Genomic DNA, 112,505 nt, shown 5'->3' with positions numbered 1-112,505 from the left:
CGCCGCGGTGCAGGTCGTAATCCTCACCGCCCGGCGTCTTGGTGCCCAGGCGCATCATAGCCCCGGGGAGCTCGGCGAGGAACCATGCGAAGTCCTCGCCGCCCATCGACTGCGGGGTCAGGACCACGGCACTTTCACCGATTTCCGCGCGCGCCGCCGCTTCGATGATTGCAGTCTCGTGCTCGGAGTTAACCACCGGGGGCACACCCCTGGTGTGCTCCAGGTGGACGTCCACACCGTACGGCGCGGCCACCTGGTGGACCACTTCGTCAAGAAGCTCGCCGGCGGCATGCCAGGCATCCCGGTCCAGGCAGCGCATGGTTCCCGCCATGTAGCCGCTGCCGGGAATGGCGTTCGGTGCCGAGCCCGCCGTGATCTGGCCCCAGACCACGGACACGCCACTGCGGACGTCCACGCGGCGGGACAGGACGGCCGGCACGTTTACCGCAATCTGCGCCAACGCGAACACCAGGTCCTCGGTGAGGTGCGGGCGGGACGTGTGGCCACCGCGGCCCGAGAGTTCGATCCGGATGGTGTCCGAGGCCGAGGTGATGGCACCGATGCGCGTTCCCACCTTGCCCACTTCGATGCGCGGATCGCAGTGCAGCGCCAAAATGCGGGGCACGCCGTCGAGGACGCCCTGCTCAATGCAGGAATGCGCACCGCCGGGCATGGTTTCCTCAGCGGGCTGGAAGATGATGCGGACGGTGGCACCCAGGGGTGACTCCTGGTGCATCCGGTGCAGGACCAGGGCGATGCCCAACATGGTGGTGGTGTGCACGTCATGGCCGCAGGCGTGGGTAACGCCATGGTTTTTGGACGCGAACTCCAGCCCGGTTTCCTCAATGATGGGCAGGGCGTCGATGTCGCCGCGGAGCGCCGTGGCGATGGGGCCCTCCCCGACATCCACCGTGAGCCCGGTACCTTCCAGGCGGCGGGGGCTCAGTCCGGCGGCCTCCAGCCGCTCGGCGAGCTTGTCGGTGGTGCGGAACTCCTTGAAGGACAGCTCCGGGTGCGCATGCAGGTCGCGCCGGAATTCGATCAGTTCCGGCAGGAGCGGTTCGAGCCACGGAGCCACCAAAGCAGTGGGCTCGGTTTCAGTCGTGTAATTGCGCACTGCTTCACTCTAGCGAGGGAGTTGGGTTAAGCGCCCATTCACTGACGCCGCATTACAAACGGGTCCTGCCGGCATGCGCTGCGCCGGCAGGACCCGTTTGTAATGCGGTTGGTCAGAGGACGTCCGTGTCGCCGCTGGCCTTGAGCGCGTCCACGGCCGCCTTCACGCGCTGCGAATTTGCCATGGTCGTCACCAGCAGGGCGTCCGGGGTATCAACAATGACCACATCCTGGATGCCGATCAGGGCGATCACCCGTTTGGTGTCCGTAACCACGACGCCGCTTGAGTTCTCGGTGAATACCCGGGCGCCTTCGCCGAGGACGGTAACGTCATCCACTTCCTTGGCACTGTTCAGTCGGCCCACCGAGGCGAAGTCGCCGACATCGTCCCAGCGGAAGGTCCCGGGAACGACGGCGACGTCCCCGGCTTCGGCGGCGGGCTCGGCCACTGCGTAGTCGATGGCGATTTTCGGCAGGGTAGGCCAGATCCGGGCGGTGACCTCGTCACGCTGGGGAGTGTCCCAGGCCCGCGCGATCTCCTGCAGGCCCTGGAACAGCTCGGGCTGGTTTGCCTCAAGGTGCTTGAGCATCAGGGACACGGGCGCCACGAACATGCCGGCGTTCCAGACATAGTCACCGCTGTCCACATACTGCTGGGCCACCACTTCATCGGGCTTTTCGACGAATTCCACGACGTCGTGGGCACTGGGCGCACCCTCAATGTTCAGGGCCTTGCCGGAACGGATGTATCCGAAGCCGGTTGACGGGTGGGTGGGTTTGATGCCGATCGTCACGATCTTGCCGGCCGCCGCCGTGTGGATGGCTTCGCGGACGGCCTCCTGGAACAGCTGGTCAGGGCTGATCACCTGGTCGGCGGCGAAGGAACCCATGATGGTGTCGGGATCACGCTCGTGCAGGATTGCGGCGGCGAGGCCGATGGCAGCGCCGGAATCCTTGGGCTCCGACTCAAGGACCAGGTCGGCGTCATGGACCTCGGGAAGCTGGCGGCACACGGCATCGCGGTGGGCCCGGCCGGTGACCACCAGCATCCGGTTGCCCGCGAGCGGGTGCAGCCGGTCATAGGTGGCGCGCAGCAAGGTGCTGCCCGATCCGGTGAGATCGTGAAGGAACTTGGGAGCTGCTGCGCGTGACAGGGGCCAGAGGCGGGTCCCCACTCCGCCTGCCGGAATCACCGCTATAAAGCGGTCAAGGGGTGAAGCCGGGCTTGTCACTTTGTCTGTACTCATCAGGGCCTACTTTAGCCGACGGGCCGCAACCGTCGCCCTTGGCGGCACGAAGGGGGACGATTCCCTCCACTCCCACGCCCAAAAGGCCGCAATGATGTGGCGTTCGTCTCATTTCCCCGGAAAATCCGCTCCAGTACTGGGCGCCAACAATCACTGAAATTGAATAAGCTGGTAGCGAAGCCTAGATTTAGGCCTGAGCTACGAGTGCTCTCGCAGCAGGCGTTCCCCCCGCATGGATCTCATGCCAGCGCCGCTGTGTTGCAGGGAGGTTTATCAGTGCCGACAAAACCAGCTGGCACCTTGTACCGCGGCCGTGAAGGCATGTGGTCCTGGGTAGGACATCGAATTACCGGTGTAGTGATCTTTTTCTTCTTGTTGGTCCACGTCCTGGACACCTCCTTGGTGCGTGTGTCACCGGAGGCCTACACCGCCGTGATCGGCGCCTACAAGAACCCCCTGATGGCGCTGGGCGAGACCGGCCTTGTTGCCGCCATCGTCTTCCACGCCTTCAACGGCCTGCGGATTATTGCCGTCGACTTCTGGAAGAAGGGCGCCAAGTACCAGCGGCAGATGCTGTGGGCAGTCCTGGCCCTGTGGGTCGTGACCATGGTCGCCTTCTCCATCCGCCACCTCTCCCTCGCCCTCGGAGGTCACTAAGCCATGACTGCAACGATCGAGAGCCCCCGCAGCGGGCGGATCGCTCCCCAGTACCGCCGCAGCAGCGGCTCCAGGGGCAACTTCGAGATGATCGCCTGGCTGTTCATGCGTCTGTCCGGCGTGGTGCTGGTGGTCCTCATCTTCGGCCACCTGTTTGTGAACCTGATGGTGGGCGAAGGCATCCACGCCATCGACTTCGGCTTCGTGGCCGGCAAGTGGGCAGACCCGTTCTGGCAGGTCTGGGACCTGGCCATGCTGTGGCTGGCCATGCTGCACGGCACCAACGGTGTGCGCACCATCATCAACGACTACGCGGAGAAGACCTCCACCCGCCGCTGGCTGAAGACCGTTCTCTACGCGGCCGCCGTCGTCATCATCCTCCTGGGCACCCTGGTCATCTTCACCTTCAACCCGTGCCCTGTAGTGAACGGCGTTGCCCTTCCGGGCGGATTCTGCCCTGCCTAGCACTGGCACTACCCCGGGCCCGCGGGCTTTTCCGCGGGCCCTGTTTTGCGGAGCAGGCAAAGCCGCCCCGTTGTTTCATAGCGAATTTTGAGAGAAAGAGCGTCTGGTATGCAGGTCCATAAGTACGACGTCGTCATCGTCGGTGCCGGTGGCGCTGGCATGCGCGCCGCGATCGAATCCGGTCAGCGCGCGCGCACAGCAGTACTGACCAAGCTCTACCCCACCCGCTCGCACACCGGTGCGGCGCAGGGTGGCATGTGCGCAGCCCTTGCCAATGTCGAGGAAGACAACTGGGAATGGCACACGTTCGACACCGTCAAGGGCGGCGACTACCTGGTTGACCAGGACGCGGCCGAGGTCATGGCCAAGGAAGCCATCGACGCCGTGCTGGACCTGGAAAAGATGGGCCTGCCCTTCAACCGCACGCCGGAAGGCCGCATCGACCAGCGCCGGTTCGGCGGCCACACCCGCGACCACGGCAAGGCACCTGTCCGCCGCGCGTGCTACGCCGCGGACCGCACCGGCCACATGATCCTGCAGACCCTGTACCAAAACTGCGTCAAGCACAACGTTGAGTTCTACAACGAGTACTACGTCCTGGACCTTCTGACGGTCGAGGAGGACGCTGTCCGCGAAGACGGCACGCCCTACAAGCAGAAGCGCGTAGCCGGCGTGGTCTCCTACGACCTCGCGTCCGGCGAACTGCACGTGTTCCAGGCCAAGTCCGTGGTGTTCGCCTCCGGCGGCGCCGGCAAGGTCTTCAAGACCACCTCCAACGCCCACACCCTGACAGGTGACGGCATGGGCATCGCCTTCCGCCGCGGCATCCCCCTGGAGGACATGGAGTTCTTCCAGTTCCACCCCACCGGACTCGCCGGCCTGGGCATCCTGCTCTCCGAGGCCGCCCGCGGTGAAGGTGCCATCCTGCGCAACTCCGAGGGTGAGCGCTTCATGGAGCGCTACGCGCCCACCATCAAGGACCTCGCGCCGCGTGACATCGTGGCCCGTTCCATGGCCAACGAGGTGCGCGAAGGCCGCGGCTGCGGCCCGAACAAGGACTACGTCCTCCTGGACCTGACGCACCTGGAGCCGGCGCACATCGATGCCAAGCTTCCGGACATCACGGAGTTCGCCCGCACGTACCTGGGTGTTGAGCCGTACACCGAGCCGGTGCCCGTGTTCCCCACCGCCCACTACGCCATGGGCGGCATCCCGACGAACATCGAGACCGAGGTCCTGCAGGACAACGACACCGTGGTTCCGGGACTCTTCGCCGCCGGTGAAGTTGCGTGCGTTTCCGTTCACGGCTCCAACCGCCTGGGCACCAACTCGCTGCTGGACATCAACGTGTTCGGCAAGCGCGCCGGCATTGCCGCCGCGGAATACGCAAAGACCGCACCGTACGTAGAGCTGCCGGAAAACCCGCTGGCTTACACCACGGAACTGCTTGACATTGCCCGCAACGGCACCGGCGAGGAGAAGGTGGCCCAGATCCGCAAGGAACTGCAGGACACCATGGACGCCAACATGCAGGTGTTCCGCACGGCGGATACCCTGAACCAGGTGCTGCGGGATATCGCATCCTTCGAGGAGCGGTACAAGCGCATTAACGTCCAGGACAAGGGCAAGCGCTTCAACCTGGACCTGCTCGAGGCCGTTGAGCTCGGCTTCCTGCTGGAACTGGCCAAGGTCATGACCGTGGCCGCCCTGCACCGCGAGGAATCCCGCGGCGGACACTTCCGCGAGGACTTCCCTGAGCGTGACGACGAGAAATTCATGAAGCACTCCATGGCGTACAAGGATGACCATGCGCCGGCTGACGGATCGGCGGAATCAATCGCTGGCATCCGGCTGGCCACCAAGCCGGTTGTCTTTACCCGCTACGAGCCGATGGTGAGGAAGTACTAAGATGTCCGCTGAAATCGCTGAGCCAGCCTCAAAGGTTGAACTGCCTGCCGGCGTCGGCGGGGGCGGGGAAATCCCCACCTTCGATGTGCACCTTCGGGTCCGCCGGTACAACCCGGAAGTTTCCGCGGAAGCTACCTGGGACGACTTCCACCTGACCATGTACGGCACGGACCGTGTCCTGGACGCCCTGCACAAGGTCAAGTGGGAGACGGACGGAACCCTTTCCTTCCGCCGCTCCTGTGCCCACGGCGTCTGCGGTTCGGACGCCATGCGCATCAACGGCCGCAACCGCCTTGCCTGCAAGACGCTGCTGAAGGACCTGGACACGTCCAAGCCCATCACCGTCGAGCCCATCAAGGGCCTGCCGGTGGAGAAGGACCTCATCGTGGACATGGAACCTTTCTTCCAGTCGTACCGCGAGGTCATGCCCTTCCTCATCAACAAGGGCCACGAGCCCACCCGGGAACGCCTGCAGTCCGCCGAGGACCGTGAGCGCTTTGACGACACCACCAAGTGCATCCTGTGCGCTGCGTGCACGTCCTCCTGCCCCGTGTTCTGGACCGACGGGCAGTACTTTGGACCGGCCGCGATCGTCAACGCCCACCGCTTCATCTTCGATTCCCGTGATGACGCCGGCGACATGCGCCTGGAGATCCTCAACGACAAGGAAGGCGTGTGGCGCTGCCGCACCACCTTCAACTGCTCCGAGGCATGCCCCCGCGGCATCCAGGTCACCCAGGCCATCGCGGAGGTCAAGCAGGCCATCCTGGCCCGCAAGATCTAGGCAGTTTCACCAACAGCTGTAACGGCCGACGGCGTCGCTCACCACGTGTGGTGGCGGCGCCGTCGTCTTTTCGCACCAAGCACCAGAACAACCAGGCCCTTACGCACGAAAGGGGACCGCATGTCCCGCGCCGAAAAAGTGACCTTCGCCGGTTCGACGGGCGAGATACTGTCAGGAATCGTCGACGTGCCTGAAGGGCCGGTCAAGGGCTGGGGAGTATTTTCGCACGGATTCACCCTTGGCAAGGACAGTCCGTCCGCGTCCCGGATGTGCAAGGCACTTGCTGACAGCGGAATCGGGATGTTGCGCTTCGACAACCTGGGCCTTGGCGGCTCCGCCGGGGAATGGTCGGCGGGTTCGTTTAGCCACAAAGTAGCGGACACTGTGAAGGCCGCAGAGTTCATGCGAAGCCAGGGAAGGGAGATCTCCCTGCTGGTGGGGCACTCGTTCGGCGGCGCAGCGGTGCTGGCAGCCGCACGGGACATTCCGGAGCTCGATGCCGTGGCCACCGTAGGTGCGCCCTTCTCCCCCAAGCACGTGGCCCACGTCTTTGACGCGGCGCTGGACAGGATCCTCAGCGAGGGCAGCGCCGAAGTGGACCTGGGCGGCAAGCGGGTGGAAATCCGCCGGCACTTCGTGGAGGACCTGGAGAACGCGGACCTGACGGACTGCATCCGGCAGCTGCACAAGCCGCTGATGGTGCTGCACTCCCCCACAGACAACACCGTGGGAATCGAGAATGCCAGCACCATCTTCCAGACGGCGCGCCATCCCCGGAACTTTGTGTCCCTTGAGGGAAGCGACCACCTGCTGACCGGCAAGGGCCAGGCTGCCCGCGCCGCCCGGATCATCGCCGCCTGGGCGGACCAGTACCTCGACGCAGGGCAGTAGCTGCTCCTCCCTATTTGCCGATGGCCGCTTTGCCTGACGCCCACGGATCCGGCCTGTGGCTTAGGTCTGGGGCGTCGCCCGCCGGGCACCAAGGATGGTTTTGCGCGGGGCTCCTCCTGACTCCAGGTCCGCCTCGCGGACCGCTGCCCAGCCAGCCGAGACAAGGTAGACCTGGCTGACCAGGTTGAACCAGATCAGCAGGCCGATGATGATGGCGAACGAGGCGAGGATCGGGTTGCGGCTGGCGCCGGCCAGCAACTCGGTGCTGAAGATTTGCAGGACGGTGGTGCCGACGGCAGCCAGGACGGTACCCTCCAGCAGCGCCTGTCTGGACAGCTTCAGCCCGGCCGCAAGGCGGTACATGATCAGCGCCGTGACCCAGTTCAGGACCAGCGGCACGACGATTTTGACGGAGGTGGTCAGGGGCCCGGCTACGGCATCGCTGAGATGCAGGAATCCCACCACCCAGCCCGCGAGGGTGCCGAAGACAAGGGAAGCGCCCGCGCTGATCACCAGGGCCAGGCCCAGGAGCAGGAGCGTTCCGGCGTCGCGCAGTTTCAGCAGGATGGGGTTGGCCACGAGCGGTGGAAGTTGCAGGACCCCGCGGAGGCCGTCCCTCATCCCGTTAATCCAGCCCAGCGAGGTGATGATGGTGACCACAGCGGCAATCACCGCCGTCCAGCCGAGGCTGCCCGGGTTCAGGAGGTCTTTCGGGTCCACCAGCCCGTCCCCGTTCCCGACCTTGAGGAGGCCGGGGGCGCTGTGGGCCACCGTGGCAACGATCGTGTCAAGGAGGGCCGGCTGTCCGCTGAGGACAAGCCCGGCAATCGAAAAACCTGTTGTTAGAAGCCCGGTGATGGAGAAGAACATCCGGAAGCCGATGCCGGCGCTCAACAGGGGCCCGTGCTGCAGGTTGTAGTGCTGGAACGCCCGCATTGGGCGGAACGTGTTGAGTTTTGCCAGCAGCCATTGAATCAATGCCATACCGCCGGGCACCCCGCCGCCACCGGCTCTCCTGGTCTTTCCCCATTCCATGCGCTTCTGGATGACGGCCAGCTTCAGCTGGGCGTGCTCGGTTGGCAGCGGTTGCCGGTCAGCGGCCTTCGTTTGTGGCGTCCGCGGCAGCGTCCGTGCAGCTGGTGCCGGCGTGGTTGTCAGTTTCGGTCCCAAAGTCCAGCTCTTCCCGTAGCTGCCAGATGCCGTCGGCATCATGCTCATAGAGTCCCATGCTAACCACGGGGAAGGTGGCCTTGTAGTTCTTCAGCACCGTTTCGGCCTCATCCAGGCTTTCCGGTGCCACATCATGGGCGATGGTGACGTGAGGATGGTAGGCAAAGCGCAGATCGCGCTCCAGCGGGCCCCGCTGGAGCTTGTTGTGGAGGTCTACGCAATCCTGGAAGCCGTCTTCGACGTTGATGAAGACCACGGGCGACACCGGCCGGAATGTCCCGGTCCCGGCGATGGTCACCATGAAGGGGCTCTGGCAGCGGGCAACCTCGCGGACGTGCTGCCGGGTGGCTTCCCAGTCGCTGGTGGGAGTGGTGGTGACCAACGTAATGTGCGCCGGCACCACCTCAGCGAGGGGGTCGCCGAAGGACGCCCGCCAGCGCTGCAACTCCTCGGCTATCTCGGCAGGAAAGCCCAGAATGACGCCCACACTGATCTCATCGCTGCGGTCAACGTCCTGCTTCCCCGCCGCATCCCTGCCGGCCTGTTCTCCGAAGCGAGCCGCAAGGGTCCGCTCAGCCTGGGCGGCCGGGCGGGCACCTCCCCTGGCGGTGGCGTTTCCCGACGACATGGCGCTAGCGGACCCCTGCGAGGCTGTGGGAGGGCAGGAAACCCATGCGCTCATACACCTGGCCGAGGGTTACGGAAGCGATCTCGCGCGCCCGTTCTGCGCCCAGGGCCAGCAGCCGGTCAAGCTCAGCGGGGTCGCCCATGAGTTCGTTGGTCCGGTTCCGGAGCGGCGTGATGAAGTCCACCACGATCTCGGCCAGGTCCACCTTGAGGTGGCCGTACATCTTGCCCTGGTACTCGGCTTCGAGCTCCGCCACCGCTTTGCCCGTAAGGGATGAGTAGATGGTCAGCAGGTTGGACACCCCGGGCTTTTCCTCGGGGTCGAAACGGATATCGGTCCCGGCGTCAGTCACCGCTGACTTGATGCGCTTGGCCGCGATCTTCGGATCCTCCAGCAGCTGGATGGCACCGTTGGGCGACTCACCCGTTTTGGACATCTTGGCGCTGGGGTTCTGGAGGTCGTAGATCTTGGCGCTTTCCTTGACGATCGTGGCCTCGGGAACAGTGAACGTGTGGCCAAACCGGGTGTTGAACCGCTGCGCCAGGTTCCGGGTCAGCTCCAGGTGCTGCCGCTGGTCCTCGCCCACCGGGACAAGGTCGCTCTGGTAGAGGAGGATGTCCGCGGCCATCAGCGTGGGGTACGCGAAGAGGCCCAGCGTGGCGGAGTCGGCGCCGGACTTCTGCGTCTTGTCCTTGAACTGGGTCATCCGTGAGGCCTCACCGAAGCCGGTGATGCAGTTCAGCACCCAGGCGAGCTGGGCATGCTCGGGGACGTGGGACTGGACGAAGAAGATGCTCTTGTCGGGGTCGATCCCGGCGGCTATGTACTGGGCCGCCACGATGCGGGTCCGCTTGGCCAGCTCTGCGGGGTCAAAGTCGACGGTGATGGCGTGCAGGTCCGGGATGAAGAATACGGCGTCGTACTCGGCCTGCATGTCCACCCAGTTGCGCACTGCTCCGATGTAATTGCCCAGGTGCAGGGAATCGGCGGTGGGCTTTGCGCCGGAGAGGATGCGCTTCTTGGCGGTGGGGGAAGTCTGGGTGGTCATGGAAAAAACTTTCGGGGCTTAGAGCTGGTAGTCCACTACCAGCGGGGCGTGATCGGAGAAGCGGGTATCCCAGGTAGCTGCACGGTCAACAACTGCCGAGACGGCGGAAGCGGCGAGTTCGGGGGTGGCCAGGTGGTAGTCAATGCGCCAGCCCGTGTCGTTGTCGAATGCCTTGCCGCGCCAGGACCACCATGTGTACGGCCCGTCAACGTCCCCTGACAGGTTCCGGTGCACGTCGTGCCAGCCGATGTCCTCTCCGAAGAACCGGTCAAAGTAGGCGCGTTCCTCCGGCAGGTGCCCCGCCTTCTTGAGGTTGCCCTTTGAGTTCCTGATGTCCCGGGGTGTGTGGGCAACGTTAAGGTCCCCCACTACCAGGGCGTGGTCGCTGTGCTTGGTCAGCTCCGGAAGCCTAGTGGTCATGACGTCAAGGAACCGGAACTTGTCGTCCTGTTTGGGTGTTCCCACTTCACCGGAGTGCACGTAGGCGCTGGCCACGGTGAGCTGGACGGGGTTCCCGGCGGCGTCGGGGACGCGGAAATCCGCTTCGACCCAGCGCCCGGCGGTGGCGAAGTAGTCATCACCGATGCCGTTCCGGGTGTCGAGGGGTTCCTGGCGCGACGCAATGGCGACACCGGCCCTGCCCTTTGCTTCGGCCTCGGCGTGCAGGATGTGCCAGTCATCCCCCAACAGCTGCCGGACGACGGCATCGGGCGCGCGGACTTCCTGCAGGCAGAGGATGTCCACTTCGCGCGGCTCCAGCCATGCCGCCATCCCGTTTTTGTAGGCAGCCCGGAGGCCGTTTACGTTAACGGATGCGATGCGAAGGTGGTCCTTCTTCAATGCCGAGCTCACCCGCTCCACTCTAGTCGATGATGGTTCCGGTCACCGGCTCTCCGCTTCCGCCCGACGACTTGATCATGTCCCGGGCGTTGGTAGCCGTGATCTCGATGGTTTCGAGTGCGCGGTTGATGGTGTCCTGGTTGGCGGCGGCGCCCTTGGCGCGTTCCTCCTCCACCACGCGGACCTGGACCTGGACGATCTTGAAGGAATGGTCCAGCTTCAGGTCGCGCACCTCATCAGCCTGTGAGCGTTCGTGAAGGACCCGGGTGCCGCCGTGGTCGGCAGAAGCGTGCGACGGCGCGCGGCCGGCCGCCGTGTTGAAGGCATCGTGGGCTTCGGAAAGCTTGGCCCCGGCCTTCCGTGCAGCCTTCTGGATGCTGAAGACCACGAAGAGCGCCAGTGCAAGCCAAAAGGCGGCGATGACGGCAACAACCCAGCCAACGACGTCGTTCTGGTTCGCGGCGAAGATCACGGCCACCACAAACGCCGTCACCAGGACCATCAGGCCAGGCCCGCTGATCCGGAACATCGAGAAACCGCCCCTGGCGGGTTTGGAGGATGACGTGGAGCTGCCCAAAGTTCGCATGCAGCCATTGTCTCAAACGGCGGGCTGTGCTTCCGCCTCCTTCCACCCCCGGCGAACGGCCCGGAGGCCGGCTGTCACTTCTGCCGCCGTTCTCCGCTGCGCAGAACCTCCAGCCGTTGCCGGAATTCCGTCTCGTCGACCTCACCGCGGGCATAGCGCTCGCGCAGCACGCCTTCGGCCCCCTGGCCGGCCGCCCAGTGCTGGTTCCTGCGCCAGGTCCGGCGGGCCACGAAGATGAGCAGCACTATGACCAGGATCCAGAACAGCGGAATCAGCAGGAACCACGGTGAAAAGGCGCCGTGCCACGGTCCGTAGACGACCGTGTCGGCCGGCAGCTGCGACGCGGCGGACAACGCTGCAGCGGATATTGCGGTGGTAGCGGAAGCGAACATTTCATTTCTCCAGACTCTTTCAACCGGCCGCGGTTCGGCCTGGTATCGAGTCTTGTTCGCGGAGCCTTCGGACGCGTCCGGCGGCGGGAGTCACCTGGAAGGGAGCCCGTACTCCCCAGGGAGTCCGGCGGGTGCACCAGCTACCGGCTTCAGCCTGCCCAGCCCGGCCGGACCAGGCCGGATTCGTAGGCAAGCACCACCAGCTGGGCCCGGTCCCGGACCATCAGCTTTGCCATGATCCGGGAGACGTGTGTTTTGGCCGTGAGGGGTGTGATGAACAGCCGCTCAGCGATTTCGGCATTGTTCAACCCCTCCCCCACAAGCTGGAGGACTTCCCGCTCCCGGTCCGTGATGCGGTCCAGCGCCACGGGCCGTTCGGCGGCACGGGAGTGCCGTGCCAGCTGGGCCATGATCCGACGGGTCACCGAAGGCGAAAGGAGCGCGTCGCCGTCGTGCACAATGCGGACTGCGCGCAAAAGCTCGGCGGGCTCGGTGTCCTTGACCAGGAAGCCGGCGGCGCCCGCCCGCACAGCCTCCGCAATGTATTCGTCCAGCTCGAAAGTGGTGAGCATTACCACCCGGGTACCGGACAGCGCAGGATCGGAAAGGATCTGCCTCGTGGCGTCAAGGCCATCGCCATCCGGCATGCGGATATCCATCAGGACCACCTGCGGACGGTACTGGCGGGCCAGGCGCACAGCCTCACGCCCGCTCCCGCATTCAGCCACGACCTTCATGTCCGGCTCCGCATCCAACAAGGCCCGGAAGCCTGCCCGGATGAGGTTCTGGTCGTCTGCCAGCAGGATGCTGATCACTGGGGATCCACCCTTGGACGGTCTGGCAGCGGTAGGACCGCGCGGACCCGCCAGCCGGTACCGGAGGGCGGGGGTCCCAGTTCAAGCCGGCCGGCGAGGCCCGCCACCCGCTCCCGCATGCCGGTGATGCCGTTGCCTTCGGGCGCTGTGGCCGCCCCGGCGCCGTCGTCGTCGATGGTCACTACCAGTTCTGCTCCTGCCGCATCGATGGAAACGTCGGCCGTGTGGGCCCCGGAGTGCCGGACGGCATTGGTCAGTGCCTCCTGGATGATCCGGTACGCCGCTTCCTGCACTGTAGCGGGAACCGAGACCGCAGCCGGATCGGCCTGCAGCCTGACGTTCAGCCCGGCGCGCCGCGCGTTTTCCACGATCTCCGCTACTTGGCCCAGGCTGGGCCGGCGGGTGGGGCTCAAGGGAGCATCCTCCCGGAGCACGCCGAGCAACTGCCGGACTTCAGCCAGGGATTCTTTGCTCGCTGCCTTGATGGTCTCCAGGGCAGGCCTGAACTGGGTGGGGTCCCTCTCGCCCAGGTGCAGCGCCACCGAGGCCCGCACGTTGATCAGGGACAGCGAATGGGCCACCACGTCGTGGATGTCCCGCGCCAAGGCGAGCCGGTACTCGTCGCGGGCAGCCTGCTCGGCGGCGGCCTGCTGGCGGTACCGTTCGGCAACGCGTTCGCCCCGAAGCCGCACCCCTTCTCCGATCAGGACCAGGACGGCCAGCCATGAGGACCCGGCAAATGCCCGGATGAACGTCGCTTCGTCGCCGCTGCGTGCGGCGCCGAGAAACAACACCAGTGTTCCCAGTGCCGCCACGGACCAGGCAACCGTCCGTTTTCCGGCCGCGGCGGTGAGGATCAACGCCATGGCGAGGGACAGAACCACAGGGCCCCATGCGTAGCCCAGGGCAAGGTAGGCTGCGGTCGCGCCGGCAGCAACGGGCAGCATCACCAGGGGCGCGCGCCGGCGGAAAGCCAGGGCGGCCGGGCCCAGCAGCAGCAATACCAGTGCCACGGCATCGAGGGGCGGATGGCCTGGCTGCCGCGAGGATGCGAACGCCGACCCGGCGACTTGGATCACGGCGACCACCACGACGATGACGGCGGTGGGCGGTCCCCGGAAACGGCGCTGCATGCTCCGAGCCTATGCCCGCCGGCGTTGAAAGTCGCCGGATCGCCGGCGTAGTGCCCATACTCCCCGGGGAGTACGGGGCGCGCCCACGTTGCGGCCCGTTTTAAGACGCCGACGGCGGCACCGCGCTCCCAAGCGGAAGGTGCGGTGCCGCCGTCGTACTTTTCGTGCCCGTGCCCGCTGTCCAGGTTCCCATGCAGGGGCTCTGCGCGGTGGCGGGCTATGCGTCCACGCCGGCCGCGCGTTCGGCAGCCTCCACCACGTTGGTCATGAGCAGCGCGACAGTCATGGGTCCCACACCGCCGGGGTTCGGTGAGATCCAGCCCGCCACCTCCGCGGCTGCCGGATCGATGTCGCCGTAGACCTTGCTCTTGCCCGTCTCCGGGTCGCTCTCGCGGGTGACCCCAACATCCAGCAGGGCCGCGCCGGGCTTCACGTCGCCGGCCTTGACGATGTGCTTCACGCCCGCCGCGCCCACGATGACGTCCGCCTGGCGGAGCAGCTCCGACAGGTTGGTGGTGCCCGTGTGGGTCAGGGTCACGGTGGCGTTGACGTCCCGCCGCGTCAGCAGCAGGCCGATCGAGCGGCCGATTGTGACACCGCGGCCCACCACCACAACGTGCTTGCCGGCCAGGCTGTACCCGTTGCGTTCGAGGAGCTCGATAACCCCGCGGGGAGTGCACGGCAGCGGCGTGGTGATCTTGTTGTTGACATTCAGCACCAGCCGGCCGAGGTTGGTCGGGTGCAGGCCGTCGGCGTCCTTGGCGGGATCGATCCGCTCCAGGATTGCGTCGGTGTCAAGGTGCTTGGGCAGCGGCAGCTGCACAATGTAGCCGTGGCAGGCGGGGTCCGCATTGAGTTCGTCAATGAGGGCCTCCACCTGTTCCTGGGTGGCGTCGGCCGGCAGCTCGCGCTGGATGGAATTCATCCCGATCTGCACGGACTGCTTGTGCTTCATCGAGACGTACAACTGCGAGGCGGGGTCGGCGCCCACCAGCACAGTGGCGATGCCGGGAGTGACGCCCTTGGCCTTGAGTGCGGCCACGCGTTCGGTCAGCTCGGCCTTGATGGCGGCGGCGGTGGCCTTGCCGTCAAGGATCTGTGCGGTTGTGGTTTCAGTCATTGGTTACCACTGCTCGTGCTGCGGGTAGAGCGGGAAGTCGGCTGCCAGCTTGTCCACGCGTGCCTGCAGGGCCTCGACGTCGGCGCTGTTGCCGGCCTTGAGCGCGGTGGCGATGATCTCTGCCACCTCGGTGAATTCGGCGGCACCGAAGCCGCGGGTGGCAAGCGCCGGGGTGCCGATGCGCAGCCCGGAGGTGACCATCGGCGGGCGGGGGTCGAACGGCACCGCGTTGCGGTTGACGGTGATGCCCACGGAGTGCAGGAGGTCTTCGGCCTGCTGGCCGTCCAGCTGCGAGTTCCGCAGGTCGACCAGGACCAGGTGCACGTCGGTGCCGCCGGTGAGGACCGAGACTCCGGCCTCGGCGACGTCTGCCTGGTTCAGGCGGTCGGCGATGATCCTGGCGCCTTCCAGGACGCGCTCCTGGCGCTCCTTGAATTCCTGGGTGCCGGCGATCTTGAAGGCCACGGCCTTGGCAGCGATGACGTGCATCAGCGGCCCGCCCTGCTGGCCCGGGAAGACGTTGGAGTTCAGCTTCTTGGCCCACTGTTCCTTGGCTAGGATCACACCCGAGCGGGGTCCGGCCAGGGTCTTGTGCACGGTGGAGGTGACGACATCGGAGTACGGCACCGGGCTCGGGTGCAGGCCAGCTGCAACCAGGCCGGCGAAGTGCGCCATGTCCGTCCAGAGCAGCGCGCCCACTTCATCGGCGATGGAGCGGAAGGCGGCGAAGTCAAGGTGGCGCGGGTAGGCGGACCAGCCGGCGATGATCACCTGGGGCTTTTCCTTAATGGCCTGCTCGCGGAGCTTGTCCATGTCCACCCGGAAGGTGTCCTCTTCCACCTGGTAGGCAGACACTTCGTAGAGCTTGCCGGAGAAGTTCAGCTTCATGCCGTGGGTCAAGTGCCCGCCGTGCGCCAGGGACAGGCCCAGGATCTTGTCGCCGGGGGTGATCATGGCGGAGAGCGCGGCGGCGTTGGCCTGGGCACCGGAGTGCGGCTGGACGTTGGCGTACTCGGCACCGAAGAGTGCCTTGACCCGGTCGATGGCCAGCTGCTCTGCAACGTCGACGTATTCGCAGCCGCCGTAGTAGCGGCGGCCCGGGTAGCCCTCGGCGTACTTGTTGGTCAGGACGGAGCCCTGGGCCTCCATGACGGCGCGGGGGGCGAAGTTCTCGGACGCAATCATTTCCAGGGTGCCGCGCTGGCGGCCAAGCTCCTGCTCAAGGACTGCGGCGATTTCGGGGTCGAGTTCAGCCAGCGGCTGGTTGCTGACTTCGGTGGTTGAGGTGGCTGTAGTAGTCACGGAGAACTCCTGGCTAGGGATACGGGCACTGCTTAGGTCAGGCTACCGGCCGGCACGCTTTCGCACCGCGTTGATGACAGGGCGCGAAAACACGGCAAGGCGCTGCTGTGCTGACGCGGGCGCAGCCCCATTTCCGGCAAAACATGACCCTCGGCCCAGGCGTACGATCCGTGGTCTTCGTGATTGCCGCTCCCTGGTGGTTCGCCACCCAACGCCAGTTGCGACCCTTCCAGCCTATCAAAACCGCGGGCCCCGCGCGGGTAGGCTATTACGCGTGAATGAACAGCTGCTGAACCAAGCGTACGTCGTAACCCTCTCCTGCCCCGACCGCCCCGGCATTGTCCACGCCGTGGCGGGAGCCCTGCTGGTGGCGGGATGCAACATCACGGATTCGCAGCAGTACGGCAGCCCGGCAACCGGCAACTTCTTCATGCGCGTCGAGGTGACCACGGCAGCGGCGAAGTCCGAGCTTCGGGCCGCCCTGGAGCCCGTGGCGGAGGCCTTCTCCATGCAGTGGAACCTTAATACTGTCGGCGACAAGGTCCGCACCCTGGTGATGGCCAGCACCTCGGCGCACTGCCTCAACGACCTGTTGTTCCAGCAGCGCTCCGGCACCCTGCCGATCGAGATCCCAGCCATCGTGTCCAACCACCAGGACCTGGCCGGGCTCGCGGAGTTCTACGGGATCCCGTTCCACTACATCCCCGTTACCAGGGACACCAAGGAGCAGGCGGAGGACAAGCTGCGGGCCATCATCGCCGAGCACGACATTGAACTGACCGTCCTGGCCCGCTACATGCAGATCCTTTCCGATGAACTCTGCACCGACCTGACCGGCAAAGCGATCAACATCCACCACTCGTTCCTGCCGTCCTTCAAGGGCGCCAAGCCGTACCACCAGGCGCACGCCCGGGGCGTGAAGCTGATCGGCGCCACGGCACACTACGTGACGGCTGCCCTGGATGAGGGCCCGATCATCGAACAGGAAGTCATCCGGGTGGACCACGCCCGCACCCCGGAGCAGTTCGTGCAGATGGGCCGTGACGTGGAAGGCCGCACCCTGGTCCAGGCCGTGCAGTGGCACGCAGAGCACCGGGTACTGCTGGACGGCAACCGGACGGTGGTCTTCAACTAAGTAGCAGCAGATGCCGTATTGGGCCCCAAAACGGCATCTACTGCTACTCAGTTGGGTGCAGGGGTGGCTTAGGGTGAACCCATGGCTCCTCTTTACCCTTTTGCCGGCGACTCCCCGGCCGTCCATGAAACAGCGTTCGTAGCACCTTCGGCGTCCATCATCGGCAAGGCCACCCTGGACCAGGACTCCAGCGCCTTCTACGGCGTCTCCGTCCGCGCCGACACCGCGGCCATCACCGTGGGCGCCGGAAGCAACCTGCAGGACAATGTGGTGCTGCACGCCGACCCCGGCTTCCCCTGCACGGTGGGCCAACGGGTCAGCGTGGGGCACGCCGCCGTCGTGCACGGCTGCACCGTGGAGGACGACTGCCTGATCGGCATGGGCGCCACCGTCCTCAACGGCGCGGTGATCGGCGCCGGCTCGCTGGTAGCGGCCGGCGCCGTGGTGCTCGAGGGAACTATCGTTCCGCCCCGCTCCCTGGTGGCGGGCGTGCCCGCCAAGGTGCGCCGTGAGCTCACCAATGAGGAGTTCGACGGCGTCCGCGCCAATGCTGCCCGGTACGTGGAGCTCGCGGCGAAACACCGCGAACTTCACGCCTGACGGATCCCGCCTGCCTTAGTCCAGGCTGATTGGGCCGAACTCGTCCAGGAGGTCGCCGGGGCCGGGGTTGCCGGCCGCGGATGAGCCGCCCAGGTGCTTCACCACGCCCCATACGGCGTTCAGGCCCGTGGTGACGGCGCCTTCGGCCCAGCCTGCGGTAAAGGAGACGTCGTCGCCGGCCAGGAAGATGCCGCGCTGGGACTCCGGGAGTTTGTCCTGCTTGAAGTGGGAGAAGAGCCGCTGCTGGTAGCGGTAGTGCCCGGGCAGGTTGGCCTTGAAGGCACCCATGAAGTTGGGGTCCGCCTCCCAGGACACCGTGATGGGCTGGCCCACGATGTGCCCGGCGATGTCCACTCCGGGATAGATCTGCTCGAGCGAGTGCAGCATCAGTTCCACGCGCTCGTCGGCGTCAAGGGCCAGCCATTTCAGCGCGTCGTCGTTCCAGGTGTAGGAGAGCAGGATGACGGCGGGCTGGTCCGGGCCGTTGTCCAGCAGGTAGGTGGCGCGGTTGAGCCGGTCGGTCAGGGTCATGGAAAGGACCTCGTTGCCCGTTTCCGGATCGATGTCCCTCCAGAAGGGCCGGTCCACCATGACGAAGGTCTTGGAGGACTGCATGTAGTGCGATTTCTCCATGGCGGTCCACAGCTCGGCGGGGAACAGCGCTTCTTCGGTGTGGATGCGGGTGGACAGCAGCCATGACTGGCAGGTGGTCACCACGGCCGGGTAGCTGGCCTCCCGGCCCCACCGTTCACGCACCCGCAGGTTTCCGTCCGGGTCCCGGCTGATCTTTCCGACCGCGCCGCGGGGCGAGCCGGAGTGCAGCGAGGCCAGGGAGGTGCCGGCGGGCCAGTGGACCAGGTCCGACGGCGCGTGCTGCCACAGTGCCTCGGGCAGCCGCTGCGCTCCGCCGCGGATGAGCCGGTGCTGGTCGTCCGCGTCGGTGTAGACCACGCGGAGGATTTCCAGGATGGAGTTGGGGAAGTCGGTGTCCCAGCCGCCGGTGCCGAACCCCACCTGGCCGAAGGCCTCCCGGTGGGCGAACCCTGCCTTCCTAAAGGAGTCGCTGCCGGCGATGAAGCCGTAGAACGTCTGCTCGTCCATGAGCGGCAGCAGTTCGTTCCAGAGGTCCTTGATGCGGGCCATGTCCCGGGAGCGGATGGCTTCCTGCATCTCCACGAACTTCGCACCGTCGTTGACCGCCGCCTTCCAGGCGTCGGCCACCTCGCGGAAGAACGGGGGAAGGTCGCTGGGCTTTTCCGCGTAGTGCTTCTTCCCGGCCAGCTCGATCACGGTGCTGGAGGTGGCTTCGGCCAGCGGGTTGGGGAAGTCCTGGGTCTCAAGCCCCAGCAGGTCTACGTAGTGGTAGAAGGCCTTGCCGGACACCGGGAAGCGCATGCCACCAAGGTCGGCCACCACGCCGGGCGCCGCGGGGAAGGCTGCGGTGCGGAGCCGGCCGCCGATCTGGTCGGCTTCGTAGACCACGGGCCGCAGTCCGAGCTTCATCAGTTCGTAGGCGGTCACCAGGCCGGAAAGCCCGGCACCGATAACGGCCACTTCCGTGCCGTACAGCTCCGGCGGAACAGTGCCCAGTCCGTCAGGGTGGGCCAGGTAGTGGTCGTAGCTGAACGGGAAGTCCGGGTTCAGCATGGTGATGGGCGCTGCGTGCGCACCGGCCTCCCGCCCGGACGTTTCGGCTGGCCTGGTGGAAGTGCTGGAGGGGTCGAAGGCAGGCAGTTCGGTGGCGATGGTCATGATATGTCGGCTTTCACAGGTTCCTGGCTCGGGGCCTTGGCGGTCAGTTCACGGTAGTCGGGCTCGCTCAGAGCCGCCACCTTCGAGTTCCGGCGTCCATAGCCGAAGTAGATGGCGATCCCCACGAGCATCCAGGCGCCAAACACAACCCAGGTATCGGCGCCGAGGTTCGCCATCAGGTAGGCGCACATCAGCGTCCCCAGTACGGGGGTGGCAGGGTACAGCGGGACGCGGAAGCTGCGCTTCAGGTCGGGGCGGTTGCGGCGCAGGTAGATGACGGCGACGTTGACCAGCGCGAAGGCGAAGAGGGTCCCGATGCTGGTGGCGTCGGCCAGGGCGCCGAGCGGGACCAGCCCTGCGGTCAGGGCGACGGCGGTGCCTACGATCAGGGTGCCGGCGGCCGGGGTGCCGGTGCGGTGTGAGACCCGGCTGAAGACCCCCGGCACCAGTCCGTCCCGGGACATCGACATGAGGATGCGGGTCTGCCCGTAAAGGACGGTGAGCACGATGCTGGCAATGGCGAGGACTGCGCCCACGGAGAAGACCAGCGCGATCCACGGCTGGTGCGTCGTCTCCTCGAGGATCTGGACCAGCGCGGCTTCGGTCCCGTCGAACCAGCCCCAGGGGCGGGCGCCGATCGCGGCTACGGCCACCAGGACGTAGATGCTGGTCACGATTACCATGGACAGCAGGATGGCGCGCGGCAGGTCGCGCTTGGGGTTCCGGGCTTCCTCGCCGGCGGTGGACGCGGCGTCGAACCCGATGTAGGAGAAGAACACCCGGGATGCGGCGGCGGATACGCCTGCAGCGCCCATGGGCATGAGCGGCTCGAAGTTTCCCGCGTTGAAGGCGGTAAAGGCCACGGCGCAGAAGAAGAGCAGGATGCCGATTTTGACGACGACGATGGCGGTGTTGATCCAGGCGCTTTCCCTGGCACCGCGGACCAGCAGGATGGTGGCGAGCACGACGATGGCCATCGCCGGAACGTTCACCAGGCCGCCGTCGCCGGGAGGCTGGGACATCGCGTCGGGCAGTACCTGCCCGAAGGCGGCGAGCGTCTCGTTGACGTACTGGCCCGCGCCCACCGCCACCGCGGCCACGGAGACGGCATATTCGAGGACGAGGCACCATCCGCAGATCCAGGCCATGCCCTCCCCCATGGTGGCGTAGGAATAGGAGTAGCTCGAGCCCGCGGCCGGAACCAGCCCTGCCATTTCGGCGTACGACACCGCGGACAGCAGCGCCGCCAGGCCGGCAATGACGAACGAAATCCAGATGGCCGGGCCGGCCAGCGGAACTGATTCGCCGAGGATCACCAGGATGCCCGTCCCAAGGGTGGCACCTACGCTGATCATGGTCAGGTGCAGGACACCGAAGCTGCGCACCAGGCGGGCTCCCCCACCGGCACCTTCGGCTTCGCTGACCATTTGTCCTATCGGCTTGCGCCGCAGCAGCTGGGCCCGGAGGCCGGGCCGTCCGACGCTTGGCGCAATGGGTTTTTCGGTGGTCACAGGCACAGTCACCGTTGACGTCCCTTCAGAGTAGTTGTCGGTTTCCCCTCATCAAGGGTGGCATGTGAGCCAACTCTCAACCCGGTGCAAAATGACTTATAGTGATCCACCATGAGACTTTATGCACAATCGCAGCGGATCCGGCAATCCGGCCTTTGCGGGCGCCGGGCGCACTCATGACCGTTGAGCCAGCGGAGTCGGGACGGCTGAGTTTCGTTACCCTCCAGCAGTTCCTTGACCAACTGCCGCCGGTGTTGAAGACCCTCCACGACGGCGGCAGCGGCGACCGGCTCCTGCGCTGGGTTGAGCCCAGCGAACTGGAAGACCCCACCCCCTATCTGCCGGAGGGCGAGTTCCTGCTCACTGCGGGCCTCCCATTCCTTGGCGACGGCGGTTCACCCGCCCACGTGGACGCGTATGTACGCCGGCTGGTCCAGGCCAAGGTGGCCGCCCTGGGCTTCGGAGTCCGGCCCTACTTCGATGCCGTTCCCGAAGTGGTTGTCGAGGCGTGCCGGCGCCACAACCTCACCTTGTTCGAGGTGCCGGAGTCCCTTCCGTTCGCGGCGATCGGACTGCAGTTCTCCCAGTTCCTGGAAACAGACAACGCCCGGGTCTTCCGGCAGTTGGCGGAGACCAACCGGCAACTCATGCGCGCCGTCCTCTCCCCCAAACCCGAGCACGAACTGCTGGCCGCACTGGTGCAGCGCGTGCCGGTCTGGGCGGTGATGGTGGGGGCGGACGGCCGCGTCCGGGCACGCGGCACCAGCGCCGGCGGCAGCACCGCCGTCGACCTGGCCTTGCTGGAGCCCATGCTGGAACGGCTGCTGTCCGGCAGCGGCCCCCGCGTGGAAATGGACGGCTTTGACCAGCCCGGTTCCGCGCTGGTGGTGGGCCACCCGCTGCGCAGTACCCGTGATGCCAACCTGGGCGCCCTGGTCCTGGGTTCCGACGTCCCGCTGACGCCTGCGCAGAACAACGTTGTCCAGTCCGCCGTCGGACTCCTGGAGCTGTTGGTGCGGCAGCGCACCAGCGGGTCGCTGGCCCCAAGCCAATTGGCCACCGCCGTGCTGCTGCACCCGGGGAGCCTCACCACCGGCGGCACCAAACACGTCAACGGGCTCAAGGACCTGCTGGCGCAGAGCCTGTCCTCCACCCGGTCGGCACCCATGCGGGTGGTGCAGGGCATCAAGGTTGAGGCGCCGGAATGGCCCGCAGGGGAAAGCCCCGTCAGGGAACTGCTGCAGTGGCGGCGCATGTTCGACACCAAGCTGGTGGAGATCACGGACTACGGCTTCGCGGCCCTGACCCGGCTCAGGGTGGACGACGCGCTGCTGGCAGACGTCGAAAAGCTTGGCTGGCGCCTGGTGGTGGGCGAACCGACCGAGTTGGCCAGCCTTCCCGCCGCCTACCGGCGCGCCACGTCCCTGCGCAGCCAGGTGCAGAGAAGCGGACAAAGCGTCCGGGCGGACGAGGTGTCGTGGTCCGTGACGGGCCTGTTGGGCCGTGAGGCCGGAACATTGCTGGCCGAACGGCTCCTGCAGCCGGTCCTGGAGCTCGAACCGGATCGGCGCGATCCCCTGCTGGCGGTCCTCAGGGGCTGGCTGGGCGAAAACGGCAGCTGGGACGGCTCGGCCAAGCGCCTGGGCCTGCACCGGAACAGTGTCCGCCGGCAGATCGGGGTCCTCGGCGAGCTCCTTCAGATGGACCTGAACCAGGCACAGGTGCGGGCTGAGCTGTGGATTGCGCTCCATTACGCCGACGGGCTGACCGGCAGCCCATCGGCGTAGCGGGGCCTATGCCTGGTTGTCGCCCACCCGGTCCGGTGTGCCCGGAAGGCCTGCCTCCCATTCCCGGTACAGGTCCGGCCGGCGCTCGCGCAGGTAAGGCACGTCGTTGCGTGCCCGCTGGACGCCGGCAGTGTCAACGTCGGCGAAAAGCAGGTCCGGGCCTGCCCCGCCCTGGGCGAGGAGGGCGCCGTCGGGTCCTGCCACTACGCTTCCGCCGCCGAAGGTGTATACGTCCTCGTGCCCGCAATGGTTGGCATAGGCCACATTCAGCTGGCTCTCCAGCGCCCGCGCTCGGACCAGCACCTGGGGTACGGCGTCGAAACCGACGGACAGGGCGGTGGGCACCAGGAGCAGTTCCGCGCCACGGGCCGCCGCCGCCCGGGCGGCCTCGGGGAACTCGATGTCGTAACAGATCAGCAGGGAGGTCCGGATGCCCTGGAAATCCACGACGGCGGGAGGTTGCGCGGCTGCGATGAAAGCCGCGCGTTCCTCGTCACCAAAGAGATGCACCTTGGCGTAGCTGAGCAGCTCGGCGCCGGAGGCATCCACCAGGCTGGCCGAAATATGCCACACTGGCGCGCGGTCGGCCCCTTGGCCGCCGCCGCTGTCCGCGCCGGCCACGGCCGGAAGGCTGTAGACGAGCGCAATGCCGTTCCGGCGGGCGATGCCGGCCAGCTGTTCGCGGATTCCGGGAAGACGGGCAGGGTCCAGTTCGGCCCGCAGCCTGGCCGGGGCGTACCCGACAGGAAACAGCTCGGGAGTGAGGAGTACGTGGGCGCCTTCCTGCGCAGCCCGCCGCGCGCCATCATCCAGGGTGCGGAGATTGGCCTCGACGTCCAGGACCACGGCGTTCGCCTGCAGGACGGACAGCAGCATCATTACCACCTTCTGTTTGCCGGTCCGCGTGGAACGGACGGCCCGGAGCGTTCTCACTGTCCAGCGTAGCCAGCAGCCCGGCGGCCCTTCGGGTCTTTTGGACCCGGCCGCGCTCCTGCCGGGTCGGAATGCACGGCTCGCCCGGATCTGCCCCCGTCCCTCCTCAGCAAATGTCCATCCATTCGCCTAATGCGTTAACTTCTTGACTACAACAGCCGCGATAGGGCAATCTTCTTAGCATGTCCCCAACCCCGCGCTCAACGAGGAGCAAACCCAAGAATCCCGGCTCCCAGTCCGCCCTCCGGCAACTGAACCAGCAGCGGATCATTGAGACCCTAATGGGGGGCCCGTCCACGCAGGCGGAGCTCGCCCGGCAGACGGGACTGTCCACCGCCACCGTCTCGAACATCGTCAAAATTATGCTCGATTCCGGGCTGGCGTCCACCGAACCCATCACCAGTTCGGGCAGGCGGGCACTGAACGTGCGGCTCAACAGCAACGGGGCCGTGGCGGTCGGGATCGACTTTGGCCGGCGGCACCTGCGGGTGGTCCTGGCCTCACTGAGCTACCACGTCATTGCGGAGGAGTCGGTGATGCTCCCCCTGGGCCACCAGGCGGACGACGGCATCCAGGCCGCCGTGGCCCTGCTGGAGAAACTGCTGCGTGAAAGCGGAGTGGAACGCTCCTCCGTGGTCGGGGCCGGCGTCGGCATTCCGGGCCCCATCGACCGGCGGACGGGGACGGTTGCCCAGGGCGCCATCCTCCCGGAGTGGGTGGGCATCAACATCCTTCAGCATCTTGAGGAAACCTTGAGAATCCCCGTGTTTGTTGATAACGATGCCAACCTGGGTGCGTGGTCGGAGGTGACCTGGGGGCAGCATTCGGGGGTCAGCAACCTGCTGTTCCTGAAGATCGGATCGGGCATCGGCGCGGGCTTGATCCTCAACGGCGCCCCCTACTACGGCAACGTTGGAATCACCGGCGAGATCGGGCACGCCACCATACACGAGCAGGGCCTGGTGTGCCGCTGCGGCAACCGGGGCTGCCTTGAAACCATAGCATCCACCACCACCATGATTGAGCTGCTCAGCCGGGGCGAGGACAGGCCGCTGACGCCCGCGGACATTGTCCGCAAGGCCCTGAACCGGGACTCCGCCACCCTCCGCGTGGTGGACGATGCGGGGCTTGCGGTGGGCCGGGCGCTCGGCAATGTAGCCAACCTGATCAACCCCGAAGTCATCGTGGTGGGCGGGCCCCTTGCTGGCTTGGGGAACATTCTGCTGGACCCGATCAGGAGGGGTTTGATCCGGCACGCAGTACCCGTCATCGGCGAGACCACCACCCTCGCCATGTCCTCGCTGGGAGACCGGGCGGAAGCCCTGGGCGCGGCGGCCCTGGTCTTCCAGCATGCAGGAATCCGCAAGTCCTAACCATTTCGTTATCCGGCAATTGCGTTAAAGACTTGACGACAACAGCTGTGATCCAGTTTACTTTTTCATCAGACGGTCCTGCGCTTTGCAGGACGGACAAAGAAGTCATGCATTGGAGGCGTAAGGGCTCATGACGTCCCAGACAACGCAAACGGATCCGATCATCCTGGAGATGCGTTCGATCACCAAGGAGTTTCCCGGGGTGAAAGCCCTGTCGGAAGTCAGTCTTCGGGTGAAGGCGGGCGAAATTCACGCCATCTGCGGCGAGAACGGCGCCGGCAAGTCCACCCTCATGAAGGTCCTGTCCGGCGTGTACCCCTACGGCAGCTACGACGGCGACATCGTCTACCAGGGGCAGGTCCAGCATTTCAAGGACATCCGCGCCAGCGAGCACGCCGGGATCGTGATCATTCACCAGGAACTCGCGCTGATTCCCGAACTGTCGATCATGGAGAATATCTTCCTGGGCAACGAGCCCACCAAACGCGGCATTATCGACTGGGCCGAGGCCCGCCTGCGGTCGCTGGACCTGCTGGCACGGGTTGGCCTCCGCGACGATCCCGACACCCCCATCAAGGAAATCGGCGTTGGCAAACAGCAGCTGGTGGAGATCGCCAAGGCGCTGAACAAGTCCGTGAAGATCCTGATTTTGGACGAGCCGACCGCGGCGCTCAACGAGTCCGATTCCCAGCACCTGCTGGATCTCATGCTGGGCCTGAAGGCTAAAGGCATTACCTCGATCATCATTTCGCACAAGCTCAACGAGATTGAGCAGATCGCTGATTCCATCACGATCATCCGCGACGGCAAGTCCATTGAGACCCTCGACGTGAAGGCCGACGGCGTGGACGAGGACCGGATCATCAAGGGCATGGTCGGGCGCACCCTCGAGTCCCGGTTCCCGGACCACACGCCCAAGATCGGCGAGGTGTTCTTCGAGGTCAAGGACTGGACCGTGGGCCACCCCGCCATCCAGGACCGGCTGGTCTGCAAAGGTTCCAATTTCTTTGTCCGCCGCGGCGAAATCGTAGGTTTCGCAGGCCTCATGGGCGCGGGCCGGACTGAGCTGGCCCGCTCTGTCTTCGGCCGCTCCTACGGCCGGTTCATCGACGGCCACATCTATAAGGACGGCAAGGAAGTAGTCCTCAAAAACGTCCGCCACGCCATCGACGCGGGGCTGGGCTACGTCACGGAGGACCGCAAGTCCCTGGGACTGAACCTGCTGGACGACATCAAGACCACCACGGTGGCCGCCAACCTGCGGAAGGTCAGCCACAACTACGTGGTGGACGCCAACCAGGAGTTCACCGTGGCCGAGGAATACCGCAAGTCCCTGCGCACTAAAACGCCTTCCGTGGAGGAAGGCGTTGCCAAGCTCTCGGGCGGCAACCAGCAAAAGGTGGTCCTGGCCAAGTGGATGTTCACCGATCCCGACCTCTTGATCCTGGATGAACCTACCCGCGGGATCGACGTCGGCGCCAAGTACGAGATTTACGGCATCATCCAACAGCTCGCCAACCAGGGCAAGGGAGTGATCGTCATTTCCTCGGAACTCCCGGAACTCCTGGGCCTGTCCGACCGCATCTACACCATCTTTGAAGGCGCCATCACCGGCGTCCTGACCAAAGACGAGGCCACGCAGGAAAGCTTGATGAAACTGATGACCTCCGCCACCCGTAAAGCCGCCTGACCCCCTGGACCTTCCAGAACCTTTCGGAAACAAGGACTGAAACCATGAATGCGCTCAAGAAGCTGTTTGGCGGCAACACCCGCCAATTCGGCATGATCTTTGCCCTGGTGGCGCTGATTATCTTCTTCCAGATTGCCACGGAGGGCCGGACGCTGACCTCCGGCAACGTGATCAACCTCTTCAACGGCAACTCCTATATCCTCATCCTGGCCATCGGCATGGTGCTGGTGATCATCGCCGGGCACATCGACCTTTCGGTCGGCTCGGTGGCAGCCTTCGTCGGCGTCACCGTCGCCCTCGCCATCCGCGACTGGCATCTTCCCTGGTACGCGGGCGTCCTTTTGGGCCTGCTTCTCGGCGCACTGATTGGCGCCTGGCAGGGCTGGTGGACCGCATACGTGGGCATCCCGGCCTTTATCGTCACGCTGGCCGGCATGCTTCTGTTCCGTGGCTTCAACCAGTTCGTGGGCAAGTCCAACACCATCCCGGTGCCGAATGACTTCCAGTACCTGGGTTCCGGCTACCTGCCGGAGTGGGGGCCGAACACGGGCTACAACAACCTCACCCTCCTGATCGGCCTCGCCGCGGCAGCGTTCGTCGTGGTCAGTGAGATCCGTTCGAGGGCCAGGGCCAAGGCACTTGGCGCCGAGGTCCCGGAAATGTGGGTCACGGTACTGAAGCTTGTCCTGGTCTGCGGTGCCATCCTCTACGCGACATACCTCTTTGCCACCGGCCGGCCCGGCACCTCCTTCCCGATCCCCGGCCTGATCCTTGCCATCCTGGTCCTGATCTACGGCTTCATTTCCTCCCGCACGATCATCGGCCGCCACGTATACGCTGTGGGCGGCAACCGCCACGCTGCCGAACTCTCCGGCGTCCAGTCCAAGAAGGTCAACTTCCTGGTCATGATGAACATGTCTATCCTGGCCGGCCTTGCAGGCATGATCTTCGTGGGCCGCTCCACCGCCTCGGGCCCGTTCGACGGCGTGGGCTGGGAACTTGATGCCATCGCAGCCGTGTTCATCGGCGGCGCTGCCGTCACCGGCGGCGTGGGCACGGTGATCGGGTCCATCATTGGTGGCCTGGTCATGGCAGTGCTCAACAACGGCCTGCAGCTCCTGGGCGTCGGCGCCGACCTCACCCAGATCATCAAGGGCCTGGTCCTGCTGATCGCGGTCGCCTTCGACGTCTACAACAAGTCGCAGGGCAAGCGCTCGATCATCGGCATGCTTACCCGCAACATGAACCGTCCCACTGGGGGTCCCAGCAACCCCATCCAGCCCGACGAGACCACCTCCACCAAGGAAGCGATCGCCAGGGAAGCCTGAAAGTTTGCAGCCTGAATACTGTTCCATCACACAAAGAAAGAGAACCAACAATGCGAATGTTTGGTAAAGCAGGAAAGGCCGCAGCGGTTGCTGCCATCGCAGCACTGGCGCTGACGGGCTGTGGCCGCTCGGACAACGGCACATCGGGCGGAGCCAGCGGAGGAGCCGAAGGGTTCCCCCAGAACTCGTCCATCGGCGTCGCCCTTCCGCAGAAGACCAGTGAAAACTGGGTCCTGGCCGAGAAGCTCTTCAACGACGGCCTCAACGGTGCCGGCTTCAAGGCAGACGTCCAGTTCGCCAATGGCGGTGTGTCGGAGCAGCAGAACCAGATCAGCGCTATGGTCACCAAGGGCGCCAAGGTCATCATCGTGGGGGCCATCGACGGCTCCCAGCTGGGCACCCAGCTCAAGCAGGCCAAGGACGCCGGCGCCACCGTCATCGCCTACGACCGGCTTCTGCTGAACACCGACAACGTGGACTACTACGTGGCCTACGACAACTTCAAGGTCGGTGTGCTCCAGGGCCAGGCCCTGCTGGACGGACTCAAGGCCAAGAAGCCGTCCGGCCCGTACAACATCGAACTGTTTGCCGGTTCCCCCGACGATGCCAACGCGAAGGTCTTCTTCAACGGCGCCATGAGCGTCCTAAAGCCCAAGATCGATGACGGCACCCTCAAGGTCGTATCGGGGCAGAGTACCTTCGAGCAGGCTGTGACCCAGGGCTGGAAGGCTGAAAACGCCCAGCGCCGCATGGACACGCTGCTCAGCGGCAACTACACCTCTGCGAACCTGGATGGCGTCCTGTCCCCCAACGACACCCTCGCCCGCGCGGTGCTGACCTCCGTCAAGGCCGCCGGCAAGCCGATTCCGGTCGTCACCGGCCAGGACTCAGAGGTTGAGTCGGTCAAGTCCATCCTCGCCGGTGAGCAGTACTCCACCATCAACAAGGACACCCGCAAGCTCGTTGAGCACGCGATCACCATGGTCAAGGACCTGCAGGCCGGCAAGAAGCCTGAGGTCAACGACGACAAGTCCTACAACAACGGCAACAAGGTTGTTCCTGCCTACCTGCTGGAACCGGTCATTGTGACCTCAGCCAATGTCAAGACGGCCTACACGGACGATCCCGTACTCGGCCCGATCACCAAGTAACACCTTTTGAAACAGCCGCGTAAAACCGGCAGCAGGAGAGCCCGGTCCCCTCGTTGGGGGCCGGGCTTTCCTGGGTCTTGGCCAATGGGTATCAACCTTCACAGCCCGGGCACAGGTTCGGCCGGATTCCTGCACAGGATCTCCGGCGAGGGTTGATCCGAAGCCGGCCCTCCGCGCCGGCACCTGAGTCTTAGGAGTATCGTGAGCGTCCTTGCCCGGAGTGTAGGCAATGCCTTCAGAAACAAGGTCCGCACCGCAGCGGTTGTCGCGGTGCTGGCCGTCGCCATTGGCCTCGCCTTGGCGATGCTGGTGGCCAACCAGGCGGTGGGAGCCAAAGTCCAGGAGCTCAATGCTTCCGTTGGCACGGTCCTGACCGTCAACCCCGCAGGTGGGCAAGGTTTCGAAGGCGGTGGCGAGCCTCTGACAACGGACCAGGCAGCCACGGCTGCCGGCGTGCCCAACGTCAGTGCCGTCCTCGGAACCTCCACTCTGCGGTTGCGCAATGCGGCTGAAGAAGCAGCACAGTCGGCCGCGGGCCAGAGCGGCCAGGCAGGCCAGAGCGGCCAGGCAGGACAGGGTGGCCAGGCAGGACAGGGTGGACCCGGCGGCCAGTCCGCAACCACCCTGACCACCAGCCTCACCGCGGCCGTGGAAGCCGGCACCCTGGGCAACCGCAACCAGCAGGCCAATGGCGGCACCGGAACCTCCGGCAGCACTGGAACCACGCAGCGCGTCAGGTCGCTCCCCATCACCGCAACCGGCATCGGGGCCGAAGTGGACACCACCGGAAAGGCGCTGAACATCACGCAGGGCGCCGGGCTCGGGGACTACAGCGCTGCATCCACCGGCGCACTGCTGGGCACAACCCTTGCCGAAAAGAACAACCTCACGGTCGGTTCCACCTTCACCGTCAACAACCAGACCTACACCGTTTCCGGATTGTTCGACGCCGGCACCGCCTTTGGCAACAACGCCGTTTACGTCACCCTCCCCACCGCCCAGGCCCTCGCCGGAACACCTAATGAGCTGTCCAGCATGATCGTCACGGTCAACTCCATGGACAACGTCGCTGCCACCAAGACTGCACTCCAGTCGGCGCTCGGTACCGACAAGGCGGACGTCACCCAGGGGCAAAACCTGCAGACGGCGGTCAGCTCCCTGGACAGCGTCAAGAACATCTCCTTCATCGCCTTCATCGCCGCCCTGGGAACCGCAGGCCTGATCATCCTGCTGATCATGGTGATGCTGGTCCGCGAGCGCCGCCGCGAGATCGGAGTCCTGAAGGCAATCGGTGCACCCAACCGCACCATCGGCCTGCAGTTCGTCCTCGAGGCTCTTGTCCTGGCAGCCCTTGGCAGCGCCGTGGGCGCCGCCATCGCTTCCTTTGCCAGCGGCAGCATTGCCTCCGCCCTGATCAGCAGCAACACCACAACAACGGCAAACCCAGCAGGCCGCGGTATCCGGGGGGCAGGCGGCGCATTCCCCGGCGGGCAGGGCGGTCCGTTCGGCGGGGCCTCGCAGCTGCTGAACTCGGTGACCGCGAGCGCATCGCCGGGAGTGATTGCCGGTGGTATTGCCGCCGTGTTTGGTGTCGCCATCATTGGCGCTTTGGTTCCCGCGCTGCTTACGGCGCGTATCCGTCCCATCGAAGTCCTGCGAGGAGAATAACCATGATTGAAGTCAAGAACCTGGTCCGCACCTTCAACTCCGGTGACCGCACCATCAAGCCCGTCAACGATGTCAGTTTCAGTCTGGAGCAAGGCACCTTGGCTTCGATTGTGGGAAAGAGCGGCAGCGGCAAGAGCACGCTGCTGTCCCTTCTGGGTGCGCTGGATAAACCCACCAGCGGCGACGTCGTGGTGGACGGCGTCAGCCTGGCCGGCCTGGCGGACGGCAAACTGACGGAGTACCGCCGCCGCGACATCGGTTTCGTGTTCCAGCAGTTCAACCTCATCCCGAACCTGTCCGCCGTGGACAACGTCATGCTTCCCATGGAGTTCGCCGGCGTCCGGAAGGCCGTCCGGCTGCAGCGCGCCCAGGACCTGCTGGAACAGGTCCAGCTTGATCCCTCCAAGCACGACCGGCGCACCAACAGGCTCTCCGGCGGCGAGCAGCAGCGCGTTGCCATTGCACGGGCCCTGGCCAACGAGCCCAAGCTCATCCTGGCCGATGAGCCCACCGGCAACCTGGATGAGCAGACCGGCGACCACATCATCGAACTCCTCAGCTCGCTGAGCCGCGACCACAACACCACTATCCTGGTGGTCACCCACGACAGGGCCCTCGCCAACAAGACAGACCGCCGCTTTCGCCTCCAACAGGGAAAGCTGACGGAGGAACCGGTCCGGGGTCGGGCGGTCGCCGCCACGGCCTGACGTAGGTGGGGCCGCCGGTGGGGTCCTGCCCAGCAAATCCCCGCCGTCGGCCCCTTTCCGGCGTCCGGCCCTCGCCCGGGGTTGAAATTCCCTGACCGTCCCCGGCGCTGTGACAGGATGGCATCCATGAGTGCCCCCATCGCCACGCCGTGGCTTTTCAGCCAGCCGGACAAGGATCCACGCTCCGCCACAGGTGCTCCACTGCGCTGGGGCGTCATCTCCACCGGCAGCATCGCCCGGGCAGTCTCGCAGGAACTGGCGCTGCTCGCTGACGCCGAGCTGTACGCGGTCAGTTCCAGAACCCAGGAGTCGGCCGACGCATTTGCCGTGGCCTACGATTTTCCAAAGGCGTACGGAGATGACGACGGCGTGGCAGGCTACCAGCGGCTGCTGGCCGACGAGGCGGTCGACGTCGTCTACGTCGCCACGCCGCACGCCCAGCATCATGAGATCGTCCTTGCCGCGCTCAAGGCAGGCAAGCATGTGCTCTGCGAGAAGGCCTTCACCATCAATGCGCGCGAAGCCGCGGAACTGATCGACTACGCACGGAGCCGCAACCTCTTCCTGATGGAGGCCATGTGGAGCCGGTTCCTGCCCTCCATGCAGCGGGCATTCCAGATCGCAGCGTCCGGTGAACTGGGCGACATCCACTGGGTCACCGCAGACCTCGGATTCCCCGCGCCGTACTCCCCAACAGCCAGGCTGTGGGCCCGGAAGGACGGCGGAGGGGCCTTGCTGGACCTGGCCGTCTACCCCCTCCTCTGGGCGCTCGGGACGCTGGGGTTCCCGCAGACGGTGAGCGCCACCGGCTTCGTCAACGACGACGGCGTGGATGCGCAGAACGCCATGACGCTCGGCTACGGCCATGCCGCCCACGTCCAGCTCACCTCCTCGCTCCTGGCCCACGGGCCCCGGACCGCCACCGTGTCCGGAAGCATGGGCTTCCTGCAAAGTATCGGCTCCATCAACAACCCGCGCGAACTCATCATTGCCAAGGGCTGGGAAGAGCGCCGCACGGAAACGTTCGACGTGGTGGGCAAAGGTTATGCGTATGAGCTGCGGGAAGTGACGCGTTGTGTGCAGCAGGGCCTGACCGAAAGCCCGGTCATGCCGCTGGAGGACACCTTGAACACCATGCGCCTTTTCGACGGCGTGCGCGCCCAGCTTGGCGTGAGCTACCCCAACGACAGCCACTAGCGGAGGCTGAAGGAACGGACGACGGCGGCGGCGCGGCTTTTAAGGCGTGGTCAAGTATGTGACTGGCCGCCTTCGTCGATGACAGCAACGGCAGGTGTGCCTCCGTTTTGTAAAATCCTTTTAGGGAAGTATGGACTTCCAGTAAGAATCGGTTCTACCCTTTAGACAGCATCGATTGCGCCGGTCACTGGGGGGTGGTACGAATGGCTCGAAGAAGTTCGCCATGGAGTGCCTTGCGCCCTGTGCTCCTTGCCGGGGCAGCGGCCGTCACGTGGCTGACGCTTTCGTCCACAGCAGCCTCCGCCGATGCGGGACCTGACGCTTCGTCACTTCTGGGCAGTGTCACAAAACCGGTGTCATCACTGACGCAAACCACTGTGGATGCAATCCCACCCGCGCCAGCCGCTTCCACCACCGATGCTGCGACAGCCCCCGGACTGGCACAGCCCGTGGCAGCCCAGGTTTCCAGTCTGGCGGACGGTCTCATCGCTTCGGTTCCCGTTGTGGGCCAGGTCGTACCGGTCGAAACTGTTTCCACCGTCACTGCTCCCCTCGCCGAACTCGCCGACGACCTGACGGCCGGGGTAGTCGACGCTGTTGCAGCACCTGCGGCCGGTGCGGTGCCAGCCCTGGAACCTGTCCTCCAGCCGGTCTCGGATCTCTTGACCGGCACTGACCAGCTGCCCCTTCCACTTCCCGACGTGCCGGTCACCACCGTGCCGGTGGAACTTCCCGTCGCGGCTTCGCCAGCTTCCGCAGACACCTCTCCAGCGGCCCCGGCCCTGGACCGGGAAGCCGGGCCAACGGCCACGGAAGCGGGTCAGACTGCATTGTTTGGCGAGGCAACCGAGAACGTTGACACTGGCCTGGCAACCCGGGGCAATGTGCCTCTTGCAGCTACAGCCGGGGCACGGTCAGTTGTCGTCCAAGCCTCAGGAGCCGCTTCCGAAGAGCCTGCTGGTCCTGCCGATCCCGCACCGCTGCCTGCCCAGGCCCCTGCGGCCCCGGCCTCCGGCACAGGTGCCGGTGGATCCTCAAGCGGGTCCTCCGGTGCGGCGGCTTGGCTCAGCCCGTTCGACTTCGATTTTGAGCGCCCGGGCACCCTTGCAGCCGGGAACCCTTCTGAGCATGCTCCTGCGCCGGTATCTTTCGATCCCGGTTCTTCTCCCGATTAGTTGAAGCCCCCTGCCCTTCCCAGGGCAGCACGTGGCTCTACGGGCAGCTGACCAGCGCCCGGAAAATTCAACTTTCAGGAGAACCATCATGAACTGCACCCTTCGCAGGGGGCTGCTCAGCACCCTCTTCGCCGGCGGCCTCCTGGCCTTCGGCACCGCTGCCGCCAATGCAGCGGATACCACCAGCGGGACGGACCTTTCCGCCTCCGCCCTCATCTCGGCGGCGGCACCCGCTGACTCGACGTCGTTGGGCCTGCTGGGTGACCCAACGCCGGCCAGCTCAACGGATGTCGCCGCCGCAGTGGACGTCAACCTCGGTCTTGGCGGTGTCACCAACGGCACCGGCACCACGGATGGAACCGCGACCAACCTCGCTGTCGATGCCAACGTTGATCTCGGCCTGGGCGGTGCTACCACCACAGCCCCGACGGCTGCCGATCTTGCAGTCGCGGCCGACGTCAACCTCGGCCTCGGCACCGTCACCAACGGCACCGGCACAACGGACGGGACAACCGCAGACCTCGCCACAGCAGCAGCTGTAGACCTGGGCCTCGGCGGCACCACCACAGACCCAACGGCTGCCGACCTGGCAGTCGCGGCCGATGTCAACCTCGGCCTCGGCACCGTCACCAACGGCACGGCGGCCACGGACGGAACTACCGCAGACCTCGCCACAGCAGCAGCTGTGGACCTCGGCCTCGGCGGCACCACCACAGACCCGACCGCTGCCGACCTGGCAGTCGCCGCCGACGTCAACCTCGGCGTCGGCACCGTCACCGACGGCACCGCGACCACGGACGGGACCACCGCAGACCTCGCCGCAGCAGCAGCTGTGGATCTTGGCCTCGGCGGCACAACCACGGACCCGACGGCTGCCGACCTGGCAGTCGCGGCCGACGTCAACCTCGGCGTCGGCACCACAGACCCGACGGCTGCCGACCTGGCAGTCGCGGCCGACGTCAACCTCGGCCTCGGCACCGTCACCGACGGCACCGCGACCACGGACGGGACCACCGCAGACCTCGCCGCAGCAGCAGCTGTGGATCTTGGCCTGGGTGGCATCACCACCGGTGCAGTTGAGGCCGGAGTAAACCTGGGTGCTGACCTGGGCACGGGCACATCCGGAACCGGTGCCCTGGATGCCGGCGTGGATCTTGGCATCGACCTCGGACTCGGTGGCGACACGGGCACACCCGGCACCACCGATCCCGGCACCACCGATCCGGGCACCGGCACCCCGGGGGACGGCACCACCGGCGACACCGGAACCCTCGATCCCGGCACCAGCACGCCGGGTTCTGACAACACGGCCGGCAATGGCGGCACGGCCGGCGACGGCGGCATGACCGGCGGTAGCGGAGCAACGGGTGATGTCTCAGCAGCACCCGCGGGCTCGACAGCGGTCAGCGGAGCAATCAGCACCGTCACGGCACCCCGCAGCACGACGGCCGGCGGACGTTCCGCCCTTGCAAACACCGGTGCTGCCCACACCGGCCTCGCCAACACCGGCTGGGACGGATCGCTGGTTCCCCTGGCCCTGCTGCTCCTGGTGGCCGGGCTCCTGGTGATCCGCAAGCGCAAGGTGTCCTAGCTTCACCCCCCGACAGGAAACGCCCGCAGCGAGGCGCCTGAAGCGGCAGCACTCAGCGGGCTGACGAAAGGAGGACACCAGCCCGGAAACGAAGCAACCGTACAAAACATGTCATCAGCACACATGTCCTTGTAGCCAATGGTCCGGCGGTGAAGGTATCCGCTTTCACCGCCGGGCCGTCGGCCTGCCACCACGGAAGGACCCCGGCCAATCGCCGGTTCCACCGTACCGCCCGTATAATTTGAGGTACGACAGTGCCGCAGAGCACCGGGAGGAACGGTCATGGTGGCGGAATCGCCTAGCTCCATCAAGAATGAAGTTGTCGGCGGTCGCTACCGTTTAGGTGAAGTAATTGGGCGGGGCGGAATGTCATCCGTCTACTGCGCCCGCGATGAAAACCTTGGCCGCGACGTTGCGTTGAAGCTGTTCGCCCCGCAGGCTCCGGACGCTGACGAACTCAAGCGGCAGGAAGCAGAAATCCAGCTCCTTGCCACCCTGAACCATCCCGGCCTGGTGACCCTTTTCGACGCCGGTATTGATGACCGGATCCCGGATGAACCACGGCCGTTCCTGACCATGGAGCTGGTGGACGGCCAGGACCTGCGCAGCCGCATCAGGCACAGCCGGGTGCCGTTGGAAGAGCTGTCCGTCATCGGTGCCGGCATCGCAGACGCACTGGCCTACGTCCATGGCCTGGGCATCATCCACCGCGACATCAAGCCGGGGAACATCCTCCTGGTCCAAATTCGCCCGGGTGAGCCGCTGCGGCCCAAACTTACAGATTTTGGCATCGCCAGGATTGTCGATTCCACGCGGCTCACGGCCACGGGCACCATGGTGGGTACGGCCGCCTATCTCAGTCCGGAACAGGCCCTGGGAAAGCCCCTCTCGTCAGCCACGGACATCTACTCACTGGGACTGGTGCTGCTGGAGTGCATCAAGGGCACTGTGGAGTATCCCGGCAGCGCCGTGGAGTCGGCCGTCGCCAGGCTGCACCGCGCCCCGGAAATTCCCGACGACGTTCCCTCCGAATGGGCGGACCTCATCCGTTCCATGACAGCCATCGAACCGCTGGAACGGCCGACGGCCGCGGACATCGAGACGGCCCTCCGCCAGGCCCTGGTTTCCCCGGCCTCAACGCCGGGCGAGCTGGCGCCGGAAACCACCCGGGTGCTGCCCGCCATGCCCTTCCACCCGCCCACCATCACCGCCGAGGAATCAGTGGACGAAGTGCGGGAGGCAGCGGCAAGCCCGGAAGCCGGCGCTGATTCTCCCGCCTCACCTGCCCCGGCATCTGAAGCGGCGCCGGAAACCATTGTCCCGGCCGGCACCTCGGCCGCCGGCAGCGCCCGGAAACCCCGCATTTCATTGAGCCGGCGGATCTGGCTGGCGCTGGTGCTCGGAATCCTGGTGGTTGCCGCGGCCGCCGCTGCGGTGATGATGAGCATCTCGGCCCGGCCGGCCGACGTCGTCCCCTACCCTACGGTGACCGGCGTCCTGGGTGACCACCTGCAGGAGCTCCAAAAGAGCGTGGAGCCGTGACGCTTCCCGTAGTCGGGACACGCCGCCGGGTCCTGGCCGGCTGCTTCGCGCTTGCGGCAGCGGCGGCCATGCTCAGCGGCTGCGCAACGAACAGCAATGGGCTTCAGCGGGAGGTCGCAACGCAACTGCAGGCGCGGGTCCTGGAAATTACCCAGGCCTCGTCACAGAATGATCCCGCGTCGGCACTTAGGGCCCTCGATGGCCTCGAAGCGGATCTTTCCGCGGCCCAGGCGAAGGGCAAGGTGTCGGAGGAACGGCGTCGCAGCATCACCACGGTGGCCACCGCCGTCCGCGCAGACCTCAAGGACGCCATCGAGGCGCAGCAGGCGGCAGCCACGAAAGCCGCCGAAGACGCCCGGATCGCCGCGGGACAGGCAGCCAGCCAAAGCCCCTCCCCCGCCCCGGAGCCAACATCCGCGCAACCTGCACCCGCGCCGGATCCCGGAAACGCATCCGGGAACGGCGCGGACGCCGGCAAGGGCAATAACGGGGACAAGGGCAAGGGCAAAAACTAGGCTGGAGGCCAAACAAAAAGAAGCGGTGCTCCGGCAACTCCGGAACACCGCTCCTTATGATTAAGGCCTTGAGCCCACCGGGCTGTTAGCCCAGGCTGCCGATCACCTTGTTCAAGGTGGCGGACGGACGCATGACGGCGGAAGCCTTGGCGTCGTCCGGACGGTAGTAGCCCCCAATGTCCACAGGTGAGCCCTGGACCTCGGCCAGCTCGCCTACGATGGTTTCCTCCTTGACGGAAAGCTCGTTCGCGACCGAACTGAATGCGGCGGCCAGGTCGGCGTCGTCCGTCTGCTTTGCCAGCTCCTCTGCCCAGTAGCGGGCCAGGTAGTAGTGGCTGCCACGGTTGTCCAGCTCGCCGGCGCGGCGGCTCGGGGACTTGTTCTCCAGCAGGAAGGTGCCGGTGGCGCGGTCCAGGGTGTCGGCCAGGACCTGGGCGCGGGCGTTGCCGGTGGTGGTGGCAAGGTGCTCGAAGCTTACGGCCAGGGCCAGGAACTCGCCCAGGCTGTCCCACCGGAGGTGGTTTTCCTTGAGGAGCTGCTGGACGTGCTTGGGGGCCGAGCCACCGGCGCCGGTCTCGAACAGCCCGCCGCCGTTCATCAGCGGGACCACCGAGAGCATCTTGGCACTGGTGCCGAGTTCCAGGATGGGGAACAGGTCCGTCAGGTAGTCGCGGAGCACGTTGCCCGTGACGGAGATGGTGTCCTCACCCTTGCGGATGCGTTCGAGGGTGAAGGCGGTGGCCTTGACCGGGGACATGATCTGGATGTCCAGGCCCTCGGTGTCGTGGTCCTTCAAGTACTCGTTGACCTTGGCAATGAGGTTGGCGTCGTGGGCGCGCTCCTCATCCAGCCAGAACACGGCAGGGGTCTGGGAGGCGCGGGCGCGGGTGACGGCCAGCTTGACCCAGTCGCGGATGGGTGCGTCCTTGGTCTGGCAGGCGCGCCAGATGTCGCCCGCGGAGACCTCGTGTTCGACCAGGACGTTGCCGGAGCCGTCCACGATCTGCACCTTGCCGGCTTCCTGGATCTCAAAGGTCTTGTCGTGGCTGCCGTATTCCTCTGCGGCCTGGGCCATCAGGCCAACGTTGGGGACGGTGCCCATGGTGGTGGGGTCGTAGGCGCCATTGGCGCGGCAGTCATCGATGACCACCTGGTAGATGCCGGCGTAGGAGCTGTCGGGCAGTACTGCCAGAGTGTCGGCTTCCTTGCCGTCCGGGCCCCACATGTGGCCGGAGCTGCGGATCATGGCGGGCATGGAGGCGTCGACGATGACGTCGCTGGGGACGTTCAGGGTGGTGATTCCCTTGTCCGAGTCGACCATGGCCAGGGCGGGGCCGTCTTCCAGCCCCTTCTTGATCAGGTTCTGCACGCCTTCGCGGACGTCTTCGGGAAGGTCCTCGAGGCTGCTGAGGATGGCGGCCAGGCCGTTGTTGGGGCTGATGCCGGCGGCGGAGAGCTGCTTGCCGTAGGTGTCGAAAAGCTCAGTGAAGTAGGCCTTGACCACGTGGCCGAAGATGATGGGGTCCGAGACCTTCATCATGGTGGCCTTCAGGTGCGCGGAGAAGAGCACTCCCTCTTCCTTGGCGCGTGCCACCTGGGCCTTGAGGAATTCGTCCAGGGCGGCGGCGCGCATCACGGTGCCGTCGATGACCTCGCCGGCAAGAACCGGGAACGCCTTCTTCAGGACCTTCACGGAGCCGTCTTCGCGGACCAGCTGGATGGCGATGGTGCCTTCGGATTCGATGACCACGGACTTCTCGTTGGAGCGGAAGTCATCCCGGTCCATGGTGGCCACGTTGGTCTTGGACTCGGGGGTCCAGGCGCCCATGGAGTGCGGGTTCTGGCGGGCGTAGTTCTTGACCGACAGGGGTGCGCGGCGGTCCGAGTTGCCCTCACGCAGGACCGGGTTCACGGCGGAGCCCTTGATCTTGTCGTAGCGCGAGCGGATGGCAGTTTCCTCATCCGAGGAGGGGTTGTCCGGGTAGTCCGGCAGTGCGTAGCCCTGGCCCTGGAGTTCTGCAATGGCAGCTTTCAGCTGCGGGATGGAGGCGCTGATGTTGGGCAGCTTGATGATGTTGGCTTCCGGCGTCTTCGCCAGCTCACCGAGTTCAGCAAGGGCGTCACCGATCTGCTGTTCGGGGGTCAGGTAGTCACCGAAGACGGCAATGATGCGGCCGGCGAGCGAAATGTCGCGGGTCTCCACCTCCACACCTGCAGTCGAAGCAAACGCCTCGATGATGGGCAGGAACGAATAGGTAGCCAGCATCGGCGCTTCGTCGGTGTGGGTGTAGATAATCTTGGACATGCGCGGGCGTCTCCCTGTGGGTCGGCTTGGTTGTGAAAATTCGGTCTATTTCACCATGTACAACTTACCCGAGGACGCCGCCTTGAACCGTACCGGAGCCCCAGCATTACCCCTCAGTGGGGAGGATTACAGCGATGGAGAACGGCCGACGGCGGCACACACCGGGGTGCCTAGCCGTGGCAGCCACTCCCCTTTACAGCTGGGATCAGCACCCCTGCAAGGCCCTACATGATACGTCACTACTGTTTACAAAGCTGTCATATGGCGGTAAATTCGCTAGGTCACCTCCCAATCCGGGCCCACCCCGTTCAGACAGGACAACAATGACACGCACCCGGTCCCTGGCCTCCGGCCTCCTGACCTTCTCGGCAGCGGCTGTACTGGCATTCGCCTCGGCCGGCGGGGCATCCGCGGCCCCCGCATCGTCCGGCGACAAGACTGACCCCTCGGTGGCCAGCGTCAGTGTTGATGCTGCCGGCGCCGCGGATTACTGGACTCCGGAACGGATGCAAAGCGCGGTTCCCGGTGACGTCCTGGCCGGCAAGGCGCTGGAACGCGGCAACCGCTCCAACGCAGCCCTGGTAGAAAAGGGCAAGTCGTCCACCACCAAGGCAACCAAGGGCAAGCCCACCATCGCCAAGAGCGAAACCCCGGTCAAGCACATTGGCAAGGTGTTCTTCACCCTGGGCGGAACGAACTATGTATGCTCCGGCAACGCCGTCTCCTCTGTAAACGGCAGCACAGTCTCCACCGCCGGCCACTGCGTCAACGAGGGCCCCGGCGCCTACGCCACGAACTTCGTCTTCGTGCCCGCCTATGACAACGGCTCCGCGCCCTACGGCAAGTGGACCGCCCGTTCCCTGTACGCCCCCAGCCAGTGGGTGTCGAACGGTGACATGGCCTACGACACCGGCTTCGCCGTCGTCGCTCCCCTGAACGGCCAGAACCTGACGGCGGTCGTCGGCGGCTCGGGAGTGGCCTTCAACCAGGGCTACGGCCTCACCTACAAGTCCTTCGGCTACCCGGCAGCGGCGCCGTTCGATGGAAAATCCCTGTGGAGCTGCACGGGCACCGCAACCAAAGATTCCACCAACCCGCAGTTCGGCACCCAGGGCATTCCCTGTGACATGACCGGTGGTTCCTCGGGCGGCCCGTGGTTCATCGGCACCAGCTCCGAGGGCGTGCAGAACTCCATCAACAGCTACGGCTACAACGGCTCCGCAGTCATGTACGGCCCCTACTGGGGCTCCGTCATCGAGGCCACCTACACCAGTGCAGCAGTCTCCTAAGAAGCCGAACTCCGGCCAGGATCCTGTCAGCCACGCCGACCTGGACCAGACGCCCGAGGAGATCCTCGAATACTGGACCAAGGAACGGATGGAGGAAGCCCGGCCCCGGGAGCTCAAACTGCATCCACCGGAGCCCCCTCCGGTGGATAAGGACCACGACCAGGACGACGACCAGGACTAAGCCGACACAACGACGACGGCGCCCGTCCCCTTCGCGGGGACGGGCGCCGTCGTCGTTGTGTCACCATCGATTGCTCTGTAAGCGCCGTATTGATGCGTGAAAAGGGCGTTTACGGAGCAACCGATGAGTGGTCAGTGGAAGAAGTGCCGGGCTCCAGTGAAGTACATCGTGATGCCGGCAGCGTTCGCTGCCGCGATGACTTCCTCGTCCCGGACCGATCCCCCCGGCTGGACGACGGCGCGGACGCCGGCGTCAATCAGGATCTGCAGGCCGTCGGCGAACGGGAAGAACGCGTCGGAAGCGGCCACGGCACCACGGGCGCGTTCCGGTGCGCCGTCACCGGCGGCGTTGGAGGCACCGCCGGCACCTTCGACGTCGGACTCCACCGTCACGCCGAGGGTGTTGGCCCGCTCCACGGCCAGCCGGCAGGAATCAAGCCGGTTGACCTGGCCCATGCCGATCCCCACTGCGGCGCCGTCCTGGGCCAGCAGGATGGCGTTGGACTTGGCTGCCCGGCACGCGGTCCAGGCGAACGCAAGGTCCGCGAGGGTCTTCTCATCTGCGGCTTCGCCGGCGGCGAGGGTCCAGTTGGCGGGGTTGTCGCCGTCGGCGTCCACTTTGTCGGTGGCCTGGACCAGCATGCCGCCGGAAACCTGGCGGAACTCGGTGGGATAGCGGCCGTAGCCCTCGGGCAGGGCGAGCAGTCGGATGTTCTTCTTCTTGGCGAGGATCTCCACAGCCTCCGGCTCGAACCCCGGGGCGATGACAACCTCGGTGAAGATGTCCTTGACGGTGTTGGCCATCCCGGCGGTCACGGTGCCGTTGGCGGCGATGACACCGCCAAATGCGGAAACGGGGTCGCAGGCGTGCGCCTTGGCGTGGGCATCGGCGATGGGATCGGCAGCGTCAGCGGATCCGACGGCGACACCGCAGGGGTTGGCGTGCTTGATGACGGCGACGGCGGGCTCGCTGAAATCGAAGGCGGCGCGCAGGGCGGCGTCGGCGTCCACGAAGTTGTTGTAGCTCATGGCCTTGCCGTGCAGCTGGTCCGCCTGGGCGATGCCGGCCGGGGCAGCCTTGTCCACGTAGAGCGCCCCCTGCTGGTGCGGGTTCTCGCCGTAGCGCAGGACCTCTGAGCGTTCCAGGGACAGCCCGGCGTAGGCAGGCCAGTCGATGATGCCGTCGCCGTCCTCGTCCAGGAACTGGCTGGCGGTCCAGGTGGCCACCGCGTTGTCGTAGGACGCCGTGTGGGCAAAGGCCTTGGCGGCGAGCCGGCGGCGGGTCTTCAGGTCGAAGCCGCCGGCTGCTGCGGCCTCCACCACCTGGCTGTAGAAGGACGGGTCCACCACAATGGCGACGGCGGCGTGGTTCTTGGCCGCCGACCGGACCATCGCGGGGCCGCCGATATCGATCTGCTCCACGACGTCGTCCTGGGCGGCACCCGACTTGACGGTCTCCACGAACGGGTAGAGGTTCACCACCACCAGGTCGAAGGCCTCGATGTCCATGCTGGCGAGGGTTTCCATGTGGGCCGGGACGCGGCGGTCGGCGAGGATTCCGCCGTGGACGCGCGGATGCAGCGTCTTCACGCGGCCGTCCAGCATCTCGGGGGAACCGGTGACCTCTTCAACCTCCTGTACGGGGATGCCCGCGGCGGCGATCTTCTTCGCCGTTGAACCGGTGGAGACGAGTTTCACGCCCGCTGCATGCAGGCCCGTCGCGAGCTCCTCCAGACCGGTTTTGTCGTAAACCGAGATCAGGGCCCGGCGGATGGGTACACGGTCAATGGATACGCGCTCATGCTGCGTGAAGCTCACAAATGTCTCCGTCTTATCTCGCGGCACGGGCCGCGGTTGGTGGGGATAGGGCCAGTTTATCGCGAAGGCCACGGTTGCCCGCCGTGCGCTCCGGAGTATGAACGCCCTGGGGCGGGCTAAAGTTTTGGACAGGAGGCGGCGATGAATACTTACACCACTGTGCCCAGCGGCGAACAGGTGGTCCAGGAACTGCCCTGGCGATGGAAAGTCCAGGGCAGGATCTTCGTGATCGGGGGTCTGGGGTTCATGTTTGATGCCTGGGATGTGACCCTCAACGGCATCCTCATCCCCTTGCTGTCCAAGCACTGGCCCCTCTCTGCCGGCGAGGCTGCCTGGGTGGGAACGGCCAACCTGATCGGCATGGCCCTTGGCGCCTTCGTCTGGGGAACCATTGCTGACACCGTGGGGCGCAGGAAGGCGTTCACAGCCACCCTCCTGCTGTTCTCGGTCTTCACCGTGCTGGGTGCCTTTGCCCCCGACTTCATCTGGTTCTGCGTCTTCCGGTTCCTGGCCGGCTTTGGCCTGGGCGGCTGTATCCCGGTGGACTACGCACTGGTGGGCGAGTTCACCCCCCGGAAGCAGCGCGGGAAGGTGCTGACCGCCATGGACGGCTGGTGGCCGGTGGGTGCGGCGTTGGCCGGGTTCGTGTCCGCGGGGCTGGTGGCCCTCTACGGTGACTGGCGACTGACCATGCTGGTGATGGTCCTGCCCGCCCTGCTGGTGTTCTGGGTCCGGCGCAGCGTGCCGGAATCACCACTGTTCCTCATCCGGAAAGGCCGCCGGGAGGAAGCGGCCCGGATCATTGACGGGCTGGTGGAGGCCACGGGTGCGGAACCCCGGGCGTACAGCCTCCCCGACGCCAGGGCGGTTCCACGGCTCTCCGCCGGCAGCGCCTGGACGCAGCTGCGCTCCGTGTGGCAGTTCAACTGGAAGATCACCGCTGCGGCATGGTCCCTGTTCTTCAGCATCCTGCTGGTGTACTACCTGTCCCTGACCTGGATGCCCAGGATCCTCATTGGCGCCGGCTTCGCCGAGTACAAGGCGTTCGTCACCACTGCCTCGATGGCCGCCGTCGGGTTCCTGGGCGTGGTGGTGGCTGCCCTCCTGGTGGAACGGGTGGGCCGCAAATGGATCCTTGCCGTGACCGGCCCACTGTCTGCGCTGACCCTGGTGATCGTGGCCATCGTGGTGGACATCCCCACGGCCGCAGTGTTCTGGCTGCTGGTGTTCGGGTTCGTGGTGCAGGTGGCGATTCCGGTGCTGTACGCCTATGTATCCGAGCTCTACCCCACCGAACTCCGCGGCACCGGCTTCGGCTGGGCGTCGACGTTCTCGCGGCTGGGGGCAGGGTTTGGGCCGCTGGTCTTCGCCAACTACTTCTGGCCCGAGCTGGGGCTGGCCACGTCCTTTGCCCTGGCCGGCGCCCTGGTGCTGGCGTCCGTCCTGTGGATGGGATTCTTCTCCCCCGAAACCCGCCAGCGCCGGTTGCAGTAGACGGCCCCCTAACTGGCTCGCAGTTGTTGTCGTTTTGAGCCCTCAAAATGACAACAACTGCGAGCTACTTGACCGGCCGCCGTCTCAGTCGGGTGACCAGCCCCTGCTGAGAAGCGCGGACCTCACTTTCGAGACTGCTGCCCTTGCCGCACTGCCCATGTGCCGCTTGGAGATCCTGACCAGGAGCCAGCCCGCCCGATGGAAGTCCTCTTCACGGGCGATGTCACGGACAACCTGTTCGGGAGTAGAGTGCACGTCCCCGTCGTACTCCACGGCAACCCGTTGGTCCGGATAACCCAGGTCTGGCTGACGAACGACACCGCTGCCCAAGTCTGTGGGCACATTTAGCTGCGGTTCGGGAAGGCCTGCGAATTCCAGCGCCAGCCTCAAGCGCGTTTCGGGCGCCGAGTCGGCCCCCACCCGCGAATGCTCCAGTGCCAAGCGGGCTTTCCGTATGCCGGGCGTGCCCTTGTGTCGGTCCAGTATTTCAGCCAACTCCTCCAGGGTGCAGTGCGCCTCGCCTCTGGTTTCGAAGGCTGGCCTGGGTACGCGCAGGAGGTGGTCCGCAACCACTGTCAGTTCCTCGACGCTCATCTTGCGGGCATCGTCCAGCCAGGTCCGCGGCCTACTGGTCACCAGAACCCCATCTACGCACACGACCTCGTCATCGAAGAACTGTCCCACGTGGCCCGCCACGCCCCTTCGGCGGGGAATAGCCATCGTGTCCGGGCGGGAGAGGTGGATCTGCGCGTCCTTCTGACCGGGCAGAAAGCCGGGGAACTCCCAGAAGGCGAAAGCTGTGGCATGCGACGCAGCTGAAAACGCCGTGATTGTCGTGAACGGCCTCAGAGCACCACGTTGCGCTGTGTCTACGAGTCCCAAGGAGGAATCGTAGAGGGGAACCCTGATGCCACGGCTGGGTGCTTTCAGCGCTACGTGCCGCAGGCGCCTCAGGGTCACCCCGGCGTCGACTGCTTCTTTGCACGCTGAATGGCAACTGGGCTAAGGCGGCCGGAAGTGGTCGGGGAGTCTTCACGCGACCATGGTCGCAAACACTCCTGCGGCCTGCCGGGGTTATCCACAGCCCGGCAAGCTCCGGACCAAGTAGCTAGCAGTTGTTGTCGTTTTGAAGGCTGAAAACGACAACAACTGCGAGCTAGTTGGGTGAGAAGGCGGGATCTGCGGCGAGGGCTGCAAGCGTGGAGACCAGGAGGCGGCGCTCCACCACCTTGATGCGTTCGTGCAGGGTCTCCTCGGTGTCGGACTCCTCAATCGCCACGGCTTCCTGGGCGATGATGGGGCCGGTGTCCACGCCGGCGTCGGCCCAGTGCACGGTGCAGCCGGTGACCTTCACGCCATAAGCCATCGCATCACGCACGCCATGGGCGCCGGGGAACGCGGGGAGCAGGGCCGGGTGGGTGTTGAGGTAGCGGCCCTTGAAGGCATCGATGAATGCCGGGCTCACGATCCGCATGAACCCCGAGGACACCACCACGTCAGGCGTGTACGCTGCCACCGCCTCGGTCAGGGCGGCATTCCAGTCCGCCCGCTCAGGGTATGCCTTGAAGTCCACCACGAAGGTGGGGATTCCGGCCGCAGCCGAGCGTTCCACGCCGTAGGTTCCTTCGCGGTCCGCGCCCACCGCTGCGATGTCCACGTCGAGCTCCCCTGCCTTAACGGCGTCGATGACTGCCTGGAGATTGGACCCGGTGCCGGAAACGAGGACGACAATACGCATTGGTCCAGCTTAGGTGCAGCCTCGCGTACGCTGGAAAACATGAACAGCGAACCGGGCCGCGGCGGACCGCAACGGGTTAAACCCCTGCTCACCGACGCAGCCAAGGCCTCGCTCGCCAAGACCCACACCCTGTTCCGCATGTTCGTGGTCACGGTGGTCGGTTCCTTCTTCGTGTACCAACTGGACGTCGGTTATCTGTGGCTGGCCACGGTGCTGACGGCGGCCAGCCTGGTCCTCGGCGTCGTCCTGCTGGTCCGGGCTGTGCGCCTGAAGGAATCCAGGCTTATTCTTTTCGGCACCATTTCGGGACTGGTGGTCGCAGCTGTCATGGTGCTGCTGATCGTCACCACCATGGTCCTGTTCGACCAGGTGCGCGACTACCAGGCGTGCCTGGGCAGGGCTCTGACGGACCGGGCCACGCATGAGTGCATGGTGCAGTTCCAGCAGGTCCTGCCCACCAGTGTGCGCTAGCTAGGGCACCTCCGGCCCCAATGGGCTCTGGCCCTTGCTGTCCTAGTGGACCAGTTCCGCTTCCTGCTCCGCCGCGACGGGTTTCTCGCGTTCCAGCCAGGGACCGGCTGCGTAGCCGATAACGACGCCGGCAGCCACCTCGGCTGCCACCCACACTGCCGTCCATAGCGGGTCGGGCCCGATGGCGGTCAGCCGCCCGAGCCCGGCCGATCCACGGGCGAGCCAGGCCAGGCACATGGTCAGCAGGCCCGCTGCCGCGCCGACGAGCAGGCCGAGCACCACGGTGGAAGCAGTCGCCGTAAACCAGCGGGCGTGGACCTTGATGGCAAGCCATTCGTCGAAGTGGTTTTCCCCCTCGCGGAGAAACCACCACCCGGCGATGGCCCCTGCCAGCAGCGGGACGACCATTGCCACGAAGGCGTAGTCCAGCGGTCCCGACGGGATGGCGGCCAGAACGGGGACGGACGGAAGCGGGCCGACAGCCGTGCCCAACGGGCCCGCCTGGGAGCCCACCCCCATGGCAAAGCCGGCCCCGGACGTCCAGGCGAGGGCGAAAACCACCAGGTTGGGCAGGAAGCCAAGCTGCGCGATGGTGAGGGCGGCACCTCCCACCGGGCCGGCGTCGAGCGCTTCATAAACGGAAACCACCAGGTTCCAGTGGATGAACAGGTCGGCTGCGAGCAGGACCGCTGCCAGGGTAAGGGCGGAAACCACTGCCACGTAACCGGCCTTCGCCGCAGACGCGAAATATGATCCGGCCCAGCGGGAATGCTGGCTGGTCCGGGAAATCCAGTCCACGGCATCGACGCCGATGAGCCGGCTCCAGGAGCCTGCTTCCCTTCGGGCCCCCACCACCATGCCGAGCCCGTACGGCACGAGGGGAACCAACATGGCGTACCAAAGATTGATTCCGACGTCGGCGGTGCGGCAGACGAACCCGGTGGCCATGCCGAACGCGGCGTAGACGCCCCAGGAGCCAAGCAGGGCCTGCCAGAGCTGGTCAGTGTAGGACGCACGGGCGAGGCGGCGGCCGGCACGCCAGGCAAGAAGGAACGGGATGAGGGTCAGGCCAAGGGGAATCAAGCTCAGGACGTCGGACCCGCCGTGGTTGGCGGGGCCGGATCCGGCGCCCGCGAGCTCCAGCGGAACGCCGTGGACCAGAAGCCAGGACTGCCCCGCCAGCCGGGCCAGGACCTCGAACTGGCCGTTCTGGAAACCGGCGGTGGCCCAGACCGCAACAATGGGTGCCACCACCACCAGCGCGGAGATGATGGCCGCCTGCGCCGTTTCGAGGGCACCCTGCAGCCACAACGGCATGGGAAGGCCACGGTCTCCGGTCTGATCAGCGCGCAGTTTCATCGTGTTCCATGGTGTCACGCCGGGTGCTGACTGCCCGCGAACGACAGGCTCAGGGCGGGTATTGGGCAACAACCAAATGACCTGCCCGGCGGCGCTTTTTCCCGGACACGGACGTAAAATTGTGGGAAACCAGCACCCCGCGTCCGCCCAGGACGTACTGCGCTTTCCGCTGGGCCACCGGATGTGGCGGGCCAGCGGCGAACGGGCCCGGATTCCGTAAGCCGGGAAAACAGGAGCCGCGAATGAGAGATGAACCGTAAGTTCTGAAGATATTCGTCCTACTGGCTGGTGCAGTCGCTGCCCTCAGCGCGGCTGCACCAGCATTTTTTGTCCTTTAAACCACGGCGGCGCCGGAAGCCCCCAAGTAGGCTCCCGGCGCCGTTCACCGTGTCAGGGCCGCTGTGTCAACCAGCCTGCCCGCGGGGCGGGGAACGAATCCCCTGCCCCTGTCACCGGCGGGTGTCGCCGTCGGTTTCGATGTTCTCCTTGCGGACTTCCTCATTGACCGTGACGTCGTCGCGGACAACGTCCTTATCCAGCCGGACCCGCTCCACCGGGACGGCTTCCTTCTCCACCACCGGGCGCTCCTCATGGAGGACCACCTCGTGCTCTTCTTCGCTGATGGCGGGGCCGTCGAAGGCATCTCCGCGGTTGGCGTCGGTGATGGGTTCGCGCTCGATGCGGACTTCTTCGCGCTCCACGGGAATGGTCTTGGTGACGTTCTCCGTGGTGACGTACTTGCGCAGCCGGGCGCGGCCGGTGGCCTGGCGCTCAGTGCCGACGTGCAGTTGCTCCTCGGACCGCGTCATGGCGTCGTCCGTGGTGGGGCCGGAGGTGTCGTGGCCCACTGTGCCGCGCGCGGTATCGCGGTCGTAGGTGTCGCGGTCGTAGGTATCGCGGTCTGCACCAAGGCCGGCCGTGGGGGTTCCGGCATTCAGGTCGGCGTCGCCCTGGAGGTCAACGTCGCGCTGGGCATCGCTGTAGGTCCGTGCGCCGCGGTCGTAGTAGGTGTAGAGCCTGTCCTCTTCCTCGGGGGTGAGGTGCCCGTCGGCGTCCACACGGGGAGCGTCCTTGACGTGCTCCTTGGTGAAGGGAACCACCAGGTCGTCGCCCTGGTTGTGCGCGCCCTCAACAGGCACGAAAGACTCGGAGGTGCCAAAGAGACCGGTCTTGACGGTTACCCATGTGGGTTCGCCCGTGTCGTCGTCTGCGTACAGCTGGCCCATCGAACCGATCTTCGTGCCGTCGGATCCAACAACGTTGCCGCCGCGGTTGAGCAGGTTTTCAAGATTTTCCCTGTTGAGCATGACTCTCCTTGGATGTGTCGTTGCGCTGGGTCGGCTAGCTATGGATGCCCCGGCACCGGGGTGGGTCCCGGCATCCGGCCTCCGCCCCGTCTGCTTGAGGCTCTGCGCTAGCTGCACCCCTACCGTAAGCATGCTTAGCATCGAATGCCAAGCCTACTTAGTAATTTTTTTGAGGAACCCGGCCAGTTGTTCACCCGGCCTTCTCCTCCGGGTAACGCTTCCTCCCCCGCCATTTCAAGGAAGTCGCCCACGGTAGAGGGGTGAGGATCGCTATCGTTGCCGAATCATTCCTGCCGCTGATGAACGGCGTCACCCACTCCATCCTTCGGGTCCTGGAGCATCTGCAGGAGCGCGGTGACGAGGTGTTGGTCATCGCCCCTTCCGCCCATGACGGGGAGGCTGCGGTCCAGGTGAACGGGGCGGAGGTTCACAGGCTCCCCTCGGTTCCGCTGGCCGGCTATGCGAACGTGCGGGTGGCACTGGGAGGGGTGTACCGGGTCAAGCGAATCCTTGCCGAGTACGCGCCCGACGTGGTGCATCTTGCCTCGCCGTTCGTGCTGGGCTGGCGTGCCGCCCAGGCCGCTGCCCAGCTGGGCATTCCCATTGTGGCGGTTTACCAGACAGAGGTTCCCAGCTATGCCGCACGGTATGGCGTGCCGTTCCTGGAAAACTGGGCGTGGAGCCGGGTGGAGAACATCCACCTGCTGGCCGCGCGCACCCTGGCGCCCTCCACGTTCGCGCTGAACCAGTTGCGCGGGCGGGGCATCCCGCGGGTGCGGATGTGGCGCCGGGGGGTGGACACCGCGCGGTTCTCGCCCGCAAAGCACGACGACGGCTGGCGGACAAAGGTTGCCCCCGACGGGCAGCGGATCATCGGCTACGTTGGCAGGCTCGCCGTGGAAAAACAGGTGGAAGACCTCGCCGCGCTCACCGGCATCCCCAACACCAAGCTGGTGATCGTGGGAGATGGACCGCAGCGGACAGTCCTCGAGGGTGCACTCCCCGAGGCCGTGTTCACAGGTTTTCTCGGCGGTGAAGCCCTGGCCCGAGCCGTGGCGTCCTTCGACCTGTTCGTCCACCCGGGCGAATTCGAAACCTTCTGCCAGACCATCCAGGAGGCCATGGCATCGGGCGTTCCGGTGGTGGCCACAGGCAGGGGCGGGCCCTTGGACCTGGTGGAAAATTCGCGGACGGGGTGGCTCTACGAGCCCGGCGACCTGTCCGCGATGCGCGCCCGGGTGCAGGACCTGATGGGCGATGACGCCAAGCGGCGGGCATTTGCGGCAGCTGCCCATGCCTCGGTCCAGGACAGAACCTGGCCGTCTCTCTGCAGCGAACTGGTGCAGCACTACGAGGACGCCATCGCGGCCGTGCCCGTTCCGGCCGGCTCAACCACCACCAAGGGGGCACGACTGTGAAAATTTCCGTCATCGGCTGCGGCTACCTGGGCGCGGTCCACGCCGCAACCCTCGCATCCATGGGACACACCGTGGTGGGGATCGACGTCGACCCCGGCAAGGTGGAGCACCTGGCACAGGGCATGGCCCCATTCCACGAACCCGGGTTGGACGAACTACTCCAGGATGGGCGGGGCACCGGCAGGCTGCGGTTCTCCACGGACCCTGCGGACGCCAGGGGCTCGCAGGTGCACTTCCTGTGCGTGGGGACGCCGCAGGACAAGGCGTCCGACGCCGCCGACCTCACCTTCCTGGTCTCCGCCACAAGGGCCCTGCTGCCGCACTTGGCCGCGGGCGCCGTCGTCGTCGGTAAATCCACGGTGCCCGTCGGCACCGTCGGGATGCTGGGCGGCGTCCTGGCGGCACGGCCGGATGTTCTGCTGGGCTGGAACCCGGAGTTCCTGCGGCAGGGCACCGCCGTCAAGGACTCACTGGTCCCGGACCGGCTGGTCTACGGCGTGGATGGCGGCCGGGCCGCCGCCTTCAACCCGGCAACCGGCGCACCGCTTGGCGTAACGGCAGCCCTGGATGCGGTGTATGAACCGCTGCTGGCGGCCGGGATCCCCCGGCTGGTGTGCAACTTCGCCACGGCGGAGCTCATCAAGTCGGCCGCCAACGCGTACCTGGCCACCAAGGTCAGCTTCATCAACGCCGTCGCAGGGCTGTGCGATGCTGCGGGCGCGGATGTGACGGAACTGGGCGAAGCGATGGGCCTGGATCCAAGGATCGGCAGCCGCTACCTGCATGCGGGGCTGGGTTTCGGCGGCGGCTGCCTGCCAAAGGACATCCGCAGCTTCCGCGCCCAGGCGGCCGCGCTGGGGGTACCTGCGGTGGAGGAGTGGATGCGCGTGGTCGATTCGGTCAACCTCGGCCAGCGTGACCGGACGGTGGGCCTCGCGGCCGAGCTGTGCGGCGGGGTCCTGGCGGGCCGCTCCGTCACGGTCCTCGGTGCCTCATTCAAACCTGACACCGACGACATCCGCGACTCCCCCGCGCTGGATGTGGCAGACCGGCTGGCCGCTGCCGGCGCCCACGTCACCGTCACCGACCCCAAGGCGGTCAACCAGGCATGGCGGCGCTACCCGCGCCTTCGCTTCGAGGCGTCCACGCCGCGGGCGCTCAAGGACGCCGAACTGGTGCTGCTCCTCACCGAGTGGGACGAATACCGGCAGCTTAATCCCGGCATCGCAGGGGCACTCGTACGACGCCGGGTGGTCCTGGACGCACGGAACGTACTGGACGCGGCGTCATGGCAGGAAGAAGGCTGGCTGGTGCGCGGCCTGGGCACCCCTGCCGGGGATTTGGCCGGCGCTGCCGCGCGCTGACGCCAGTAAAGGTGACCTAGTCCAGAAGCCCCAGTTCGGCGAACGCCAAGGCCACGCCATTGCCGGCGGGGGCGGCGGTGACCCTGTCCGCCACCGCGAGAACGGCGGGATGGCCGCCCTCGACGGCGATGCCCACGGCCGCGTACTCAAGCATCTCGATATCGTTGGCGCTGTCGCCAATGGCCACAATGTCAGCCCGGTCCAGCCCCAGGTGGGCCTCCACCACCTGGATGCCCACCGCTTTGTGGATGCCCGCCATGAAGATCTCCCCGGCGCGCTCACCAAGCGCCGACAAGGAGCTCGGGATCAGCCCCACCTCCGGGCCGAATTCTTCCAACAGGCGGCCCAGCGGCACCGGTGAATCGAAGCAGGAGATTTTGGCGTAGGACGTTCCGCGCAGGTCATCGCTGTACTGCATCGGCCCGAGGATGTCTTCCAGCGGGTCCACGTCGGTGCTGAGGACCCCGTCATGCTGCGGGCGGCCGGCGAAGATGGGACCCAGGACCTCTCGCAGCCGGCGGTCCACCCCGGTGCGGCCGTGCAGCGCTTCCGGAGCTTCCAGGATGTAGGCAGCGCCATGGGCATCGAGGGTCTCGACGATGCGTGCGGCAAGGACCGGCGCGAAACGGGCATCCTTGAGGACCTCGCCGTTGACTTCCACCCGTGCGCCGGCCCCGGTGATGGTGCCGTCAAATCCGGTCTCCAGGATATGGCCCGGAACCATGGACAGCGGCCGGCCGGTGCATACGAACACGCGGTGGCCCAGCTTCCGGGCGGTGCGCACGGCTTCAACGTGCGCCTCCGGAGCCAACCCATGATCGGCATAGGTGCCGTCGATGTCGAGGAAGATGGCACGCGGCCTGGCAGTCTGGCGGGGCATGGCTGCGCTCCTTGATCTGTTGCGGGATTAGCCATCCTACCGGCGGTTGCAACAACCCCGCTCGCTGGGCCCCCGGCGTCTGCAATGCGCCGCTTATTGGCGGACACCCGCCGGGAAACATGCAAAGGCGGGCATTCCGGCTCCGGCCGGGATAAAAGGCCGGCATTCGGTGACAGCAAACTGACAGTCATCCTGTGATAATCAAAGTCTTGCAGAATAGTAAGCCTGCTGATTGAATGATGGAACCGGAAATGGGGGCCCGGTACAACTTACTGAGAAGGAGTGGCAACATGGGCATTATCGGATTTCTCATTTTGGGCCTGATTGCTGGAGCCATTGCGAAGGCCATCCTGCCGGGCCGCCAAGGCGGAGGCTGGGTGATCACCATGGTCCTCGGCGTCGTGGGCGCAATCCTCGGCGGCTGGATCGGATCGCTGATCTTCGGCGGCGGGCTGGCAGAGTTCTTCGACATCAGGACCTGGCTGCTGGCAATCCTCGGCTCGATCATCGTGCTGCTGATCTACGGTGCAGTCACCAACCGCAGCGGCCGCCGCGTGTAGCCGCTTTCGCCTAATTCATCTGTAAGAGGCGCCGGACCCAATTGGGCCCGGCGCTTTTTACGTCCCCGCCACACTGTCCAGGGCGAATTTGCAGCCCGCCTTTCCCGCCCAATTTCCCGGCGCGGCCTTTATGATGGCGAAGGGGTGGTGTAATGACCGGGTTTCTCGGCCGTAGCAACAATGTGGCATTACATTCTTTTGGCGTGGCGATGGACGCAAGTCCCGATGGGCTGCTCGTTCTGGCAGCGGATGGCACTGTCCAGGCGGCCAACGCTGCAGCGGCAAGGCTTTTCGGATTGGACCAGGAGAAGTTCGCCGGGCTGGACCACCGTCTGCTGATCGCACGGGGCTTCCGCGACGAGGTGGCAGCCCTGCTTCACCAGCTGATCCACCGGCCGGATGAGCACCCGCAGCCGCTGGAGGTCACCGGGTTGCGCGGGGACGGTACCGGATTTCCCCTGGAAGTGGCCGTCGCGCTCCTCCCCCACCCTGGGAACACAGCAAAGCCTGATGGCAGCACTGGGGGAAGCGAAGCACTGCTGCTGCTCTCCGCCCGGGGGACGGCGCACCGTAAGGCATCCGATGCCAGCCTCCGCGCGGCCATGTCGCTGCTGACGGCAACGCTCGAATCCACCGCCGACGGAATCCTGGTCATGGGCAATGACGGCCGTGTTGCCGGATTCAACGAACAATTCCTCTCCATGTGGAACCTGCCGCCCGAGATCATGGAAGCCGACAGCGATGCGCACGCCCTGCGGCTGGTCATCGCACAGGTTGCAGACCCCATGGCCTTCACTGAGCGGCTCGGGCAAGTGCAGGAGGACGCGGCAGCCGAAAGCCATGATGTGGTGGAGCTTCGTGACGGCCGCACACTGGAACGCTACTCCCGGCCGCAGCGTGTGGGCGACAGGATTGTGGGCCGGGTATGGAGCTTCCGTGATGTGACGCTGCGGCGCACGGCCCAGGAACAGGCACACAAGGCAATGATGGACTTGGCGATCCAGGCTGAAAAGCTGCGCGCCATGGCGTTCCAGGACCCGCTGACCGGACTCGCCAACCGTGCCGTGTTCAACGACGCCCTGGCCGAAGCCCTGCAGGAACCGCGGCTCAAAGCGGTGGATGTCCTGCTCCTTGACCTGGACGACTTCAAGGAAGTCAACGACATCCTTGGCCACCAGGCGGGCGATGACATGCTGGTTGAAGTGGCGCGCCGCCTCCGCGGCTGCGTCCCCACCGCCGATGTGGTGGCCCGGCTGGGCGGCGACGAGTTCGTGGTGCTCATGACTGCATGCCCTGATGCTGACGCCATCGCGGCGTGCATCGTGCGCTGCCTTCACGTCCCCGTGACCATCGCCGGCACGGTCCTCCGTCCCAGCCTCAGCCTTGGAGTGGCTTCCCTGGGCCAGGACAGCGTTGGCCCGTCCGAATTGCTGCGGCACGCGGACATCGCCATGTATGCGGCCAAGGCCGCGGGCAAGAACCGGTTCCTGCGGTTCCACCCGGACATGATGCAGGCGCTGGTGCAGCGCACCCACATGGAAAGCGGCCTGCAGTTGGCTGTTTCCCGCGGCGAGATCACCGTTGACTTCCAGCCGATCGTCTCGCACCGCCGGGGGCAGGTGGTCCAGCTCGAGGCGCTGGCGCGGTGGGACAGGGACGGCGAACGCGTGCCGCCGTCGATCTTCATCCCGCTCGCCGAGCGCACCGGCCTGATCGGCGAAATCGGCGCCGAAGTAATGGCCACCGGCATGGTGCAGCTGGCCCGGTGGCTCAACGGGGACCCGTCGCGGTCCCTGGCGGTGAATGTCTCCGGTGTGCAACTGCAGGAACCGGACTTTGCCGCCACAGTCCTGCGGTTGGCCGAGGCCAGCGGCGTGGAGCCCTACCAGCTGGTCCTGGAAGTGACCGAGAGTGTATTTTTCGACGCCGACTGCAGCCTGATCCAGCAACTCAGCAGGCTGCGGGACGCCGGGGCCCGGGTGGCGCTGGATGATTTCGGCACCGGCTATTCATCCCTGGGAAGGCTGCAGGACCTGCCGGTGGACACGGTCAAAATCGACCGGTCCTTCGTGTCCATGGTCAGGACCGGCAACGAGCGGCTGCCCATCCTCAGTTCCATGATCAACATGGCGCACAGCCTGGGCCTTACCGTCACTGCGGAAGGGATTGAGACGGCGGCGCAGGCGGACTACCTGACGGCGCTGGAGTGCGATTCGCTTCAGGGGTTCCTGTTCTCATTGCCCGAGCCCGGTGACCGGCTTGGCCAGGCCCTGCACCACGCGGAAGAGGCACTGCACGCCCTCAAGGACCGCTAGCAGGACCTTGAGGACTTAGGCCGCTTCCTTGCGGCCGGGGCGCTGCGGTTTTGGCTGGGTGGCCGGCGGCTCCACCGGGTTCGGCGTGGAAGTCGCCGCGGGTGCCGGGGAGGATGCCGGCACAACCGAGGCCTCAGGGGCCGACGGCGCCGGCTCGCCGAAGGAGTCAGCGGCAGGTTCGGCACTGGTTGCCTGGGCAGATCCCGCGGCGCGGTTGCGGCGCCAGCGGCGGACCAGGTCGGCGCCGGCCAGCAGCCCTGCAAGGGGGGTCAGCACGGCGGCGGCGTAGACGAACAGCATCCAGGTCAGGGTGGTCAGCGGCGGCTGGTTGTTGTTGAGCAGCGACAGGCCGCCCAGCATGCCTACAACCCAAAACAGCAGCACAGCGGTCAGCACGGCGCCGGCAGGAAAATACTGGTTGGTCACGACTTTTTTCAGGGCTTCCATGCACTTCCTCCTGCCTGGCCGGGGGACGGCAACAACCGTTCAAGACAAGTATGGGGCCGGGCCGGCAATAAACGGCGCAAGACAACACGGCGAGTGACCAACCTAACGCAGCCACCCGCCGTCGTACCGAATCCCGGGCCTGAAAGCGGGCCGAAACCCTTCCCGGAAGGCGATCCGGCGAATACCGTAAAGCCTGTCTGCCCACACCTTTGGAGGTTCCCATGCGCAAAGTCACTGCCGGCCTGTTCCACTCGGTGGACGGGGTGGTGTCCGAGCCCTTCAAGTTCCAGTTCGACAGCTTTGACGAGGAGCTCGGCCAGGGCATGACCAGGATGATGAATGAGGTGGACACGGTGGTCCTGGGCCGCGTCAGCTACCAGGAGTGGGCCGGCTACTGGCCCACCGCCCCGCAGGACCAGGACTTTGCCGCGTTCATCAACCCCGTGGAAAAGTTCGTGGCTTCGCGGACACTGACGGGGCCGCTGGAGTGGCAGAACTCGCAGCTGATGGACGCGCCGCTGGAGGAGTTCATCGCCGCATTGAAAGAGCGCGACGGGGGCGAAATCGCCGTCTGCGGGAGCATTTCCGTGACCCGGCAGCTGCTGTTCGCCGGGCTGCTGGACTCCCTGACACTGATGACGCACCCGGTCATTGCCGGCAGCGGCCGCCGGCTGTTCGAGGACGGGGACCCGCTCACCCGGCTGGTGCTGCAGGACCAGTCGACCACCAGCAAGGGCAACGTCCTCAGCACCTACGGTGTGCGCAAGGACTAGCCTCAGGCAGCCAGCGGCGCCCCGAACAACTCTTCTGCCAGCCTGGCCAGGTGGTCCGGGATATCGGCTTCGGCTCCGTGTTCGCCGCGGCCCAGGAAGACGGCGGTGCCGCGGATCCCGTTCAGGTCCAGGCCGCATTCGTGCATGAGCTGGTCGGCGCGGACGTTGAGGGGCAGGAGCGTGATGACGCTTTCCGCGTTGAGGTAAACATGCCAGTCACCGCGGATCACCGATTCCAGCGGCCCGCCCACCAAGGCTTCCAGTGCCTGCAGGTCCGCTGCCACCTGCTCGATCCGTAGGGGTTCGGCATTGTTGGCCGGGACTACGAGTGCTGTGTAAGTTCTGTTGTTCATCGTTCGTTTCTCCATAGGCATTAACACCTGTGGAGGCGGCGGTGTTCCCGGCGGCTATGCCTTCCCGGCCAGCCGCGCGATGTCGGCGGGCGTGGTACGGCAGCATCCGCCCAGGATCCGGGCACCGTGTTCCCGCCAGCCGTCGGCAGCGGCGGCGAGGGTTGCCGGTGCTCCTCCCCCAGCCGAATCGTCCTGCCTCTCCGCCTGGCTCCACGTCTTGGTCCCGGGATCGTAGGCCTCCCCGGAATTCGGATAGGCCACCAACGGCGTCGCCGTATGCAGGCGCAGTGCCGCGAGCGCCGGACCCACCAGGTCAAGCGGAACGCAGTTGACCCCCACGGCGGCAACATGCGGCTGCCCGTCCAGGAGCCGGGCAACGTCGGCGAGCGGGGTTCCGTCACTGATGTGGCCGCCGTCGCGCAGGGAGAAGGAAAACCAGCTGTCGACGCCGTGTTCCCGGGCAAGTGCCAGGAGGGCCTCCGCTTCGGCGAAGGAAGGCAGCGTTTCAAACGCCAGGACGTCCACGCCTGCATCGACCAGCGCCCCAATACGGGGAGCATGAAAGTCCCGGAACTCCCGGGCGGTCAGGACGTAATCGCCCCGGTACTCCGAGCCGTCCGCGAGGTAGGCGCCGTATGGCCCTACCGAACCGGCCAGGAGAAGCACCCCGGCGTCGGGATGATCCGCCAGATGCTGCCGCCGTGCTTCATCCGCCAGCCGGACGGAGAGGGCAACCAGCTCCAATGCATCCTGCGCACTGATGCCACGCGCCGCGAAACCCTGCGGGGTGGCTTGGTAACTGGCGGTGGTGGCGATGTTGGCCCCGGCGGCAAAGTAGTCGCGGTGGACTTCCGTGATCAGTCCAGGCTGCTCCAGGAGAACCTTGGCGGACCACAGGGGATCGTTCAGATCGCAGCCGCGGCGCTCGAGTTCCGTAGCAAGTGCGCCGTCGGAGACCAGGCCGGCGTTGCTTTCCAGCAGGGCGGACAGCAAAGGGCGGCGCTGCATCTCAACTCCAGTCAATTGTGGGCTTTTACTCATTATAGACAAGTTTCCATGCTTGTAATGCATATCACTGTGTGCCACGATGACAGCAGCAACGACCATTACAGGAGGAATATTCGTGAGTGTGCACCTGAACAGTGTCCGTAAGCTGCGGGTCCACTGGCCTATCAGCGCGGAAACCTTCGGCCGGATAGCCGCCGGAGATGCCACGGCTGTCCGGCAGGATCCGGGGCTTGCAGAACTCCTGCATACCGTTGAGCAGTTCCCCGACCTCGGTGATTTCGGGAACTACAAGCACGTCTTCGAATCCGGAATCGGATTTGAAGGATTCTCCTGCGGCGAAGGGGCCTCGCCCACCCTCGGCCGGGTGGGCGAGCAGACCATCTCTCCCACGTTCGTCTTCACCACCTATTTTGACGCCGGAGTGGACCGCGCCGTCCTGGAACGGGCCATGCAGGAACTGGTGGCCATCCACCCCTGGGAACTGCCCGTCATCGAGGTGACCGGGCCCTTGAGCGTTGCCGGCGCCCTGCACCGTAGAACCCCCTCGGCGGCGGCAGCATCATGACACTCACCGCCACTGCCGCCTGGCCCGCGCTTCAGTCCGCCCTGGCAGGCAGGACATTTACGGACCTCACCCACGCCTTCCACCCGGGCCAGCCCCGTTTCCCCGCCTTTCCCGACGAAAACCGGGAGGCGCTTTTCGACCTTGAAAGAGGCGACGGATTCACAGCCCACCGGTATTCGATCGTTGGCCAGTGGGGCACGCACGTGGATCCGCCATCCCATTTCATCCGCGGCGGCCGCACCCTTGACCGGATTCCAGTCCAGGAGATGATTCTCCCGCTTGTGGTCCTGGACATCACCCAGCGCGTTGAACGGGATCCGGACGCCGTCCCCACCCTGCAGGATGTGAACGGGTGGGAAGACCGGAATGGAAGAATTCCGGCTGGATGCTTCGTTGCCCTGAGGACCGGCTGGAGCGCACGGTGGCCCGACGGTGATGCCATGGCCAACAAGGATGCGGACGGGGTCGGCCACACTCCCGGGTGGTCCCGCGAGGTGCTTTCCTTCCTGGTGGAGGAACGGTCGGTTTCGGCCATCGGGCACGAGCAAACAGACACGGATCCGGGGGCGGCAACCTCGCAGGGGGACTTTGGCCTGGAAACCTACATCCTGGCGAAGGACCGCTGGCAGATCGAATTACTGGCTGATTTGTCCGGCCTCCCGGAATCCGGTGCCGCGATCGTGGCCAGCTGGGCCAAACCCTACGAAGGAAGCGGCTTTCCCGCCCGCGTCTTCGCCATCTCCTGACCCGGTCGGACGGTCATCTAGACTCGGACCATGTCGAGGACTTCAAGCATGGGACGGGGCGTCATGGCCGTCCTGGCGGCCGGGGAACGCCACCTGCGTGGCCTCCCCGGCGGCACGGTGGCAGAGATCGCAGGAGACCTGGGCAAGGACCGAAGCCAGGTTTCCAGGAGCCTGCGGACAGCAGAACAGGAAGGTTTCCTGCGGAGAACCCCCGAACGCACCTTTGCCCTGGACTGGGGCGTCCTGACCGACGCCCTCCTGCTGACCCGGCGCCGGCTGGCTACCGACGGGACCGCAGCCCTGGAACGCCTCTCGAGGGAGACCGATGAGGGGTGCTTCCTGGGCGTTCTCAGCGGCAGGAGCACAGTAACGGTGGGCGAAAGCGTCCCGGCGAGCAGCCGGATGGTGGGCTCATGGCTGGGCCGGCCCTACCCTGCCTACTGCAGCGATGCCGGCCAGGCACTCTTTTGGGAGACTCCGGACGATGAGGTCCGTAAAATTTTCGCCGGCGTCCAGTTCCAGCAGCACGGCCCGAACACACCGGCCGATGTTGAGGACTTCCTGGCACGCCTCGGGGAGGCACGGGTCCGCGGCTATTCCATCGTGGATGAGGAAGCGGAGCCGGGGCTCTACTCGCTGGCCGTACCTGTCAGGGACTTCAGGGGCGACGTGGTGGCGGCCCTCCAGGTAGTGGGCCTGAAGAGCCGCCTTCAACCCAGCCGGGCCGAACACGCCCAAGCGCTCGTGCGCCAGGGCAAATGGCTTGAAGGCATGCTCGGATGGCGATCGCCGGACAGCCATCCATAAGGGCCGACTACTGGCCGACTACATCTACGGGCCGGGACGGACCGAGCCTTGCCGCTGCCTCTGCGAGCACATCCGCCAATTCCCCTTCGCGCGGCCCAACGTCCGGCTGGCCGCCCAACACACTCAGCGAAGCGACGATCCCACCGCCCGGATCCCGGATAGGCACGGCCACCTCCACGATCCCGTGTTCGAATTCCTCCGTGGCAACAACGAACCCATGGGGTTTGTCTTTTGCCATCAGTTCCCACGCCTCAGCGCTGGAATGCGGGGCGCCGGGACCACCAACGCCGACGAAGTTCACGTCGGCAAGCAAAGCTTCAAACCCGCGCCGCTTATGGTCCCACAGCAGCGCCCTGCCCGATCCAGTGCACCAGGCGGGGGTCACCATGCCGGGCTGGACGAAGCTGCCAGCCTGCGAATCGTTGCTGGACGCCAGCAGGAGGATGACCCGGTAACCGTCGCGGACGGAGATACGGGCGCGCAGTCCCGTAGTGGCCACCAGCGCCTCCAGTTCCGCCCCCGCATGCCGTATCCACCCCGTATTGAGGGTGGCGGCAAGGCCGAAGAAGCCCGCCCCTACACGGAACGGTCCGCGTTCGCGGCGCTCGAGCAGGCCAAGCTCACAAAGCTCCTGGGTTAGACGGGAGACCCGGCTTTGGTCCATGTCCAGCTCGGCGGCCAACTGGGAGACGCCCATGAGCTGCTTCCCGGTTTTTTCCCGGTCAATGACCAGACGCACGATTCGCAGTCCCTGCGCCAGTGATGACGCCTCCGGGGAGTTATCCACCCTGCTGCTCCTTCCGACCGGCAACCACCCTATCCTCACATGCGCACAGCACCGCCCAGCGGGAGGCAGCGATCAGGCAGAAGCAATGCCGTGTGCCGGATACAGCCATGGCCTGGTGCGGACGTTCAGTGTTCGCACCAGGCCATGGAAGGGTTCAGCCCCGGGCATTCCTTTCAGCTGCGGCCTGGCGCCCGTACCTGATGTGGAAGTAGCCGTAGCAGGCTGCGACGAAAGGTATACCAAAGTACAGCGCCGCCACCTGGGTAGGGTCCAGGGCGATGCCGACCAGGGAAACGGCGCAGAGAGTGAACGCCAGGACCGGCACCAGCGGAAAGAGCGGCGCGCGGTAGGACAACGTGGACACGTCCCCGCCGTTCCGGACAAAAGACCGCCGGTGGAAGAAATGCGAGGCGGTGATGGACATCCAGACTCCCACCACCGCGAAGCCCGCTACCGATACCAGCACCAAGTAGACGGTTTCCGGGGCTACCACGCTGCTGATGAGTGAGGCCAGTCCTCCGAGCATGCTCACCGAGAGCGCGGTCATGGGGATGCCGCGCTTGGTCAGCTTCTTGAGCGCCTGGGGTGCGTGGCCTTCGTCAGCAAGGGAGTACAGCATCCTTGCGCAGGAGAACAAGCCGCTGTTGCCTGCAGAGAGCAGCGCCGTGATGATGACGAAGTTCATCGCATCGGCGGCAAAGGGAACACCCGTGGCCGTGAATACCGTCACGAACGGGCTCTCATCGAGCCCGACTTCCTGGTAAGGAATTGTGGCGGCAATAACGGCGATGGCTCCGACGAAGAACACCAGGAGGCGGATGACCGTGCTGCGCATCGCTTTGGGGATGCTCGTGGCGGGATCCTTCGTCTCCCCGGCGGCGACGCCGATCAGTTCAGAGCCCGAGAAGGCATAGAAGACGGCGAGCGCCGTCACCAGAACGCCGGTGAAACCGTTGGGGAACAGTCCTCCCTCGGTGTTGAAGTTTTCGAACAGGAAGGGATGGTTGCCCGATTCGCTGAGCGGGTGGAAGCCCAGGAGGGCTGCGCCGCCCAGGACGATGAGCCCGATGATGGCGCCGACCTTGATAATGGCAAACCAGAATTCCGACTCGCCGAAGAACTTGGACGACACGGCGTTGAGTCCGAACAACGTCGCAGCGAAGACAAGGCACCAGACCCAGACATCAACGCCGGGGAACCACCGCTGCATGAGCAGCCCCGAGGCAGTGAACTCCGATCCAATGGCGACCGCCCAGCACAGCCAGTAAAGCCAGGCGGTCGCGAATCCCGTGGCGGGACCAATGGACCGGGCAGCGTAAATATGGAACGCACCCGAGACGGGGTAGGCGATGGCGAGCTCCCCCAAGCAGGCCATCACCAGGTAAACCACGAAGGCACCGACGAGGTAGGCGAGAACTGCGCCCAGCGGACCGGCCTGGGAAATGGTGTAACCCGAGCTGAGGAACAGGCCGGAACCGATCACCCCGCCCATGGCGATCATGACAAGGTGCCGGGGACCCATCGAGCGGCGGAGCCCTGATTCCGCTGACGGCGGTGCATCCGGCTCCGGCTTGAGGGTGAGGGGGGTCGATGATTCCAAGAGGTGCCTCCAGTGGGGGGGATGGTCGGAAGGACGGCCGCGGTTCGGGTGCCGGTCCATGAAAGCTCTAAGCGCGTCGACAGTGACGAAAGTAACACAAACTGGCAGTTTTAGTCATCAAAATCATATTCAAATGCGAATGTTGCACGTTCATTGCGGTTACCCCGTATGTCGATTTGCCCTCCGGATGGTCGTTTCGCCTCCGCGATGGAGCGTTTGGACATGCCTCAACGGACACCCGGCAGGGACACGATGGGAGCATCATCAACCACATCAAGGGAGCAACAATGACCACCTACGACATCGCACTGATCGGGTTCGGCGGCGTTAACCGGACCCTCGCCGAGCTGATCGCCACCAGAGGGGATGCGCTCGGCCGCACCCTCGGGTTTGACCTGCGGGTAGTTGCCATTACGGACCTTCGGCTTGGTTCCCTGGTCCAGGACGGGGGCATCGACCTTGACATGGTCTTGGGCCTGGACCCCGCCGTCGCGACGTTTGCAGCTTACGGGGGGTCAGCGGACCCGGACAACGAGCACGTGATCCGGACCTGCTCTGCCGGGATCATTTGCGAAGCAACGTTCACCAACCCTGTAGACGGCGAGCCTGCGGCTTCACACGTCCGCTGGGCGCTGGAGTCCGGAAAGAGCGTCTGCACCACCAACAAAGGCCCCGTCGCCCTGCACGGCCGGGAGTTGGGCCGGCTCGCGAACCTGAAGGGGCTGCATTTCGAGTTTGAGGGCGCGGTGATGAGCGGGACACCCGTCCTTCGGCTGGCCAAACAACTGCTCCCAGGTCTGGTGGTCAATGGGTTTGAAGGCATCCTCAATGGCACCAGCAACTATGTCCTGGGCAGGATGGAAGATGGCCTCAGTTTTGAGGAGTCCGTCCTCGAAGCCCAGCACCGGGGGTATGCAGAGGCAGATCCCACGGCCGACATCGAGGGCTACGACGTCCAACTGAAGGTCCTGATCCTCGCCAATGAACTGCTGGGGGCGGACATCACGCTCGCGGACGTGCAGCGCCAAGCCATTTCAACGCTGGCCCCCGAGGACATCAGGAGCGCCAGGAGTGAAGGGCGGCGGTGGAAACTGGTGGGCTCCGCGCAGCGGAACGTGGACGGAACCATCAGCGCCGGCGTCTCCCCCGTGGCACTCCCCCTGGACCATGGCCTCGCCGGAGTTTCGGGCGCCGGCAACGCAGTGTCATTCAACACCGATCTCCTCGGACCGGTGACGGTGTCCGGCCCCGGGGCCGGACGGGTGGAGACGGCGTACGCCCTGCTGTCAGACATCATCGCCATGCACACGGCAGGGATCCCGGTGGCTGCAGATGCGTGAATCAACCCTTGCACCCCTGGAGCACCCAACGGCAGCGTTCCGCGGGGTGCTCAGCCCCTACGACGGCCGGGCGGTGGGCACAGTCGCCCTGACCCCGGCGGAGTCCGTGGACGCGATCATTTCGGCTGCCCGGGCCGGGGCCGAACAGGCACGTGCTTTGTCCCGCCATGCCCGCGGGAAGCTGCTGGACACGGCCGCCGCAATAATCGACGCGCGGCGCGAAGAGTTCGCCCAAACCATCACAGCCGAGAGCGGCAAAACCATCCGCCAGGCGCGCAAGGAGGTGCTGCGGGCAGTTAACACCCTTCGCCTGTCCGCCGCGGAGGCACGCCGCAACGCAGGAGAGACCATTCCCTTTGACTCCTATGAAGGCTCCGAGGACCGCATGGGATGGTACTCACGGGAACCGCTGGGCATCATTGCGGCCATTACCCCGTACAACGATCCCCTGAACCTGGTGGCGCACAAGGTGGGCCCGGCAATGGCCGGAGGCAACGCCGTCATCCTCAAGCCCTCCGCGTTGACGCCCCTGTCCGCGCAACTGCTCGCCGAGGTCTTCGCCGAAGCGGGCCTGCCTGCCGGAATCCTCTCAGTGGTCCACGGAGACAAGGACGTGGCGGAGGCGATCGTGCGGAGCCGGGAGGTCCGCATGGTGTCCTTCACCGGCGGATTCACGGCTGGCGGGGCCATCGCCAGGACGGCAGGCCTGAAGAAGCTGTCCATGGATCTGGGCGGGAACGCCCCGGTCATCGTCATGGAGGACGCTGACATCGATGCTGCCGTTTCGGCCTGCGTCTCCGGAGCCTTCTGGGCAGCGGGCCAGAACTGTGTGGGGGTTCAGCGCATCCTGGTAGCCACCTCCCGTTACAACGAGTTCCGCCAGCGCTTCCTGCAGGAGACGTCACGGTTGGTGGCGGGTGACCCCGCCAAAGAGGCCACCGACGTCGGCCCCATGATCAGTTCCACCGCGGTGGACCAGCTCCAGGCCAAAATTGACGCTGCGGTTGCCTCCGGCGCCTCAGTCCTGACAGGCAACAGCAGGGAGAACAACGTCCTGCATCCCACCGTCCTGGAGCGGGTGCCCGCTGGCAGCAGGCTGTGGACGGAAGAGGTGTTCGGGCCGGTCGTCATGCTTCAACCCTTCACGGCCTTCGACGAAGCCGTCGGCATGGCCAACGCCATCGACTTCAGCCTGCACGCCGGGATCTTCACCCGATCGCTGGACACGGCATTGGAAGCCGCGGGCCGCATTGACGCAGGCGGCGTCATGGTCAACGACTCATCGGACTACCGCTTCGACGGCATGCCGTTCGGCGGATCCAAGTATGGCGGCCTGGGCCGCGAAGGAGTCCGCTTCGCCTATGAGGAGATGACCCAGCCGAAAGTGGTGTGCATCAGGCGCCCGGGCTGATCACCCGGGACGGAGCCTGGCCGGGGGCGGTTCCCGGCTGGCCCGGCCTCGCTGCTGCGTCCCGCCGGACATAGTTGGACAGGGTCATCGCCGTTACGGTGTCCGTCACGCCCGGCGTGGCCGCAATCTGTTCCCAGATCTCCTGGATGCGTTCAAGTGACCGTGCTTCCACCCTCACCAGCAGATCGAAGTCACCGCTGACCACATCGCACAGGACCACCTCCGGGATCGATTGCAGCACGGCGATGACGTCCGATCCGCGCACCCTGTCCTTCCGGTAGACCATCAGGAAGGCCGAGACCGTGCCGTGCCCGGGGGCGCCGGTCACCACCGTGTAGCCCTGGATGTACCCCTGCCGTTCCATCCTGTCGATGCGTTGCCTGACCGCGTTGCGGGACAGCATCACCTTCGCGGCCAACTCCGCGTGGCTGACCCGGGCGTTGCGTGTCAGCTCCGCCAGGATGCCCTGGTCGATCCGGTCAAGACTCGCCCGCTCCATGTTTCACCCTTCACCGCATGACTTTCCAACAGCAGACAGGAGTCGGCCCGGCTCCAGAACGAAAGCACACAGAGATGATACGTCGGCAGCAGCCGCTCCAGATCCAGCGGAGAGCATTCAGCACATGTCGTGGCCGGGAAGGCGGGCGGGTAAACTTGACCAGTCATGCGCTGTTCCTACTTTGATGCCGGCACCTGCCGCTCCTGCACCCACATGGGCACGCCCTACGGCGAACAGCTGGCAGGCAAGCAGCAGCACTGCGCGGGCCTCCTGTCCGGGCATACCGCAATCGAATGGCTGCCGCCGGTTGCCAGCCAGGAGTCCGGCTTCCGCAACAAAGCCAAGATGGTGATTGGCGGGACGGCGCAGAATCCCACCATCGGCATTCTCGACGCCGACGGCCACGGCGTGGACCTGCGCAAGTGCGGCGTATGCTCCCCCGGCCTGCTCGCCTGCTTCCCGGTGCTGGCCACCTTCATCCGCCGGCTCAGGCTGACGCCCTACGACGTTCCGCGCCGCACGGGAGAACTCAAGCACCTCATCATCACCGAATCGCCGGACGGCGAGGTGATGCTCCGCCTGGTCCTCCGCTCGGACCAAACGGTGCCGCGCATCAGGAAACATCTTCCAGACCTCCTGGCCGTCCTTCCGCAGGTAAAAGTGGTCTCCGTCAACCTGCACCCGCAGCACAAAGCCGTGCTGGAGGGAGAGCAGGAGATCCTGCTGACGGGGCAGTCCACCCTGAACATGCGGGTCAACGACATCAACCTGCACCTCCGGCCGCAAAGCTTCTTCCAGACCAACACCGAAATGGCCGCCGCCCTGTACCGGCAGGGGCGCGAGTGGGTCAACGAACTGGCGCCGGCGTCCGTATGGGATCTGTACTGCGGCGTGGGCGGCTTCGCCCTGCACAGTGCCGCCCCCTCCCGCACCGTCACCGGCATTGAAACCAGCAGCGAGGCGGTCGTGTCCGCGCGGCTCAGCAGTGACGAGGCAGGCCTGGCAGGGATGGACTTCCAGGCCGGCGACGCCACCGCCTTCGCGCTGGCGTCGCAGGAGTCGCCGGAGCTGGTGATCGTGAACCCGCCGCGGCGCGGCGTCGGCAAGGAGCTGTGCGGCTGGCTGGAATCGTCGGAGGTCCAGCATGTGGTGTACTCCAGCTGCAACGCCCAGTCCCTGGCCCGCGACCTGGCCGCCCTCCCTTCCTTTACCGCCCGCCGGGCCAGGGTCCTGGACATGTTCCCGCAGACCACGCACTACGAGGTGATGATGCTGTTGGAACGCACTGCCTGACAGAGGCAGCGTTCAGGGGCGTGCGCGTTCGACGGCGGCCGCGCTGGCTTCCCGCCCGCCGGTCCGCAGGCCTGCCGCCACCCCTTCGGCGTCGGCTGCGGAGCGGTTCTGGCTCAGTTTCTCCTTCGCCTCGATCCGGGTGATCAGCAGTTCCACGCCCACGATGGCGTGCAGCTGCCCGGCGATGAACTTCTCCGGGGCATCGTCCACGGCCCAGGGTTCCTCCCGGCCGGCCTCGTGCAGGCCGGTCAGGTGCCGGACGTGCCTTGCCAGCCAGCCGGCGTCGTCGTGGATCACCAGCTCGCCGTATACGTGCGCGGTGCTGTAGTTCCAGGTGGGGACCACGCGGCCATGCTCGGCCTTGGAGGCGTACCACGACGGCGAAATGTAGTCGTCGGGGCCCTGGATGATGGCGAGCGCTTCTCCGGTGGGCGCACTTGACCACTGCGGGTTGTTCCGTGCCATGTGGGCCTGCAGCGCACCATGCTCTCCCACCCCGGGGTTGTAGGCGAAGGGCAGCAGCGTTGCCAGCAGCCCCTGGTCCGTCATGGTGACCAGGTTGGCGGCGCCCGGGGCGGCGAGGAGGTTCCGGACGGATTCTGGGCTGGCCGCGAAGTGGGCGGGGATGTACATGGGGGTCCTTTCGGGTCCGTTTGGTTGGTTTGGTTGGGTTGGTTTGGTTGGGCTGGTCAGGAGGCCGGCGTTAGCCGGAGGCGGACGGCCGCGGCGGCGCAGAGGATCACTGCGAAAGCGCCGATCACGGTGGTCCAGGTGAGGGCCTCACCCAGGAGGAGGGCGGCCCAACCGATGCTCAGGACGGGCTGGACCAGCTGGATCTGGCTGACCTGCGCCATGGGGCCGATGGCGAGGCCGCGGTACCAGGCAAAGAAGCCCAGGAACATGCTGACCACGGCCAGGTAGGCGAACGCGGCCCACTGGGCGGGCGTGGCCGACGGCGGCTGGTTGAGGACCGACGCCACGGCCAGGACCAGCATGGCCGGCGCGGCGAGGAGCAACGCCCAGGCGATGGTCTGCCACGCACCCAGTTCACGGGCCAGGAGCCCGCCCTCGGCGTAGCCGACAGCCGCGCATGCGACGGCGCCGAGCAGCAGGAGGTCTGCCCAGTGCAGCTGGCCCACGCCGCCGGATTGCAGGAACGCGAAGGAAGCCGCTGTCAGTGAGCCCAGCACCATCACGGCCCAGAAGACCGCTGGCGGCCGTTCGCCGGTCCGCAGGATGGCCACGGTCGCCGTGGCAGCCGGCAGAAGCGCGATCACCACGGCACCGTGGGCCGCGGGAACGGCGGTGAGGGCATAGGAGGTGAGCAGCGGGAAACCGGCGACGACGCCGCCGGCCACCAGTGCAAGGCGCGGCCACGTGCGCGGTTGCGGCAGCCGTTGCCGGGTCAGCGCGAGGGCGGCGGCGGCGAGAACGGCGGCCACCACGGCGCGGCCGGAACCGATAAACAGCGGCGGGATGCCTGCGACCGCCACCCGGGTGAAGGGAACGGTGAAGGAAAAGGCGGCGATGCCCAGAAGGCCCCACCAGATACCGGCGGCCCTGCGCGGGAGTATCACTGTGCCATTCAGGACAGTAGCGCTACTATGTTCTCTCATGAACAACGATAGCAGTTCGCGGATTGTTACGGCACTCCGGCTGTGGGTGGCCGCGGCGGCGCCGGGGGCAAAACTGCCCTCCACGCGGCAACTGGTGGCGGAGCACCAGGCCAGCCCGGTCACGGTGCAGAAGGCACTGCAGGCTCTGGCGGTGCAGGGCCTGATCGAAAGCCGCCCCGGTGTCGGAACGTTCGTCCGTGCAGTCCGGACTGCCCGCCCGTTGGACTACGGCTGGCAAACGGCAGCGTTGCGGTCGCCGTCGTCCCCGCTGCCGTCGTCGTCGGGAACTATGCGTAACGTGTCCGGCGAGGCCATCTGGTTCCACTCCGGCTACCCGGACCGGGAGCTGCTGCCGGAGCGACTGGTCAGGTCCGCCCTTGCGCGGGCTGCCCGCGGGGACGCCGCACTGTCCCGGCCACCTGCCGCCGGCATGCCGGAACTGCAGCAGTGGTTCGCCCAGGAGCTGGGGCAGGCAACCCCGGTGGGTATCACTCCGCCCACGCCGAACGACGTCATCGTGCTGCCGGGGAGCCAGAGCGGCCTCAGCTCCATCTTCCGTGCGTTGGCGGGCGCGGGGCAGCCGCTGCTGATGGAGTCGCCGTCGTACTGGGGTGCCATCCTGGCGGCCGCCCAGACCGGGGTGCGCGTGATTCCGGTGCCCACCGGTCCGGATGGACCCGATCCTGCCGACGTGGACCGCGCCTTCACCGAGACTGGTGCCCGCGCCTTCTATGTGCAGCCCAATTTTTCCAACCCCAGCGGGGCGCAGTGGACGCCTGAACGCGGGGACCAGATCCTGGACGTGGCCCGCCGGCACGGCGCCTTCCTGGTGGAGGACGACTGGGCCCACGACTTCGGCATCACCTCCAATCCGGTCCCGCTGGCAACCCGGGACGACGCCGGCCATGTGGTCTATATCCGGTCCCTGACCAAGAGCGTCTCCACCGCCGTCCGCATTGCGGCGGTGACCGCCCGCGGTCCGGTGCGGGAGCGCATTTTGGCCCAGCGCGCCGCGGAATCAATGTACGTGAGCGGACTCCTGCAGGCCGCGGCCCTGGACGTGGTGACCCAACCCGGCTGGCAGACGCACCTGCGCAGCCTGCGGCAGCAGCTCCAGGCGCGCCGGGACCTGCTGGTCACGAGCATCCGCGAACACGTTCCCCAGGCCCATCTCGATGCCCTGCCCAGGGGCGGACTGAACCTGTGGCTCCGCCTGCCGGATGCCACCGATCTGCCACGCCTGGTCCGGGACTGCGAGGACGCGGGGGTGATCATCGCCGCCGGCACGGAGTGGTTCCCGGCCGAACCCGCAGGCGCGTTCATCCGCCTCAACTACTCCGGGCCCAACCCGGGCGCCTACCCGGAAGGGGCACGACGCATCGGCGAGGCGCTGGTGCGAAACAGCGGCTAAGGACGGCCCTGCGCGCCAACCGGTCAGCCTGGCGCCAGCGGTCGTTCACCGCGCCGCCATTCCCGGTTCATTACCCATTAGTAACTTGAGAGCTCCTGTTGAGACCCCAACCTTAAGAGGCCCACCATGAGCTCCAAGCCATCCCGACGCACCCTCACATTGGCAGCGTCCCTGCTAGTCGCCGCCTGCGCCGCCGCCGGTACCGCGGCTGCCCAGGCGGGCACCCCGGAACGGGGCCCCAGCTCCGCCGCCGGAGCCCGCCACGAAACGACCACCGACCTGGCCAACGCCTTTGACTCCGTCACCCGGAACACGGCCTGGCAGGAAACGTCCAAGCTGAAACTGAAGTTCCCCACATTCCACACCGAGGGAATCGCTTACGGCCAGGACCACATCTTCCTCTCTGCCGTCCAAATCGTTGAACCCACCGTCAAGTACCCCACCCCGCAGGACGGCTACGACCGCACGCCGGGCAAGGGCATCGGCCATCTGTTCGTCATGGACAAGGCGGGCAACCTGCAAAAGGACATCATCCTTGGCGAAGGCGACATGTACCATCCGGGCGGCATCGACTTCGACGGCACCAACGTCTGGGTGCCGGTAGCCCAGTACCGGCCGGACAGCAGCGCGATCATCTACAAGGTCGATGCACAGACCCTGGACGTCCATAAGCAGTTCGAGGTCAAGGACCACTTCGGCGGGATCGTCCTGGACAAGCAGACCGGGCACCTCATCGGGAACACCTGGGGCTCGCGGCGCTTCGCCGAATGGGACCTCCAGGGCAAGCAACTCTCCACCTGGGAGAACCCGAACTACTTCATCGACTACCAGGACTGCCAGTACGTTCCCAACGCCAGGATGCTCTGTGCCGGTATCACCAACCTCCCGCAGACCCCGACGGCCGGCGGCACGGCGGCCACCTATGAGCTGGGTGGCATGGCGATGATCGACCTGAAATCCCATCAGGTGTCCCGCGAGGTCCCGCTCCAGCAGTGGTCAACGGCCGGCCACGTGGCCACCCGCAACCCGTTCAAAATGACCGCGGACGGCGGCCACCTCACCATGACGGTAGCCCCCGACAACGGCGACGAAGGCAACGGAACCGAGATCCTCACCTACCAGGCCGACGTAACCCCCACCCCCTAGCACTTCCCCCACCTGCCGCAACGGCGGCCCGCAACTGCACAGGAACGATTGGATACCCCATGCATCACCCGGCAAGAAGATTCACCAGGAAAAGCGTCACCGCTGCCACCGGCGCGGCAGCCCTTGCGGCTTCAGCACTGACGGCCGGGCTGGTCGGCCTCAGCGCCGCACCCGCCACCGCCGGCACCCAGGACCAGACGGCGACGCCGATCAAGCATGTCGTAGTGCTCTTCCAGGAAAACGTGTCGTTCGACCACTACTTCGCCACCTACCCCCACGCCGCCAACACCGCCGGGGAGACGCAGCAGGGCTCCGGCGCCCCCGCGGCCACCTTCACCGCGGCGGAGGACACCCCCAAGGACATCAACACCCTGGCCCATGCAGGACTCCTTGCGCCGAACAACCCGAACTCGGTCCAGCCGGCGCGGCTCTCCCCGATGCAGGCTGTCACCTGCGACCAGGACCACGGCTACAAAGCCGAGCAGAACGCCTACAACGGCGGGGCGATGGACAAGTTCGTCCAGTTCACCAGCCGCGACGCGTGCGGCACCAACCAGTACGGACGCCCCGGCCTGACCATGGACTACTACGACGGAAACACCGTCACCGGCATCTGGAACTACGCCCAGAACTACGCCATGAGCGACAACCACTTCAGCACCGTCTTCGGCCCTTCAACCCCTGGCGCGCTGAACCTGGTCTCCGGGCAAACCCACGGCGTCAAGGAATTCACTGCTGCCGGCCAGCCGGTCGCCACGCCGGCCACGGGAAGCAGCGCTGTCCGCCAGCCTGACGCGAACGGCGTCGGCACGGTGATCAATGACCCTGACCCGGTCTACGATGACTGCTCCAACAACAGCCATGCCAAGACCAACAACCTGGCCGGCATGACCGGCAGGAACATCGGGGACCTGCTCAACTCCCAGGGCACGTCCTGGGGCTGGTTCCAGGGCGGCTTCGCGCCCACCACGGCGGCCACCGGCAGTACCCCGGCATCATGCCTGGCCAGCCACACCAACGCTGCCGGCGCGTCGGTGGTGGACTACTCCCCGCACCACCAGCCGTTCCAGTACTACCCCTCCACCGCCAACCCGCACCACCTGGCGCCGGCCTCGGACGCAGAGATCGGACACAACGGCCAGGCCAACCACCAGTACGACTTGACCGACTTCGGCAAGGTGGTGGACAGCGACAACATGCCTGCCGTGTCCTTCCTGAAGGCCTCTGAGTTCCAGGACGGACACGCGGCATATTCGGATCCGGTGGACGAACAGAACTTCGTCACCAAAACCGTCAACCAGATCCAGCAGTCGAAGAACTGGGACAACACCGCCATCGTGCTCGCGTATGACGACTCCGATGGATGGTACGACCACGTCGCCGCCCAGCCGAAGAATGCCTCCACGGGTGGTGACGACGCCGCATGGTGCCAGAACGCCGCAGCGAACGGCGTCCCGGTGGCTGGAGGCTATGCCGACCGCTGCGGCCCGGGCCCCCGCCAGCCGCTGGTGGTTATCTCCCCGTTCGCGAAGAAGAACTTCGTGGACCACACCGAGACCGACCAGGCCTCCATCCTGCGGTTCATCGAGGAAAACTGGCACACCGGAACCATCGGTGACTCGTCAGCCGATGCGGCCGCAGGGCCCATGGATGCCATGTTCAATTTCCACCACGAACGCAACGATAAGGTCCTGCTCAACGAACAGACCGGCGCCGTCGCGTCCATCAGCCATAACGGGAACATCCAGGGCAACGAAACGGAGCCCGCCGGCCGTTAGCCCGACCGGCACTGGTGCTTGCATCGCCTGNCCCGGCACTGGTGCTTGCATCGCCTGCAGCCAATCTCAAAGGTTCCCCAAGGATTAAATCAAGATTGGCGCTTAACCCGTTCTGCCCGCGGGGCCGGGACTACGCTGGCCGTGCCATCAGCATCCGGTACACGAATTTGGGGGACGCATGCCTACTTTCCGCTACTTTTCCGGGCCTTGCACGCTTCGCAAGGACGGCGCCCACCCCGCCGCAGCCTCCCTGCGGAAGGGCCGGACGCCGGCACTGGCCGCCGCCGTCGTACTTCTGCTGAGCGGCTGCGGCGGATCCCAGGCCTCACTGACGGCAGCCGCAGGGCCGGCCAGTGAATCCGTCACCGCAACCCCCACGGCGACGCCCCTTGCGCATACGCCATGCACCACGGCGAACGCGGAGCAGACGGCGGCAGGCAGCACCTATATCTGCACCAAGGACGAATCGGGCAGGCTCGTTTGGCTGGAGGCGGCAGAGTCCAAGCGGGTGACCGACAAGCTCGCCGCGGCAGCTGCGGCGAAGGCGGCAGCTGACAAGGCCGCGGCAGACAAGGCTGCAGCCGACAAAGCCGCCGCTGATAAGGCAGCTGCCGACAAAGCCGCTGCCGATAAGGCAGCTGCCGATGCAGCCGCAGCGGCACAACAAGCCGCCGACGCGAAGGCCGCCCAGGAGGCGGCTGCAGCACAGGCGGCTGCCCAGGCCGCTGCAGCGGCGGCCGCCAAGGCAGCGGCGCCTCCGGCTCCCGTTGCCCCTGCTGTTCCCGGCACTAATCCGGGCTGCGACCCCAACTATTCAGGCTGCGTCCCCGTTGCATCCGATGTGGACTGCGCAGGCGGCAGCGGAAACGGCCCGGCGTACGTCAGCGGTCCCGTTCAGGTCATCGGCCGGGACATCTACGGCCTCGACGCCGATCATGACGGCATCGGCTGCGAACGGTAGGGACTAGACGAACTGCTTGACCAGCTCTTCGCTCTTCTCCCAAAGCCCGCGGGCCAGTTCGGCGTCGTAGGCCTGTGGATTGGCCTTCGCCAATGCACGCTTGGCGTAGAAGGCGCCGGAGATCCAGTCCGTGCCGGGGGTGCCGTTGATTAACCAGAGCATGGTGTCGGCGCCCTGGTCAGGACTGAGCATGAACCGGTTCAAAATGGTCCTGTAGGCGTGCCGGAAGTGGCTGGTGGAGTCGGCGGCGAAGTTGGTGCGGACCACGCCGGGGTGGAACGCCGCCGTCGAAATTCCCTGGTCGTGAAAGCGGCGGTGCAGTTCGGAGGTGAAAAGGATGTTGGCGAGCTTGCCAGTGCCGTAGGCGCGGTTGGTGCTGTAGCCCTGGCTTGCCGTGAGGTCGAACAAATCCAGTTTGCCGAAGTTGTTGGCGGCGCTGGAGGTGTTGACCACCTTGGCCTGGCTGGCGGTGAGCGTGTCCATCAGGAGGGTGGTCAGCAGGAACGGTGCCAGGTGGTTGACCTGGAAGGTGGCTTCGTTGCCGTCCACGGTGAGGGTCCGCTTGCCCATGATTCCGCCCGCATTGTTGGCCAGGACATCGATGCGCGGGTAGGCGGCCTTCAGCTTTCCGGCAAGGTCGCGGACCTGGGACAGGTCGGAAAAGTCGGCCAGGTAGTGGTCGGCGCCGATGTCGTTGGCCAGTGCGCTGGTCTTCTCAGCGGAACGGCCGACGACGACCACCTGCTCCCCTGCCTTGGCCAGCGTCCGGGCGGCTGCCGCGCCGATGCCGTCGCTGGCGCCGGTGATCACGATGGTTCGAGGAGTCAAGGGGTGTCCTTTGCTCGGCGGGAAGCGCACCCGGTCCGGCACACCAAAAGGAACAACGACGGCGGGGCGGCAGGTGTTCCCGGCACCCACCGGGCCCGCACATGGCTATACGCCGTCGCTCCTCCAACAGGATTTCAACGACCCTAAGTCCTACTTATTCACTTTTTTGGTGTTATACGTCATACTTATTGCAGCCCGCCACCAGCACCGTTGGCGGTTGCACTCCAACCGAGGAAGCCTCATGCAATCCCTACTCCTTCCCGCCGCCACAGAGCCTTGGAACGGACACGACACCCAACTGGTCGTCGTCGCCGCCATTGGCATCGCGCTGATCGTTTTCCTGATCGTCAAACTCAAGCTTCACCCGTTCCTTTCGCTGGTCCTCGGATCCGCGTTCGTAGGCCTTGCCTCCGGGGTGGAACTTGGGAAGGTCATCAGCAACTTCGAAGATGGTGTCGGGGGCACCCTGAAAGAAGTCGGCCTGCTGATCGCACTGGGCGCCATGCTGGGCAAGCTCCTGGCTGATTCCGGGGGCGCCAACCGGGTGGTGGACACCCTGCTGGGCAAGGTCTCCCCGAAGATTCTGCCGTGGGCCATGGCGCTGGTCGCCGTCATCATCGGATTGCCGATGTTTTTCGAGATCGGCCTCGTGCTGCTGCTGCCCGTCATCGTGCTGGTGTCCCAGCGGTCCGGCCGAAAGCTTATGCGGGTAGCCATTCCCGCTCTCGCAGGCCTCTCAGTCCTGCATGGCCTGGTCCCGCCGCACCCCGGTCCGCTCGTCGCCATCTCCAGCCTTAACGCGCCGCTGGGCATCACCCTGGCCCTCGGACTCCTGATCGCCATTCCCACCGTCATCATCTGCGGCCCGCTGTTCGCCATCTACGCTGCGCGCTGGGTCCCGGTGGATGCGCCGAAGGTAGCCGGCGGCATCGACACCGAACACACCCAGGCCGATCCTGACGTCAAGCGCCAGCCGACTTTCCTCGTGACCCTGCTGACCATCGTCTTCCCTGTGGTCCTGATGCTCCTCAAGGCCGTAGTGGATATCGTCGACCCCAACTCCAAGAACCCGAGCGCGGCCCGCGTCTTCTTTGACTTCATCGGTGAACCGTTGGTGGCCATGACCCTCGCAGTCCTGCTGGCCCTCGTGACTTTCGGCTACGCGGTCGGCTTCACCGGCGCCAAGATCGGCACCAAGATCGGTGCATCAGTAGGCCCCATCGCGGCCGTGATCCTGATCGTCGGCGCAGGCGGCGGATTCAAGCAGACTCTCATTGGAGCCGGCGTCGGTGATGCCGTCGCCAAGTGGGCCACCGGAGCAAACATCTCCGTCCTGGTCCTGGGCTTCCTCATCGCGGTCGCCATCCGGCTCGCAACCGGTTCAGCCACCGTGGCCACGGTGACGGCGGCAGGCATCGTCGCGCCGCTGGCGGCCGGCCTCTCCCCCGGCCACGCCGGCCTGCTGGTGCTTGCCGTGGGTGCCGGTTCATTGTTCCTCTCCCACGTGAACGATGCTGGCTTCTGGCTGGTCAAGGAGCTCTTTGGGCTGACCGTGGGCCAAACATTCAAGACCTGGTCGGTGATGGAGACCCTCATCTCCGTGGTCGGTTTCGCGCTGGTCATGGTCCTCTCAGTGGTGGTCCCCTGATGCACACCGCACCCACCCCCGAGTCCGTCCAGCAGCCGGTCCTCGTCATCATGGGCGTGTCCGGCTCAGGCAAGTCCACGGTGGCGGGCATCCTTGCGGGCCAGCTCGGCTGGGATCTGGAGGAAGGCGACGACCTGCACCCGGCCGAAAACGTGGCAAAGATGGCTGCCGGAATCCCCCTGACCGACGAGGACCGCTGGCCTTGGCTGGACACCATTGCCTCGTGGATCATCGAGCACACGATGGCTGGAATACCGGGCATCATCACCTGCTCTGCGCTGAAAAAGATCTACCGGGACCGGCTCCGCGAAAAGAACGTCGTTTTCGTACATCTGTCGGGCTCCAAGGAACAGATAGGCCGCCGGCTGACGGCGCGCATGGACCACTACATGCCCGCTTCACTGCTTGATTCGCAGATTGCCACGCTTGAACCGCCAGGACCGGACGAGAACACGATCGTGGTGGATGTGGGGCGCACCCCCGCTGAGGAAGCCGCCGAGGTGGTCAGCCGCCTTGGCCTCTCTCCCGCTTCCGGTTCAACCGCACTGGGCCACCCAAACCCGGGCCGGTCATCCGCGCTGGGCCAGCCGGGGGACCCCGCCGGTTCCTAGGCCGCCCCGGGACGCGGAATCGCCAACGCGCCCGGCTGGAGCCAACGCTTCAGCCGGCGCGTTGATTTCGTTAATCCACGGCGTGCACCCCGCACACCATGCCCCTACAGTCAAAGATTCGGCGCGAGGAACCCATTTCCAGCACGCGGGTTAACAAAAGCAGGGTCTGCCGTGAATCACGGCAGACCCTGCTTGGAAACCTAACGGTCCCGGAACCCTAAGAAATTAGAGAGCCTGGATGTTGGTGGCTTGGGGACCCTTGGGGCCCTGCTCGGTGTCGAAGGAAACCTTCTGGTTCTCTTCGAGGGAGCGGAAGCCGGAGGAGTTGATCGCGGAGTAGTGCGCGAAAACGTCCTGCGAGGAGTCGTCCGGGGAAATGAAGCCGAAGCCCTTTTCAGCGTTAAACCATTTGACGGTACCAGTAGCCATTATTTTGTCCTTCGTGAAGGTGGAGGGAAAGTCCCGACTTTCGGGCCCTCCGGCGTGGGGTGTTCAAAAACCGCTACTTCAGAAGAACACGGACTTTCGACCGCGCGTACTGCCTGAACTACCAACTGCATAAACACAACAACAGGTTCAAGACTACAGGAGATTCAGCCCACGCCTAATCGCTTCCCTGTTCAGGCGCCGATCGGGTCTGCGCGCGGTCATCCAGTGCGGTGCTGTAGCGGGTAAAGCCGGGCCGAAGCCGCACGGAGCGTTCGCCGATCACGGCGATGTCCTCCCACAGCACCAGGAATGATCCGCGGTGCCGCCACCGGAGGATCCGGGCAATCGTGCGGGGCCGGGTGAGGCCGTTCCGCTCGTAGCCCATGAAGGAGGACGCGCTGTGCGGGCCCACCACCAGCCCCAGTAGCCGAGGCTCCGCCATCAGCTGGTGCGGGGTGCCGTCCAGCACGAACCGGGCGTCGGCCACGCGGCCCAGCCGCCCGCCGTCCGCATCAAAGACAGGGGTCCCCAGCAGGTCACCGAGGATCATGGCGCCCTCCCGGGATGCGCGCGATGATCTTGTCCCTGACCCACCGCTCAACCCAGCTGGCGTCCAGCGGCTCCCCCTTGATGCCAAGCCGGAGCACTACCCCCACCTCTGCCACGTCCTTCCAGGGGAGGCGGATCAGGCGGGACGACGGCGGCCTGCCGCCAAAGATGCGCGTCCCCAGCACCGCCCCGGTCAGGAGGGCGGTGATGACCGGGGCGGTCGTCCCGGGCGGGATCTCCGCGTCCAGGTCTGGCCCGGTGACCTCAAGATCGTCAACGGTGGTGACCGGAACGCCGTCGTGGTCAAGCACCTGCCGGTCCATCAGGTGCACCTGGGCATCGAGGATGCGGCCTGCGACCGGCGGGGCGGGCGGCAACTGCTGGTGCGCGGACGTCATGACCCGGCTCCTGTCACGATCATGAGTGGTATTGCTGCGATGGAGGCCACCAGGATGATCACCAGGTAGACCATGCCCAGGGCATTCACTGCCCGTCCGTTGACGTGCTCCTGCATGTATTCCGGGTCATTGGCCACGATGAGGATGGGCAGGTAGGTCAGCGGCAGCGCGATCGCGGAGAACACCACCGAGTATTCAGTCACCAGGACGGGATCAACCCCCGTAGCCAGGACGGCGATGCCCACCAGGAGGCAGATAATCATGGCCAGGTGGAAGCGCGCGGCCTCAGCCGGGCGGCGGAATTTACCCCAGGACCAGCCGAAGAACTGCGCCAGGGTGTAGCCGCTGGACAGGGTGGTTTCCAGGGCGGCGCCGAAGGTGGCCGCAACGATGCCCACCAGGACCACCGCGAGCCCCAACTTCCCGGCACCTTCCGCCGCCGGCAGGACCACCTGCGACAGCGAAGTCACCGAAATACCGGCGGGCAGCAGCACGACAGTGGCGCACGCAGCGATGGCCACGGACAGCAGGCCGCCCAGCGGGAAACCGACGAGGACGTTGATCCGCGACTGGGCCAGGTCCTTCACGGTCCACCCCTCCTCCACGGCTCCGGAGGAGAAGAAAAACACCTCGTACGGGGTCATGGCCGCGCCGAACAGGGCAATGGCGTAGTAGCTGTAGGACCAGACAGTTTCCTCCTGGGGCACCGCGGGCATCAGCTGTCCGGCCAGGGAGCTCCAGTCCGGTTTCAGGAGGAACAGCGCCACTGCAAAAATGATCAGGGTCAGCCCCAGCAGGCCGGTGACGTTCTCCATGATGGAGAACCGGACACGCCAGATCACGAGCCACACTGCCACCACGGCCACGGGAATCCACAGCAGGTAGTACACGCTGCTGGCCAGCTGCAGGGCCAGTGCAATGCCGCCGATCTCCGCCGTCACCGTCATGAGGTTGATCAGGAACGACGCCGACAGGTTGGCCAGCCCGGCCCTGGGCCCCAGCCGTTCACGGATCACCTCGAACGTGGCCCGGCCGGATACTGCCGCCACACGGCCGGACATATTGGCGAAGAGGACGATCCCCACGACGCCAACCAGCACCACCCACACCAGGGACAGGCCAAAACGGGATCCCACGACGGCGTTGGTCACCAGGTCCCCGATGTCCACGAAGCCGCCGATAGCGGTGAGGATGCCAAGCGCGACGCCGAGGAGCCGTTTCACTTTGACCCCACCTTGTCTTCGAGCTGCTTCAGGGCGTCCTGCGAGCCGGCCAGGGCCTTGTCACCGTCCGCGAGCGAGGGGGTTCCGCCGTCGTCCGCCGAAAGCGCGGCGCGGGCCGTGGCAAAGCCGGCGGCGCACTGGTCCAGCACGTCCAGCGCCTGCTTTTGTGTATCGCGGTCCTCCGGAGTGGCCGGCGAGAGTTTCAGGACGCTGCTCCGGCTGGACTGGACCTCTTTGAGCTCATCGTCCAGGGTTGTTGAGGTGGCGGCGCGGGTCAGCTTGCCGTCCATGTCCTGGCGGAGGGCGATCCGTGCCGTGGCGACGGCCGAGCTGCTGTCCTTGATGGCCCTGGACACTGATTCGGCGGTGCCGCCGCCGCAGGCAGTCAGGACGGCGAGCGCGGTGACGGCCAGCATCCAGAGCCTGGCGGCCAACCGGGGCCGGGACTTCGCGGCCGGGGCTGAGACTGGCGTGTTCCGCACCGTGGCCTCCAGTCCCCGGGTAACCCGGATCCATGCTCCCTGGCAAGGCGCCCAAATAGTTGCCTAGAGCTATATATAGCACTCCACCGGGAAGTTTGACCTGTTCAGGCGGGATTTTGTGGGTGGCGCACAGGGCATCCACGGCCTCTCGACCCCGGCACCAAAGAGGCATATCCTGCATCCACATCCTGCCCGACCACCTGCCACCGGGAGAAGACGCCATGGAAATGCCCAAGGCTACCGAGGAAGACAAAGAGCGGTTCCGGCGCGTGGTCCCGGACCATCCTGGCGTGGTGGTGAAACCCATGTTCGGCAACTTGGGAGCGTTCGTGAACGGCAACATGTTCGCAGGGTTGTTCGGCTCCACCATCGGGGTGAAACTGTCCCGGGAGGACAGGGAACTGCTGGAGTCCTCGGAGCGCACTGTGCCGTTCGGCCCGGCCGAGCGGCCCATGGGCGGCTACACCGGACTGCCGGAAGTGTGGAATGAAGAGGGCGACGGCGATGACACCCGGGCGCGTGCGTGGGCCGGGAAGGCGCTGGCGTACGTCGCGTCCCTGCCGCCGAAGGAGCCCAAGGAGCCCAGGGGACCGAAGGCGCGCAAGGTCCAACCATGACCCCGTTCCGCGTCATCCTGCTTCCCGGGAGCGTGCTGCCCGCGGGGCCGGCTTACGGCAGATTGCTGGAGGCCCTGGGAACAGGTGTGGACGCTGTCGCCAAGGACCTGGAACTGTACGCCGATGATTCCCCGCCGGCGGACTGGACCCTGGACACTGAAGGAGACGCGGTCCTCCGTGAGGCGGATGCGCGCGGCTGGGACAGTTTCCACCTCGTGGGGTATTCCGGGGGCGGCTCAGCCAGCCTGGCGTTGACGGCAGCGCATCCGGAGCGGCTCCGGAGCCTGGCGCTGCTGGAGCCGGCATGGGCGGGCACCTGGGACTGGAGCCCGGAGCACGCGGAACTTTGGAAAAAGTATGACCAGTTGAATGGCCTCCCGCCCGGCGCGTTCATGGCCGCGTTCATGCGGCTGGGCGTCAGGGACGACGTCGTCCTTCCGCCTCCCCCGCCCGGTCCGCCCCCGCCATGGATGGCCAGGAGGCCAGCGGGGATCGGGGCGTTCCTCAAGGCCTTCAAGTCGTACAACCTGGACCGCAGCCGGCTTGCGGGCTTTGATCGGCCGGTGCTCTTCATTCTTGGCGGTAAGAGCAATCCGGACGACTACGCCGACAACGCAGCTCGCCTGAGCCGGGTCTTCCCTGACTTCCGGCTTGAAGTGTTCCCGGACCGCCACCACTTCGATCCGCCGCACCGGATCGAGCCGGAGCGGGTCGCGGCGCTGCTGCAGGAACACTGGGCGCGGGCGGAAGGAAGCCCGGGCCCGTAGCGGCCGGTCTGTTTCAGCTCGCCCGGGGTCCCGGGCCGTGTGCCTTCTGCCGTCCGTCGCGGTGCGCGAGGTAGGCGTAGACCATTAGGGCGATGCCTGCCAGGATCATTACGGCGGGGAAGGCGAAGTCCGGGGTAATGAACACCACGGTGGCTTGGAGGGCAAAGACCACGCCCATGAGCGCAAGGATGGCGGCCGGGATCAACGGCCACCGCATCCGCTGAACCCTGCCGGCGGATGTGGTGCGCACCGGAACCAGGGAAAGCACGCCGAAGGTGGTGGCCAGTCCCAGGAACAGGACTGCCGCGGTGGGTGTCCCCTGCAACTCCTGGGGAAGCGCGACGATGACCGCCAGAGTGAACATCACCCCGGAGGGAATGAGTGCCCACCAGTTGCTGCCGTCGCGTACGAATACGGCGGCGAATCCCGCCCCCATGAAGAGGAACAGGAAGGCGGCTCCCCAGGCAGCGCCGGTGAGCGGGGTGGTGGTGATGACCGCGGCCAGGCCCAGGAAGACGGAACCGGGAATAGCGGCCCACCAGTTCTCCCGCCGCCGGAAGAAGAGGGACAGGAACAGGACCCCGACGGCTGCGAAGATCAGTGGCGCCACGACGTCCGCCGTGTCCATGACCCCCAGCCGATCCAGCAGCAGGAGCCCGCCCAGCGCAATGAGGACGACGCCTGCGATGATGCTTGCGTGTGCCGATTTCACCGTGTGCCTCCTGGTTCCGGCGGGCGGCTGCATGCCGGACTCTCCCGTTCAGGCTAGGACGGCCCGGGAGCCGGAAACAGGGCACAAAGCCCCGGCCCCTTCCCCCCCGCCCTTCAGCCTTGACCGGAATGACGCGCAGGCCAATAACGAGGTTCCCAGGACGGGACTTTCAGCCCTATAGCCGCCTCCGGGACGCTTGGCATCCTTGGAGAGGCACCGTCCGGGTCCTCAGGGTTGCGAGGCCGGAACGGCTTTCCCCGTGAACCCCAGCGACCAACGCCGGAGGACAGCGGAGGATGCCGCCGGTGTGCAGGCGCATCGTGCTGACTGCCGGATTTCGAAAGGACCGTCATGCCCGCTGGCATCCTCACATTCCATCCTGCCGTCCAGGAAGCCGTGACCACCTTGGACACGCTTGCGGCCTTCCTCAAGAACCGGCACCGGACAGCGGCCTGAAGCCGGAGTGCGGGATGGTGACCATGGTCAGCCTCGACGAATACAAAGCGGTGTACGGCGGCCGCGAACCCTTGGTGCCGGACGGGGGGGACGGCCTTGGTGACGGCGGCTGCAACATTATCCGGAAGGACACGGGAGGCGTGATTGGACGGTGGAGTTCATGGGAAATGGCAAGCCGGGCGCTCAACCGGCTCCAGAAACTTGGAAGCGGCTTTGAGTACCGGCTGGAAGAATCGCACGCCTGGGTCGACGGCAAGGATTCAAGCAGCACCTGCGCTGCGTGCAAGACAATCCGTCGCCCTCCAGGTGCACTTAGCTCCAGGCTGGACATGTAGGCCGGCCGTGGGTGCGGAATGATTTATTGAGGTCCCTCCCAACGGGGCGGCCGCGTTGACCAGGCGGCCGGGGAGGGAGTCGAGCCTACGAGAGCGTCTTATGGAACCAGCAGCAGCCCCGGATGAGGCCTTCCTTCCTCCCCGTCCCATGCGGGTCTTCATTTTGAGCGACCACAGCATGGTCCGGCAGGGCCTGAAGGATTTGCTCGAACACCATGGGTTCGAGGTGGTGGGAGAAAGCGGATCAGCCACGGAGGCCGCCTGCCTGATCCCCATGCTGCACCCCGACATTGCGCTGCTGGATGACCGACTGCCGGACGGTACGGGCATCGAAGTCTGCCGCGGGCTGCGCTCCACAATTCCCGGGGTGGCATGCCTGATCCTCACCGGCTGGGACCACCAGCATGCGGTGCGCGCCGCTGTGCTGGCAGGGGCAACAGGCTACCTCCTGAAACAGGTGGGTGATACAGCTGAACTGGTCAACAGCATCCGCCTCGCCGCAGCCGGGCATCCGCTGATCGGCTCCCCCATGAGGGAGCAAGTGGCCGCAAAGCTCCACGCAACGGCCTCTGCCTCCTGGCTGGACGCCATGACGCGAAGCGAGCGGGCCGTACTGGCACTCATGGCAAAGGGCCTGACCGACCCGCAAATCGGCGGGGAAATGGCATTGCCGGAGGATGCGGTGGCCGGACATGTGTCTTCTGTGCTCCTGAAGCTGGGCTTCCGGCGCCGCACCCAACTGCTTCCTGCTCCGATCCCGCGGGCGTGGGAACTGCTGGGCTAGCTAAGGGGCACCGTCCAGGTCACGCTGGTTCCCTTGCCGGGCGCGCTCTCGACCAGGCAGGTCCCGCCCAGGTGTGCGGCCCGGTTCTTCATATTCTCCAGCCCGCTGATCCGCTCTGGCTCCTCGAAGCCACAGCCGTTATCCCGGACGTTGAGGACCACCTCGCCGTCCTGCACAGCGAGATGGACGTAAATCTCCGCCGATCCCGAGTGCCTGACGGCGTTGCTGACACTTTCGTACAGGACCCGCAGCAGCTGTTCGGCAACCTCGTCCCCCACGCCGTCATCAACGGGCCCGGAGAGCTGGACCCTCGGCAGGAACCCGGCAGCGTTGGCAGCCTCCTGGACAGCGCGCAGGACCCGGCCGCTCAGGAGTTCCTGGTCCGGCTGCCTGGCCTGGAGGGAGTAAATGGTGTCGCGGAGCTGGTGGATGCAGTCGTCAAGCTCGGTGGTGATGGCCGCAACGCGCCGCTCATGCGCGGGCGGGTCTGCCGTGTAGCGGCGGAGGCCCTGGATACTCAGGCCGGCGGCGAACAGCCGTTGGATCACCAGGTCATGCAGGTCCGCGGCGATCCGTTCCCGGTCGATAAACAGGGCGTGCTCTTCCCGCAGCTGGTTTGCCTTGAGGAGGTCCAGCGACAGGCCGATCCGCGAGGCGAATACCGCACTTTGCTCAACATCCACGTCCGTGTACCGGGCTCCTCCTGCCGATCTGGCAATAATCAGTACGCTGTTCCGGTGGCCGTCGCTGTTGCTTCCCAGGGCGGCGACCAGGACCGGCCCCAGCTTTTCGGCCGACGTGGGGTCGAAGACTTGGTGGGGCTCTGCCAGGGCCCTGGACTCACCGGTGGCGATGACCTGGGCCAGGACCGGGCTGGCGGCCAGTTCGTGTCCGGCCGGGAGGGATTGGACGCCTACAGATGTGCGGCACCGCAGGCTGTGGTCGTCTGCCACCGTGGCAATCACTGACAATGCGGAGCCTGAGGCGTGGAGGGCCCGCTCTGCGATCATGTCCAGGTTGTCGGTATCGGAGCGGGGATGGGTTTTGAGCCTGTCGCTGACTTCCATGCCCGCTTCCAGCCAGCGCTGCCGGCTGTTGCTGTCCTCATACAGTCGGGCGTTCTGGATGGCGACGCCGGCGGCCGAAGCGAGCGCCACCGCAAGATCCTCGTCCTCGGCGGTGAAATCGTGGCCATCGATCTTCTCCGTGAGGTACAGGTTGCCGAAGACCTCGTCCCGGACCCTGACGGGGACCCCCAGGAACGTCCGCATGGGCGGATGGTTCGCCGGAAAGCCGACAGCGATGGGATGTTCGCCAAGATCATGCAGCCGCAGCGGCTTGGGTTCACGGATCAGATGCCCTAGCACACCATGTCCGGTGGGCAGGTCGCCGATGAGCCGGGCACCTTCCTGATCGATGCCCACCGTGATGAAGTGGCTGAGCTGCTGGTCATCGCCAATGACGCCCAGTGCCCCGTACCGCGCGCCCACAAGTTCGCACGCCGACTGGACCACCCGGTCCAGCACCGCCTCCAGGCTCAAGTCCGCGGAAAGGGACACCACGGCACCCAACAGGCCCTCGACATGTTCCTGGGTGCGGACCAGTTCGTCTGCGCGGTCCACAAATTCCCGCAACAGTTCCCGGGTCCGCCGCCTGATCGGTTCACGCCACATGAGAAACACCCCAAAAATCGTCCATCATGATCAAGGCGGCCTGCATCACCCTGTATTCACCATCTTTATGACAGCCCCAGTGTCTCCCACCATCATGCTACCAACGTGGCCCGACGCCGCAGCGGAAAGTTACGGCCTGGCCGCACCCTCACGGCGCGCTCCGGGGCGCCTCCCCTTTCGGGCAGGCACTGCGGGTGGCGGCACCCGAAGCGGGGGCACCTTGACGGGGATGCTGAACCGGAACGCCCGCCGGGAGATGTGGTGGGAGGCTTGGCGGCGCCGGACGGGCGGCGGCGGGGCGGGCAGCTGCTGGGCGTCACGGGCGAAGAACCATCGCTTGGCCGCCTCCACCAGCACCAGGTACACCACCACCATCCCCAGCAGGGCCAGGAAGAACGGCACCGGCAGTGGGTCGAAGCCCAGCACGCCGGCCACCGGTGACAGCGGCAGGAAAATGCCGAGGGCCACCACGCCCAGGGACGCCGCAATGAGGCCCGCGGAAGGCCGGCTTCGCAGGAAGGGCACACGGCGGGTGCGGATGGCGAAGATGATCAGGGTCTGGGTGGCAATGGATTCTATGAACCAGCCGGCCCGGAACTCCCCCGGTGCCGCGCTGAAGACGAACAGCATCAGGGCGAAGGTGGCGAAGTCGAACAGGGAACTGATGGGCCCGAAGAGCAGCATGAACCGCCGGATGAACGCGATGTTCCAGTGCGACGGCGCCCGCAGCTGTTCCTGGTCCACCCGGTCCCCCGGGATGGCCAGCTGCCCCGAATCATAGAGCAGGTTATTGAGCAGGATCTGTCCGGGCAGCATGGGCAGGAAGCTCAGCACCACGGAGGCCGCCGCTGCACTGAACATGTTGCCGAAGTTGCTGGACGTCCCCATCAGGACGTACTTGATGGTGTTGGCGAAGATCCGCCGGCCTTCCATGACCCCGTCGGCCAGGACGCCCAGGTCCTTGTCCAGGAGAACGACGTCGGCCGCGTCCTTGGCCACGTCCGTCGCCGTATCGACGGAGATGCCGATGTCCGCCTTGTGCAGTGCCAGGGCGTCGTTAACACCGTCGCCCATGAACCCCACGGCGCCCCCGCTTTGCCGCAGCAGTGTGATGATGCGTGCCTTTTGTTCCGGTGAGACGCGGGCGAAGATGGTGGCGGTCCGCGCGGCGGCGGCCAGGCCGGCGTCGGACATGCCCTCCACCTCCGCGCCCGTCAGCGTGCCCCCGGACACCACTTCCAGGTCCGCGCAGACCTTTTCCGCGACCTTGGGGTTGTCCCCCGTGGCGATCTTTACCGAGATTCCCAGGGCCTCCAGCAAGTCCAGGGACTGCCGTGCGTTGGCCTTGGGCCGGTCAAGGAACACCAGGAAACCGGCCAGGGTGAGGTCTCGCTCGTCCGCCGTGGCCAGCCTTTCCAGCCCGGCGGCGGGGCGACTGGCCACGGCCACCACCCGGGACCCGGCGTCGAACTGTTCATCCAGCAGTGCCTGCACGGCAGCCGGAGTTGGCCCGCACAGGGCAAGGACGTCTTCGGGTGCCCCCTTGGTGACCAGCTGCGCCGGACCACCCCCTTCACGGACCAGGACGGTGGTGCGGCGGCGCTGGTGGTCGAAGCCAATGAGGTCAAGCCGTTCAAAGCGGGCCGGTTCGAAGGCAGTGGCGTCGGGACTCTCCCAGAGGGCTGCGTCCAGCGGGTTTTGCCCGGCCGGTGAGGTTTTTCCTTGCGTGTAGTCAGTTTCCGTGGCCAGCAGCCCCAGGGTGAACAGCCTGTCATCGGAAGTTTCCGGCGATACCGGAAGCGCGCGGGTGAAGCTGATCTTTCCTTCGGTGAGCGTGCCCGTCTTGTCCGTGACCAGGATGTCCATGTCCCCCAGGTCCTCGATGCACACCAGCCGCTTGACCAGCACTTTGCGCCGTGCCAGCTGCCGGGTGCCCGTGGCCAGGGATGTGCTCACCACGGCCGGGAGCAGCTGCGGGGTGATGCCCACGGCAATTGCCAACGAGAACAGCAGGGATTCGATGAGCGGGCGCTGCAGCAGCAGGTTGGCCACGAAGATCAGCGAAGTAAGCACCATTGCCACCTGCAGCAGCAGGAACGAGAAGCGCTTTAGACCCAGCTGGAACTCGGTCTGCGGCTGCCGCTCGCCCAGGCCCAGGGCGATCCGTCCAAACTCCGCATTGCCGCCGGTGGCCACCACCACCCCTGTACAGCCTCCGGATTGAACCACCGTGCCCATGAACACGCAGGAGGCGAGGTCGCCCAATGCTGAACCGGCGACCACGGGAGCGGGATCCTTGGCGGCAGGCTGGGACTCCCCCGTGAGGATGCTCTCATCGCAGAGGAGGTTGTTGGTGGTCAGGAGCCGGATGTCCGCCGGGATAATGGCGCCCAGGGAGAGGTGGACGACGTCGCCCGGCAGCAGGGCGGTGACGTCCACTTCCCTGGTGGTTCCGCCCCGGAGCACCACGGCCCGGTGGGTTACGCGGTCATGCAGCGCCTCGGACGCCCGCTCCGCGCGGTACTCGTTGGTGAAGCCGAGGCCAACACTGGCCAGCAGGATCACGCCGATGACGATCGAGTTGGTGGCGTCACCCAGGAACAGCGACAGTCCGGCCGTGATGATCAGCAGGATGAGGATGGGGCTCGCGAACTGCCGGCCCAGCACGGCCCAGGCGTTGGCGCGGTGGGTGCGGACGGCATTGGGGCCAAGCTGCTGCAGCCGCGCCACCGCTTCCTCCTCGGCCAGCCCGCCGGGCCCGGAGCCCAGGCGGGCCAGCACCTGCTCCGCCGTGAGTGCTGCGGCGTCGGTGATGGGCAGCTGGAGCGAACTGCGTTCCCGGACGGTCAGGTCGGTCATGCCGGCTCCGGTCCTGCTGCCGGCGGCCCGGGACTGGTGGCGGTGCCAAGGATGTGCGCCATGGGAGGGTTCATCCGCTGCACTGCGAAGTTGAAGCGGCGGTTGCTGTCGACGTCGAACCCCGCTGCCATGATGGCGCCAAGGGTGTCCCGGTTGAGGTGGCAGCCGCCCATGAGCCGGCCCCAGGCAGGGGTCAGGAGATCTTCCGCCCTGGCCAGCAGTGGGTGGCGGGAGCGGACGTGTTCGTAAAAGGCCAGGGTTCCGCCGGGCCGCAGCACGCGGCGGATCTCGGCAAGGACGGCGGCCTGGTCCTTGACGCTGCACAAAACAAGGCTGGCCACCACGGCATCGGCGCTGCCGGTTTCCGCCGGGATGTTCTCAGCGGTTCCAGCGGCCACCGTCACCGGGACGGAAGCGGTGGCGGCCTGTTCCTGCGCCACGCCCCGGAGGTAGTCATCCGGCTCCAGCGCCAGCACGTGGGTGACGCCAGGCGGATACAAGGGAAAGGAGGACCCGGCGCCCGCTCCGATTTCGATCACCGATCCGTGCAGGCCGGCCAGGATGCTGCGGCGGTGCTCCGCGGCCCCGCGCCGGTCCATCCCGCCCACGGCGCGGGCGAAGGCGCGGGCAAAGAACGGGTGCTGCGGGCAGTCCAACCCTTCCTTGCCTGTCACCCCTGCCCCGTGTCCACCGAGCTCATGTTTGCCTCATCCCCGCAGTTCTCGTGCCGCATGTGACTCCTCAGTCCCCTGCCCGATTATTCTCCGGCCATGGCGGGAACGGACGGGGCTTTTGGCCTGAATCCGAGGGCAGCCAGATGGTCCGGGCGGCCCGGACACCGCAGGAGTCCGTGGCCGCGTGCGCCATGGACACGGCCCGGAGCGAACCTGTCTTTTGCGCCGCCCACCCGTAGCCGAGCCCGATCAGGCCCGCACCCAGCAGGACGGGCCAGCGGCCCCGCGGGTGGGGCCGGACGGACAGCGGGACCAGGTGCCAGGCAACAAATCCGAGCGACGGCCAGAGCCAGCCCCTGATCTTCCGGCCCGGGAAGACTGCCAGCGGCACTCCCCGCCACAGTGCTTCCTCAGCCAGGGCGTTGGTGACACCGATGCCGACGGCGGCGAGGGCCGCCGTCGTGCCCGCCTTCCTGGCGTTCGGGATCAGTTCGGTGGCGATGGCGCCGGCCGGCGGGACGAGCAGCACGCTCCAGACCAGCGGCCGCTGTCCCTGTGCTGCAGTTCCGGGCGCGCGCCAGAGTTCCACCAGCCGGTGCCGGCCGGCCACGGCCAGGGCGACGCCCCAGCAGAGGGCCCAGTAGGCGGCGAATCCGGCCTGGTAGCCGCGCAGGTCGCCGAAGCGGCGGACCGCATACCGGAAGACCGGCAGCATCACCGCGGGGACGGCCGCCGGCATCACTGCTGCGGCCGTCCTGCGTCGTGTGGCTGCCTGGCTCATCACGTGCCCCTATTTCTGGCTGAGCACCTCGTCAATCGGCCGGCCGTTGACGTAAACCTGCGCGCTGGTGGCACCGGACGCGGCCATGGCCGTGTACTCCAGTTGCGCTTTGGCCCGCGGGATGTCGCAGACGCCGCCGAGCATGAACTGCCCGGAGAGCGAGATGGTGATGGTACTGCCGTTCAGCTCGCCGCCGAGATAGGTGAGACTGGACTGGTAGAGGACGTTGATCAGCCCGGACTGGCCCACATCCCGGCTCTTGTTGGCCAGCAGGGCGCCGATGCTGGGGCCCACCTGGTCGGTGAACGTGACGGGCGCCGTGGTGGTTGCCACCAGGCTGTCGCCGCAGCCGATGGCGGGCCCGGACCTGCCGTTGTCACCGACGGCCACGTAGTAGATGGTCAGCGGGGCAGTCTGTTCGGGAAAGCCGGTGGGCGTGGGCTCCTGCGTTGGCGGCGGGCTTGCGGGAGCGGACGACGGCGGTGCGGCGGGCGTCGTGGCTGACGTACTGGCCGTGCTGGTGGGGGTCGCCGTCGTACTTGGGCTGGCGCTGCTGGCCGTGGGGGTCGGGGCGGGCGGGCTGCTGGAAGGGGCCGGAGCCGGCGGACCGAAGCAGCCTGTCAGGAAAATCAGGCTGCCAAGCCCGAAGACCGTGAGTGCCGAAAACCTGGGCCTGGCCATGATGCCCCCTAAAAGATGGACGCCGCGATTGCGGGTGCCACCTTCAAGCTACGCCGGAGGGTTACTCCACAACAGGGACTTAAGTCCGAGGCCGCCGGCACCTGCCGCTCACCAGACCGAGTCGCCCCGCAGGACGGCGTCGCTGCCGCCGTCCACGTAGACGATCTGCCCGCACAGATGCGTGTTTTCCGCGCTGTTGAGCCAGGCCAGCAGACGGGCCACCACGATCGGTTCGGCGATGCCGTTCAGCGGCATCGGGACCATGTTCAGCAGGGCGTTCCGCTCTTCCTCGGTATCGATCAGGTCCGCGGTCATCGGGGTGGCGATGATGCCCGGCGCCACAGCGTTAAGCGGGATGCCAGCCCCGGCCCATTCAGCACTGGCGGCATGGCGGCGGACCCAGCGCGAGAGCGCCAGCTTGGTGGAGGCGTAAATCAGGCCTCCGGTGGTGGCGGGGTCTTTGGCCAGGACCTCCGCCCGGGACATCGCCCCCGGCTCATCCCCCGACGTCAGCAGCGCCACCAGGTCCTGGTCGCTGGCCATGAGGGCAGCCATCGACGAGACCACCACGGCCCGGGGCGCATCCGAACCCGCCAGCAGGGGCCGCAGCCCATCAACAGTCGCCAGCGTGCCGAAGTAGTTCACGGCCACGGTGGCGGGGGCCGGCAGGGCGAGTCCGGCCACAGCGTAGATGGCGTCGATCCTCCCTCCGCTGATCTTCCGCACCGCGTCCACCAGGGCGCTGCGTCCTTCTGCCGTGGACAGGTCCGCCACCACCTCGGCGTCATGGATGTCCACGCCGATCACGCGTTCGCCCCGCCGCTCGAGCAGGTCTTTGGTCGCCTGGCCGATGCCGGACGCGGCGCCGGTGATCACGGAGGTACGGGGCATGGCGGTTTATCTCCCTTGCTTGGTGGTCAGGCTGGATTTATGCGGCTGCTTGGGCCGCCTTCCACTCTGCCCGGGCAGCATCCGGCGCTGCCAGAGTCCAAAGCCCTTTACCTTACGAAGCGTCGTGACGGCTCTTGCTGCGCGGATTGCTAGGGCGCAGCGCGCGTGCCCGAGTCCGTGCTTGAGCCGGTGGTCGAAACGAAGTTCCAGTCGAAGGAGCCGTCGTCGTGCAGCGTCAGGCGGAGGAAGCCGCGGGTATCGCTGAACCGCTTGGCAATGTACTTCGGCTTGCTGGTGAACGGGCGCGTATCGATGCCTCCGGTGGAGACCTGGAATGCCGTCATCCCGTCATCAACGCACTTGTCGGCGTCGTTCACGGGGCAGGTCCGTTCGTAGTTGTGCTGCGACCCGGACAGGGTCAGCCGGACCCGGTACTTCCACATCAGGTCGATCCACGGCTTCTGGTCCCCGGCCCGCCCGTGCTCCGCAGTATCCGAGGTGAAATAGGGCTCGTGGTAGACCACCGCCAGGTTTTTCCCCGCCGCCTTGGCCGCCCCAAGGTCCTTGTCCAGCCAGTCGGTTGCGGCCGCCGCGTCAGCTTTCTCGTAACGCCAGAGAGCGGATGACAGGAACGCGAAATGCCAGTTCCCGAAGTCCTTTGAATAGGGTTGGCCATTAGGAATAAAGCCGCGTTCCCGGTTGATCGCGGCCTTCTGCGCATCTCCCTCGCATTGGCCGTTCATGTACTTGGCCAGGTCTTCGTTGCGGCCGGGTTCCCAGTCGTGGTTGGGGGCGGACACCCAGTACAGCTTGGGCTTGGTGCCACCCCACAGCGGCGTCCAGTAGTGCACGTAGTCCTCGCAGTGGGCAGTGCTGTACTGGAAGTCCCCAAGGCCCATGAACGCGTCGATCTCGTTGTTCTGGACGAGCCGGGTAATGGCGGCGCCGTTCCGGCCGGAGGGGCTGTCCGGATCGGTATTCTGCTCGGGGTTCATGTCGCCCACCGCGGCGATGTGGACGTCGGGGGCAGGTGACCGCTTGTCCGGCGGCTTCGGAGTGTCCGTGCAGCCCGTGGCAACGAGGACCAGGAGGAGCGCGGCTGTTGCCGCCACGCGCCGGAAGGGTCTGGAACGAGGGAGTGATGACCGCATCCCATATCCCCCTTCGAGAAGCAGAACCGGGTTCCGGTTTGCAAGAGACGGCGCGCTGCACCGGCACCTCGATACTCCTGAGGGCTGGACTGGCTGTCAAGGGTGCGTGGCTGAAATGCAACCAAGCAGGGAACGACGGCGGGAGGNCCTCCCGCCGTCGTACTACCAGGGCGCCGCTAAAGGCAGACGGGCTGGAAGGCGGGGTCCGCGGGACCCGAGGCCTGGCCCAGGGCGTTCGCCACGAATTGGTGCACTACCGGGTCATTCGGTGTCTGGTCGTGTTCGAAGACGTCGGCGGGGCACTTGTCCTGGATGGTGATGTTGGTGACCTGCCGTGCGGATCCGTTCAGGAACTGGCTGTCGTACGGGATGACCACTTCATCGTGAATGGTGGAGATGACGGTGTAGGCGGGTCCTGCGACGGTATCGCTTATGGGGTTGAGTTCCTGCATGAAGGGCGAACCGGCCTGCTGGTCGGCGCAGGCGGCGCAGCCGGCGGCGGTGTAATCGGGCGTGGGCACCAGGTCCGGCGGCGGGAGGATCACGCCTTCGGTGCCGTGGTTGGACGGGGCGATGCCGACCAGTTGATGGACGTACTTGGCTCCGCCTAGGAAGCCCAGGTAGTACCGGGGCATCATGCCGCCCTGGCTGTGGCCCACGAGGTCCACCTGCCTGGCGCCGGTGGCGGAGCGGATGGCGTCAACGAATGGGGCGAGTTCCTTGGCCGAATCCTTGACCGGCGCCGTCGCATAGACGCCGTTGGTCTCGCCGTAGTTCAGGGCGAAGACGCAGTAGCCGGCGCTCTTGAGGTAGGGCGAGAGCGTGGACCAGTTCTTCTCCATGCTCTCGAACGTTCCCGGGACCAGGACCACCGGGTACGGGTGTGCTGCAGACGGTTTGCAGGACCAGTCGTTGGCGCCCGGCGGGGACACGTCGACGGCCTGGGCGGGGACCGACACGAGGGATGTGGCAAGGACGGCGGCTGCCGCAACGGACAGGGCCCGGGAAAGGAAGGACATGGAAACCTCTTTGTTCGTCTGTCGTGGTGCGGCCGGCCCTGATGATTTTGGGGGACCCATCAGGGCGACCCGGGGTTTCCATGCTTGCAGCGCTGCCGCTTCACCGCAGCGGAATTGCACAGACGTGCGGCCAAAATCGCGGGTTCAGGGACAGTTGCCTTTGCCGGAATTGTGACCTGTAACACACCTGTTGTTACTGGTGAGTAGCAGTTTTCGGGACCCGGGTCTCCTGGGAGGGCGCCCAAGGGCTTCTGCACAAACGTGCATTTCTGCCCGGTGGCGCCGGACACGCCGGAACGGTGCGAGAGCGCCGGAACGTTCCGGCGTCCCGGCACCGTTCCGGCGGTTTCGAGGCCTGCCCGGGCTACGCGGAAGACGTCAGAGGGAGGCGCCGCCGCAGATGACGTAGTTCTGGCCGGTGATCGACTTGCCGTGGGGTCCCAGCAGGAACGCGGCCAGGGCGGCCACGTCCTCCGGGTCCACCAGCGCACCGAGCGCCGGCAGCTTCACCGGGGTGGCAGCCCGCCCGGGGTCGTTGAGCATGGGGGTGTCGGTGGGGCCCGGGGAGAGCACGTTGACCGTGATGCCCCGGGGCGCGAGTTCCTGCGCCCACGTCCGTCCCAGCCCCATCAGTGCCGCCTTTGTCGCGGCGTAGTGGCTCTTGCCGGGCATGCCCGTGGAGGTGCGGCTGCCCAGCAGGACGATCCGGCCGCCGTCGGGCATGGCCGGGACCAGCGCGTTGGCCAGCACGGATGCCGCCGCGACGTGGACGGTGAACATCCCAGCCAGCGCGGACGGGTCAAGGGAACCCAGATGCGCTGTGCGCTGGAACCCTGCCGCGTGCACCAGGGCGTCAGCCGGAGCCATCCCGGCCAGCACACCGGGCAGCGACTCGGGTTCCGAGAGATCGGCCTGCAGCCACTGGAACCCCTCACCCAGCGAAGACTCGCTGCGGCTCAGGCCGGTCACCTGCCACCCGTCAGCCAGCAGGCGCTGAGCTATCGCCTTGCCGATCCCCGAACTGGCGCCGGTGACCACCGCGTGCCTGGTCATGCGTCCCCGCCGGGAGTGGTGTTTCCTTCGTAGGCCCACTGCGGGTCCACCCGGACGAATTTGATGGCCTGCCGGAAGTACGTGTACGCGATGTTCAGGGCGCCGTCCGGGCCCTGGTGGATGGACGGGTAGGAGTATTCACGGTTGAGCCCGTCGCGGGAGTTGTTGGACAGGCAGTAGCCGTCCCCCACGTCCAGGTTCCGCCGGATGGGCCACGACCGGCCGGAGTCCTCGGAGATGGCAAGGGTCATCGGCGAGCGCGGGGTGCCCCAGAAGGCGCGTTTGACGCCGTCGTCCTGGGCAGCAGCAACGGGTTCGGTGACCTGGCCCTGTTCCTCGGCCAGGCCGTCGTCGTCAATCTCGTCATAGAGCGAAAGGCGCCGCTCGGTGGACGCCTCGGCCCGGCTGTGGTTGTACACCAGGGCCAGGCGGCCATCTGCGAGCGCGGTGAACTGGATGGATGAGTTGTTGTTCGGCAGCTCGGTGGGGACGGGCTCGCTCCAGGTGGAGCCGTCGTCGGTGGAGCGGGATTCGTAAATGGAGTCGGCCCAGCGGCTGCGGAACAGCGCCAGCAGCGAGCCGTCGGCCACGGGCTGGATGTTCATGTGGACGCAGCCCAGGCTGCCGGGCAGGACGTGCTGCGTCCAGGTGGTGCCGGCGTCGTCGGAGATCATCACGGCGCTGTCGTCGCTGTTGCCCACCCATTTCTCCCCCGGCGTGGTGATGCAGCGGAAGATCGGGATGATCAGCCGGCCGGAGGGCAGCACCACGGGCAGCTGCCGGACGAACACGCCCCCGGTCTCGTTGGCGGGGAAGAGGGTTTCGACGTCACCCCAGGTGCGGCCGCTGTCCAGGGAAATACGACGGCGGACCTCGGCGGTGTCCTGGTTGCCCGCCTTCTGCGCGGTGTACAGCAGCCAGAGGGCCTTGTCGGGGGCCACGAACAGGATGGGGTTCTGCTCGGAGCGGGTGGAGTCGTCCGAGAGCTGGACGGCGTCGGACCACTGGATGCTGCCCGGCTCCAGGGTGGAGAACCAGATGGAAATGTCCGGCACGCCCTCCTGGGTGCCGCCGAACCAGACGCAGCCCAGCCGGCCGTCCGGGAGGGTGAGCAGGTTGGCCGCGTGGCTCTGCACGGTGGGCGCGGGCAGGTAGGCGAAGTCGGCGCCGTCGGCACGCTTCACCTGGCCGTCCGGGGTGATGGTGCTGTACGCGTCCGTGGTGGTGTTCCGCATGGTTACTGGTCCTCCTTGGTGCCGGCAGCGGAGCGGGCGGCGTCGAGGTGGGACTTGGCGATCTGTTCCAGGTGCGTCAGGTCCGAGGCGATGGTGGTGAACGTGTACCCCTGCCGCAGCCGCTGGTTGGCCACCGTGCCGGCAGGTGTGTGGATTCCGGCGGCGATGCCCGCGGAGGCGGCGGCTTCAGCAACGGCTTCCAGCGCGGCATTGAACTCGGCCTCGACGGCGGGATCCCCGGGAAAGGCGCCACCCACGGCGATGGCGAGGTCGGACGGGCCCACGTAAATGCCGTCCAGGCCGGGCGTGGCGCAGATTTCCTTGACGTTGGCCAGGCCCTCGGGCGTCTCGATCATGGCGAAGACCATCGTGGCGGCGTTGGCCGCTGCGGGTACGGGACCGATCCTCAGGGCCGATCGCATCGGTCCGTAGGAGCGTCCGCCCATGGGCGGGTACTTGGCGGCGGCCACGGCCGCGGCGGCATCCCCGGCGTTGTTGATGAGCGGGACGATGACGCCCACGGCGCCGGCGTCCAGCGCTTTGCCGATGGCGGTGAAGTCGTTGCCCTCCACCCGGACCATGCCGACGGCGGTGTGGCCGGCGTCGATGGCCATCAACCCATTAAGCACGCCCGAGTATCCGAGCAAACCGTGCTGCGCGTCCAGGGCCACGTAGTCATAGCCGAGCCGGCTGATACGTTCGGTGGCAACAGGCGCATCCAGCACCGCCCAGTAGCCCACCGCCTGTTCACGGGCGCGGATCTTGCGGGCGAATTCGAGGGCCAGTTCGGAGGTCATCAGGGTCCTTCAGTTCGTAATCGGTTGGGTCTGTAACGGGTCAGCGGTTGTAGGCGGGCATCGGGCCGCGCAGGGAGGTCCCCACGGCGTTGCAGGCGTCCACGACGTCGGCCGACAGCGGCCCGTTGGCCACGGCGGCGATGTTGGCGCGCAGCTGTTCCACCTTGGACCCGCCCAGCAGCATCGAACCCACCCCTTCACGGTAGGCGAGCCAGCGCAGGGACAACTCGGCCAGGGATACCCCGGCGTCCGCGGCGATGCGGGACAGCTCGCCGATGGCGTCGAACAGCTGCTTGTCCCAGTACCGCTGCGTGTACATTTCGGCGAGCTTGGAGTCACCGTAGCGGCCCTCGGTGGGCTTGGCGTCGAAGCTGTGCTTGCCGGTGAGCAGGCCGCCGCCCAGCGGGTTGTAGACCATGGTGTGCACGTCGTGGGTGGCGGCGAACTCGAGGTATTCCTCCTCCAGCCGGCGGGCCACCAGATTGTAGAGCTGCTGCGCGACGACGGGCCGCGGCGCCCCCACTTCCCGCGCCGTGTGGATGACGTCGGCGATCTGCCACGCGGCGAAGTTGGAGACGCCCAGCGCCCCGATCTTCCCCTCCGCCACCAGCGAAGCCACGGTGGACAGGGTTTCCGTCAGCGGCGTGGCCCGGTCCGGCTGGTGCAGGTAGAACAGGTCGATGCTGTCTACGCCCAGCCGGCGGAGGCTGCCCTCGACGCTGGCGCGCAGGCCGGCGGCGGAGAGCGGTGCGTTGGAGCCGTGGTCCGCGTGCGGCATGCCGGCCTTGGAAGCCAGGATGACGCCGTCGCGCTTTCCCTTCAACAGCCGGGAGAGCATCTCCTCGGTGACTCCCCCGACGTAGGCGTTGGCGGTGTCGATGGTGGTGATGCCGGCGGCGAGCGCCTCCTCGACCATCCGCCCGGCCGTGGCCTCGTCCGCGGTGTCGCCGAACGTCATGGTTCCCAGGACCAGCCGGGAGATGGGGAGTTTCAGGCCGTCCACCGGGGTGCCTTGGGGCTGCGTGCTCATGCTGATTCCTCTGGTTGCGTTCTTCGAAAAGTTACTGGTTGGACAGGGCCAGGGAGCGGACCACGTGCCGGGGCTTGAGGCCGGTCATGGTGGTGGGGTCCAGGGCGGCGCGGCGGAGTTTGCGGGTGTAGTCCTCCTTGGGTGAGGTCAGGACGGCCTCGGTGGTGCCGAGTTCCACCAGTTTGCCGCGCTGCATCACCATGACGGTATCGCTGATCTCCTGTACCACGCCCAGGTTGTGCGAGATGAATACGTAGGTGATCCCCGTTTCGTCCTGGATGGACTTCAGCAGGCGCAGCACCTGCGCCTGCACAGAGACGTCCAGGGCGCTGGTGGCTTCGTCGCAGACCAGGAGTTCGGGCTTGGAGGCGAGTGCCCGGGCGATGCCGATGCGTTGCCGCTGGCCGCCGGAGAACTCGGCCGGGTGCTTGTCCAGGGACTTCACCGGCAGGCCCACCTGGTCGATCAGCGTGGCGGCGGCCTTGTGCCGTTCGGCCTTGGAGCGAATGCCCTGCAGCTTGAGCGGCTCGGCCACGATTTCCTGCGCGGTCATGTGCGGGTCCAGCGAGCCGTAGGGGTCCTGGAACACCATCTGGAACTTGGACCGCATCGGCCGCAACCGGGCTTCGCTCATGGCGGCGATGTCCGTGCCGTCCAGGGTGATGCTGCCGCTGGTGGGGGTGATCAGCCGCATGAGGGCTTTGGCGATGGTGGACTTGCCGCAGCCGGATTCGCCCACGACGGCGATCGTTTTGCCCTTGTCCACCGAGAAGGAGACGTCGTCCACGGCGCGGAAGGTGCCGCCGGGTACGTGGTAGTCCACCACCAGGTTGTCGACGGCGAGGAACGGCTTCGTCATGGCTTTGCTCCGGTCTGGGTGAGGGCTGGGTTGGTGGTGGCGGCGGAGTGCCGGGCGGCAGGAGCGGGCGTCTCGTCCCACGGCCCCAGCACCGGCACGGCGGCCAGCAGGCTCCGGGTGTAGTCGGTGGCGGGGTGGTCCACGATCTGCTGGACCTCGCCGGATTCCACGAAGGAGCCGTCCTTCATCACGTGGATGCGGTCCGAGATGAGCCGGGCCACGCCCAGGTCGTGCGTGATCATCAGGATGCCGATGCCGCGCTGTTCCTGCAGTTCCAGCAGCAGGTCCAGGATGCCGCCCTGCACGGTGACGTCCAGGGCCGACGTCGGCTCGTCCGCCACCAGCAGCTGCGGCTCGCTGGCCAGCGCGATGGCGATCAGTACGCGCTGCAGCATGCCGCCGGAAAGCTGGTGCGGGTACTTCTTCAGCTGCTTCTCCGGTGTGGGGATGTGCACCTGCTCCAGCAGCCGCACGGCCCGGGCTCGCAGCGCGCCCTTGTCCTTGGCAGACGCGGCACCGGCGATCCGGATGGCCTCAAACAGCTGGCTGCCGATCGAATGCACCGGGCTCAGCGCCGTCATGGGGTCCTGCGGGATCAGCGCCAGGGTCTTGCCGCGCACCTTGTCGATGGCCTTGGGGTCGGCGGAGATGTCGACGCCGTCAATCACCACGGTGCCGGACAGGACGGCGAGGTCTTCGGGCAGCAGGCGCAGGATGCCCATCGCCGTCGTCGATTTTCCGGAGCCGGACTCGCCGATGATGGTGACCGTCTCACCCCGGTGGATGCTGAAGCTGACGGAGTCCACGGCGCGGATGATGCCGGCGTCGGTGATCAGCTCCACCTGGAAGTCGCGGACCTCCAGCAGCGGCTGCTCGGTGAACTTCGGCTGTTGCGTGGATGAGTTGGAGACAGTCATGTCAGGCACCCTTCTTCTTGCGGCGGGGACGGTCGCGCAGGCCGTCGCCCAGCAGGTTGACGCCCACCACCATGAGCACGATGACCAGGCCCGGCAGGGTGACCATCCACCAGGAGGTGGTGATGTAGGCCTGGCCGTCGGAGATGATCCGGCCCCAGGTGGCGAACGGGCGCTGCGGCCCTGCGCCCAGGAAGGACAGGGCGGATTCCAGCAGCACGGCCTGGGCCAGCAGGAGCAGGACCACCAGGGTTGCCTGCTTGATGACGTTGGGGATGATGTGCTGGATCAGGATCTGGATGCGGTGCAGGCCCAGGATCCGGGCGGCGGAGACGTAGGGCTTCTCGCGTTCCACCAGCACCATGGAGCGGGTGAGGCGGGCGACTTCGGGCCACTGGGCGATGGCGATGACGAAGGTGATCACCGGGATGGAGGGGCCGAACAGGGCCACCACCAGCAGCAGCATCATCAGCAGCGGCAGGGACATCTGGGCTTCGAGGACGCGGGAGACGATCGTGTCCACCCAGCCGCCGAAGTAGCCGGCGGCGGAGCCGAGGATCACGCCGATGGCGCCTGAGACCAGGACGGCCAGCAGGCCGATGGTCAGCGAGACCTGGCCGCCGTGCAGCACGCGGGAGAGCAGGTCGCGGCCCAGCTGGTCGGTGCCGAACAGGTGCCCGTCCGTCAGTGGCGGCAGGCGCCGGGCGGCGAGGTCCTGGAAGTTGGCGTCGGGCAGCGGGAGCACGTTGGCCAGGATGATGGGGATGATCACCAGCAGGGTGCAGATGGTGCCGACCACCAGCTTCCACTGGGCGGCTTTACGACGGCGGGTGGCGCCGGCCCGGGCAAGGTCGGCCTTGGTGACGGCGCTGGGGCTGGGCTGCCGGACCTGCGAGGCCCCGGCGGGCTGTGACGGGGTTGCGGTGTCGAGGCTCATGCTGTGGCCGCCTTTCCAAGACGAACGCGGGGATCAAGGAGCGGGTAGGCGAGGTCGATCAGGAGCTGGACGGCCACGGCCAGCAGTGCCGTGATGAGGACCGTTGCCTGGATGAGTGGGTAGTCGCGGGTTTCGAGGGCCCGGACGATCAGGGAGCCGACGCCGGGCCAGGCGAACACCACTTCCACCACCACCACGCCGTTGAGCATCGCGGCGAACCGGGTGCCCAGCGCGGTGAAGACGGGGATGGCGGAGTTGCCCATGGCATAGCGCCAGGTCAGCAGGGAGCTGCGGACGCCGCGGGAGCGGGCCACCGTGAGGTACGGGGCGGCGAAGTTGGCGGTCATTTCGCGGCGCACCATGCGGGAGATCAGGGCGATCTGCAGGATGGCGATGGTGACGGTGGGCAGCACCAGGCCACCCCAGGTGGCGAAGCCGGATGCCGGGAAGATGGGGATCAGCACGGCGAAGACCGTGAGGAGCATGATGCCGGTCCAGAAGTCGGGCATGGACTGCCCGGCGATGGTGAGTACGTTGACGCCGAATTCGCGGCCAGTGTCCGGGCGGCGGGCCATCCACACACCGAGCGGGATGGCGACGACGGCGGTCAGCAGGATTGCCGACGTCGCCAGGGTCAGCGTGTACGGCAGCCGTTCAAAGACCACCTGCATGGCCGGCGCCTGGAAGGAGTAGGACTGGCCCAGGTTGCCGGTGAACAGCTGCTGGAGGAAGATCCAGTACTGCTCCAGCACCGGCTTGTCCAGGCCGAACTGTTCGCGGACTTTGCCGAGCTGCTCGGTGGTGGCCAGGGGTCCGGCATAGGAGACGGCGGGATCGCCGGGGGCCAGGCGGATCAGGATGAACACGGTGGACACCGTGAGGAACACGGTGAGCAGGCCCTGTCCCAGGCGTTTGAGGATGTAGTTCGTCATGGCTTAGGCCTCCAGCCGGACGTCGACGAGGGGGTAGGAGTTGGTGGGGGCCAGGTTGATGCCGGACACCCGATCGCGGTGGGCGAGGACGGACTTGGGGACGAACGCCCAGGCGCAGGGCCAGGTGTCCCACACCGCCTGCTGGGCGTCGTTGAGAAGCTGCGTCCTGCGGGCCGGCTCCGCTTCGGCGGAGGCCGCCTGGATCTTGGCCGCGACCTCGGGGATCACGTAGCCCTGGTAGGTGTCGCGGGTGGCTTCCTTTTCGGGGGTGCCCGCGTACATGCCCTGCAGCATGGTGATGGCCAGGCCGGTGGGGCTGGGGTAGCCGTTGGCCAGCAGGTCCCAGTCGCCTTGTTTGCCCTGGCGCCAAGCCATGATGTTGCCGCCGGCTTCGAACTGCTGCAGCTCGGCCTTGACGCCGATCTTGCCGAACATCTCCACCAGGGCCTCCATGACAGAGGTATCGGAGGCGAACTCGCCGGTTTCCCAAATGATCTTCAGAGTGAGGTCCTTGACGCCGAGTTCGGCCAGGGTGGCCTTGGCCCTGTCGGGGTCGTACACGTATTCGCCGGTCTTGTGGTAGCCGGTAAGGCTGGAGGGGGTGACCCCTTCGGCCTGGGTGACGGAGTCCACCAGCACGTCCTTGACCAGGGACTTGCCGTCGATGGCCATGCTGAGGGCCTGGCGCACGCGGGGGTCGGCGATGGGGTGGCCGGCGGGCTTGCGGAAGTTGAAGAAGATCTGGTTAAGGCGGAGGCTGGATGCTTCCTGGAGCGTGACGCCGGGGAGGCCGGCGAGCTGCGAGCGGGAGTCGGGGGTGATGGAGTCGATGACGTCCACCTCGCCGCTGCGCAGGGCGATGACGCGGCTGGATTCCTCGGGGAGGAAGCGGACTTCCACGTTGTCGACGTGGGGCGCTGGTCCCCAGTAGTTCTCATTGCGTTTGAGGCTGTAGGTGCCGGCGCCGCGGTTGAACTTGGTGACCACGTACGGACCCGTACCCAGGCCTTCCTGCAGTTCCTCCGGCTTGTTCTGCGCGGCGGGGGTAATCAGGATCATGCTCATGAGCGAGTCGAGGATGGGGACGGGCTTCTTGGTGACCATCCTGAAGGTGCGGTCATCCACAGGGACGACTTCGGGGAATTCGGGGAAGAAGCCGGCCACGAAGGAGCCCTGGACCGCTTTGTACATCTTGAGCGCGGTGGCCACGTCCTCGATCTGGACGGGGCTGCTATCCGAGTAGCGGATGCCTTCGCGCAGGCGGACGGTCCATTCGGTGGGGCCGGTCATTTCGAAGCGTTCGGCCAGGACCAGGACGGGCTTGGTTTCCGGGCCGATGGCGGTGAGGCCCTGGCGGACGGAGCGCTGCACGGTGACGGCGGCGTCGAACTGGTTGAGCTTGTTGTCCAGGCTGACCAGGGAGCGGTTGAGGGCCAGGGTCAGGGTGCTGGGGCCCGGGAGGCCGGTGGGCCCTGCGCAGCCTGCGAGGCTGCCGGTGCCCAGCAAGAACCCGGCGGCCGCGCCGAACTGCAGCAGGCTGCGGCGGGAAATCTCACTTCCTTGAGGAAGAACGGTCATCGTTGACCTCTCGGTAGGTTCGGGGGTCGGCTGCCGGCCGGATGGCTGCGCCGAATGTTGTGTCCATCACTTTGCCACTCCTGCGCAATTCACGCAACCCCTCTAGCGTGATTCGCGCAATCATGCCAGAATGATGGAGAGCTTCCCGCAGATCTTGCGGGATTCCAGCGGACGATCGAGCGAGAGGAGCAACGTGGCTTCCGTATTTGTGCAGGCCGACGATTTCTCCGGCGCTGCCGAGGTTGGCTACTGCTTTGTGGCGCACGGACTGTCCGCGCAGGTCCTCCTGGGCGCGGGTACTCCCGGCGGAACGCACGACGGCGGCGCCTCCTTTGCGGGGCACGTCACCGACGTGGTGGTCGCCGATACCCACTCCCGCGGACTGGGTGCGGCTGAGGCCGGGGCACTGGTCAAGGAGGCCTTCGCAGGTCCCGCCGCCGGTGCACAGGTGTTGTTCAAGAAGATGGACTCCCTGTGGCGTGGCAACGTCCGGGCCGAGGTTTCCGCCCTGACCAGCCTCGGCTATCACGTTGTGGTTGCGGGGGCGCTCCCCCAGCTGCAGCGCACAGTACGGGCCGGCCGTCCCTATGTTGGCAGCTCTCCGCTGGCGGACACGGACCTGTGGCACGCGGAAGTTGCGGCGCCCCCGGCTGGCATTCCGTCGCTGCTGTGCCCGGAGGATCCGGAGAGAGTGCAGTCCCTGGACCTGGAGGCGGTGCGGTCAAGCAGAGTGCTGTCCCGCCTGTCCGGACTGCTGGACGGCCGGCCCGCACTGGTGGTGGCTGACGGTGAAACCACCGCGGACCTGCGGCACATCGTAGACGCCTTGGTGGAGCTGGACTTCCAGGCCGGAGGCCGCCGCATCGTGCTGGTGGGAACCGGCGGGGCCGCGGATGTCCTGGCAGCACGGCTCGCTGCGCGGACTGCGCGGAATGCGCAAAGCGCAGCCCCGGCTGCCCCAGCCACTCCTGAACCGGAAGGGACCACACGTCCGGTGCTCGCCGTCGTCGGCTCCGCCTCCGCAACCGCGCAGGCGCAGCTGGCCCAGCTGGAAGCGCAGGGCTTCATGGTGGTCCGGCTCCATCCGCTGTATGCAGGTGCTTCCGGCGCGTATGCAACCCAGCTCGAGGAAACCAGGCATGCGCTTGGGGAGGGCCAGAACGTGGCCGTTACCCTGGCCGCAGCAAGGGTGGATCCCGCGAAGGCCCTGTCCATCGTGCAGGCGCTGTCCACCTTCGCCGCTGAGGCAGCCAAGGGGACGCGGGCCGACCTGATCCTTACCGGCGGCGAGACGGCCCGGGAGGTCCTTGACGCCGTCGGCCACCAACGACTGGTGCCGCTCGCGGCGGTGCAGCACGGCGCCGTGTTGAGCCGCGCCGACGACGGGACGCTGGTGGGCACCAAGCCCGGCAGCTTCGGCGATGAGCTGGCCCTCCTGCAGCTGTATGACGACATCCGGGAGCGCCGCGGCCGGCCTGCGGTGCCTCCCGCCACCCTTCTTTCCCGCAAGACTTCCGAACAATCTGGAGCAGACATGACCGACGAATCAAGCAAGACCGAGCAAAACGCCCTCCCCTACGTGGCCGTGACCATGGGCGACGGCGCCGGGGTGGGCCCGGAGGTGGTGGTGGCCGCCGTCCTGGATCCGCAGAGCAACGCCGAGTGCCGGCCCGTGGTGGTCGGTGACGCGCTGCGGCTGCGCCAGGCCGCGGACATCCTGGGGATCGACGCAGATATCCAGGCGATCGATGACGTGGAGGACGCTGTGTTCACGCCGGGCCGGGTGAACGTGATCGACCTGGCGCTGTTGCCGGAGGACCTGCCGTGGGGGCAGCTCTCCCCCGTTGCCGGGCATGCGGCGTACGAATACATCCGGGTGGCCAGCGAGCTGGCGATGGCCGGGAAGGTGCAGGCCATCTGCACGGCGCCGCTGAACAAGGAGGCGCTGCACGCTGCCGGGCACATCTTCCCCGGGCACACCGAGCTACTGGCGCACCTGACCGGGACGGAGGAAGTGTCCATGATGCTGTCCACGCCCAAGATCCGGGTGATCCACGTGACCACGCACATCGGGCTGATGGACGCGATCCGGAAGATCAACCCGGACCTCGTGGAGCGCACCATCCGCCGCGGGCACGAGGCGCTGGTGCGGGCCGGCATCCCGAACCCGAAGATCGGGGTTTGCGCCATCAACCCGCATGCCGGCGAGAACGGATTGTTCGGGCAGGGCGAGGAAGCGGAAAAGATCGAGCCCGGGGTGAAGGCGGCGCAGGCGGATGGGATCAACGCGGTGGGCCCGCTGCCGGCGGACACGCTGTTCTTCCTGGCCGGCCGGGGCGATTACGACCTGGTGGTGGCCATGTACCACGACCAGGGGCACGGGCCGGTGAAGGTGCTGGGCATCGAGGCCGGCGTGAACATCACGGTGGGCCTGCCGGTGATCCGGACGTCCGTGGACCACGGCACCGCGTTCGACATCGCCGGCAAGGCGATCGCCGATTCCCGGTCCATGGTGGAGGCGCTGCACCAGGCGGCGGAGATGGCCACCCGGCCGTCCGTCGCCGTGTAGGTCACCGGTTTGATTGGGGGCCGGAACTAGCATGGGTAGCACTGCCACCGCCATGCCCACGGGAAGGAGACCGGGAATGCTCAGCGCAAACGCGCGGCGCGAGGAGATCTACCACCTTGCCGTGACCACCGGACTGGCCTCCGTGGAGGAGCTCTCCGCCCGGTTCGAGGTGACCGCGTCCACCATCCGCCGCGACCTGGCGCTGCTGCATTCGCAGGGCAGGCTCGCCCGCACGTACGGCGGGGCGATGGCCATGGGAGCGCACCCGGAGGCGTCGCTGCGGCAGCGCACCGGCGAGGCGTATGAGCAGAAGCATGCCATTGCCCGGTGGGCGGCGTCGGTGGTCCAGCCCGGCGAGAACATCCTGCTCGACGCCGGTTCCACGGCGGGTGCGCTGGCGCACGAACTGCGGGGGTTCGAGAAGCTGTCCGTCACGACGCCGGGCATCAACACCCTGCAGGAGCTGGCAGAGTGCGACGGCATCGACGTGGACTGCCTGGGCGGCCGGCTCCGGGGTGTCTCGCAGAGTTTCGTGGGGCCGCTGGCCGAGGCCGCGCTGGAGCGGATGAGCTTTGACCGGGTGTTCCTGGGCGCCGACGCGGTCACCGCCGAGGACGGCATCTGCGAGGCCGACCACGCCCAGACCCGGCTTAAGGAGCTCATGGCCCGGCGCGGCCGTTCCGTTTACGTCCTGGCGGACTCGTCCAAGCTGGGTCTCCGGCCGTTCCACGCGTGGGCCCGGCTGGCCTTGCCCTGGACCCTGGTGACGGACGACGGCGCCGACCCCGCCCAGGTGCAGAAGTTCCGGGATGCGGGGGTACAGGTGGAGGTGGCTGCGGTCAGCTCGTAAGACCGCCCGTCGGGGCAGGAAACGCAGGGGATCCGGTGTTGCTGAACGTCATGGCTCTGCCGCTTGTCCAACAAACACGTGCAACCTGTTCTAGGCTGGGATTCCACCGAGAATCCACAAGTGAGCGAGGCAAACGTGCACCAGGACGCCGCCCGGTTCCTGTCCCAGCCAGTGGCCGCCCAGCCCGGCTCACCGCTGCGCGTGGCCGTGTACTCGCGCATTGCCGAGGCCATCCGCAACGGCCTCCTCACCCCCGGTTCAATGATCCCCACCGAAACCGAACTCGGCGCCGACATGAAGGTCAGCCGCACCGTGGTCCGCGAAGCCCTCATGCTCCTGGAGGAGGACGGGCTCATCAGGGCGAGGCGCGGCGTCGGACGTTTCGTCTCGGACACCCTCCCCCGCATCGGCATCGAACGGATCCGCCCGTTCGAGGAAGTCCTCGCCGGACCCGGCCAGACGCTCGAAGTGAAACGCACCCAGGTGGTGAAGCAGTCCGCGTCCGAGTTCGTCGCCCCGGGCATCGGCGTCGAGCCCGGCACCGACTGCTGGCTCTGGGAATCCGTCCTCATCCGCGACGGCGAGGCCATCGCCCACCTGCAGGAAAACGTCACCGCCCAGCCGGTCAACTTCGGCAAGGGCGCCCCCGCGCCCCTTGAGATAAAGGACGACGGCGGCAGCACCTTGCTTGCCACCGTCAACAACCAGCTGGGCAGGTTGGCCGGGCCGGGCGAGTGCCAGATCAGCCTCAGCCAGGTAGGCCCCAGCCGGGCGAAGCTCCTGGATCTGCGCCCGTCGGATCCGGTCCTGGTGCTGACGCAGTACGTCCGGCACGGCAACCGGCCCTTTTACCTGGCCAAGTGCCTGGTGTCAGCCCGCGCGGGGCACCTGTCCGTAATGCAGCAGTTCCAGTCCTAGGACCAGCCCGGACTTAGGGCGCCACGCAGGCATATCTCCGATAGGCGCAGGCGGGGCACCCACGTTGAGCCGCCGCTGCTTATTGTTTTCTTACGTTCCCGCGTCCTGGAATCGCGGATTCTCGTACATGGCGTGGAGCACCCATGACGATTCCGGCCACGCTTCCGGATCAAGGACCACGGAGACGTTCATGTCCGGCTGTTCACGCAGCCATGCGGGTTCCGCTCGTGATGGCGAAACCGGCAAAGTGCTAGGCCAAAAATTCACCAAGTAACGCGTTATCGACGAGGTGTGCGATGGAGGATCGGCTTACGGGTGCTCGGTCGGTCTCATAAGCACAAGCGCACCCTAAGGATCGGGCAGTAATGATCGACCCGGCGAGGACCACAAGTCCGTGAAAGGCTCCTACACCACCGCGGCCCAAACATTCTTACCGCTCGCTGTTCATTGCCTCTTCCGGGTCCTTTGAGTCAGCACCACCACGATCGCCACAATTGTCATGGTGGCCCCGAGAGCGGGCCAGAACAGACTGCCGGTGGTTCCTAGGGTTAGGGAGAGAACGCCCGAGCAAACAAAGGCCCCAATCAGGAGGCTGCCGAGGATAACCAGAACCTGCGGTTTGCTTACCACGTCCTCCGCGGTTGATTGCTACGACTGTAGATCTAGGGGCTTAGGGGTGGAGAGCCCTAGGATTCCTTTCCAACCCAATTTGCCGGCCATCACCGAATTCAACTCGAAAGTCATAGAAACCCGCGTCCGGTGAGGAATCCACAGTCGCGCAGGTTCTTCATCGGGGCCGGTTAGAGCGGCCGACCGTAGGGATAGTCCACCCATAACCCGGTGCCGTCTTCTGGGCAAGCCAGGTCGGCGCCCTTTAGCGTGGACCAGTAGTCGGCGGGGAAGCGGGATCCCTGGAGAACGGCGTTCAAATCGACGCCGTGCTCTTCGCGTCCGTCGGCGAATCGTACGTCATACCGAATGCTGCGGCGACGAAATTTCAACCAGCGACCCCGCCTCGATGAGGCAGTGGCTCGGATGGCAACGGGCATTTGTGAACTCATTCCTCCATCCTGCCTTGCCGCTCGCGCTCCACTAGTCATTAGCGCCGATATGCCGTTAGTCGGTCCTCTATCGGGACATCCCGGTGCTGACATGCGACTGTCATTTTCCGAACTCGTCTGCACGAACTGCCTTGAAATTCCGGGAGTTGTGCAGTCGGGTATGGACATCTCGTGTCCAAAGTCCCCTGCACAAAGCTTCACTTTGATCGGGAGTTGCCTGCACAGAACGTCAACAGCAGTTTGTCTACGGGGTCATGAGGGTTGGAGATGCTTCCGCCTATGTTGAGGCTCACGCCCTTGCGTGTGAGTTCGTCGGCGATGTCCCTGGCATCGGGCAGGGACCGTGCGAGCCGGTCAAGCTTGGTCACGACGAAAGTGTCACCGCTGCGGCATGCAGCGCCTTGTTCAGCCCGGGTCGGTCGCGTTTAGTGCCGGTGAAACCGTGGTCCACGTGGACCAGCTCCGCGTCAACGCCGAGGGCCTGGAGGGCATGGCGCTGGGCGGTGAGGTCCTGGGTGTTGGTCGAACAGCGGGCGTAACCGATGAGCATGCTTCGGACTGTAGCGAGCGTATAGGGCCCCTTCACCGGGCAATAATTCGGACCGGGTATACGGGAATCCGAGAATGGCTGAAACACGCGGAAGTGGAGACAGCCGAAAGGGAGTACCGGAGCGGCCGGTGAACGACCGGCTAACGAGCGTGCTCGAGCCACCACTTATCGCTGCGATTCACCCTCGTTGTCGTTGCGTAGGGAGTGGATCATGCTCTGCAGGAGCCTGAACGCGCCCGATTGGTCTTCCGGCGTCATGCCGCGAAGCATCCTAAGCTCGACGGATCGGACCACAACGCTCGCTTTCTCGAGACTCCGCCGGCCGCGTGGCGTGAGCCGCGTGGGAAGAACTTTCCCAGCGGGAGGCTCCGCCGGCCGGGTTACGTAGCCGTCTCGTTCCAAGGCTTGCAGCAGCACGTTCATGGACTGGCGCGTTACGAATGCTCCTCGCGCGAGCTCCGAGTTTGACAGGCCAGGGCGCTGCGCCAGCAGCTCAAGACAGGAATAGTGCGTCACGGTCATCCCGAGAGGACGCAGCACTTCCTCCATCGCTACTCGGAGGGCACTCGAGGCCTCTTTCAGCAGGTAGCCCAGTGACGTTTCGAGGTCGACCCCGTTTCCATCTTGACTCATGTCAACATTCTGACATACGCTGTCGCATGTCAGAAAACTGACACTAATTTACTAGAGGAGTGTCACTAACTAATGCCCGCTACCGGCCCGGACTTCATCTCCCTTCAAGCTCGTGACCTCGACGCGTCGCAGGCGTTCTACGAGCAGTACCTCGGGCTCGTCCGCTCACAGGCCGGCCCTCCCCATGCCGTCGTCTTCGAGACGACGCCGATCGCCTTCGCCCTCCGAGGGATCCTTCCTGGCACCGATCTGGCATCCGTCCCGCAGCCCGGCATCGGCGCCGCGATCTGGCTACACGCCATCAACGTTCAGGCCATCCACGATGCTCTCGCCGCCGACGGCCACACGATCGTCTCGGCTCCGATCGACGGCCCATTTGGTCGCACATTCACCTTCGCCGACCCTGACGGGTACCAGATCACCCTCCACGACCGCGCCTAAGACGCTCATCCTCGAGACCGTAGAAACCGCCCGCTGGAGGATCCTTCAACGGGCGGGGGATTCAGCTGATATGTAGATCTCGTTGTCAAGAGTGCATGGATGAGCGGCTCCTGGGTTTGGTTCCCGGGGGCCGCTCATCGTGTGCCGGCCGGTTGTGATGCTGTGGGGGGCGTGGCGAGTCTTTTTCGACTGGGGCAGTGTCAGGCTGACATTCGCGGGTTGGTTACCGCATGACGATTTGTTCGGCTGGAGCGTATCGGTGTCTAGGATCGAGCGTCGATGGTGGTTTGGACCGTCTGCTCATAGCTGAAGCCCGAGTTGGCTCCGGGTGCTGTCATCGCCCCCCGCAACTGCTCACTGTCGGCGGGCAGGTTCCGGGTCAGGCCGCTTTCATGTGTTGTCCTTCCTGGAGCGGGGCGGCCAGTGACCAGCACCAAGCGGCGAGTTCGCGGGCGATCGCCGTGTTGGCCTTCACTGACATTTTGTGGCGTTCATCGAAGTGTTCCCATTTGCGGTGCAGCCGGTGGTTTCCTTCGAGGGCCCGGATGCGGGTTGCCGGCGCGACCAGGTCAAGTTGGCGCAGCAGCCGTTCTCCGGGCCGGGCGTAGGGGCGGCGGTGCTGCCAAGCCGCTTCGATGAGGAGTTTCCGGGCATAGGTGTTGCCGGCTTTGGTGATCGGGCCCTGGTGCCGGGACTGGCCGGAGGATTCTTCGCTGGGGACCAGACCGAGATAGGAGCCGATGGATGAGCCGGTGAAGCGGGTCCAGTCACCGATTTCCACGGCCAGACCGAACGCGGTCGTGAGCTGGATGCCGCGTAAGCACATCAGCGCGTCAATCACTGTTGCGTAGCGGCACGCCGCCGCTGTGATGGTGATCTGTTTGTCGATGCGAGCCAGATGCGCTGCAAGCAGCTCGGCCTGCTCGACATCGGCGTCGTAGGTGAACTGCAGCGCCGGGTCGTGAAAGCTCTGGCGGTGCAGCCACCGACTGTGTTCTGTAGTCCACCTGCTGTCCTTGGGGTAGCGGATCCCGTGCCGGAGCAGGACGGCGTTCACGTGCTGCCGGGCATGCGCGAGGTCTTTGGCGGTGCCCGAGCGCAGCCGGGACAGGTCCCGCAACGCCTCTTCGTCCGGCTCCGGGATGCGGACTTCGGTGACCGAGCCGACCGCGAGCATCTCAGCCAAAACCCGGGCATCCCGCCTGTCGGTTTTTACCCGGTCCCCGGGAGCGCGCAGCAGCTTCGAGGACGCCGCCACCACACAGTTGATGCCCGCGGCCCGCAGGTGCCGGGCCAGTACAAACCCTGTCGGGCCTGACTCATAAACGACCTTGACGGGCGGCTCGAATCGCCGGACCCACTCCAGGATCAGGGCCGGGTCAGCGGCCATCGTGTGGAGACTGATTTCACCAGTGCCTGGGTTCAGCGCATGGCCGACGACATTGACCGCGTGAACATCCAGACCAATGAAAGTATGCTCAAACATAGCCGGGACCTCCCAAACCTCACATGTGGCACTACCATTGCACCCCCAATGAGCCTCGCAGGCCACGGGAGCCGCCAATGGCAACCCACGGACCCTGTGAAACAGAAGGCCCCGGCCCCCCATGCTCCCGCCAGAACCTGCCCTTCCGGGATAAGGGACATCACTGCCGGGAACAGGTCCTGCAGCGGCCAGATCCCTCTCAGGGCCGCCGATCACATCAAGCCGGCGCTGCAGGACCGCCCGGCGATAATGGACCGACCCCGGACGGGCAGGTTCTGTTCCTCTTCATATCGTCTAG

The 112,505-nt window shown here is 66.2% G+C and carries 104 protein-coding genes, 1 pseudogene and 1 riboswitch (1 of these 106 running past the window's edge); of the genes and pseudogenes, 48 read left to right on the top strand and 57 right to left on the bottom strand.

The genetic code is table 11. The features are described from left to right. Both ACTJK0_RS04495 and ACTJK0_RS04490 read right to left on the bottom strand, forming a co-directional pair. Positions 1–1,117: the 5' portion of an amidohydrolase gene (locus ACTJK0_RS04495; RefSeq protein ID WP_110542769.1), read on the bottom strand. 101 nt of this gene lie to the left of the window's left edge; only the first 1,117 of its 1,218 coding nucleotides appear in the window; the start codon lies at positions 1,115–1,117; its stop codon lies off the left edge, out of view. 112 nt (positions 1,118–1,229) lie between these two features. Continuing rightward, positions 1,230–2,363, bottom strand: coding sequence for a mannose-1-phosphate guanylyltransferase (locus tag ACTJK0_RS04490; protein ID WP_110542768.1), 1,134 nt, complete (start codon positions 2,361–2,363; stop codon positions 1,230–1,232). A gap of 276 nt (positions 2,364–2,639) precedes the next feature. Here ACTJK0_RS04490 and sdhC point away from each other — a divergent pair, with 276 nt between their 5' ends. From sdhC to ACTJK0_RS04465, 5 genes are all read left to right on the top strand, one after another. Then, on the top strand, positions 2,640–3,020 hold the full coding sequence (sdhC, locus tag ACTJK0_RS04485; protein ID WP_081620212.1) for a succinate dehydrogenase, cytochrome b556 subunit: 381 nt from the start codon (positions 2,640–2,642) through the stop codon (positions 3,018–3,020). Positions 3,021–3,023: 3 nt separating this feature from the next. Beyond that, positions 3,024–3,485: a succinate dehydrogenase hydrophobic membrane anchor subunit gene (locus tag ACTJK0_RS04480; RefSeq protein ID WP_110542767.1), complete on the top strand. Its 462-nt coding sequence runs from the start codon at positions 3,024–3,026 to the stop codon at positions 3,483–3,485. Positions 3,486–3,593: 108 nt separating this feature from the next. Next, on the top strand, positions 3,594–5,393 hold the full coding sequence (gene sdhA / locus ACTJK0_RS04475) for a succinate dehydrogenase flavoprotein subunit (RefSeq protein WP_110542766.1): 1,800 nt from the start codon (positions 3,594–3,596) through the stop codon (positions 5,391–5,393). Between the two features lies 1 nt (position 5,394). Continuing rightward, complete coding sequence (locus ACTJK0_RS04470) at positions 5,395–6,177, top strand: succinate dehydrogenase iron-sulfur subunit (protein ID WP_043450540.1); 783 nt, start codon at positions 5,395–5,397, stop codon at positions 6,175–6,177. A 120-nt stretch (positions 6,178–6,297) separates the two neighbouring features. After that, positions 6,298–7,068 carry an alpha/beta fold hydrolase gene (locus ACTJK0_RS04465; protein ID WP_110542765.1) on the top strand — a complete coding sequence of 257 codons (771 nt, stop codon included), beginning with the start codon at positions 6,298–6,300 and terminating at the stop codon, positions 7,066–7,068. Between the two features lie 60 nt (positions 7,069–7,128). On the opposite strand, the gene ACTJK0_RS04460 is transcribed toward ACTJK0_RS04465, so the two are convergent. The 10 genes from ACTJK0_RS04460 to glyA form a co-directional block, all read right to left on the bottom strand. After that, positions 7,129–8,103 carry a YihY/virulence factor BrkB family protein gene (locus ACTJK0_RS04460; RefSeq protein WP_110542764.1) on the bottom strand — a complete coding sequence of 325 codons (975 nt, stop codon included), beginning with the start codon at positions 8,101–8,103 and terminating at the stop codon, positions 7,129–7,131. 58 nt (positions 8,104–8,161) lie between these two features. Further along, on the bottom strand, positions 8,162–8,866 hold the full coding sequence (locus ACTJK0_RS04455; RefSeq protein WP_440744398.1) for a 2'-5' RNA ligase family protein: 705 nt from the start codon (positions 8,864–8,866) through the stop codon (positions 8,162–8,164). 4 nt (positions 8,867–8,870) lie between these two features. Next, positions 8,871–9,914, bottom strand: coding sequence for a tryptophan--tRNA ligase (gene trpS / locus ACTJK0_RS04450; RefSeq protein WP_440744397.1), 1,044 nt, complete (start codon positions 9,912–9,914; stop codon positions 8,871–8,873). An 18-nt stretch (positions 9,915–9,932) separates the two neighbouring features. Then, positions 9,933–10,766 carry an exodeoxyribonuclease III gene (locus tag ACTJK0_RS04445; RefSeq protein WP_440744396.1) on the bottom strand — a complete coding sequence of 278 codons (834 nt, stop codon included), beginning with the start codon at positions 10,764–10,766 and terminating at the stop codon, positions 9,933–9,935. 10 nt (positions 10,767–10,776) lie between these two features. Further along, a complete protein-coding gene (locus ACTJK0_RS04440; RefSeq protein WP_440744395.1) occupies positions 10,777–11,340 on the bottom strand; it encodes a hypothetical protein in 564 nt (187 codons plus the stop codon). Between the two features lie 74 nt (positions 11,341–11,414). Next, positions 11,415–11,732 carry a hypothetical protein gene (locus ACTJK0_RS04435; protein ID WP_110542760.1) on the bottom strand — a complete coding sequence of 106 codons (318 nt, stop codon included), beginning with the start codon at positions 11,730–11,732 and terminating at the stop codon, positions 11,415–11,417. 149 nt (positions 11,733–11,881) lie between these two features. Continuing rightward, entirely contained in the window at positions 11,882–12,547 is a 666-nt protein-coding gene (locus ACTJK0_RS04430; protein ID WP_110542759.1) for a response regulator transcription factor, read from the bottom strand. Beyond that, complete coding sequence (locus ACTJK0_RS04425) at positions 12,544–13,680, bottom strand: sensor histidine kinase (protein ID WP_440744394.1); 1,137 nt, start codon at positions 13,678–13,680, stop codon at positions 12,544–12,546. The genes ACTJK0_RS04430 and ACTJK0_RS04425 overlap by 4 nt, the downstream gene beginning before the upstream one ends. A 217-nt stretch (positions 13,681–13,897) precedes the next feature. Continuing rightward, entirely contained in the window at positions 13,898–14,800 is a 903-nt protein-coding gene (locus ACTJK0_RS04420) for a bifunctional methylenetetrahydrofolate dehydrogenase/methenyltetrahydrofolate cyclohydrolase (protein ID WP_110542757.1), read from the bottom strand. A 3-nt stretch (positions 14,801–14,803) separates the two neighbouring features. After that, positions 14,804–16,102, bottom strand: coding sequence for a serine hydroxymethyltransferase (glyA, locus tag ACTJK0_RS04415; RefSeq protein WP_440744393.1), 1,299 nt, complete (start codon positions 16,100–16,102; stop codon positions 14,804–14,806). Positions 16,103–16,248: 146 nt separating this feature from the next. After that, positions 16,249–16,334, bottom strand: a riboswitch (ZMP/ZTP riboswitch). A 42-nt stretch (positions 16,335–16,376) separates the two neighbouring features. Between glyA and purU the strand changes: the two genes are divergently transcribed. Together purU and ACTJK0_RS04405 are read left to right on the top strand one after the other, a co-directional pair. Further along, a complete protein-coding gene (gene purU, locus ACTJK0_RS04410; RefSeq protein WP_110542755.1) occupies positions 16,377–17,237 on the top strand; it encodes a formyltetrahydrofolate deformylase in 861 nt (286 codons plus the stop codon). A gap of 81 nt (positions 17,238–17,318) precedes the next feature. Continuing rightward, positions 17,319–17,837 carry a gamma carbonic anhydrase family protein gene (locus tag ACTJK0_RS04405; protein ID WP_440744392.1) on the top strand — a complete coding sequence of 173 codons (519 nt, stop codon included), beginning with the start codon at positions 17,319–17,321 and terminating at the stop codon, positions 17,835–17,837. 15 nt (positions 17,838–17,852) lie between these two features. On the opposite strand, the gene ACTJK0_RS04400 is transcribed toward ACTJK0_RS04405, so the two are convergent. Both ACTJK0_RS04400 and ACTJK0_RS04395 read right to left on the bottom strand, forming a co-directional pair. Further along, a complete protein-coding gene (locus ACTJK0_RS04400; RefSeq protein ID WP_440744391.1) occupies positions 17,853–19,589 on the bottom strand; it encodes a flavin monoamine oxidase family protein in 1,737 nt (578 codons plus the stop codon). Further along, complete coding sequence (locus ACTJK0_RS04395) at positions 19,586–21,016, bottom strand: amino acid permease (protein WP_440744476.1); 1,431 nt, start codon at positions 21,014–21,016, stop codon at positions 19,586–19,588. The genes ACTJK0_RS04400 and ACTJK0_RS04395 overlap by 4 nt, the downstream gene beginning before the upstream one ends. A gap of 260 nt (positions 21,017–21,276) precedes the next feature. On the opposite strand from ACTJK0_RS04395, the gene ACTJK0_RS04390 reads away from it, so the two are divergent. After that, on the top strand, positions 21,277–22,887 hold the full coding sequence (locus tag ACTJK0_RS04390) for a PucR family transcriptional regulator (protein ID WP_440744390.1): 1,611 nt from the start codon (positions 21,277–21,279) through the stop codon (positions 22,885–22,887). A 6-nt stretch (positions 22,888–22,893) separates the two neighbouring features. Here the strand turns inward: ACTJK0_RS04390 and ACTJK0_RS04385 are convergent, their stop codons facing one another. Then, complete coding sequence (locus ACTJK0_RS04385; protein WP_440744389.1) at positions 22,894–23,763, bottom strand: carbon-nitrogen hydrolase family protein; 870 nt, start codon at positions 23,761–23,763, stop codon at positions 22,894–22,896. Positions 23,764–24,002: 239 nt separating this feature from the next. Between ACTJK0_RS04385 and ACTJK0_RS04380 the strand changes: the two genes are divergently transcribed. The 11 genes from ACTJK0_RS04380 to ACTJK0_RS04330 all read left to right on the top strand — a co-directional run bounded on the left by ACTJK0_RS04380 (position 24,003) and on the right by ACTJK0_RS04330 (position 37,757). Beyond that, positions 24,003–25,193 carry an ROK family transcriptional regulator gene (locus ACTJK0_RS04380; protein WP_110542750.1) on the top strand — a complete coding sequence of 397 codons (1,191 nt, stop codon included), beginning with the start codon at positions 24,003–24,005 and terminating at the stop codon, positions 25,191–25,193. 130 nt (positions 25,194–25,323) lie between these two features. Then, entirely contained in the window at positions 25,324–26,883 is a 1,560-nt protein-coding gene (gene mmsA, locus ACTJK0_RS04375; RefSeq protein ID WP_440744388.1) for a multiple monosaccharide ABC transporter ATP-binding protein, read from the top strand. A gap of 44 nt (positions 26,884–26,927) precedes the next feature. Next, on the top strand, positions 26,928–28,211 hold the full coding sequence (gene mmsB / locus ACTJK0_RS04370) for a multiple monosaccharide ABC transporter permease (RefSeq protein ID WP_110542748.1): 1,284 nt from the start codon (positions 26,928–26,930) through the stop codon (positions 28,209–28,211). A gap of 50 nt (positions 28,212–28,261) precedes the next feature. Then, a complete protein-coding gene (locus ACTJK0_RS04365; protein ID WP_110542747.1) occupies positions 28,262–29,362 on the top strand; it encodes a substrate-binding domain-containing protein in 1,101 nt (366 codons plus the stop codon). A 201-nt stretch (positions 29,363–29,563) separates the two neighbouring features. Further along, on the top strand, positions 29,564–31,030 hold the full coding sequence (locus ACTJK0_RS04360; protein WP_440744387.1) for an ABC transporter permease: 1,467 nt from the start codon (positions 29,564–29,566) through the stop codon (positions 31,028–31,030). Between the two features lie 2 nt (positions 31,031–31,032). Continuing rightward, complete coding sequence (locus tag ACTJK0_RS04355; RefSeq protein WP_440744386.1) at positions 31,033–31,737, top strand: ABC transporter ATP-binding protein; 705 nt, start codon at positions 31,033–31,035, stop codon at positions 31,735–31,737. A 126-nt stretch (positions 31,738–31,863) separates the two neighbouring features. After that, positions 31,864–32,934, top strand: coding sequence for a Gfo/Idh/MocA family protein (locus ACTJK0_RS04350; RefSeq protein WP_440744385.1), 1,071 nt, complete (start codon positions 31,864–31,866; stop codon positions 32,932–32,934). Between the two features lie 377 nt (positions 32,935–33,311). Further along, positions 33,312–34,109 carry a hypothetical protein gene (locus tag ACTJK0_RS04345; RefSeq protein WP_440744384.1) on the top strand — a complete coding sequence of 266 codons (798 nt, stop codon included), beginning with the start codon at positions 33,312–33,314 and terminating at the stop codon, positions 34,107–34,109. 88 nt (positions 34,110–34,197) lie between these two features. Beyond that, on the top strand, positions 34,198–35,700 hold the full coding sequence (locus ACTJK0_RS04340) for a hypothetical protein (protein ID WP_440744383.1): 1,503 nt from the start codon (positions 34,198–34,200) through the stop codon (positions 35,698–35,700). Positions 35,701–35,982: 282 nt separating this feature from the next. Beyond that, on the top strand, positions 35,983–37,242 hold the full coding sequence (locus ACTJK0_RS04335) for a serine/threonine-protein kinase (protein ID WP_440744382.1): 1,260 nt from the start codon (positions 35,983–35,985) through the stop codon (positions 37,240–37,242). After that, positions 37,239–37,757: a hypothetical protein gene (locus ACTJK0_RS04330; protein ID WP_440744381.1), complete on the top strand. Its 519-nt coding sequence runs from the start codon at positions 37,239–37,241 to the stop codon at positions 37,755–37,757. The genes ACTJK0_RS04335 and ACTJK0_RS04330 overlap by 4 nt, the downstream gene beginning before the upstream one ends. Before the next feature lie 85 nt (positions 37,758–37,842). Here the strand turns inward: ACTJK0_RS04330 and ACTJK0_RS04325 are convergent, their stop codons facing one another. Next, entirely contained in the window at positions 37,843–40,062 is a 2,220-nt protein-coding gene (locus ACTJK0_RS04325; protein ID WP_440744380.1) for an NADP-dependent isocitrate dehydrogenase, read from the bottom strand. Between the two features lie 323 nt (positions 40,063–40,385). Here ACTJK0_RS04325 and ACTJK0_RS04320 point away from each other — a divergent pair, with 323 nt between their 5' ends. Next, the gene (locus ACTJK0_RS04320) at positions 40,386–41,351 is read left to right on the top strand and encodes a hypothetical protein (protein ID WP_110542739.1); all 966 of its coding nucleotides are present in this window, start codon (positions 40,386–40,388) and stop codon (positions 41,349–41,351) included. Beyond that, positions 41,335–41,532: a hypothetical protein gene (locus ACTJK0_RS04315; protein ID WP_440744379.1), complete on the top strand. Its 198-nt coding sequence runs from the start codon at positions 41,335–41,337 to the stop codon at positions 41,530–41,532. Before ACTJK0_RS04320 ends, ACTJK0_RS04315 begins: the two co-directional genes overlap by 17 nt. Positions 41,533–41,663: 131 nt before the next feature. On the opposite strand, the gene purH is transcribed toward ACTJK0_RS04315, so the two are convergent. Continuing rightward, entirely contained in the window at positions 41,664–43,349 is a 1,686-nt protein-coding gene (gene purH / locus ACTJK0_RS04310) for a bifunctional phosphoribosylaminoimidazolecarboxamide formyltransferase/IMP cyclohydrolase (RefSeq protein ID WP_440744378.1), read from the bottom strand. Between the two features lie 141 nt (positions 43,350–43,490). On the opposite strand from purH, the gene ACTJK0_RS04305 reads away from it, so the two are divergent. After that, positions 43,491–44,843 (top strand): MFS transporter, encoded by a 1,353-nt coding sequence (locus ACTJK0_RS04305; RefSeq protein ID WP_440744377.1) that lies wholly within the window; start codon positions 43,491–43,493, stop codon positions 44,841–44,843. Between the two features lie 84 nt (positions 44,844–44,927). Here ACTJK0_RS04305 and ACTJK0_RS04300 read toward each other — a convergent pair whose 3' ends face one another. Together ACTJK0_RS04300 and purN are read right to left on the bottom strand one after the other, a co-directional pair. After that, the gene (locus ACTJK0_RS04300) at positions 44,928–45,479 is read right to left on the bottom strand and encodes an endonuclease domain-containing protein (RefSeq protein ID WP_440744376.1); all 552 of its coding nucleotides are present in this window, start codon (positions 45,477–45,479) and stop codon (positions 44,928–44,930) included. 520 nt (positions 45,480–45,999) lie between these two features. Continuing rightward, positions 46,000–46,581, bottom strand: a complete 582-nt coding sequence (purN, locus tag ACTJK0_RS04295) for a phosphoribosylglycinamide formyltransferase (protein WP_110542734.1) — start codon at positions 46,579–46,581, stop codon at positions 46,000–46,002. Positions 46,582–46,620: 39 nt separating this feature from the next. On the opposite strand from purN, the gene ACTJK0_RS04290 reads away from it, so the two are divergent. Then, on the top strand, positions 46,621–47,052 hold the full coding sequence (locus ACTJK0_RS04290; RefSeq protein ID WP_110542733.1) for a hypothetical protein: 432 nt from the start codon (positions 46,621–46,623) through the stop codon (positions 47,050–47,052). 42 nt (positions 47,053–47,094) lie between these two features. On the opposite strand, the gene ACTJK0_RS04285 is transcribed toward ACTJK0_RS04290, so the two are convergent. Together ACTJK0_RS04285 and ACTJK0_RS04280 are read right to left on the bottom strand one after the other, a co-directional pair. Continuing rightward, a complete protein-coding gene (locus ACTJK0_RS04285) occupies positions 47,095–48,411 on the bottom strand; it encodes a cell division protein PerM (RefSeq protein ID WP_110542732.1) in 1,317 nt (438 codons plus the stop codon). Positions 48,412–48,860: 449 nt separating this feature from the next. Further along, on the bottom strand, positions 48,861–49,718 hold the full coding sequence (locus ACTJK0_RS04280) for a DUF2382 domain-containing protein (protein ID WP_440744375.1): 858 nt from the start codon (positions 49,716–49,718) through the stop codon (positions 48,861–48,863). A 260-nt stretch (positions 49,719–49,978) separates the two neighbouring features. Here ACTJK0_RS04280 and ACTJK0_RS04275 point away from each other — a divergent pair, with 260 nt between their 5' ends. Continuing rightward, positions 49,979–51,136, top strand: coding sequence for a glycosyltransferase family 4 protein (locus ACTJK0_RS04275; protein WP_440744374.1), 1,158 nt, complete (start codon positions 49,979–49,981; stop codon positions 51,134–51,136). Further along, a complete protein-coding gene (locus ACTJK0_RS04270; protein WP_440744373.1) occupies positions 51,133–52,500 on the top strand; it encodes a UDP-glucose dehydrogenase family protein in 1,368 nt (455 codons plus the stop codon). The genes ACTJK0_RS04275 and ACTJK0_RS04270 overlap by 4 nt, the downstream gene beginning before the upstream one ends. A 16-nt stretch (positions 52,501–52,516) precedes the next feature. Here the strand turns inward: ACTJK0_RS04270 and ACTJK0_RS04265 are convergent, their stop codons facing one another. Continuing rightward, entirely contained in the window at positions 52,517–53,380 is an 864-nt protein-coding gene (locus ACTJK0_RS04265) for an HAD hydrolase family protein (RefSeq protein WP_440744372.1), read from the bottom strand. Positions 53,381–53,670: 290 nt separating this feature from the next. Here ACTJK0_RS04265 and ACTJK0_RS04260 point away from each other — a divergent pair, with 290 nt between their 5' ends. Both ACTJK0_RS04260 and ACTJK0_RS04255 read left to right on the top strand, forming a co-directional pair. After that, complete coding sequence (locus ACTJK0_RS04260) at positions 53,671–53,940, top strand: GlsB/YeaQ/YmgE family stress response membrane protein (RefSeq protein ID WP_043452229.1); 270 nt, start codon at positions 53,671–53,673, stop codon at positions 53,938–53,940. Positions 53,941–54,149: 209 nt separating this feature from the next. Next, positions 54,150–56,255 (top strand): putative bifunctional diguanylate cyclase/phosphodiesterase, encoded by a 2,106-nt coding sequence (locus tag ACTJK0_RS04255; protein WP_440744475.1) that lies wholly within the window; start codon positions 54,150–54,152, stop codon positions 56,253–56,255. 15 nt (positions 56,256–56,270) lie between these two features. Here ACTJK0_RS04255 and ACTJK0_RS04250 read toward each other — a convergent pair whose 3' ends face one another. Then, positions 56,271–56,702, bottom strand: coding sequence for a hypothetical protein (locus tag ACTJK0_RS04250; RefSeq protein WP_440744371.1), 432 nt, complete (start codon positions 56,700–56,702; stop codon positions 56,271–56,273). Between the two features lie 221 nt (positions 56,703–56,923). Here ACTJK0_RS04250 and ACTJK0_RS04245 point away from each other — a divergent pair, with 221 nt between their 5' ends. After that, positions 56,924–57,475: a dihydrofolate reductase family protein gene (locus ACTJK0_RS04245; protein WP_440744370.1), complete on the top strand. Its 552-nt coding sequence runs from the start codon at positions 56,924–56,926 to the stop codon at positions 57,473–57,475. Positions 57,476–57,477: 2 nt separating this feature from the next. On the opposite strand, the gene ACTJK0_RS04240 is transcribed toward ACTJK0_RS04245, so the two are convergent. Together ACTJK0_RS04240 and mmuM are read right to left on the bottom strand one after the other, a co-directional pair. After that, complete coding sequence (locus tag ACTJK0_RS04240) at positions 57,478–57,828, bottom strand: DUF3846 domain-containing protein (RefSeq protein WP_440744369.1); 351 nt, start codon at positions 57,826–57,828, stop codon at positions 57,478–57,480. A 54-nt stretch (positions 57,829–57,882) separates the two neighbouring features. After that, positions 57,883–58,836 carry a homocysteine S-methyltransferase gene (mmuM, locus tag ACTJK0_RS04235; RefSeq protein WP_440744368.1) on the bottom strand — a complete coding sequence of 318 codons (954 nt, stop codon included), beginning with the start codon at positions 58,834–58,836 and terminating at the stop codon, positions 57,883–57,885. 115 nt (positions 58,837–58,951) lie between these two features. Between mmuM and ACTJK0_RS04230 the strand changes: the two genes are divergently transcribed. Genes ACTJK0_RS04230 through ACTJK0_RS04220 form a run of 3 tightly spaced genes read left to right on the top strand, consistent with a single transcriptional unit; the run spans position 58,952 to position 60,954 of the window. Then, positions 58,952–59,401 carry a hypothetical protein gene (locus tag ACTJK0_RS04230; protein ID WP_440744367.1) on the top strand — a complete coding sequence of 150 codons (450 nt, stop codon included), beginning with the start codon at positions 58,952–58,954 and terminating at the stop codon, positions 59,399–59,401. Continuing rightward, a complete protein-coding gene (locus ACTJK0_RS04225) occupies positions 59,398–60,147 on the top strand; it encodes a cyclase family protein (RefSeq protein ID WP_440744366.1) in 750 nt (249 codons plus the stop codon). The genes ACTJK0_RS04230 and ACTJK0_RS04225 overlap by 4 nt, the downstream gene beginning before the upstream one ends. Before the next feature lie 30 nt (positions 60,148–60,177). Further along, positions 60,178–60,954 (top strand): IclR family transcriptional regulator, encoded by a 777-nt coding sequence (locus tag ACTJK0_RS04220; protein WP_440744365.1) that lies wholly within the window; start codon positions 60,178–60,180, stop codon positions 60,952–60,954. A 7-nt stretch (positions 60,955–60,961) separates the two neighbouring features. On the opposite strand, the gene ACTJK0_RS04215 is transcribed toward ACTJK0_RS04220, so the two are convergent. Then, complete coding sequence (locus ACTJK0_RS04215; protein WP_440744364.1) at positions 60,962–61,741, bottom strand: IclR family transcriptional regulator; 780 nt, start codon at positions 61,739–61,741, stop codon at positions 60,962–60,964. Between the two features lie 154 nt (positions 61,742–61,895). Further along, positions 61,896–63,341, bottom strand: a complete 1,446-nt coding sequence (locus ACTJK0_RS04210; RefSeq protein WP_440744363.1) for an amino acid permease — start codon at positions 63,339–63,341, stop codon at positions 61,896–61,898. 287 nt (positions 63,342–63,628) lie between these two features. Between ACTJK0_RS04210 and ACTJK0_RS04205 the strand changes: the two genes are divergently transcribed. Then, entirely contained in the window at positions 63,629–64,681 is a 1,053-nt protein-coding gene (locus ACTJK0_RS04205) for a homoserine dehydrogenase (RefSeq protein WP_440744362.1), read from the top strand. Further along, complete coding sequence (locus tag ACTJK0_RS04200) at positions 64,674–66,092, top strand: aldehyde dehydrogenase family protein (RefSeq protein ID WP_440744361.1); 1,419 nt, start codon at positions 64,674–64,676, stop codon at positions 66,090–66,092. The genes ACTJK0_RS04205 and ACTJK0_RS04200 overlap by 8 nt, the downstream gene beginning before the upstream one ends. On the opposite strand, the gene ACTJK0_RS04195 is transcribed toward ACTJK0_RS04200, so the two are convergent. Continuing rightward, positions 66,076–66,591 carry an Lrp/AsnC family transcriptional regulator gene (locus ACTJK0_RS04195; RefSeq protein WP_110542716.1) on the bottom strand — a complete coding sequence of 172 codons (516 nt, stop codon included), beginning with the start codon at positions 66,589–66,591 and terminating at the stop codon, positions 66,076–66,078. The two genes, ACTJK0_RS04200 and ACTJK0_RS04195, sit on opposite strands and share 17 nt — an antisense overlap. Positions 66,592–66,756: 165 nt before the next feature. Between ACTJK0_RS04195 and rlmC the strand changes: the two genes are divergently transcribed. Beyond that, the gene (rlmC, locus tag ACTJK0_RS04190) at positions 66,757–67,884 is read left to right on the top strand and encodes a 23S rRNA (uracil(747)-C(5))-methyltransferase RlmC (RefSeq protein WP_440744360.1); all 1,128 of its coding nucleotides are present in this window, start codon (positions 66,757–66,759) and stop codon (positions 67,882–67,884) included. A 12-nt stretch (positions 67,885–67,896) separates the two neighbouring features. Here rlmC and ACTJK0_RS04185 read toward each other — a convergent pair whose 3' ends face one another. Together ACTJK0_RS04185 and ACTJK0_RS04180 are read right to left on the bottom strand one after the other, a co-directional pair. Further along, on the bottom strand, positions 67,897–68,517 hold the full coding sequence (locus tag ACTJK0_RS04185) for an FMN-binding negative transcriptional regulator (RefSeq protein WP_440744359.1): 621 nt from the start codon (positions 68,515–68,517) through the stop codon (positions 67,897–67,899). A 56-nt stretch (positions 68,518–68,573) separates the two neighbouring features. Continuing rightward, positions 68,574–69,500 (bottom strand): DMT family transporter, encoded by a 927-nt coding sequence (locus ACTJK0_RS04180; protein WP_440744358.1) that lies wholly within the window; start codon positions 69,498–69,500, stop codon positions 68,574–68,576. Here ACTJK0_RS04180 and ACTJK0_RS04175 point away from each other — a divergent pair. The 4 genes from ACTJK0_RS04175 to ACTJK0_RS04160 all read left to right on the top strand — a co-directional run bounded on the left by ACTJK0_RS04175 (position 69,499) and on the right by ACTJK0_RS04160 (position 74,796). Beyond that, positions 69,499–70,911, top strand: coding sequence for a PLP-dependent aminotransferase family protein (locus ACTJK0_RS04175; protein ID WP_440744357.1), 1,413 nt, complete (start codon positions 69,499–69,501; stop codon positions 70,909–70,911). The genes ACTJK0_RS04180 and ACTJK0_RS04175 overlap by 2 nt on opposite strands. A 126-nt stretch (positions 70,912–71,037) precedes the next feature. Then, entirely contained in the window at positions 71,038–72,057 is a 1,020-nt protein-coding gene (locus tag ACTJK0_RS04170) for a DUF6454 family protein (protein ID WP_440744356.1), read from the top strand. A gap of 59 nt (positions 72,058–72,116) precedes the next feature. Beyond that, a complete protein-coding gene (locus ACTJK0_RS04165; RefSeq protein ID WP_440744355.1) occupies positions 72,117–73,835 on the top strand; it encodes a phospholipase C in 1,719 nt (572 codons plus the stop codon). Between the two features lie 178 nt (positions 73,836–74,013). Then, positions 74,014–74,796, top strand: a complete 783-nt coding sequence (locus tag ACTJK0_RS04160) for a hypothetical protein (protein WP_440744354.1) — start codon at positions 74,014–74,016, stop codon at positions 74,794–74,796. A 3-nt stretch (positions 74,797–74,799) separates the two neighbouring features. Here ACTJK0_RS04160 and ACTJK0_RS04155 read toward each other — a convergent pair whose 3' ends face one another. Beyond that, positions 74,800–75,624 carry an SDR family NAD(P)-dependent oxidoreductase gene (locus tag ACTJK0_RS04155; RefSeq protein WP_110542713.1) on the bottom strand — a complete coding sequence of 275 codons (825 nt, stop codon included), beginning with the start codon at positions 75,622–75,624 and terminating at the stop codon, positions 74,800–74,802. A gap of 241 nt (positions 75,625–75,865) precedes the next feature. Here ACTJK0_RS04155 and ACTJK0_RS04150 point away from each other — a divergent pair, with 241 nt between their 5' ends. Then, complete coding sequence (locus ACTJK0_RS04150) at positions 75,866–77,272, top strand: GntT/GntP/DsdX family permease (RefSeq protein WP_440744353.1); 1,407 nt, start codon at positions 75,866–75,868, stop codon at positions 77,270–77,272. Further along, complete coding sequence (locus ACTJK0_RS04145; protein ID WP_440744352.1) at positions 77,272–77,883, top strand: gluconokinase; 612 nt, start codon at positions 77,272–77,274, stop codon at positions 77,881–77,883. Before ACTJK0_RS04150 ends, ACTJK0_RS04145 begins: the two co-directional genes overlap by 1 nt. 225 nt (positions 77,884–78,108) lie before the next feature. On the opposite strand, the gene ACTJK0_RS04140 is transcribed toward ACTJK0_RS04145, so the two are convergent. The 5 genes from ACTJK0_RS04140 to ACTJK0_RS04120 all read right to left on the bottom strand — a co-directional run bounded on the left by ACTJK0_RS04140 (position 78,109) and on the right by ACTJK0_RS04120 (position 80,964). Beyond that, positions 78,109–78,312, bottom strand: a complete 204-nt coding sequence (locus tag ACTJK0_RS04140) for a cold-shock protein (protein WP_015936345.1) — start codon at positions 78,310–78,312, stop codon at positions 78,109–78,111. 175 nt (positions 78,313–78,487) lie between these two features. Beyond that, positions 78,488–78,862, bottom strand: coding sequence for a PRC-barrel domain-containing protein (locus tag ACTJK0_RS04135; protein WP_110542710.1), 375 nt, complete (start codon positions 78,860–78,862; stop codon positions 78,488–78,490). Then, positions 78,849–79,259, bottom strand: a complete 411-nt coding sequence (locus ACTJK0_RS04130; protein WP_440744351.1) for a hypothetical protein — start codon at positions 79,257–79,259, stop codon at positions 78,849–78,851. The genes ACTJK0_RS04135 and ACTJK0_RS04130 overlap by 14 nt, the downstream gene beginning before the upstream one ends. Next, positions 79,256–80,482: an Nramp family divalent metal transporter gene (locus tag ACTJK0_RS04125; protein WP_440744350.1), complete on the bottom strand. Its 1,227-nt coding sequence runs from the start codon at positions 80,480–80,482 to the stop codon at positions 79,256–79,258. The genes ACTJK0_RS04130 and ACTJK0_RS04125 overlap by 4 nt, the downstream gene beginning before the upstream one ends. After that, positions 80,479–80,964: a hypothetical protein gene (locus ACTJK0_RS04120; protein WP_440744349.1), complete on the bottom strand. Its 486-nt coding sequence runs from the start codon at positions 80,962–80,964 to the stop codon at positions 80,479–80,481. The genes ACTJK0_RS04125 and ACTJK0_RS04120 overlap by 4 nt, the downstream gene beginning before the upstream one ends. Positions 80,965–81,185: 221 nt before the next feature. Between ACTJK0_RS04120 and ACTJK0_RS04115 the strand changes: the two genes are divergently transcribed. Together ACTJK0_RS04115 and ACTJK0_RS04110 are read left to right on the top strand one after the other, a co-directional pair. Continuing rightward, the gene (locus ACTJK0_RS04115) at positions 81,186–81,581 is read left to right on the top strand and encodes a TfoX/Sxy family protein (RefSeq protein WP_440744348.1); all 396 of its coding nucleotides are present in this window, start codon (positions 81,186–81,188) and stop codon (positions 81,579–81,581) included. Then, positions 81,578–82,348 carry an alpha/beta fold hydrolase gene (locus ACTJK0_RS04110; RefSeq protein ID WP_440744347.1) on the top strand — a complete coding sequence of 257 codons (771 nt, stop codon included), beginning with the start codon at positions 81,578–81,580 and terminating at the stop codon, positions 82,346–82,348. The genes ACTJK0_RS04115 and ACTJK0_RS04110 overlap by 4 nt, the downstream gene beginning before the upstream one ends. A gap of 13 nt (positions 82,349–82,361) precedes the next feature. Here the strand turns inward: ACTJK0_RS04110 and ACTJK0_RS04105 are convergent, their stop codons facing one another. Next, positions 82,362–83,060, bottom strand: coding sequence for a hypothetical protein (locus ACTJK0_RS04105; protein WP_440744346.1), 699 nt, complete (start codon positions 83,058–83,060; stop codon positions 82,362–82,364). Positions 83,061–83,539: 479 nt separating this feature from the next. Between ACTJK0_RS04105 and ACTJK0_RS04100 the strand changes: the two genes are divergently transcribed. Continuing rightward, positions 83,540–83,851 carry a hypothetical protein gene (locus ACTJK0_RS04100; RefSeq protein WP_440744345.1) on the top strand — a complete coding sequence of 104 codons (312 nt, stop codon included), beginning with the start codon at positions 83,540–83,542 and terminating at the stop codon, positions 83,849–83,851. Between the two features lie 100 nt (positions 83,852–83,951). Beyond that, positions 83,952–84,635, top strand: coding sequence for a response regulator (locus tag ACTJK0_RS04095; protein WP_440744344.1), 684 nt, complete (start codon positions 83,952–83,954; stop codon positions 84,633–84,635). Here the strand turns inward: ACTJK0_RS04095 and ACTJK0_RS04090 are convergent. The 17 genes from ACTJK0_RS04090 to ACTJK0_RS04010 form a co-directional block, all read right to left on the bottom strand. Then, a complete protein-coding gene (locus ACTJK0_RS04090) occupies positions 84,632–86,308 on the bottom strand; it encodes a GAF domain-containing sensor histidine kinase (RefSeq protein WP_440744343.1) in 1,677 nt (558 codons plus the stop codon). The two genes, ACTJK0_RS04095 and ACTJK0_RS04090, sit on opposite strands and share 4 nt — an antisense overlap. A 129-nt stretch (positions 86,309–86,437) precedes the next feature. After that, positions 86,438–89,167, bottom strand: coding sequence for a magnesium-translocating P-type ATPase (mgtA, locus tag ACTJK0_RS04085; RefSeq protein WP_440744342.1), 2,730 nt, complete (start codon positions 89,165–89,167; stop codon positions 86,438–86,440). Further along, positions 89,164–89,841: a class I SAM-dependent methyltransferase gene (locus ACTJK0_RS04080; RefSeq protein WP_440744341.1), complete on the bottom strand. Its 678-nt coding sequence runs from the start codon at positions 89,839–89,841 to the stop codon at positions 89,164–89,166. The genes mgtA and ACTJK0_RS04080 overlap by 4 nt, the downstream gene beginning before the upstream one ends. Positions 89,842–89,908: 67 nt before the next feature. After that, the gene (locus tag ACTJK0_RS04075) at positions 89,909–90,622 is read right to left on the bottom strand and encodes a CPBP family intramembrane glutamic endopeptidase (protein ID WP_440744340.1); all 714 of its coding nucleotides are present in this window, start codon (positions 90,620–90,622) and stop codon (positions 89,909–89,911) included. Positions 90,623–90,631: 9 nt separating this feature from the next. Further along, complete coding sequence (locus ACTJK0_RS04070; protein ID WP_440744339.1) at positions 90,632–91,303, bottom strand: GerMN domain-containing protein; 672 nt, start codon at positions 91,301–91,303, stop codon at positions 90,632–90,634. A 108-nt stretch (positions 91,304–91,411) separates the two neighbouring features. Continuing rightward, entirely contained in the window at positions 91,412–92,194 is a 783-nt protein-coding gene (locus ACTJK0_RS04065; protein WP_440744338.1) for an SDR family oxidoreductase, read from the bottom strand. Positions 92,195–92,343: 149 nt separating this feature from the next. Next, complete coding sequence (locus ACTJK0_RS04060; protein ID WP_440744337.1) at positions 92,344–93,306, bottom strand: metallophosphoesterase family protein; 963 nt, start codon at positions 93,304–93,306, stop codon at positions 92,344–92,346. A 215-nt stretch (positions 93,307–93,521) separates the two neighbouring features. Beyond that, the gene (locus tag ACTJK0_RS04055; RefSeq protein ID WP_440744336.1) at positions 93,522–94,364 is read right to left on the bottom strand and encodes an esterase/lipase family protein; all 843 of its coding nucleotides are present in this window, start codon (positions 94,362–94,364) and stop codon (positions 93,522–93,524) included. Between the two features lie 378 nt (positions 94,365–94,742). Next, positions 94,743–95,417: an SDR family NAD(P)-dependent oxidoreductase gene (locus ACTJK0_RS04050; protein WP_440744335.1), complete on the bottom strand. Its 675-nt coding sequence runs from the start codon at positions 95,415–95,417 to the stop codon at positions 94,743–94,745. After that, positions 95,414–96,652 (bottom strand): sialidase family protein, encoded by a 1,239-nt coding sequence (locus ACTJK0_RS04045; RefSeq protein WP_440744334.1) that lies wholly within the window; start codon positions 96,650–96,652, stop codon positions 95,414–95,416. Before ACTJK0_RS04045 ends, ACTJK0_RS04050 begins: the two co-directional genes overlap by 4 nt. 2 nt (positions 96,653–96,654) lie before the next feature. After that, positions 96,655–97,449 (bottom strand): aldolase/citrate lyase family protein, encoded by a 795-nt coding sequence (locus tag ACTJK0_RS04040; RefSeq protein ID WP_110542694.1) that lies wholly within the window; start codon positions 97,447–97,449, stop codon positions 96,655–96,657. Positions 97,450–97,489: 40 nt separating this feature from the next. Continuing rightward, a complete protein-coding gene (locus ACTJK0_RS04035) occupies positions 97,490–98,479 on the bottom strand; it encodes an aldo/keto reductase (protein ID WP_440744333.1) in 990 nt (329 codons plus the stop codon). A 31-nt stretch (positions 98,480–98,510) separates the two neighbouring features. Beyond that, a complete protein-coding gene (locus ACTJK0_RS04030; protein WP_440744332.1) occupies positions 98,511–99,338 on the bottom strand; it encodes an ATP-binding cassette domain-containing protein in 828 nt (275 codons plus the stop codon). Then, a complete protein-coding gene (locus tag ACTJK0_RS04025) occupies positions 99,335–100,255 on the bottom strand; it encodes an ABC transporter ATP-binding protein (protein WP_440744331.1) in 921 nt (306 codons plus the stop codon). Before ACTJK0_RS04025 ends, ACTJK0_RS04030 begins: the two co-directional genes overlap by 4 nt. Before the next feature lies 1 nt (position 100,256). Continuing rightward, positions 100,257–101,189: an ABC transporter permease gene (locus ACTJK0_RS04020; protein ID WP_110542690.1), complete on the bottom strand. Its 933-nt coding sequence runs from the start codon at positions 101,187–101,189 to the stop codon at positions 100,257–100,259. Then, complete coding sequence (locus ACTJK0_RS04015) at positions 101,186–102,121, bottom strand: ABC transporter permease (protein ID WP_440744330.1); 936 nt, start codon at positions 102,119–102,121, stop codon at positions 101,186–101,188. Before ACTJK0_RS04015 ends, ACTJK0_RS04020 begins: the two co-directional genes overlap by 4 nt. Before the next feature lie 3 nt (positions 102,122–102,124). After that, positions 102,125–103,699: an ABC transporter substrate-binding protein gene (locus ACTJK0_RS04010; protein ID WP_440744329.1), complete on the bottom strand. Its 1,575-nt coding sequence runs from the start codon at positions 103,697–103,699 to the stop codon at positions 102,125–102,127. 193 nt (positions 103,700–103,892) lie between these two features. Between ACTJK0_RS04010 and pdxA the strand changes: the two genes are divergently transcribed. From pdxA to ACTJK0_RS03995, 3 genes are all read left to right on the top strand, one after another. After that, positions 103,893–106,268 carry a 4-hydroxythreonine-4-phosphate dehydrogenase PdxA gene (gene pdxA / locus ACTJK0_RS04005; protein ID WP_440744328.1) on the top strand — a complete coding sequence of 792 codons (2,376 nt, stop codon included), beginning with the start codon at positions 103,893–103,895 and terminating at the stop codon, positions 106,266–106,268. Positions 106,269–106,344: 76 nt separating this feature from the next. Then, entirely contained in the window at positions 106,345–107,118 is a 774-nt protein-coding gene (locus tag ACTJK0_RS04000; protein WP_440744327.1) for a DeoR/GlpR family DNA-binding transcription regulator, read from the top strand. Between the two features lie 135 nt (positions 107,119–107,253). Then, entirely contained in the window at positions 107,254–108,036 is a 783-nt protein-coding gene (locus ACTJK0_RS03995; RefSeq protein WP_440744474.1) for a GntR family transcriptional regulator, read from the top strand. A gap of 1,294 nt (positions 108,037–109,330) precedes the next feature. Here ACTJK0_RS03995 and ACTJK0_RS03990 read toward each other — a convergent pair. Together ACTJK0_RS03990 and ACTJK0_RS03985 are read right to left on the bottom strand one after the other, a co-directional pair. Beyond that, a pseudogene (locus ACTJK0_RS03990) lies at positions 109,331–109,647 on the bottom strand (recombinase family protein); the annotation flags it as partial. A gap of 165 nt (positions 109,648–109,812) precedes the next feature. After that, complete coding sequence (locus ACTJK0_RS03985) at positions 109,813–110,280, bottom strand: MarR family winged helix-turn-helix transcriptional regulator (protein WP_440744326.1); 468 nt, start codon at positions 110,278–110,280, stop codon at positions 109,813–109,815. A gap of 72 nt (positions 110,281–110,352) precedes the next feature. On the opposite strand from ACTJK0_RS03985, the gene ACTJK0_RS03980 reads away from it, so the two are divergent. Continuing rightward, a complete protein-coding gene (locus tag ACTJK0_RS03980; RefSeq protein WP_440744325.1) occupies positions 110,353–110,721 on the top strand; it encodes a VOC family protein in 369 nt (122 codons plus the stop codon). 379 nt (positions 110,722–111,100) lie between these two features. On the opposite strand, the gene ACTJK0_RS03975 is transcribed toward ACTJK0_RS03980, so the two are convergent. Beyond that, positions 111,101–112,207, bottom strand: coding sequence for an IS110 family transposase (locus tag ACTJK0_RS03975; RefSeq protein ID WP_223992154.1), 1,107 nt, complete (start codon positions 112,205–112,207; stop codon positions 111,101–111,103). Positions 112,208–112,505: the final 298 nt, after the last annotated feature.

The sequence above is a fragment of the Paenarthrobacter sp. 22069 genome (assembly GCF_052046035.1).
In the GTDB taxonomy this organism is placed as follows: Bacteria; Actinomycetota; Actinomycetes; order Actinomycetales; family Micrococcaceae; genus Arthrobacter.
This window is presented reverse-complemented; position numbering and strand designations above follow the sequence as displayed.

What these genes read in the sequence shown, in the direction of transcription:
- ACTJK0_RS04490 (WP_110542768.1), bottom strand. Translation starts at nt 2,363, where the DNA reads ATGAGTACAGACAAAGTGACAAGCCCGGCTTCACCCCTTGACCGCTTT.
- ACTJK0_RS04480 (WP_110542767.1), top strand. Translation starts at nt 3,024, where the DNA reads ATGACTGCAACGATCGAGAGCCCCCGCAGCGGGCGGATCGCTCCCCAG.
- sdhA (WP_110542766.1), top strand. Translation starts at nt 3,594, where the DNA reads ATGCAGGTCCATAAGTACGACGTCGTCATCGTCGGTGCCGGTGGCGCT.
- ACTJK0_RS04470 (WP_043450540.1), top strand. Translation starts at nt 5,395, where the DNA reads ATGTCCGCTGAAATCGCTGAGCCAGCCTCAAAGGTTGAACTGCCTGCC.
- ACTJK0_RS04465 (WP_110542765.1), top strand. Translation starts at nt 6,298, where the DNA reads ATGTCCCGCGCCGAAAAAGTGACCTTCGCCGGTTCGACGGGCGAGATA.
- ACTJK0_RS04460 (WP_110542764.1), bottom strand. Translation starts at nt 8,103, where the DNA reads ATGGAATGGGGAAAGACCAGGAGAGCCGGTGGCGGCGGGGTGCCCGGC.
- ACTJK0_RS04455 (WP_440744398.1), bottom strand. Translation starts at nt 8,866, where the DNA reads ATGTCGTCGGGAAACGCCACCGCCAGGGGAGGTGCCCGCCCGGCCGCC.
- trpS (WP_440744397.1), bottom strand. Translation starts at nt 9,914, where the DNA reads ATGACCACCCAGACTTCCCCCACCGCCAAGAAGCGCATCCTCTCCGGC.
- ACTJK0_RS04440 (WP_440744395.1), bottom strand. Translation starts at nt 11,340, where the DNA reads ATGCGAACTTTGGGCAGCTCCACGTCATCCTCCAAACCCGCCAGGGGC.
- ACTJK0_RS04435 (WP_110542760.1), bottom strand. Translation starts at nt 11,732, where the DNA reads ATGTTCGCTTCCGCTACCACCGCAATATCCGCTGCAGCGTTGTCCGCC.
- ACTJK0_RS04425 (WP_440744394.1), bottom strand. Translation starts at nt 13,680, where the DNA reads ATGCAGCGCCGTTTCCGGGGACCGCCCACCGCCGTCATCGTCGTGGTG.
- ACTJK0_RS04420 (WP_110542757.1), bottom strand. Translation starts at nt 14,800, where the DNA reads ATGACTGAAACCACAACCGCACAGATCCTTGACGGCAAGGCCACCGCC.
- ACTJK0_RS04405 (WP_440744392.1), top strand. Translation starts at nt 17,319, where the DNA reads ATGGCTCCTCTTTACCCTTTTGCCGGCGACTCCCCGGCCGTCCATGAA.
- ACTJK0_RS04400 (WP_440744391.1), bottom strand. Translation starts at nt 19,589, where the DNA reads ATGACCATCGCCACCGAACTGCCTGCCTTCGACCCCTCCAGCACTTCC.
- ACTJK0_RS04395 (WP_440744476.1), bottom strand. Translation starts at nt 21,016, where the DNA reads ATGGTCAGCGAAGCCGAAGGTGCCGGTGGGGGAGCCCGCCTGGTGCGC.
- ACTJK0_RS04390 (WP_440744390.1), top strand. Translation starts at nt 21,277, where the DNA reads ATGACCGTTGAGCCAGCGGAGTCGGGACGGCTGAGTTTCGTTACCCTC.
- ACTJK0_RS04385 (WP_440744389.1), bottom strand. Translation starts at nt 23,763, where the DNA reads ATGCTGCTGTCCGTCCTGCAGGCGAACGCCGTGGTCCTGGACGTCGAG.
- ACTJK0_RS04380 (WP_110542750.1), top strand. Translation starts at nt 24,003, where the DNA reads ATGTCCCCAACCCCGCGCTCAACGAGGAGCAAACCCAAGAATCCCGGC.
- mmsA (WP_440744388.1), top strand. Translation starts at nt 25,324, where the DNA reads ATGACGTCCCAGACAACGCAAACGGATCCGATCATCCTGGAGATGCGT.
- mmsB (WP_110542748.1), top strand. Translation starts at nt 26,928, where the DNA reads ATGAATGCGCTCAAGAAGCTGTTTGGCGGCAACACCCGCCAATTCGGC.
- ACTJK0_RS04365 (WP_110542747.1), top strand. Translation starts at nt 28,262, where the DNA reads ATGCGAATGTTTGGTAAAGCAGGAAAGGCCGCAGCGGTTGCTGCCATC.
- ACTJK0_RS04355 (WP_440744386.1), top strand. Translation starts at nt 31,033, where the DNA reads ATGATTGAAGTCAAGAACCTGGTCCGCACCTTCAACTCCGGTGACCGC.
- ACTJK0_RS04350 (WP_440744385.1), top strand. Translation starts at nt 31,864, where the DNA reads ATGAGTGCCCCCATCGCCACGCCGTGGCTTTTCAGCCAGCCGGACAAG.
- ACTJK0_RS04340 (WP_440744383.1), top strand. Translation starts at nt 34,198, where the DNA reads ATGAACTGCACCCTTCGCAGGGGGCTGCTCAGCACCCTCTTCGCCGGC.
- ACTJK0_RS04335 (WP_440744382.1), top strand. Translation starts at nt 35,983, where the DNA reads ATGGTGGCGGAATCGCCTAGCTCCATCAAGAATGAAGTTGTCGGCGGT.
- ACTJK0_RS04325 (WP_440744380.1), bottom strand. Translation starts at nt 40,062, where the DNA reads ATGTCCAAGATTATCTACACCCACACCGACGAAGCGCCGATGCTGGCT.
- ACTJK0_RS04320 (WP_110542739.1), top strand. Translation starts at nt 40,386, where the DNA reads ATGACACGCACCCGGTCCCTGGCCTCCGGCCTCCTGACCTTCTCGGCA.
- ACTJK0_RS04305 (WP_440744377.1), top strand. Translation starts at nt 43,491, where the DNA reads ATGAATACTTACACCACTGTGCCCAGCGGCGAACAGGTGGTCCAGGAA.
- purN (WP_110542734.1), bottom strand. Translation starts at nt 46,581, where the DNA reads ATGCGTATTGTCGTCCTCGTTTCCGGCACCGGGTCCAATCTCCAGGCA.
- ACTJK0_RS04290 (WP_110542733.1), top strand. Translation starts at nt 46,621, where the DNA reads ATGAACAGCGAACCGGGCCGCGGCGGACCGCAACGGGTTAAACCCCTG.
- ACTJK0_RS04285 (WP_110542732.1), bottom strand. Translation starts at nt 48,411, where the DNA reads ATGAAACTGCGCGCTGATCAGACCGGAGACCGTGGCCTTCCCATGCCG.
- ACTJK0_RS04280 (WP_440744375.1), bottom strand. Translation starts at nt 49,718, where the DNA reads ATGCTCAACAGGGAAAATCTTGAAAACCTGCTCAACCGCGGCGGCAAC.
- ACTJK0_RS04265 (WP_440744372.1), bottom strand. Translation starts at nt 53,380, where the DNA reads ATGCCCCGCCAGACTGCCAGGCCGCGTGCCATCTTCCTCGACATCGAC.
- ACTJK0_RS04260 (WP_043452229.1), top strand. Translation starts at nt 53,671, where the DNA reads ATGGGCATTATCGGATTTCTCATTTTGGGCCTGATTGCTGGAGCCATT.
- ACTJK0_RS04255 (WP_440744475.1), top strand. Translation starts at nt 54,150, where the DNA reads ATGGACGCAAGTCCCGATGGGCTGCTCGTTCTGGCAGCGGATGGCACT.
- ACTJK0_RS04250 (WP_440744371.1), bottom strand. Translation starts at nt 56,702, where the DNA reads ATGGAAGCCCTGAAAAAAGTCGTGACCAACCAGTATTTTCCTGCCGGC.
- ACTJK0_RS04245 (WP_440744370.1), top strand. Translation starts at nt 56,924, where the DNA reads ATGCGCAAAGTCACTGCCGGCCTGTTCCACTCGGTGGACGGGGTGGTG.
- ACTJK0_RS04240 (WP_440744369.1), bottom strand. Translation starts at nt 57,828, where the DNA reads ATGAACAACAGAACTTACACAGCACTCGTAGTCCCGGCCAACAATGCC.
- mmuM (WP_440744368.1), bottom strand. Translation starts at nt 58,836, where the DNA reads ATGCAGCGCCGCCCTTTGCTGTCCGCCCTGCTGGAAAGCAACGCCGGC.
- ACTJK0_RS04225 (WP_440744366.1), top strand. Translation starts at nt 59,398, where the DNA reads ATGACACTCACCGCCACTGCCGCCTGGCCCGCGCTTCAGTCCGCCCTG.
- ACTJK0_RS04220 (WP_440744365.1), top strand. Translation starts at nt 60,178, where the DNA reads ATGTCGAGGACTTCAAGCATGGGACGGGGCGTCATGGCCGTCCTGGCG.
- ACTJK0_RS04205 (WP_440744362.1), top strand. Translation starts at nt 63,629, where the DNA reads ATGACCACCTACGACATCGCACTGATCGGGTTCGGCGGCGTTAACCGG.
- ACTJK0_RS04200 (WP_440744361.1), top strand. Translation starts at nt 64,674, where the DNA reads ATGCGTGAATCAACCCTTGCACCCCTGGAGCACCCAACGGCAGCGTTC.
- ACTJK0_RS04195 (WP_110542716.1), bottom strand. Translation starts at nt 66,591, where the DNA reads ATGGAGCGGGCGAGTCTTGACCGGATCGACCAGGGCATCCTGGCGGAG.
- rlmC (WP_440744360.1), top strand. Translation starts at nt 66,757, where the DNA reads ATGCGCTGTTCCTACTTTGATGCCGGCACCTGCCGCTCCTGCACCCAC.
- ACTJK0_RS04185 (WP_440744359.1), bottom strand. Translation starts at nt 68,517, where the DNA reads ATGTACATCCCCGCCCACTTCGCGGCCAGCCCAGAATCCGTCCGGAAC.
- ACTJK0_RS04175 (WP_440744357.1), top strand. Translation starts at nt 69,499, where the DNA reads ATGAACAACGATAGCAGTTCGCGGATTGTTACGGCACTCCGGCTGTGG.
- ACTJK0_RS04180 (WP_440744358.1), bottom strand. Translation starts at nt 69,500, where the DNA reads ATGAGAGAACATAGTAGCGCTACTGTCCTGAATGGCACAGTGATACTC.
- ACTJK0_RS04170 (WP_440744356.1), top strand. Translation starts at nt 71,038, where the DNA reads ATGAGCTCCAAGCCATCCCGACGCACCCTCACATTGGCAGCGTCCCTG.
- ACTJK0_RS04165 (WP_440744355.1), top strand. Translation starts at nt 72,117, where the DNA reads ATGCATCACCCGGCAAGAAGATTCACCAGGAAAAGCGTCACCGCTGCC.
- ACTJK0_RS04160 (WP_440744354.1), top strand. Translation starts at nt 74,014, where the DNA reads ATGCCTACTTTCCGCTACTTTTCCGGGCCTTGCACGCTTCGCAAGGAC.
- ACTJK0_RS04150 (WP_440744353.1), top strand. Translation starts at nt 75,866, where the DNA reads ATGCAATCCCTACTCCTTCCCGCCGCCACAGAGCCTTGGAACGGACAC.
- ACTJK0_RS04145 (WP_440744352.1), top strand. Translation starts at nt 77,272, where the DNA reads ATGCACACCGCACCCACCCCCGAGTCCGTCCAGCAGCCGGTCCTCGTC.
- ACTJK0_RS04140 (WP_015936345.1), bottom strand. Translation starts at nt 78,312, where the DNA reads ATGGCTACTGGTACCGTCAAATGGTTTAACGCTGAAAAGGGCTTCGGC.
- ACTJK0_RS04135 (WP_110542710.1), bottom strand. Translation starts at nt 78,862, where the DNA reads ATGATCCTCGGTGACCTGCTGGGGACCCCTGTCTTTGATGCGGACGGC.
- ACTJK0_RS04130 (WP_440744351.1), bottom strand. Translation starts at nt 79,259, where the DNA reads ATGACGTCCGCGCACCAGCAGTTGCCGCCCGCCCCGCCGGTCGCAGGC.
- ACTJK0_RS04115 (WP_440744348.1), top strand. Translation starts at nt 81,186, where the DNA reads ATGGAAATGCCCAAGGCTACCGAGGAAGACAAAGAGCGGTTCCGGCGC.
- ACTJK0_RS04110 (WP_440744347.1), top strand. Translation starts at nt 81,578, where the DNA reads ATGACCCCGTTCCGCGTCATCCTGCTTCCCGGGAGCGTGCTGCCCGCG.
- ACTJK0_RS04100 (WP_440744345.1), top strand. Translation starts at nt 83,540, where the DNA reads ATGGTCAGCCTCGACGAATACAAAGCGGTGTACGGCGGCCGCGAACCC.
- ACTJK0_RS04095 (WP_440744344.1), top strand. Translation starts at nt 83,952, where the DNA reads ATGGAACCAGCAGCAGCCCCGGATGAGGCCTTCCTTCCTCCCCGTCCC.
- ACTJK0_RS04090 (WP_440744343.1), bottom strand. Translation starts at nt 86,308, where the DNA reads ATGTGGCGTGAACCGATCAGGCGGCGGACCCGGGAACTGTTGCGGGAA.
- mgtA (WP_440744342.1), bottom strand. Translation starts at nt 89,167, where the DNA reads ATGACCGACCTGACCGTCCGGGAACGCAGTTCGCTCCAGCTGCCCATC.
- ACTJK0_RS04075 (WP_440744340.1), bottom strand. Translation starts at nt 90,622, where the DNA reads ATGAGCCAGGCAGCCACACGACGCAGGACGGCCGCAGCAGTGATGCCG.
- ACTJK0_RS04070 (WP_440744339.1), bottom strand. Translation starts at nt 91,303, where the DNA reads ATGGCCAGGCCCAGGTTTTCGGCACTCACGGTCTTCGGGCTTGGCAGC.
- ACTJK0_RS04065 (WP_440744338.1), bottom strand. Translation starts at nt 92,194, where the DNA reads ATGCCCCGTACCTCCGTGATCACCGGCGCCGCGTCCGGCATCGGCCAG.
- ACTJK0_RS04055 (WP_440744336.1), bottom strand. Translation starts at nt 94,364, where the DNA reads ATGTCCTTCCTTTCCCGGGCCCTGTCCGTTGCGGCAGCCGCCGTCCTT.
- ACTJK0_RS04050 (WP_440744335.1), bottom strand. Translation starts at nt 95,417, where the DNA reads ATGACCAGGCACGCGGTGGTCACCGGCGCCAGTTCGGGGATCGGCAAG.
- ACTJK0_RS04045 (WP_440744334.1), bottom strand. Translation starts at nt 96,652, where the DNA reads ATGCGGAACACCACCACGGACGCGTACAGCACCATCACCCCGGACGGC.
- ACTJK0_RS04040 (WP_110542694.1), bottom strand. Translation starts at nt 97,449, where the DNA reads ATGACCTCCGAACTGGCCCTCGAATTCGCCCGCAAGATCCGCGCCCGT.
- ACTJK0_RS04035 (WP_440744333.1), bottom strand. Translation starts at nt 98,479, where the DNA reads ATGAGCACGCAGCCCCAAGGCACCCCGGTGGACGGCCTGAAACTCCCC.
- ACTJK0_RS04030 (WP_440744332.1), bottom strand. Translation starts at nt 99,338, where the DNA reads ATGACGAAGCCGTTCCTCGCCGTCGACAACCTGGTGGTGGACTACCAC.
- ACTJK0_RS04025 (WP_440744331.1), bottom strand. Translation starts at nt 100,255, where the DNA reads ATGACTGTCTCCAACTCATCCACGCAACAGCCGAAGTTCACCGAGCAG.
- ACTJK0_RS04020 (WP_110542690.1), bottom strand. Translation starts at nt 101,189, where the DNA reads ATGAGCCTCGACACCGCAACCCCGTCACAGCCCGCCGGGGCCTCGCAG.
- ACTJK0_RS04015 (WP_440744330.1), bottom strand. Translation starts at nt 102,121, where the DNA reads ATGACGAACTACATCCTCAAACGCCTGGGACAGGGCCTGCTCACCGTG.
- ACTJK0_RS04010 (WP_440744329.1), bottom strand. Translation starts at nt 103,699, where the DNA reads ATGACCGTTCTTCCTCAAGGAAGTGAGATTTCCCGCCGCAGCCTGCTG.
- ACTJK0_RS04000 (WP_440744327.1), top strand. Translation starts at nt 106,345, where the DNA reads ATGCTCAGCGCAAACGCGCGGCGCGAGGAGATCTACCACCTTGCCGTG.
- ACTJK0_RS03985 (WP_440744326.1), bottom strand. Translation starts at nt 110,280, where the DNA reads ATGAGTCAAGATGGAAACGGGGTCGACCTCGAAACGTCACTGGGCTAC.
- ACTJK0_RS03980 (WP_440744325.1), top strand. Translation starts at nt 110,353, where the DNA reads ATGCCCGCTACCGGCCCGGACTTCATCTCCCTTCAAGCTCGTGACCTC.
- ACTJK0_RS03975 (WP_223992154.1), bottom strand. Translation starts at nt 112,207, where the DNA reads ATGTTTGAGCATACTTTCATTGGTCTGGATGTTCACGCGGTCAATGTC.